This window comes from Plantactinospora sp. WMMC1484, assembly GCF_049315195.1.
Classification (GTDB): Bacteria; Actinomycetota; Actinomycetes; order Mycobacteriales; family Micromonosporaceae; genus Plantactinospora.
The window spans coordinates 3,443,000-3,558,342 of sequence record NZ_CP186055.1; the positions used below are offsets into that span (position 1 = coordinate 3,443,000).

Annotated in this window: 84 protein-coding genes, 1 tRNA gene and 5 pseudogenes (2 of these 90 running past the window's edge); 48 read left to right on the plus strand and 42 right to left on the minus strand. The window is 72.5% G+C overall.

Going from position 1 to position 115,343, the window contains the following annotated elements; all coding sequences use genetic code 11:
* A protein-coding gene (locus ACN28C_RS15140; protein WP_422774088.1) for a YczE/YyaS/YitT family protein crosses the window boundary here: on the minus strand, positions 1 to 539 show its 5' portion. 151 nt of this gene lie to the left of the window's left edge; 539 of the gene's 690 nt are visible here — the first part of the coding sequence; its start codon is at positions 537 to 539; its stop codon lies beyond the left edge, outside the window.
* Positions 540 to 598: 59 nt separating this feature from the next.
* Here ACN28C_RS15140 and ACN28C_RS15145 point away from each other — a divergent pair, with 59 nt between their 5' ends.
* Positions 599 to 2,056, plus strand: coding sequence for a PLP-dependent aminotransferase family protein (locus ACN28C_RS15145; protein ID WP_422774089.1), 1,458 nt, complete (start codon positions 599 to 601; stop codon positions 2,054 to 2,056).
* A 99-nt stretch (positions 2,057 to 2,155) separates the two neighbouring features.
* Here ACN28C_RS15145 and ACN28C_RS15150 read toward each other — a convergent pair whose 3' ends face one another.
* Both ACN28C_RS15150 and ACN28C_RS15155 read right to left on the minus strand, forming a co-directional pair.
* Positions 2,156 to 2,965, minus strand: a complete 810-nt coding sequence (locus tag ACN28C_RS15150; protein ID WP_422774090.1) for an ATP-binding protein — start codon at positions 2,963 to 2,965, stop codon at positions 2,156 to 2,158.
* 351 nt (positions 2,966 to 3,316) lie between these two features.
* On the minus strand, positions 3,317 to 5,143 hold the full coding sequence (locus ACN28C_RS15155) for an AMP-dependent synthetase/ligase (RefSeq protein ID WP_422774091.1): 1,827 nt from the start codon (positions 5,141 to 5,143) through the stop codon (positions 3,317 to 3,319).
* A 330-nt stretch (positions 5,144 to 5,473) separates the two neighbouring features.
* Here ACN28C_RS15155 and ACN28C_RS15160 point away from each other — a divergent pair, with 330 nt between their 5' ends.
* Positions 5,474 to 5,842: a hypothetical protein gene (locus ACN28C_RS15160; protein WP_422774092.1), complete on the plus strand. Its 369-nt coding sequence runs from the start codon at positions 5,474 to 5,476 to the stop codon at positions 5,840 to 5,842.
* Positions 5,843 to 5,870: 28 nt separating this feature from the next.
* Here ACN28C_RS15160 and ACN28C_RS15165 read toward each other — a convergent pair whose 3' ends face one another.
* Both ACN28C_RS15165 and ACN28C_RS15170 read right to left on the minus strand, forming a co-directional pair.
* Positions 5,871 to 6,824, minus strand: a complete 954-nt coding sequence (locus ACN28C_RS15165) for a terpene synthase family protein (protein ID WP_422774679.1) — start codon at positions 6,822 to 6,824, stop codon at positions 5,871 to 5,873.
* A 24-nt stretch (positions 6,825 to 6,848) separates the two neighbouring features.
* Positions 6,849 to 7,478, minus strand: a complete 630-nt coding sequence (locus tag ACN28C_RS15170; protein WP_422774093.1) for a TIGR03085 family metal-binding protein — start codon at positions 7,476 to 7,478, stop codon at positions 6,849 to 6,851.
* 219 nt (positions 7,479 to 7,697) lie between these two features.
* On the opposite strand from ACN28C_RS15170, the pseudogene ACN28C_RS15175 reads away from it, so the two are divergent.
* The 3 genes and pseudogenes from ACN28C_RS15175 to ACN28C_RS15185 form a co-directional block, all read left to right on the plus strand.
* Positions 7,698 to 9,833, plus strand: a pseudogene (locus ACN28C_RS15175) (ABC transporter ATP-binding protein); the annotation flags it as partial.
* A gap of 43 nt (positions 9,834 to 9,876) precedes the next feature.
* The gene (locus ACN28C_RS15180; protein ID WP_422774094.1) at positions 9,877 to 11,670 is read left to right on the plus strand and encodes an ABC transporter ATP-binding protein; all 1,794 of its coding nucleotides are present in this window, start codon (positions 9,877 to 9,879) and stop codon (positions 11,668 to 11,670) included.
* Between the two features lie 133 nt (positions 11,671 to 11,803).
* Positions 11,804 to 12,631 carry a DUF2470 domain-containing protein gene (locus tag ACN28C_RS15185; protein ID WP_422774095.1) on the plus strand — a complete coding sequence of 276 codons (828 nt, stop codon included), beginning with the start codon at positions 11,804 to 11,806 and terminating at the stop codon, positions 12,629 to 12,631.
* On the opposite strand, the gene ACN28C_RS15190 is transcribed toward ACN28C_RS15185, so the two are convergent.
* The 3 genes and pseudogenes from ACN28C_RS15190 to ACN28C_RS15200 form a co-directional block, all read right to left on the minus strand.
* Positions 12,628 to 13,260 carry a TetR family transcriptional regulator gene (locus ACN28C_RS15190; protein ID WP_422774096.1) on the minus strand — a complete coding sequence of 211 codons (633 nt, stop codon included), beginning with the start codon at positions 13,258 to 13,260 and terminating at the stop codon, positions 12,628 to 12,630. The two genes, ACN28C_RS15185 and ACN28C_RS15190, sit on opposite strands and share 4 nt — an antisense overlap.
* A gap of 95 nt (positions 13,261 to 13,355) precedes the next feature.
* Positions 13,356 to 14,111, minus strand: a complete 756-nt coding sequence (locus tag ACN28C_RS15195) for an ABC transporter permease (RefSeq protein WP_422774097.1) — start codon at positions 14,109 to 14,111, stop codon at positions 13,356 to 13,358.
* 104 nt (positions 14,112 to 14,215) lie between these two features.
* A pseudogene (locus ACN28C_RS15200) lies at positions 14,216 to 14,935 on the minus strand (ABC transporter ATP-binding protein); the annotation flags it as partial.
* A gap of 231 nt (positions 14,936 to 15,166) precedes the next feature.
* Between ACN28C_RS15200 and ACN28C_RS15205 the strand changes: the two are divergent.
* From ACN28C_RS15205 to ACN28C_RS15225, 5 genes and pseudogenes are all read left to right on the plus strand, one after another.
* Entirely contained in the window at positions 15,167 to 16,168 is a 1,002-nt protein-coding gene (locus ACN28C_RS15205; protein WP_422774098.1) for an aldo/keto reductase, read from the plus strand.
* Between the two features lie 132 nt (positions 16,169 to 16,300).
* Positions 16,301 to 16,924, plus strand: a pseudogene (locus tag ACN28C_RS15210) (nucleotidyltransferase domain-containing protein); the annotation flags it as partial.
* A gap of 234 nt (positions 16,925 to 17,158) precedes the next feature.
* Positions 17,159 to 17,608 (plus strand): phosphoribosyl-AMP cyclohydrolase, encoded by a 450-nt coding sequence (gene hisI, locus ACN28C_RS15215; RefSeq protein WP_422774680.1) that lies wholly within the window; start codon positions 17,159 to 17,161, stop codon positions 17,606 to 17,608.
* Positions 17,609 to 17,731: 123 nt separating this feature from the next.
* A complete protein-coding gene (locus ACN28C_RS15220; RefSeq protein WP_422774099.1) occupies positions 17,732 to 19,396 on the plus strand; it encodes an anthranilate synthase component I in 1,665 nt (554 codons plus the stop codon).
* Between the two features lie 83 nt (positions 19,397 to 19,479).
* A complete protein-coding gene (locus ACN28C_RS15225; RefSeq protein ID WP_422774100.1) occupies positions 19,480 to 20,019 on the plus strand; it encodes a Trp biosynthesis-associated membrane protein in 540 nt (179 codons plus the stop codon).
* Between the two features lie 303 nt (positions 20,020 to 20,322).
* On the opposite strand, the pseudogene ACN28C_RS15230 reads toward ACN28C_RS15225, so the two are convergent.
* A pseudogene (locus ACN28C_RS15230) lies at positions 20,323 to 20,562 on the minus strand (hypothetical protein); the annotation flags it as partial.
* 463 nt (positions 20,563 to 21,025) lie between these two features.
* Here ACN28C_RS15230 and trpC point away from each other — a divergent pair.
* The 6 genes and pseudogenes from trpC to ACN28C_RS15260 all read left to right on the plus strand — a co-directional run bounded on the left by trpC (position 21,026) and on the right by ACN28C_RS15260 (position 30,446).
* A complete protein-coding gene (trpC, locus tag ACN28C_RS15235; RefSeq protein ID WP_422774681.1) occupies positions 21,026 to 21,829 on the plus strand; it encodes an indole-3-glycerol phosphate synthase TrpC in 804 nt (267 codons plus the stop codon).
* Positions 21,826 to 23,076, plus strand: coding sequence for a tryptophan synthase subunit beta (trpB, locus tag ACN28C_RS15240; RefSeq protein ID WP_422774101.1), 1,251 nt, complete (start codon positions 21,826 to 21,828; stop codon positions 23,074 to 23,076). The genes trpC and trpB overlap by 4 nt, the downstream gene beginning before the upstream one ends.
* Before the next feature lie 5 nt (positions 23,077 to 23,081).
* Positions 23,082 to 24,029, plus strand: coding sequence for a tryptophan synthase subunit alpha (gene trpA, locus ACN28C_RS15245; RefSeq protein ID WP_422774102.1), 948 nt, complete (start codon positions 23,082 to 23,084; stop codon positions 24,027 to 24,029).
* 109 nt (positions 24,030 to 24,138) lie between these two features.
* Positions 24,139 to 25,275 (plus strand): annotated as a pseudogene (gene lgt, locus ACN28C_RS15250) (prolipoprotein diacylglyceryl transferase); the annotation flags it as partial.
* A gap of 272 nt (positions 25,276 to 25,547) precedes the next feature.
* The gene (locus ACN28C_RS15255) at positions 25,548 to 26,747 is read left to right on the plus strand and encodes an FAD-dependent oxidoreductase (protein ID WP_422774103.1); all 1,200 of its coding nucleotides are present in this window, start codon (positions 25,548 to 25,550) and stop codon (positions 26,745 to 26,747) included.
* A 246-nt stretch (positions 26,748 to 26,993) separates the two neighbouring features.
* Positions 26,994 to 30,446 (plus strand): AfsR/SARP family transcriptional regulator, encoded by a 3,453-nt coding sequence (locus tag ACN28C_RS15260; RefSeq protein ID WP_422774104.1) that lies wholly within the window; start codon positions 26,994 to 26,996, stop codon positions 30,444 to 30,446.
* Positions 30,447 to 30,518: 72 nt separating this feature from the next.
* On the opposite strand, the gene ACN28C_RS15265 is transcribed toward ACN28C_RS15260, so the two are convergent.
* From ACN28C_RS15265 to ACN28C_RS15275, 3 genes are all read right to left on the minus strand, one after another.
* The gene (locus ACN28C_RS15265) at positions 30,519 to 31,238 is read right to left on the minus strand and encodes a fasciclin domain-containing protein (protein ID WP_422774105.1); all 720 of its coding nucleotides are present in this window, start codon (positions 31,236 to 31,238) and stop codon (positions 30,519 to 30,521) included.
* Between the two features lie 216 nt (positions 31,239 to 31,454).
* Positions 31,455 to 33,602: a M14 family zinc carboxypeptidase gene (locus tag ACN28C_RS15270; protein WP_422774106.1), complete on the minus strand. Its 2,148-nt coding sequence runs from the start codon at positions 33,600 to 33,602 to the stop codon at positions 31,455 to 31,457.
* A gap of 164 nt (positions 33,603 to 33,766) precedes the next feature.
* Entirely contained in the window at positions 33,767 to 34,630 is an 864-nt protein-coding gene (locus tag ACN28C_RS15275) for a GNAT family N-acetyltransferase (protein ID WP_422774107.1), read from the minus strand.
* 296 nt (positions 34,631 to 34,926) lie between these two features.
* Here ACN28C_RS15275 and gltB point away from each other — a divergent pair, with 296 nt between their 5' ends.
* Entirely contained in the window at positions 34,927 to 39,687 is a 4,761-nt protein-coding gene (gene gltB / locus ACN28C_RS15280) for a glutamate synthase large subunit (protein WP_422774682.1), read from the plus strand.
* Complete coding sequence (locus ACN28C_RS15285) at positions 39,680 to 41,170, plus strand: glutamate synthase subunit beta (protein WP_422774108.1); 1,491 nt, start codon at positions 39,680 to 39,682, stop codon at positions 41,168 to 41,170. The genes gltB and ACN28C_RS15285 overlap by 8 nt, the downstream gene beginning before the upstream one ends.
* A gap of 17 nt (positions 41,171 to 41,187) precedes the next feature.
* Here the strand turns inward: ACN28C_RS15285 and ACN28C_RS15290 are convergent, their stop codons facing one another.
* Entirely contained in the window at positions 41,188 to 41,844 is a 657-nt protein-coding gene (locus tag ACN28C_RS15290) for a class I SAM-dependent methyltransferase family protein (protein WP_422774109.1), read from the minus strand.
* A gap of 43 nt (positions 41,845 to 41,887) precedes the next feature.
* Positions 41,888 to 42,493, minus strand: coding sequence for a TetR/AcrR family transcriptional regulator (locus ACN28C_RS15295; RefSeq protein ID WP_422774110.1), 606 nt, complete (start codon positions 42,491 to 42,493; stop codon positions 41,888 to 41,890).
* A 96-nt stretch (positions 42,494 to 42,589) separates the two neighbouring features.
* On the opposite strand from ACN28C_RS15295, the gene ACN28C_RS15300 reads away from it, so the two are divergent.
* Positions 42,590 to 44,170 (plus strand): alpha-L-fucosidase, encoded by a 1,581-nt coding sequence (locus tag ACN28C_RS15300; protein WP_422774111.1) that lies wholly within the window; start codon positions 42,590 to 42,592, stop codon positions 44,168 to 44,170.
* A 336-nt stretch (positions 44,171 to 44,506) separates the two neighbouring features.
* Here the strand turns inward: ACN28C_RS15300 and ACN28C_RS15305 are convergent, their stop codons facing one another.
* The gene (locus tag ACN28C_RS15305) at positions 44,507 to 45,499 is read right to left on the minus strand and encodes a hypothetical protein (protein ID WP_422774112.1); all 993 of its coding nucleotides are present in this window, start codon (positions 45,497 to 45,499) and stop codon (positions 44,507 to 44,509) included.
* 31 nt (positions 45,500 to 45,530) lie between these two features.
* Between ACN28C_RS15305 and ACN28C_RS15310 the strand changes: the two genes are divergently transcribed.
* The 4 genes from ACN28C_RS15310 to ACN28C_RS15325 all read left to right on the plus strand — a co-directional run bounded on the left by ACN28C_RS15310 (position 45,531) and on the right by ACN28C_RS15325 (position 51,108).
* Complete coding sequence (locus tag ACN28C_RS15310) at positions 45,531 to 45,755, plus strand: hypothetical protein (RefSeq protein ID WP_422774113.1); 225 nt, start codon at positions 45,531 to 45,533, stop codon at positions 45,753 to 45,755.
* Positions 45,756 to 45,835: 80 nt separating this feature from the next.
* The gene (locus tag ACN28C_RS15315; RefSeq protein ID WP_422774114.1) at positions 45,836 to 48,391 is read left to right on the plus strand and encodes an FtsK/SpoIIIE domain-containing protein; all 2,556 of its coding nucleotides are present in this window, start codon (positions 45,836 to 45,838) and stop codon (positions 48,389 to 48,391) included.
* Between the two features lies 1 nt (position 48,392).
* Positions 48,393 to 49,514 carry a hypothetical protein gene (locus ACN28C_RS15320; RefSeq protein ID WP_422774115.1) on the plus strand — a complete coding sequence of 374 codons (1,122 nt, stop codon included), beginning with the start codon at positions 48,393 to 48,395 and terminating at the stop codon, positions 49,512 to 49,514.
* Between the two features lie 88 nt (positions 49,515 to 49,602).
* A complete protein-coding gene (locus ACN28C_RS15325) occupies positions 49,603 to 51,108 on the plus strand; it encodes a family 43 glycosylhydrolase (protein ID WP_422774116.1) in 1,506 nt (501 codons plus the stop codon).
* On the opposite strand, the gene ACN28C_RS15330 is transcribed toward ACN28C_RS15325, so the two are convergent.
* Both ACN28C_RS15330 and ACN28C_RS15335 read right to left on the minus strand, forming a co-directional pair.
* Positions 51,095 to 51,706, minus strand: coding sequence for a hypothetical protein (locus ACN28C_RS15330; RefSeq protein ID WP_422774117.1), 612 nt, complete (start codon positions 51,704 to 51,706; stop codon positions 51,095 to 51,097). The two genes, ACN28C_RS15325 and ACN28C_RS15330, sit on opposite strands and share 14 nt — an antisense overlap.
* On the minus strand, positions 51,703 to 52,608 hold the full coding sequence (locus ACN28C_RS15335; RefSeq protein WP_422774118.1) for a hypothetical protein: 906 nt from the start codon (positions 52,606 to 52,608) through the stop codon (positions 51,703 to 51,705). The genes ACN28C_RS15330 and ACN28C_RS15335 overlap by 4 nt, the downstream gene beginning before the upstream one ends.
* A gap of 270 nt (positions 52,609 to 52,878) precedes the next feature.
* Between ACN28C_RS15335 and ACN28C_RS15340 the strand changes: the two genes are divergently transcribed.
* Positions 52,879 to 53,097 carry a winged helix-turn-helix domain-containing protein gene (locus ACN28C_RS15340; RefSeq protein WP_422774119.1) on the plus strand — a complete coding sequence of 73 codons (219 nt, stop codon included), beginning with the start codon at positions 52,879 to 52,881 and terminating at the stop codon, positions 53,095 to 53,097.
* Between the two features lie 4 nt (positions 53,098 to 53,101).
* On the opposite strand, the gene ACN28C_RS15345 is transcribed toward ACN28C_RS15340, so the two are convergent.
* The 3 genes from ACN28C_RS15345 to ACN28C_RS15355 are packed head-to-tail and all read right to left on the minus strand — an operon-like array spanning position 53,102 to position 54,725.
* Positions 53,102 to 53,815 carry a hypothetical protein gene (locus tag ACN28C_RS15345; protein WP_422774120.1) on the minus strand — a complete coding sequence of 238 codons (714 nt, stop codon included), beginning with the start codon at positions 53,813 to 53,815 and terminating at the stop codon, positions 53,102 to 53,104.
* Positions 53,812 to 54,450 (minus strand): hypothetical protein, encoded by a 639-nt coding sequence (locus ACN28C_RS15350; RefSeq protein WP_422774121.1) that lies wholly within the window; start codon positions 54,448 to 54,450, stop codon positions 53,812 to 53,814. Before ACN28C_RS15350 ends, ACN28C_RS15345 begins: the two co-directional genes overlap by 4 nt.
* Positions 54,451 to 54,464: 14 nt before the next feature.
* Positions 54,465 to 54,725: a hypothetical protein gene (locus tag ACN28C_RS15355; RefSeq protein WP_422774122.1), complete on the minus strand. Its 261-nt coding sequence runs from the start codon at positions 54,723 to 54,725 to the stop codon at positions 54,465 to 54,467.
* Positions 54,726 to 55,652: 927 nt separating this feature from the next.
* On the opposite strand from ACN28C_RS15355, the gene ACN28C_RS15360 reads away from it, so the two are divergent.
* Entirely contained in the window at positions 55,653 to 56,360 is a 708-nt protein-coding gene (locus tag ACN28C_RS15360; protein ID WP_422774123.1) for an SDR family oxidoreductase, read from the plus strand.
* Between the two features lie 19 nt (positions 56,361 to 56,379).
* Here the strand turns inward: ACN28C_RS15360 and ACN28C_RS15365 are convergent, their stop codons facing one another.
* The 4 genes from ACN28C_RS15365 to ACN28C_RS15380 form a co-directional block, all read right to left on the minus strand.
* Positions 56,380 to 57,039, minus strand: coding sequence for an SRPBCC family protein (locus ACN28C_RS15365; RefSeq protein WP_422774124.1), 660 nt, complete (start codon positions 57,037 to 57,039; stop codon positions 56,380 to 56,382).
* 105 nt (positions 57,040 to 57,144) lie between these two features.
* Positions 57,145 to 59,892 carry a glycoside hydrolase family 3 C-terminal domain-containing protein gene (locus ACN28C_RS15370; protein WP_422774125.1) on the minus strand — a complete coding sequence of 916 codons (2,748 nt, stop codon included), beginning with the start codon at positions 59,890 to 59,892 and terminating at the stop codon, positions 57,145 to 57,147.
* A 203-nt stretch (positions 59,893 to 60,095) separates the two neighbouring features.
* A complete protein-coding gene (locus tag ACN28C_RS15375; RefSeq protein ID WP_422774126.1) occupies positions 60,096 to 61,868 on the minus strand; it encodes an amidase in 1,773 nt (590 codons plus the stop codon).
* Positions 61,865 to 62,167 carry a hypothetical protein gene (locus ACN28C_RS15380; protein WP_422774127.1) on the minus strand — a complete coding sequence of 101 codons (303 nt, stop codon included), beginning with the start codon at positions 62,165 to 62,167 and terminating at the stop codon, positions 61,865 to 61,867. Before ACN28C_RS15380 ends, ACN28C_RS15375 begins: the two co-directional genes overlap by 4 nt.
* A 384-nt stretch (positions 62,168 to 62,551) precedes the next feature.
* Here ACN28C_RS15380 and pyk point away from each other — a divergent pair, with 384 nt between their 5' ends.
* From pyk to ACN28C_RS15400, 4 genes are all read left to right on the plus strand, one after another.
* Positions 62,552 to 64,003: a pyruvate kinase gene (gene pyk, locus ACN28C_RS15385; protein ID WP_422774128.1), complete on the plus strand. Its 1,452-nt coding sequence runs from the start codon at positions 62,552 to 62,554 to the stop codon at positions 64,001 to 64,003.
* Positions 64,000 to 64,914: an acyl-CoA thioesterase gene (locus tag ACN28C_RS15390; protein ID WP_422774129.1), complete on the plus strand. Its 915-nt coding sequence runs from the start codon at positions 64,000 to 64,002 to the stop codon at positions 64,912 to 64,914. The genes pyk and ACN28C_RS15390 overlap by 4 nt, the downstream gene beginning before the upstream one ends.
* 22 nt (positions 64,915 to 64,936) lie before the next feature.
* Positions 64,937 to 65,467, plus strand: coding sequence for an RrF2 family transcriptional regulator (locus ACN28C_RS15395; RefSeq protein ID WP_422774130.1), 531 nt, complete (start codon positions 64,937 to 64,939; stop codon positions 65,465 to 65,467).
* 199 nt (positions 65,468 to 65,666) lie between these two features.
* The gene (locus ACN28C_RS15400; RefSeq protein WP_422774131.1) at positions 65,667 to 66,575 is read left to right on the plus strand and encodes a MerR family transcriptional regulator; all 909 of its coding nucleotides are present in this window, start codon (positions 65,667 to 65,669) and stop codon (positions 66,573 to 66,575) included.
* A 52-nt stretch (positions 66,576 to 66,627) separates the two neighbouring features.
* Here ACN28C_RS15400 and ACN28C_RS15405 read toward each other — a convergent pair whose 3' ends face one another.
* The 4 genes from ACN28C_RS15405 to ACN28C_RS15420 form a co-directional block, all read right to left on the minus strand.
* A complete protein-coding gene (locus tag ACN28C_RS15405) occupies positions 66,628 to 68,106 on the minus strand; it encodes a pyridoxal-dependent decarboxylase (RefSeq protein WP_422774132.1) in 1,479 nt (492 codons plus the stop codon).
* A 54-nt stretch (positions 68,107 to 68,160) separates the two neighbouring features.
* On the minus strand, positions 68,161 to 69,297 hold the full coding sequence (locus ACN28C_RS15410; protein WP_422774133.1) for a LacI family DNA-binding transcriptional regulator: 1,137 nt from the start codon (positions 69,295 to 69,297) through the stop codon (positions 68,161 to 68,163).
* A gap of 74 nt (positions 69,298 to 69,371) precedes the next feature.
* A complete protein-coding gene (locus ACN28C_RS15415) occupies positions 69,372 to 72,509 on the minus strand; it encodes a glycoside hydrolase family 3 C-terminal domain-containing protein (protein ID WP_422774134.1) in 3,138 nt (1,045 codons plus the stop codon).
* Between the two features lie 351 nt (positions 72,510 to 72,860).
* Positions 72,861 to 74,300, minus strand: coding sequence for an ROK family protein (locus ACN28C_RS15420; RefSeq protein ID WP_422774135.1), 1,440 nt, complete (start codon positions 74,298 to 74,300; stop codon positions 72,861 to 72,863).
* 271 nt (positions 74,301 to 74,571) lie between these two features.
* On the opposite strand from ACN28C_RS15420, the gene ACN28C_RS15425 reads away from it, so the two are divergent.
* From ACN28C_RS15425 to ACN28C_RS15435, 3 genes are read left to right on the plus strand one after another with little or no spacing between them, the layout of a single operon-like run.
* Positions 74,572 to 76,251 (plus strand): extracellular solute-binding protein, encoded by a 1,680-nt coding sequence (locus ACN28C_RS15425; protein ID WP_422774136.1) that lies wholly within the window; start codon positions 74,572 to 74,574, stop codon positions 76,249 to 76,251.
* The gene (locus ACN28C_RS15430; protein ID WP_422774137.1) at positions 76,248 to 77,381 is read left to right on the plus strand and encodes an ABC transporter permease; all 1,134 of its coding nucleotides are present in this window, start codon (positions 76,248 to 76,250) and stop codon (positions 77,379 to 77,381) included. Before ACN28C_RS15425 ends, ACN28C_RS15430 begins: the two co-directional genes overlap by 4 nt.
* Positions 77,378 to 78,313: a carbohydrate ABC transporter permease gene (locus ACN28C_RS15435; protein WP_422774138.1), complete on the plus strand. Its 936-nt coding sequence runs from the start codon at positions 77,378 to 77,380 to the stop codon at positions 78,311 to 78,313. The genes ACN28C_RS15430 and ACN28C_RS15435 overlap by 4 nt, the downstream gene beginning before the upstream one ends.
* 101 nt (positions 78,314 to 78,414) lie before the next feature.
* Here the strand turns inward: ACN28C_RS15435 and ACN28C_RS15440 are convergent, their stop codons facing one another.
* Positions 78,415 to 80,760 carry a TIM-barrel domain-containing protein gene (locus ACN28C_RS15440; protein WP_422774139.1) on the minus strand — a complete coding sequence of 782 codons (2,346 nt, stop codon included), beginning with the start codon at positions 80,758 to 80,760 and terminating at the stop codon, positions 78,415 to 78,417.
* A 282-nt stretch (positions 80,761 to 81,042) separates the two neighbouring features.
* Here ACN28C_RS15440 and ACN28C_RS15445 point away from each other — a divergent pair, with 282 nt between their 5' ends.
* A complete protein-coding gene (locus ACN28C_RS15445) occupies positions 81,043 to 83,250 on the plus strand; it encodes a beta-galactosidase (protein ID WP_422774140.1) in 2,208 nt (735 codons plus the stop codon).
* A gap of 141 nt (positions 83,251 to 83,391) precedes the next feature.
* Here ACN28C_RS15445 and ACN28C_RS15450 read toward each other — a convergent pair whose 3' ends face one another.
* Together ACN28C_RS15450 and ACN28C_RS15455 are read right to left on the minus strand one after the other, a co-directional pair.
* Positions 83,392 to 84,279, minus strand: a complete 888-nt coding sequence (locus tag ACN28C_RS15450; RefSeq protein ID WP_422774141.1) for a glycoside hydrolase family 43 protein — start codon at positions 84,277 to 84,279, stop codon at positions 83,392 to 83,394.
* A 59-nt stretch (positions 84,280 to 84,338) separates the two neighbouring features.
* Positions 84,339 to 85,136 carry a hypothetical protein gene (locus ACN28C_RS15455; RefSeq protein WP_422774142.1) on the minus strand — a complete coding sequence of 266 codons (798 nt, stop codon included), beginning with the start codon at positions 85,134 to 85,136 and terminating at the stop codon, positions 84,339 to 84,341.
* Positions 85,137 to 85,636: 500 nt separating this feature from the next.
* Between ACN28C_RS15455 and ACN28C_RS15460 the strand changes: the two genes are divergently transcribed.
* Positions 85,637 to 86,110, plus strand: a complete 474-nt coding sequence (locus ACN28C_RS15460; protein ID WP_422774143.1) for a hypothetical protein — start codon at positions 85,637 to 85,639, stop codon at positions 86,108 to 86,110.
* A 101-nt stretch (positions 86,111 to 86,211) separates the two neighbouring features.
* Here the strand turns inward: ACN28C_RS15460 and ACN28C_RS15465 are convergent, their stop codons facing one another.
* On the minus strand, positions 86,212 to 89,670 hold the full coding sequence (locus ACN28C_RS15465) for a discoidin domain-containing protein (protein ID WP_422774144.1): 3,459 nt from the start codon (positions 89,668 to 89,670) through the stop codon (positions 86,212 to 86,214).
* A 393-nt stretch (positions 89,671 to 90,063) separates the two neighbouring features.
* Entirely contained in the window at positions 90,064 to 90,261 is a 198-nt protein-coding gene (locus ACN28C_RS15470; RefSeq protein WP_422774145.1) for a hypothetical protein, read from the minus strand.
* A gap of 268 nt (positions 90,262 to 90,529) precedes the next feature.
* Between ACN28C_RS15470 and ACN28C_RS15475 the strand changes: the two genes are divergently transcribed.
* The gene (locus ACN28C_RS15475) at positions 90,530 to 91,303 is read left to right on the plus strand and encodes a hypothetical protein (protein ID WP_422774146.1); all 774 of its coding nucleotides are present in this window, start codon (positions 90,530 to 90,532) and stop codon (positions 91,301 to 91,303) included.
* A 265-nt stretch (positions 91,304 to 91,568) separates the two neighbouring features.
* Entirely contained in the window at positions 91,569 to 93,863 is a 2,295-nt protein-coding gene (locus ACN28C_RS15480; protein WP_422774147.1) for a cellulose binding domain-containing protein, read from the plus strand.
* A 310-nt stretch (positions 93,864 to 94,173) separates the two neighbouring features.
* Here the strand turns inward: ACN28C_RS15480 and ACN28C_RS15485 are convergent, their stop codons facing one another.
* Together ACN28C_RS15485 and ACN28C_RS15490 are read right to left on the minus strand one after the other, a co-directional pair.
* On the minus strand, positions 94,174 to 95,184 hold the full coding sequence (locus tag ACN28C_RS15485; protein ID WP_422774683.1) for an LLM class flavin-dependent oxidoreductase: 1,011 nt from the start codon (positions 95,182 to 95,184) through the stop codon (positions 94,174 to 94,176).
* Between the two features lie 58 nt (positions 95,185 to 95,242).
* Positions 95,243 to 95,824, minus strand: a complete 582-nt coding sequence (locus ACN28C_RS15490; RefSeq protein ID WP_422774148.1) for a helix-turn-helix domain-containing protein — start codon at positions 95,822 to 95,824, stop codon at positions 95,243 to 95,245.
* Between the two features lie 76 nt (positions 95,825 to 95,900).
* On the opposite strand from ACN28C_RS15490, the gene ACN28C_RS15495 reads away from it, so the two are divergent.
* On the plus strand, positions 95,901 to 97,484 hold the full coding sequence (locus ACN28C_RS15495) for an FAD-dependent oxidoreductase (RefSeq protein WP_422774149.1): 1,584 nt from the start codon (positions 95,901 to 95,903) through the stop codon (positions 97,482 to 97,484).
* A 73-nt stretch (positions 97,485 to 97,557) separates the two neighbouring features.
* Here ACN28C_RS15495 and ACN28C_RS15500 read toward each other — a convergent pair whose 3' ends face one another.
* On the minus strand, positions 97,558 to 98,367 hold the full coding sequence (locus ACN28C_RS15500) for a DUF4386 domain-containing protein (protein WP_422774150.1): 810 nt from the start codon (positions 98,365 to 98,367) through the stop codon (positions 97,558 to 97,560).
* 234 nt (positions 98,368 to 98,601) lie between these two features.
* Between ACN28C_RS15500 and ACN28C_RS15505 the strand changes: the two genes are divergently transcribed.
* Positions 98,602 to 101,505, plus strand: coding sequence for a BTAD domain-containing putative transcriptional regulator (locus ACN28C_RS15505; RefSeq protein ID WP_422774684.1), 2,904 nt, complete (start codon positions 98,602 to 98,604; stop codon positions 101,503 to 101,505).
* Positions 101,506 to 101,551: 46 nt separating this feature from the next.
* On the opposite strand, the gene ACN28C_RS15510 is transcribed toward ACN28C_RS15505, so the two are convergent.
* From ACN28C_RS15510 to ACN28C_RS15520, 3 genes are read right to left on the minus strand one after another with little or no spacing between them, the layout of a single operon-like run.
* A complete protein-coding gene (locus tag ACN28C_RS15510) occupies positions 101,552 to 102,133 on the minus strand; it encodes a GerMN domain-containing protein (protein ID WP_422774151.1) in 582 nt (193 codons plus the stop codon).
* Positions 102,130 to 103,485, minus strand: a complete 1,356-nt coding sequence (locus ACN28C_RS15515) for a sensor histidine kinase (RefSeq protein ID WP_422774152.1) — start codon at positions 103,483 to 103,485, stop codon at positions 102,130 to 102,132. The genes ACN28C_RS15510 and ACN28C_RS15515 overlap by 4 nt, the downstream gene beginning before the upstream one ends.
* Positions 103,482 to 104,153: a response regulator transcription factor gene (locus tag ACN28C_RS15520; RefSeq protein WP_422774153.1), complete on the minus strand. Its 672-nt coding sequence runs from the start codon at positions 104,151 to 104,153 to the stop codon at positions 103,482 to 103,484. Before ACN28C_RS15520 ends, ACN28C_RS15515 begins: the two co-directional genes overlap by 4 nt.
* Positions 104,154 to 104,308: 155 nt before the next feature.
* Here ACN28C_RS15520 and ACN28C_RS15525 point away from each other — a divergent pair, with 155 nt between their 5' ends.
* Together ACN28C_RS15525 and ACN28C_RS15530 are read left to right on the plus strand one after the other, a co-directional pair.
* Positions 104,309 to 104,806, plus strand: coding sequence for an STAS domain-containing protein (locus ACN28C_RS15525; protein ID WP_422774154.1), 498 nt, complete (start codon positions 104,309 to 104,311; stop codon positions 104,804 to 104,806).
* Between the two features lie 124 nt (positions 104,807 to 104,930).
* Positions 104,931 to 105,647, plus strand: coding sequence for an STAS domain-containing protein (locus ACN28C_RS15530; protein ID WP_422774155.1), 717 nt, complete (start codon positions 104,931 to 104,933; stop codon positions 105,645 to 105,647).
* Positions 105,648 to 105,674: 27 nt separating this feature from the next.
* On the opposite strand, the gene ACN28C_RS15535 is transcribed toward ACN28C_RS15530, so the two are convergent.
* Positions 105,675 to 106,676, minus strand: a complete 1,002-nt coding sequence (locus tag ACN28C_RS15535; protein WP_422774156.1) for an NAD(P)-dependent alcohol dehydrogenase — start codon at positions 106,674 to 106,676, stop codon at positions 105,675 to 105,677.
* A 38-nt stretch (positions 106,677 to 106,714) separates the two neighbouring features.
* Positions 106,715 to 106,924 carry a hypothetical protein gene (locus tag ACN28C_RS15540; RefSeq protein WP_422774157.1) on the minus strand — a complete coding sequence of 70 codons (210 nt, stop codon included), beginning with the start codon at positions 106,922 to 106,924 and terminating at the stop codon, positions 106,715 to 106,717.
* 165 nt (positions 106,925 to 107,089) lie between these two features.
* On the opposite strand from ACN28C_RS15540, the gene ACN28C_RS15545 reads away from it, so the two are divergent.
* Together ACN28C_RS15545 and ACN28C_RS15550 are read left to right on the plus strand one after the other, a co-directional pair.
* Positions 107,090 to 108,220: a sensor histidine kinase gene (locus ACN28C_RS15545; protein ID WP_422774158.1), complete on the plus strand. Its 1,131-nt coding sequence runs from the start codon at positions 107,090 to 107,092 to the stop codon at positions 108,218 to 108,220.
* Complete coding sequence (locus ACN28C_RS15550) at positions 108,217 to 108,882, plus strand: response regulator (RefSeq protein WP_422774159.1); 666 nt, start codon at positions 108,217 to 108,219, stop codon at positions 108,880 to 108,882. The genes ACN28C_RS15545 and ACN28C_RS15550 overlap by 4 nt, the downstream gene beginning before the upstream one ends.
* 452 nt (positions 108,883 to 109,334) lie before the next feature.
* Here the strand turns inward: ACN28C_RS15550 and ACN28C_RS15555 are convergent.
* Positions 109,335 to 109,408, minus strand: a tRNA-Leu gene (locus ACN28C_RS15555).
* 85 nt (positions 109,409 to 109,493) lie between these two features.
* Between ACN28C_RS15555 and ACN28C_RS15560 the strand changes: the two genes are divergently transcribed.
* From ACN28C_RS15560 to ACN28C_RS15585, 6 genes are all read left to right on the plus strand, one after another.
* Complete coding sequence (locus ACN28C_RS15560; protein ID WP_422774160.1) at positions 109,494 to 110,111, plus strand: ANTAR domain-containing response regulator; 618 nt, start codon at positions 109,494 to 109,496, stop codon at positions 110,109 to 110,111.
* Positions 110,112 to 110,132: 21 nt separating this feature from the next.
* Positions 110,133 to 111,308 carry a hypothetical protein gene (locus tag ACN28C_RS15565; RefSeq protein ID WP_422774161.1) on the plus strand — a complete coding sequence of 392 codons (1,176 nt, stop codon included), beginning with the start codon at positions 110,133 to 110,135 and terminating at the stop codon, positions 111,306 to 111,308.
* A gap of 269 nt (positions 111,309 to 111,577) precedes the next feature.
* Complete coding sequence (locus ACN28C_RS15570) at positions 111,578 to 112,726, plus strand: branched-chain amino acid ABC transporter substrate-binding protein (protein WP_422774162.1); 1,149 nt, start codon at positions 111,578 to 111,580, stop codon at positions 112,724 to 112,726.
* A gap of 62 nt (positions 112,727 to 112,788) precedes the next feature.
* A complete protein-coding gene (locus ACN28C_RS15575) occupies positions 112,789 to 113,772 on the plus strand; it encodes a branched-chain amino acid ABC transporter permease (RefSeq protein ID WP_422774163.1) in 984 nt (327 codons plus the stop codon).
* Positions 113,769 to 114,917: a branched-chain amino acid ABC transporter permease gene (locus ACN28C_RS15580; protein WP_422774164.1), complete on the plus strand. Its 1,149-nt coding sequence runs from the start codon at positions 113,769 to 113,771 to the stop codon at positions 114,915 to 114,917. Before ACN28C_RS15575 ends, ACN28C_RS15580 begins: the two co-directional genes overlap by 4 nt.
* Before the next feature lie 28 nt (positions 114,918 to 114,945).
* On the plus strand, positions 114,946 to 115,343 hold the 5' portion of the coding sequence (locus ACN28C_RS15585) for an ABC transporter ATP-binding protein (protein WP_422774685.1). The gene runs 508 nt beyond the window's last position; only the first 398 of its 906 coding nucleotides appear in the window; the start codon lies at positions 114,946 to 114,948; its stop codon lies beyond the right edge, outside the window.

The following is a 115,343-nucleotide window of genomic DNA, read 5'->3' on the forward strand; positions in this document are numbered from 1 at the left end:
GCGAAGCCGACCGCCAGGACCGTCACCTCGATCACCGTGCGGACCAGCCGGAGCGACCGGTGGGGGCGCCGGGCGACGTAGCCGGTCATCAGGCCGTCACGTGGACCCGGTCCGAAACGCGCTCCGATGTAGAGGCCGGTCGCCATGCCGTTGAGCAGGATGCCGGCGACCAGGAACCCGGTCCGGGTGGGCAGGGCCTGCACGGTGGGAAGCAGGGCCAGGGCCGCGTCGACGGCGAGGCCGATGACGACGACGTTGCTGATCGTGCCGAGGCCGGGCCGCTGACGCAGCGGGATCCAGAGCAGCAGTACGAGCGCGCCTACGGCGATGGTCACGACGCCGAACGAGGCGCCGGTGATCCGGGACAGCCCCTGGTGGAAGACGTCCCAGGGGTCGAGCCCGAGGCCCGCCTCCACCATCAGGGCCATGCTGACGCCGTAGAGCACGAGGCCGGCGTAGAGCTGGCCGAGACGCCGGACGAGCCGGTCGCCCCGACGGGTTCGGGTTCGGCACCGACCCTGGTTGCCAATCTTTGCCATGCATGCCACTCTGAGGGCCAATCCAGCAGCCATGAAGGGCCAATCGGGGTGGAGTGGCTATGACGAGCCTGGTCCGTGGGGCACAGCTCGCCCGGATGCTCGGGCAGTGGCACGCACTGCCGGGTCGGCGGCGCAGCCCCGACTACATCGCGCTGGCCGGTGCCGTGCGCGGACTGCTCGCCGACGGCCGGCTGCCGCTGGGCGTACGGCTGCCGGCCGAGCGGGAGCTGGCCGAGGCGCTGCGGGTCAGCCGGACCACCGTCACCGCCGCCTACCGGGAACTGCGGGAGAGCGGGCACCTGAACAGCCGGCGAGGAGCCGGCAGCTGGACCACGCTGCCCGGCGGGCATCGGGTGGCCAGTTCGGGGCTCTGGACCCCGCAGGACGATCTGGACATGATCGACCTCGGCTGCGCCGCGCTGGCCGCCCCGGCGGAACTGGCCCCGGCCGCCCGAGCCGCCGCCGAGGACCTGCCGCGATACCTCGGCGGTGCCGGCTACCACCCCACCGGGATACTCGAACTGCGCACGGCGGTGGCCCGGTCGTACACCGAGCGTGGCCTGGTCACCAGCCCCGAGCAGATCATGGTGACCAACGGTGTGCAGCACGCCCTGGACCTGGTGCTCCGGCTCGCGCTGCCGACCGGCGGCAGCGTACTGGTGGAATCACCCACCTATCCCAACGCGCTCGCCGCGCTCGCCGCACGCCGGGCCCGGATCGCCACCCACGGGCTGGCCACCGAGGGTACGGGCTGGGATGCCGACCTGCTGCTGGGCAGCCTCCGGCAGACCCGCCCCCGGCTCGCCTACCTGATCCCGGAGTTCCAGAACCCGACCGGTCACCTGATGCCGGCGCAGCTGCGCGAGCGGGTGGTGGCGACCGCGCACGCCAGCGGCACCGATCTGGTGGTCGACGAGTCCTTCGTGGACCTTCCGCTGGACGGCACCGAGGTGCCGCCGCCGACCGCCGCCTTCGACCGGCACTCCCGGGTGGTCACCATCGGCGGGATGAGCAAGCCGTACTGGGGCGGCCTGCGGATCGGTTGGATCCGTGCCGCCGCACCCCAGGTGCAGCGGCTGGCGGCGGCGCGGGTCGGGGTCGACATGGCCGGCCCGGTGCTGGACCAGCTCGTCGCGGTGCGGCTGCTCGCCGACGCCGAGGCGATCGTGGCGGCCCGGCGGGCACAGTTGACCGCCCAGCGCGACGCCCTGCTCGCCGCGCTCCGCGCGGAACTGCCCGCCTGGCGGGTGCGGGTTCCGGCGGGCGGGGTGACCCTCTGGGCCGAGCTGGACGGCCCGATCGCCAGCGCGCTCGCCCGGGCCGCCGAGGAGGTCGGGGTACGCCTCGCACCCGGCCCGAGGTTCGGCCTCGACGGCACCCTGGAACGCTTCCTCCGGCTGCCGTTCACGCTGCCCGCCGCCGAGCTGACCGAGGCGGTACGCCGGATCGCGGCCGTCCGCTACGACATCGACCGGGTGCAGCGCCCGCTCTGGCGGGAGCCGGTCGTGATCGCCTGAGCGGCTCGACCTGAGCCGGTCGACAGGTCCTCCAGGTCGCCGGCGACGGGGCGAGCCCCGCGGCGGCGAAGCCGTCGTGCCGGCAGGGCCACCGGCGGCTCAGGACTGGTAGCCGGCCCGGGGGAGGCCGACCAGGCCGGCGAGGCGCAACCGGGACGCCGGATGCGCCGCCAGGCTGGCCCAGACGATCTTTCCGTCGGAGCCGGGCAGGACACCCCAACTGCTGGCCGACCGGGTCACCATGGCGAGTCCGCGACCGCGTACGGCCAGCGGCTGGTGTGCACTGTCAGGTTTGCCCGCCGGATCGCGCCGGGGCAGCGCCGGTACGCCGGGGTGCCGGTCGGCGACCGCGATGCGCAGCCGCTGCCCGTGGTGGCAGAGGGTCAGGTCGATCTCGGTGCCGGCGTGCTCGACGGCGTTCGCCACCAGTTCGGAGGCGACGAGCTGGGCATCGTCGGCGATCTCCGCCAGCCGCCACCGCTCGCAGCACTCCCGGACCAGCCCCCGGGCCGTGCTCACCGCCTGCGGCACCGGCGCCAGCCGCCGGTGGACCCGCCGGAGGTGGGCCGGGACGGAATAGGGCCGGACCCGGGTGAGCGCCTCGGCGAGCCGGGGGTAGAGCTGGACCCGCCGGGTCGGCAGGCGGCGGAGCAGGACGGTCAGCGCCGAGGCCGGCGCGCAGACCAGCACGGTCATACCACGCCGACACGACTCCCGGAGCATCACCAGCGCCGGAAGCAGGGTCGGCAGCAGCTTGTCCGGGGCGATCCGGGTGCAGTCCACGGCCACGTACGGTGGGTGGTGCGCGGCGCACCTCGCGATCGCCCGCTGCAGCGTGTACGCCTGCGCAACGCTCCACCGGCCCGCCATCGTGATCACCAAGGCGCCGGTCTCCACGTGGGCTGCCACCGTGGCCACCATCACCGAAACCCCCTCGTCCCCGCGTCCCGCCGCACGACCGGACCACCGGATCGACCCGCCGTGCACCGGATCGGCCCACCGCGCACCTGCACTCTGCTCTTACCCCGGTGAGGCCCGGGTGAAGCCGCCCCGATTCCGTCTGCCCTGGGTAGTCGGGCACAGTCGCCGGGTAGCGACCGGGCGAGGTCGTCCCGGCGGTGTGTGGTCGAGGACCGGCGGTGTGTGGTCGAGGACCGGCGGTGTGTGGTCGAGGACCGGCGGTGCGTGGTCGAGGACCGGCGGGGGCACCGCCGGTCCTCTCGGCACTCCTGGCGGGTGGTTCCCCCGCGCGGACAGCGGTCAGATCTGGGCGAGAGTGCCCTGGTACATCCCGTCGATCTCGGCCTTGAAGCTCTGCTCCACGGCACTGCGCTTGATCTTCATCGACGGCGTCAGCTCGCCGTCCTCGACGGTCAGGTCGCGGGAGAGCACCGTGACCCTCTTGATCGTCTCCCAGCGGTTGAGCTTCTCGTTCAGCTCGGCGACGTAGCCGTCGACCATGGCCTGCACCTCGGGCGAGCCGACGATCTCGGCGTACGGCCGGCCCTCCAGCGGACCGCCGGCGGCCCAGGTCGTCATCGCGTCCTCGTCCAGGGTGACCAGCATCGTGCAGTAGTTGCGGGCCTGCCCCACCACCACCACCTGGGAGGTGTACGGGCAGAGCGCCTTGAACCTGCCCTCGATCAACGACGGCGAGATGTACTTGCCGCCGGACGTCTTGACCAGGTCCTTCTTCCGGTCGGTGATCCTGAGGTAGCCGTCTTCGTCGAGTTCGCCGATGTCGCCGGTCCGGAAGAAGCCGTCGGGGGTGAACGCCTCGGAGGTCTCGGCCGGCAGGTTGTGGTAGCCGCGCATCACAGGCATCCCGCGGAGCAGGATCTCGCCGTCGGAGTCGAGCCGGCACTCGAGGTCACCCAGGGCCTTCCCGACCGTACCGATCTTGAGGGCGCCCGGACGGTTGACGAAGTTGCCGGCGCTGGTCTCGGTGAGGCCGTACCCCTCGGAGATGGGCAGCCCGGCCGCGGCGAAGAAGTGCGCGATCTCCCGGCTCAGCGGCGCGGCGCCGGAGACCAGTACCCGGATCCGGCCGCCCAGCCGGGCCTGGAGCTTGCTGAAGACCAGCTTCTCGGCGAGCCCGTACTGGATCCGGAGCCCGGCCGAGACCGGCCTGCCCTCCTGCTCCAGGCTCACCTTGCGCTTACCGGTCTGCACCGCCCAGGCAAAGATCCTGGCCTTGGCGCCGCCCGCGCTCTGCGCGGTGGTGACCGCCCGGTTGTAGACCTTCTCGAAGATCCGGGGCGCGCCGCACATCAGGGTCGGCCTGATCACGGCGAGCAGCTCGACGAGCCGGTCGAGCCGGCCGTCGACGTAGGTGGGGACGCCGACGTGGATGATGCCGCAGATCAGGGTCTTGCCGAACGAGTGCGACAGCGGCAGCCAGAGATACTGCAGGTCCTCGGGGAGCAGCAGCCCGAGCTTCCCCTGGGCGATGCCCTCCCAGCACCACCCGGCGTGCAGCAGCTCGACACCCTTGGGCCGCCCGGTGGTGCCGGAGGTGTAGATCAGGGTCGCCAGGTGGTCCTGGTCGATCCCGGCGACCACCCGGTCGATCAGCTCCGGGTCGCTCTCCAGGGCCAGCGCGCCCTGCACCTCCAGATCGGCCAGGGTGAGCTGCGGCGGGGTGGCGTCCGGGGCGGCCGGCCCGTCGATCAGCACGACGTGGGTCAGCCCCGGCAGCTCCGCTCCGGCGATCTTGGCCGCCTGGTCGGCATTCTCGGCGATCAGGATCTTGGAGCCCGAGTCGGAGAGGATGAAGACGGTGTCCTCGGGCTCGGTGGTCGGATAGACCGTGGTGGTCGCACCGCCGGCGCACATGATGCCGAGGTCGGCGAGGACCCAGTCGAGCCGGGTGTTGGCCAGGATCGCCACCCGGTCCTCGGAACCGATGCCGAGGCCGTGCAGCCCGGCGGCGATCGCCTTCGCCCGCTGACCGACCTGCGCCCAGCTCAGCCAGACCGGGCCGGAGTCGTCGGGTGCGGGGTGGGCAAACGCGTCCCGGTCGGGGGTGGCCGAGACACGCTTCAGGAACATGTCGGGGATGGACCGGTAGGGGACGTCAAGAGCCATGGCGGGGGGAGCCTCCGGATATCGTCGCGTGACGGTGATCACGTTAAATCGCGGTTACCGTACGGTATTTCGTCTGCCCACGCCACGGCTAGTACCGATCGGGCCCGGTAGCCGCGCCGATCGGACCGCGCGGTCCGATATCTGCCGCCCTCGTTGCCTATCTGTCGCCCTCGCTGTCGCTGGGACGGTCTCGCGCGATCCGAGTGGCAAACCGACGAAATGCCCGGCACCCTCTCTAAGCTATCCACTCGTCGGCCCAGGTCGGCGAGGGGGTGCGCCGCGTGACCAGGGGGCCGGGAGGCCATCGAGTACGGGTAAGGGTGATCAACCATGGGCCAGAGCAGTCCCTTCGCCGGAGATGCCGGGCCCGACGAGCCGGCACCGGGGCACGTCATCCACCTTCCGGTTGCCGTATCCACGCTGGACGCCGCCACCGAACTCGCCGCGTTGCTGGCCGAGTCGCTGGCCTTCCTCCCGGAACTCGACGCCGGTGAGGTGACGGTCTCGGCCGAGGACGCGCAGCACGAGCGGTACCGGGTCTTCTGCGACCGGCTGCTCTTCGGCTCCGGCCGCTGTGGTGAGCGCGAGGGGCACCGGGGCCCCTGCGTGGCCGGCGCTGCCCGGCCCGGCCCGGTGCGGCGGACGTTGATCGACGCCACGTCGGGCGGCTGGGTCGGGGCGTCCCCAGCGGCCGGTTAGTGACCCTGTTGGAGCGGCGCGGCGGTGGTCACCGGTAGCGGGCCGCCGCCAACGACCAGTCGTAGCTGCCCCGGATCCAGGCCCGGCGCGCGGTGACGAACCGGTGGGCGTCGGTGCCGCCGCCGGCCAGCACCGCGGACTCCAGCCGCAGGTACGCCCGCAGCCCCGCGTTGAACCGGCGGGCCGCGTCGAGCAGCGCCGCCCGCTCCTCCCGCCCACCCTCCCGGGCCAGTACGACGATCAGGTTGTGCCCGTCCCGGCTCTGCCGGCGCTCCTTGGCGTAGGAGAAGACGTCGTTGCACCAGCAGACCAGGTCGGTGGCGAGGTCGTCCAGGCTGGAGGCGTCGAGGTCAGCCCGGCAGGTCGCCTCGGCCAGCCCGCCGTAGGCCAGGTCGGTCAGGGTGAAGCTGGGGCGTACCCCGCCGGTGTGCCGGCGCATCTGGAGATATTCGGCCACCGCCGGGACCCGGTGCCGCTCCCGGTTCGCCGCCTCCCAGAGCAGCGCCAGCAGGTAGTCCCGCATCTGGCCGGCGAACCGGAGCAGGATCCGTGGGGAGCCCTGGGCGCGTACCCGTTGGCAGAGGTCGTGCAGGCCGGCGGCGGTCGGGCCGGCGACGGCGGCCAGCTCCGGCGTCGCCGGCCCGCCGCGCAGGTCGAGCACGTCGAGCAGCTGGCCGACCACCGGGGCGAGCCGGGCCGGGTCGTCACCGAGGCCGTCCTCGTCGCAGCGGTCGTCGAAGGCGAAGAGCCAGGTGAAGAGGTCGGAGAGGAGCCGGAGCTGCTCCGGCCGGGCCTCCGGGCAGGCCCGGCCGGCCAGGTCGGCGGCGTTCGACCGGTCGAGCCGGCGGGCTGCGGCGGAGCTGTCGACCAGGCCGAGTTCGGCAGCCCACCGGATCGACTCCGGGCCGACCTGCCCGACGTGCTCGTTGATCCGTACCGGAAAGGGCGGCCGGGTCAGGGACGCCAGGGCGAGGGCGCGCATCGGCACGTCCGGCCGGCTCCGCGGTCAGACGCCCAGCTTGGCGGTGCGGAGCCGGTCGGTGAGGGCGGGCGGACCGACCAGTTGGACCCGCGCGACACGCTGGCGGCCGAAGAGAAACATCATCAGCTCGCCCGGTGACCCGACCATCCTGACCTGATCCCCGCCGGCTCCGGCACCGGTCTCGCCGTGCTCGGGCGCCTGGATCAGCAGGGCGGCCGGAAACCGGCGTAGGGACAGCCGGGCCAGCGTCGGGACGCGCTTCCACAGCGCGGCCCGCTGGTCGGCCGGCAGCTCCCGGGGCTGCCAGTCGGGCAAGGCCCGCCGGACGTCCTCGTGATGCACGAAGAACTCCATCAGGTTGGCCAGCTCGGCGACGGGCGGCAGGGCCAGCGGGCTCCATCGCGGCGGACGCCGGACCAGGTCGACCAGGGCCGGAAACGGCTTGCCGGCCACGGCTGCCTGCACCCGCGCCAGGTGTCCGCGCAGCGGCGGGAGCATGGTCCCGGCCGCCGCGTCCGGGCGGCGCTCCCGGACCACCAGGTGGGCGGCGAGATCCCGGGTGGCCCATTCGGGAATGATCGTGGGCGCGTCCGGCCCGAGCGCCAGGAGGAGATCGGCCAGCGACTGGCGCTCCGTATCCGCGTAGCGGGGCATGTCTTGATCGTAATCCTGATCCGGCCGACTGGCGTGGTACGAGATCCGGCCGACCGGCATGATGCGAGCCGCCCGGCAGACGGAACAGGTTGTGACAGCAGACACAATCAGGGCCGAGTCGGTATCACCCACGCCAATCGGTTCGTCATCCCTCGCCCTGATCAGTAAGGATGAGCTGGAAGCAGCAGGCTTACGGCGGGGGAGAGCGTGGCGGGCAAGACGAGCCGGGACATACTTCTCAGGGGAATCCGGGTCCTCGGTCACGCGGTCCGCGAGGAGCCACGGATCTTCGCGGTGGCGGTCGGCGGCAGCGTCCTCTACAGCCTGTTGATCATCGCGAGCGCGTACGTCGTGGGTGCCGTCGTCGGCAACGTGGTGGTGCCGTCGCTGGAGAGTGGCCGGGTCGAGCTGGCCGCCGTGTTGGCGGCCGCCGCCGCGCTGCTCGCGGTCAGCCTCGGCCGGGTGCTCGGCATGTTCGGCCGCCGGCTCGGCGCCGGATTCATGCAGTACCGGTTGCAGGCCAGCTACCGGCGCCGGATCACCCGCCGTTACCTGGAGCTGCCGCTGGCCTGGCACCATCGGCACGCCACCGGCACGCTGCTCTCCAACGCCAACTCCGACGTCGAGGCGGCCTGGTTCCCGATCGCGCCGCTGCCCTTCGCGGTCGGCACCCTGGTGATGCTGGTGGCGGCGCTGGGTTCACTCTTCGTCACCGACTGGGTACTCGCACTGGTCGGGGTGGCGATCTTTCCGGCGCTCTTCGCGCTCAACGTCGTCTACTCCCGGCGGATGGCGCCCCGGCAGGCCCGGGCCCAGCAGATGCGCGCCCAGGTGAGTGCGATCGCGCACGAGAGCTTCGACGGGGCCCTGGTGGTCAAGACCATGGGTCAGGAGGCCCGGGAGACGACCCGGTTCGCGGCCCAGGCCGGCGAGCTGCGGGACGCACTGATCTCGGTGGGCCGGCTCCGTGGCATCTTCGACCCGATGCTGGAGACGCTGCCCAGCCTCGGCACCCTGGCCGTGCTGCTGGTCGGCGCGGCCCGACTGAGCCAGGGCGCGGTCAGCATCACCGAACTCGTCAGCGTGGCGTTCCTCTTCACGGTGCTGGCCTTCCCGGTCCGGGCGATCGGCTGGGTCCTCGCCGAACTGCCGCGCAGCGTCGCGGGCTGGGAACGGCTGCAGGCCGTGCTCACCGCGACCGGGGAGATGCCGTACGGCGAGACCGCGCTTGACCCCCGGGAGGGACGGCCGGCCACCCTCGTCTTCGACCGGGTCACCTTCGGGTACGCCCCGGCCGAACCGCCGCCGGCCACCGTGCCGAACGAGGCGGCACTCGTGACCGAGCCGGAGACGGCTCCCCGCCCGACCGGGATACCCGAGCCGGCCGATTCCCCGGCCGGGGTCCGGATATCCGAGCCGGTGCTGGCGGCCAACCCGGAATCGGTGCCGGCCAACCCGGGATCGGTGCCGGGCGGTGCTGCCCCCGCGGCGCCGACCGAGCAGTCGGCCCCGGCCCCGGCCCCGGCCCCGGCCCCGGCCCCGGCCCCGGTGCCGGTGCCGGCCCCGGTGCCGGTGCTGCACGACGTGTCGTTCACCGTGCCGGCCGGCCGGACGGTCGCGCTGGTCGGGCCCACCGGCTCCGGCAAGTCGACGATCGTCTCCCTCGCGGTCCGGCTCGTCGACCCCGACGCCGGCACGGTGACCGTCGACGGGGTCGACCTGCGATCCCTCACCGCCGCCTCGCTGGCCGGTACCACCGCGTTGGTGGCGCAGGTGCCGTTCGTCTTCGACGACAGCATCCGGGCCAACGTGACGCTGGGCCGGGACGGCATCACCGACGACGACGTCTGGGCGGCCCTGCGGCTGGCCGAGGCGGACGGCTTCGTGGCGGCCCTGCCGGAAGGGCTGGACACCCTGGTCGGCGAGCGTGGCGCGGCACTCTCCGGCGGCCAGCGGCAGCGGCTCACCCTGGCCCGGGCACTCGCCGGGCGGCCCCGCCTGCTGGTGCTGGACGACGCCACCAGCGCCGTGGACCCGAGGGTGGAGGCGGCGATCCTGGCCGCACTCCGCGGTGACCGCACGTCCGGCCCGGACGGTGCACACCCGCGCGGCGCCGAGTCGGCGGCGTCGATCCTGGTGGTGGCGTACCGGCGGGCGACCATCGCCCTTGCCGACGAGGTGGTCTACATCGAGCACGGCCGGGTGGTCGGCCGGGGCACCCACGCCACGCTGCTGCGTACCACTCCCGGGTACGCCGCACTGGTCACCGCGTACGAGCGGGCCGAGGCGGAACGCGAGCGGGATCGGGCGTACGAGAACTCGGCGACCCGGCGAGGCGAAGAGGTGGACGTGTGAACGGATCCCCCCGCAACGGTGCGGGCAGCGGCGAGGTGGCGGCATGAGCGGCAGCACCGTAATCGACGCCGTGCCCGAGCGGTCGGAGAGTGCCTGGGGAACGCTGCGCCGGGGCCTGGCACTCTCGCCCGAGCTGCGCACCGGGCTGGCCGGCACGCTCGGGCTGGCGCTGGTCTCGATGATCGGCCGGGCCGCCGTACCGGTGGCGATCCAGCAGGGCATCGACCGGGGGCTACGCGCCCCGGGCGGCCCGGACCTGGGCGTGGTCGGTCTGGTCGTGGCGGCCACCGCCGCGGTCCTGGTGGTGACCACCATCTGCGGCTATCTGATGATGCGCCGGCTCTTCACGGTCAGCGAGACGGCGTTGGCCGGCGTGCGGGTCCGGGCGTTCCGGCACGTGCACGACCTCTCGACCCTGCACCAGCAGGCGGAGCGGCGCGGCTCGCTGGTCTCCCGGGTCACCAGCGACGTGGACCAGATCACCCAGTTCCTCCAGTGGGGCGGCGTGATCCTGCTGGTCAACATCGGCCAACTGGTGGTGACCACCATCGTGATGGCGGTCTACTCGTGGCAGTTGACCCTCGTCGTCTTCGCCGCGTTCGTTCCGGCCGCGCTGGTGATCCGGATCTTCCAGCGGCGGCTCGCCACCGCGTACGGGGTGGTCCGGCAGCGGATGGGCGCGATGCTGGCGGCGATCTCCGAGAGCGTGGTGGGCGCACCGGTGATCCGCGCGTACGGTGTCGCCGGTCGGACCGCCGCCCGGCTGGACCGGACCATCGACGAGCAGCGCCGGGCCCAGCAGCGGGCGATCCGGACCAGCGTGATCGGCTTCTCGACCGGCGAGATCGCCGCCGGGTTGGCCCTGGCCGGTGTGGTGGTGCTCGGCGTGCGGCTGGGCGTCGACGGATCGCTCGGCATCGGCGAACTCACCGCCTTCCTCTTCCTGGTCACCCTCTTCATCCAGCCGGTCCAGATCGCCACCGAGGTGCTGAACGAGGCGCAGAACGCGGTCGCGGGCTGGCGACGCGTGCTGGACGTGCTGGACGTGGCGCCGGACGTGGCGGACCCCGGCGAGCAGGGCGTCGACCTGCCGGCCGGACCGATCGACATCCGCTTCGCTCACGTCGACTACCGCTATCCCGGTGGCCCTCCGGTGCTGGTCGACGTCAACGTGGACATCCCGGCCAAGACCCGGGTCGCGGTGGTGGGGGAGACCGGCAGCGGCAAGACCACCTTCGCCAAACTGCTCACCCGGCTGATGGACCCGTCCGCCGGTGCGGTGCTGCTCTCCGGGGTGCCGCTGGACCGGGTCCGGTTCGGCTCGCTGCGGTCCCGGGTGGTGATGGTGCCGCAGGACGGCTTCCTCTTCGACTCCACCGTCGCGGAGAACGTCCGGTTCGGCCGCCCGGAGCTGACCGACGAGGAGCTCGCGCTCGCCTGTACCGAACTCGGCCTCGGTGACTGGGTCGACGGGTTGCCGGCCGGACTGGCGACCCCGGTGGGGGAGCGCGGCGAGGCGCTCAGCGTGGGCGAGCGGCAGTTGGTGGCGCTGGCCAGGGCGTACGTGGCCGACCCGGACCTGCTGGTGCTGGACGAGGCGACCAGCGCCGTCGACCCGGCCACCGAGGTACGCCTGCAGCGCACCCTCGACGCGGTGACCCGGGGCCGGACCACGGTGGCCATCGCGCACCGACTCTCCACCGCGCAGGCCGCCGACGAGGTGATCGTGGTGGACCGGGGCCGGATCGTGCAACGTGGCCCGCACGAGGAGCTACTTGCCGACCCGCATTCCGTCTACGCCCTCCTCTACGCCTCCTGGCTGGAGCAGACCCGGTAAGGAAGGGCCCCGCATTATCGCTTTCTGTTGTAGAAGGGCCCCCGCCCAACCACTCGGGCACGTGGACGGCGCCTCCGGGATAAGTTAGCCTCCCCTTACTAAGGTCATGCTAACTTCTGCTGGAGGTCGACCCATGCAGCCCAGCCCCGCGGAGGTGGCGCGTACCCTGGCCGCCGGCCGGCTCGCCGGCACCGCCCAGGTCGCGTACCGGCCCGGCCCGCACCAGGTCCGGCATGCCACCGACCCGTCTGGCCGGCTGCTGCTGCTCGTCTCGATCGTCAGCGATCTGGCCGCCGTGCTCCGGCCCACCGGGGCAGGCCGGGCCACCGCGCTGGTGCTGGACGTACGCGACCTGCCGCCCGGCGCCGGGACACCTCCGCTCGGCCGGGTCTGGATCTCCGGCTGGCCGGAACCGCTCTCCGGTGCCGAGGCGCGGCGGGCGGCGGTCGACTTCGCCGACGTGGTGCCGACCGGCGATCTGCTGGACGTCGGCGGGTGCTTCACGCTCTACCGTTTCGAGCCGGTGGAGATCCGGCTGGAACGCGCCGGCACGGTGCTGGACGTCGAACCGGCCGAGTACGCCGCGGCCGAGCCGGACCCGCTGCACCCGATGGAGCGGGACCTTCTCGCCGACCTTGCGGACCACCACGGACCGGAGGTCGCCGCGTTTCTCCGGCGCCAACTCGGCGACATCGTGCCGCCGGCCGGCCCGGAGGAGCCGCCGCCCCGCGTGGTCCGGCTCGACCGGTACGGCATGGTGGTGGCGCTCGGCGGCCGCAGCACCCGCTGCCGGGCCCGGCTCGCCTTCCCCCGTCCGCTCGCCAACCAGGCCGAGCTGGCCGAGCTTCTGCACCCGGTCCTCTGCCGGCGGCGGAATCATCCGCAGCGCCCCGAACCGGGCTGGCCGGCGACCGCCAGCCCGACCAGTGCGCAGTGGCCGGCCAATCCCGGGCCCGGCTAGCTGGGCATGCCCCGGCCGGGGCCGTGGCCGGTGAGCCCGGCGAGGTCCCCGGCGAGGTAGCGCTGCACGGTCGGTCCGACGGCCGCGACCACGACCTCCGGCGGCGCCGAGGCGAGCGGTTCCAGCCGCAGGATGTAGCGGACGATGACCATCCCGGCCATCTGGGTGGCGACCAGCGAGGAGCGGAGCGGCGCCTCGGCCGGGTCGACCTCGAGCATCCCGGTCGCCCGGCGGAGTACCTGGGTCTCCAGGAACTCACGGAGCAGACGCGCGGTCCACTCGTTGTTCATCGCGGATCGGAACAGCGCGACCCCGGCCGTGCCGCCGGGGGAGTCCCAGACCCGCAGGAAGGTCCGGACCAGCCGCTCACCGATCCCGTCCAGCCCGCCGGCGGCGATCTGCGGCAGCAGCTCCTGCGGGTCGAACGGGATGTCGATGGTGGCCCGGAAGAGCCCGTCCTTGGTGCCGAAGTAGTGGTGGATCAGGGCCGGATCGACGCCGGCGCTCGTCGCGATCGCCCGGACCGAGGCGTGGTCGAAGCCGCGTTCGGCGAACGCCTCCCGGGCGGCGCTGAGGATCGCCTGCCGGGTGTCGGGATTTCCCGGTCGCCGTCCGCTCCGTCGTGCCATCGCCGTCCTCGTACTCGTTCCCACGCACCGCCGGCCGGGTCCCCGCATCCGGGGCATCCGGCCGGCACGGCGACCGTCGCCGCTGGCGCCGGCCGTCAGCCGGTGCGCCGCCGCAGCGTCGCCGCGGCGAGCACCAGGGCGACCACCACCGCCGCCGCGACCACCGTCACATCCCGCCACATCGTGCCGGTCGGCTCGGCGTGCGCGCCGACCTGTTGCAGCGCCTCGACCGCGTACGACAGGGGTAGCGCGTCGCTGATCGCCTGTAGCCAGCCGGCCATCTGGTCGCGGGCCACGAAGAGACCGCAGAGCAGGATCTGTGGGATCACCACGACCGGCATGAACTGTACGGCCTGGAACTCGGTCTGGGCGAAGGCACTGCAGAACAGGCCGAGCGCCACCCCCAGGACGGCGTCCACCACCGCGATCAGCACCACCAGCCCGGGGTTGCCGGCGGTGGAGAGGTCGAAGAGCCAGTACGCCGCCCCGGCCGCGACCCCGGCCTGGACCGCGGCGGCCAGCCCGAACGCGAGCCCGTAACCGAAGAGCAGGTCCAGTTTGCCGGCCGGGGTGGTGAGCAGTCGTTCGAGCGTGCCGGAGGTGCGCTCGCGCAGCATCGCGATGCTGGTGACGAGGAACATGATCACGAAGGGGAAGATGCCGAGCATGACCAGCGCGATCCGGTCGAACAGGCCCGGCTGCCCCGGAGGCGACGGTTGGTCGCCGAACATGTGGTAGAGCAGCGCCAGCAGCAGCGTCGGCACCAGCAGCAGCATCGCCACCGTACGCCGGTCGTGTCGCAGCTGGCGGAGGATGCGACCGGTGGTGGCGAGGAGGATCCGTGGGTTCATCGCCCGGACCCCCCGCCGGTCGTCTGAGCCAGTCCGTCGGTCGTCGGGGCTGGTCCGTCGGCCGTCCGGGGCGACGCGTCGGTCGTCCCGGCGGGCCCGGCGGCGGCGCCGTCCCGGGCGTTCGCCCGGATGAGGCGCAGGAACGCCTCCTCCAGGTCGTCGGTGCCGGCTGCCGCGCGTACCGCCGGCAGGGTGTCGTCGGCGATCAGCCGACCCTCCCGGATCAGCATCAGTCGATCGCATCGGGCTGCCTCGTCCATGACGTGGCTGGAGACGAGCAGCGTGGTGCCCTCGGCAGCCATCCCGTGGAACCTGTCCCACAGCTCGGCCCGGAGCACCGGATCCTGGCCGACGGTCGGTTCGTCCAGGATCACCACCTCGGGGCGCCCGACGAGTGCACAGGCGAGTGAGGCCCGGCTGCGCTGGCCGCCGGAGAGGGTGCCGACGAGCTGGTCGGCGGCGTCGGCCAGGCCGACATCGGCGACGGCCCGATCGGCGTCGTGCCGGCCCAGGCCGTAGAGCCGGCCGAAATACCGGGTGTTCTCCCGGACGGTCAGGTCCGGGTAGACGCTGGGCGCCTGGGTCAGATAGCCGACGTGGTGCCGCAGCCCGCGCGCCCCCGCCGGCTGGCCGAGCACGGTGACCGAGCCGCCGGCGACGACCTGCACGCCCACGATGGCCCGGAGCAGAGTCGTCTTGCCGCTGCCGCTCGGGCCGAGCAGGCCGGTGACGCTGCCGCGGGGGACGGTGCAGCTGACGCCGTGCAGGATCGGCCGCCTGCCGCGCCGCACGACGAGGTCGCGGACCTCGATCGCGGTCTCCATGGACCCTCCTTCGATAAATTCAACAGCTGTTGAAATCAACGCTAGTCCACGTCGCGACCGCCTGACAATCACCCCCTCGTTTCCCGGTGCCCGGCGGTCGGGTAGTAGACCGGCGGGGGCGGACCATGGGACGCACGGGTGGTTCCACGCGATCGGGGACGCGGCGATCGGCGTGGGCCGACGGAACGCCCGGGTGCGATGACGGAACGGACTGGTGGACGGAGCACGGTGATGCGTAAGCGCAGGCTCGGAGCGATCGGACCGGAGGTCTCGGCGGTCGGGCTCGGCTGTATGGGGATGAGCATGGCGTACGGGACCAGGGACGACGAGGAGTCCGTGCGTACCCTGCACCGCGCCCTCGACCTGGGCGTCAACCACCTCGACACCGCCGACATGTACGGCCGGGGGCACAACGAGGAACTGCTCGGCCCGGTCGTCCGCAAGCGCCGGGACGAGGTGTTCCTGGCGACCAAGTTCGGCAACCGGTTCCGCGGCGGGGGCAACGACACCAGCGCCCCCGGGGTGTACGTGGACAGCAGCGCGGCCTGGGCCCGCGCGGCGTGCGACGCCTCGCTGGTCCGGCTCGGGGTGGAGACCATCGATCTCTACTACCTGCACCGGCGCGACCCGGAGACGCCGATCGAGGAGACCGTCGCAGCGATGGCGGAACTCGTCGTCGACGGGAAGGTTCGGTTCATCGGGCTCTCCGAGGTGAGCCCGGCGACGCTGCGGGCGGCGCACGTCGTACACCCGGTGGCGGCGGTGCAGATGGAGTACTCGCTCTTCACCCGGGACGTCGAACGGGAGATGCTGGCGACCTGCCGGGAGCTGGGCGTGGCGCTGGTGGCGTACTCGCCCGTGGGGCGTGGGCTGCTGACCGGGACGATCAGCGGTCGGGAGCAACTCGGCGCCGACGACTTCCGGAGCCGGGCACCCCGGTTCGCCGAGGAGAACCTCGGCCCCAACCTGGAGCTGGTGGCCCGGGTCGGCGCGGTGGCCGCCGAGATCGGCTGTACGCCGGCCCAGGCTGCGCTGGCCTGGCTGCTCGCCCAGGGCGAGGACGTGCTGCCGATCCCGGGAACCAAGCGGATCCGCTACCTGGAGGAGAACGTCGGCGCCGTCGACCTGCGGCTCACCGGCGACCAGGTCGCTCGGCTCTCCGCCGCGGTGCCGGTCGGGGCGGCGGCTGGTGATCGGTACCCGGCACAGTCAATGCGATTTCTAGGCAAATAACGGATGAAACGCCCAGGCGACGCGCGATCGGGCGTTGCGTCATGATCGGAGCTGCGGCACGATGGCGCCGTGGATCACGGTCCGTTACTGCAGCCCGGGTTTTTCGACGCCTGGACGGACCGGCTGCGCCGGATGCCCGGCCCGCCCGTGGTGGCCGTGCTGCTGCGGGGCAGCTATGCCCGGGGCGCCGCCACCCCGTACAGCGACGTGGACATCGATGTCCTGGTCAGCGGGGCGCCCTATGCCGCGTACCCGGCGTATCTGGTGGAGGGAGGCGACCGGCTCACCCACCTGTCGGTCGCCGTACGGGATGTTCGATCGTGGCTCGCCCGGCTCGACCGGCCCGCCGAATGGTCCTTCGGACTGCCGGTCGCCGCGCCCGCACGGTTACTCTGGGCACACAACGACTGGCGGGCGTCGGTCGAGGTGACCGAGATTCGCCAGCGTCCCGCCGACCCCGATCTGGAGGAACTGGTCGCCGCGCTCGGCAAGGTCGGCGGGGCGTGCGCGACCGGCGCCGAGTACGACGCCCGGCTCGCCGCGACCGAACTGGCCCGGCGGTGCCCGTCGGTACTCCGCCTGGCGAACCCGGCGGTCACCGTCGCCAGCCGGCGGGACGCCCTGGCCGCCGTGCTCGACCTGCCGGTCGCGCCGGACGGCTACCGCGACGACATGCTCACCTGTCTCGGGCTGCACCCCGACACCCTGCCCCGGCTGCACGCCGCCGCGCATCGGCTGGTGGCCGGCACGGTGACGTTGGCCCGCCCGTACGCCGACGATCTCGCCCGGGTGGTCGGCGCGGACCTCGCCGCCGCCCTCGGCGACGGCCGGCTGGACCGGTACGTCAGCCAACTGGCCCGTGCGGACCGGGTCGTCGGCGAACTGGAGAGGGCTGCCCGGGTACGTGACGGCGTGGCGTGGGCCACTGTGCGGGACGGGAGCGGGGAGGGGTGGGCGGTTCCCGTCCCACGTGCGAAACAATCGGGAACTATGCCCGTACCCGATCTCTCCCCGGCGACCGCGCCCGGGCCGGCGTCGAGCGGCCCCGCGCGGCCCTCGGCCCTCGATCCGGCGGTCGCCGCACGGCTGCGCCGCAACTCCGACGGACTCGTCGCCGCGGTGGTCCGGGCGCACGACTCCGGCGACGTGCTGATGATGGCCTGGATGGACGACGAGGCGCTGCACCGGACCCTCACCACCGGCCGGGCCACCTACTGGTCGCGCAGCCGGCAGGAATACTGGGTCAAGGGCGAGACCTCCGGTCACCACCAGTACGTCCGCTCGGTCGCGCTCGACTGCGACGGCGATGCCGTGCTGGTCAGTGTCGACCAGGTGGGCGCTGCCTGCCACACCGGTGACTGGACCTGCTTCTCCGATCCGCTCCCGGTCACCGGAGCGGCTCCCGGAGCGGCTCCCGACCTCGCCGGGCCGTCGTCGTGACCGAGACGCGGGCCGTGGACCTGGCCGAGACGCGGTCTGTGGATCTGACCGAGACGCGGGCCGTGGACCTGACCGAGACGCGGCCGGAGGCGGCCGTGACGCTGCGACTGGGGCGGTGACCCGATGACGACCGGAGCGGTGAGTCCGGACGAGGCGACCTTCCGGGAGCTGGCCCGGACCCGACGGGTGGTGCCGGTCGTCCGTCGGCTGCTCGCCGACGGGGAGACCCCGGTCGGGGTCTACCGCAAGCTGGCCGGCGGCCCCGGGACCTTCCTGCTGGAGTCCGCGGAACAGGGTGCCGGCCCGGCCGGGATCGCCTGGTCGCGCTACTCCTTCATCGGGGTACGCAGCAGTGCCACGCTGGTCGAGCGGGACGGTCGGGCGCACTGGCTCGGCGTACCCCCGGCCGGCGTGCCGAGCGGAGGCGACCCGATGGCGGTGTTGCGGGCGACCGTCGCCGCGCTGACCGGCCCGGCCGCCGCCGGCGCGGTCGGCTCGGAGCACGGGCCGCTGCCGCCGCTCTTCGGCGGGATGGTCGGCTACCTCGGCTACGACGTCGTACGGCGGATCGAGCGGCTCCCGTCACTGACCGAGGACGACCTGCGCCTGCCCGAGCTGGGCATGATGCTCGCCACCGACCTGGTCGTGCTGGACCACTTCGACGGCTCCGCCATTCTGGTGGCGAACGCCCTCCTGCCGGCTCTGCCCGGCGGCTCCGACATCGGCGGCTCCGACACCAGCGGCTCCGACACCGGCGGCTCCGACACCGGCGGCTCCGACACCGCGGACGGGGACACCCGGCCGACGGTGGACCGGGACGTCCGGGTGACGGCGGCGTACCACCAGGCGGTCGGTCGGTTGGACGCGATGACCAGCGCGCTCTCCCGGCCGATCCCGCCGATGATCGCCACCGTCGACCGGCCCTCACCGGGCGAGGTGGAGTGCCGGACGGCCGAGGGGGAGTACCCGAAGGCGGTCGAGGTGGCGAAGGAGGCGATCCGGGCCGGCGAGTGTTTCCAGATCGTGCTGGCCCAGCGCTTCGAGCGGGACACCCGGGCCGACCCGCTCGACGTCTATCGGGTGCTGCGGACCACCAACCCGAGCCCGTACATGTACCTGCTCCGCTTCGACGACTTCGACATCGTCGGATCGTCCCCGGAGGCACACCTGAAGGTCACCACCAGCGACGACGGTCAGCGGCGGGCGATGCTGCACCCGATCGCCGGCACCCGGCCCCGGGGAAACAGCCCGGCCGAGGACGGCCGGCTCGCCACCGAGTTGATCACCGATCCGAAGGAACGGGCCGAGCATGTGATGTTGGTCGACCTCGGCCGCAACGACCTGGGCCGGGTCTGTCGGCCGGGCACGGTCGAGGTGCCGGAGTTCGCCACCATCGAGCGGTACAGTCACGTGATGCACATCGTCTCGACAGTGGTGGGAACGCTGCGCGACGACCGGACCGCGTTCGACGCGCTGGCGGCCACGTTTCCGGCCGGAACGCTCTCCGGCGCGCCCAAGGTACGCGCCATGGAGATCATCGAGGAGCTGGAGCCGACCCGTCGCGGCCTGTACGGCGGGACGGTCGGTTACTTCGGCTTCGGCGGCGACCTCGACATGGCGATCGCGATCCGGACCGCGCTGATCCGGCGCGGGCGGGCGTACGTGCAGGCCGGCGCCGGCATTGTCGCCGACTCCGACCCCGCGGCCGAGGACCGGGAGACCCGCAGCAAGGCGGCCGCCGTCCTGGCCGCGATCGCGGCGGCCGAAACCCTGCGGCCAGCCCGATGACGGCCGGGCAGGGACCGCAGACCGGTCCGGGACGCACACCACCGCAGCCGGCGACCGCGTCCACGGGCCGCCGGGAGCTGGCAATGACTGTGCTGCTCTGCCTGCTCGGCGGTGGCCTGGCGGTCTTCGCGGCGACCCGGATCTGGGCGGTCGAACTGACCACCCGACCGGCGCCGCTGCCACCGGACCGGCTGACCCGGACCGGGTCCGACCTGCTGCCCTGGCTACCGGCACTGGGCCTGGTCGGCCTCGCCGCCGCCGGGATGGTGCTCGCCACCCGCGGGTTGTTGCGTCGACTGGCCGGCGTGCTGCTGGTGATCATCGGGGCCGGGATAGTCGCCGGCGCCGCATACGGCGGAGTCAGCACCGCTGGCGAGGTGCGTGCGGGTTGGCCGCTGCTCTGCGTACTCGGTGGTCTACTCGCCGGTGCGGCGGGTGGGTTCACCGCCGTCCGGAGCGCCGATTGGCCATTGATGGGCGCCCGTTACGAGCGGGGGCGTTGGGTGGCCATAGCCGGCCGGGGCGGCACGACACCCGCCACCACCGGCGGTCGACTCGACGGCCGGCACACCACCGGCGCCTGGGACGCGCTGGATCGCGGCGAGGACCCGACGGCAAGCTGACCCCCGGGGATCGACGGCCCCGGCGGGGATCGACGGGGCCGCCCGGCGGTCAGTAAATCCAGTTGTCCGGCGGATCGGTTGTCCGGCGGTAAGTGGACCGGTTGTCCGGCGGTCAGTGGACCGGTTGTCCGGCGGTCAGTGGACCGGCTGTCGCCGGCCGGTCGATCCGGGCCGCGACGGGACTCCGCTGGCCGACCCCGACCGCCGGCCGGCACCGGCGGCGCGGGCACGCCGCCCCCCGCCTATCCGGGCGGTTGCGCCGGTCGTGCCGGCGGCCTCGGCGTTCGCAGCTGGTGCCGGTGCCGTGGAGGCCGCTGCCGGCGGCGCGGTGAGCGTTGCCACCAGGGCACGGATCTCGTCGCGCCGGTGCGCGCGATCCCGGTCCGCGCAGATCGCCTCCCAGGCGTTGCCCCGGGCGGTACGGACCCGGGCGTCGCCGACCACCACCCGTTCCACGCTGTGGACCACGCCCGCCGCGACGGAGAGGACGGCCCGGGGGATGTTGGTCAGGTCGATGATCGAGCCAGGCTTCGCAGCGCTCATGTCTTTCCCCGCACGAAAATCGATCCGACTGGTCGACGGGGCCCCGTCGACCAGTGTGCCCGACGTTGATGGTGCCCACCTGGTGTTTCCGGTCGGTAACCCCGGATCAACGGTTCGCCTCCTGGCCGGTTCACCAACGGAGACAACGTGGCGCGTCGCATCGGGCTTCCTTGATCCTCGTCACAGCCGCCGACCGCCTCGTGGAAGCCGGCCGCCGCGTGCCGACGCGACGCCCGGGCCGACGATCCGGAGCCGATCTTCGATGGCACAGTGTGACATTTCACTCACAGGGGCGGCCATTATGCCGCAGCCCATCTCGTGAAGCAGGCCATACCCCCGTCGGCGTCCGCCCCGTGGCGGCGCCTAGCATCGGCCCATGACACCCGGAGAGGGGAGTCCGTTGGTGACTGCTGAGCATCCGCACGCGGCGGAGGACGGAGCCGGATCGGCGACGTCGACCAATGTGCTCGACGAGATCCTCGCAGGGGTCCGCGAGGACGTTGCACGCCGGCAAGAACAGGTCCCGCTGGAGCAGATCAAAGAACTCGCGGCGGCCGCCGCGCCGCCCCGGGACGCGTACGCGGCACTGCGCCGCCCGGGCGTCGGGGTGATCGCCGAGGTGAAGCGCTCCTCACCGTCCAAGGGGCAGCTCGCCGAGATCGCCGACCCGGCCGACCTGGCCGGTGACTACGCCGCCGGTGGGGCGCGCTGCATCAGCGTACTCACCGAGGGGCGCTGGTTCGGCGGGTCGCTGGACGATCTGGCGGCGGTCCGGAGCGCGGTGGACATCCCGGTGCTCCGCAAGGACTTCGTCGTCTCCAGTTACCAGGTGCACGAGGCCCGGGCGCACGGCGCCGACCTGGTGCTGTTGATCGTCGCCGCCCTGGAGCAGAACGTGCTGGTCGGCCTCCTGGAGCGGATCGAGTCGCTGGGCATGACCGCACTGGTCGAGGTGCACGACGAGGAGGAGGCGGACCGCGCCCTGGAGGCCGGCGCCCGGGTGATCGGGGTGAACGCCCGTAACCTCCGTACCCTCGAGGTCGACCGGTCGGTCTTCGAGCGGATCGCGCCCGGCCTGCCGAACAAGGTCGTCAAGATCGCCGAGTCCGGCGTGCGCGGCCCGCACGACCTCATCCGGTACGCCTCGGCCGGCGCCGACGCCGTCCTGGTCGGCGAGGGGCTGGTCACCCAGAAGAGCCCTCGCGAGGCAGTGGCCGAGCTGGTCAACGCCGGTAACCACCCCGCCACCCCGAGGCCGGTCCGATGAGCGGGCCCACCGCCCCCGCACCGCAGGGCGGTGCGGCGTTGCTGCCCGACGGCGCCGGACACTTCGGCCGGTACGGCGGTCGCTTCGTCCCCGAGGCCCTGGTGGCCGCGCTCGACGAGCTGGACGTGGCATACCGGAAGGCGCTGACCGACGACTCCTTCCAGGCCGAGTTCTCGGCACTGCTGCGCGAGTACGCCGACGCGCCGTCCCTGCTCTACCGGGCCGAGCGGCTCTCCTCCCGGGTCGGAGCGCGGATACTCCTCAAGCGCGAGGACCTCAACCACACCGGCGCGCACAAGATCCGTAACGTACTCGGTCAGGCGCTGCTCACCAAGCGGATGGGCAAGCCCCGGGTGATCGCCGAGACCGGCGCCGGTCAGCACGGGGTGGCGAGCGCGACGGCTGCCGCGTACCTCGATCTGGAGTGCGTGGTCTACATGGGCGAGCTGGACACCCAGCGGCAGGCCCTGAACGTCGCCCGGATGCGGATGCTCGGCGCCACCGTCGTCCCGGTCACCGCCGGTTCGCGCACCCTCAAGGACGCGATGAACGAGGCGCTGCGGGACTGGGTCGCCAACGTCGACCGGACGCACTACCTGATCGGCACCACCGCCGGCCCGCACCCCTTCCCGGCGATGGTCCGGGAGTTCGTCCGGGGCATCGGAGTGGAGGCCCGGCAGCAGTGCCTGGAGCTGACCGGGTCGCTGCCGGACGCGGTCACCGCCTGCGTCGGCGGCGGTTCCAACGCGCTCGGCATCTTCCACGCCTTCGTCCCCGACGCCGGGGTCCGGCTCTACGGCTTCGAGGCCGGCGGCGACGGGATCGACACCGGACGGCACGCCGCGAGCATCACCGGCGGCTCCTCCGGGGTACTGCACGGCGCCCGCACCTATGTGCTGCAGGACGCCGACGGGCAAACCGTCGAGTCGCACTCGATCTCGGCCGGGCTGGACTATCCCGGGGTCGGCCCGGAGCACGCCTGGCTGCACGACGCCGGCCGGGCGCGGTACGCCCCGGTCACCGACGCGGAGGCGATGGAGGCGTTCCAGCTGCTCTGCCGGACCGAGGGGATCATCCCGGCGATCGAGAGCGCGCACGCGCTCGCCGGCACCCTCAAGATCATCCCTGAGCTCGCCGCCGAGTTGGGTCGCGAGCCGACCATCGTGGTCAACCTCTCCGGCCGGGGCGACAAGGACGTACACACCGCCGGGGAGTATTTCGGCATCCTCGACGAGCAGCGGAGGTGAGCGAGATGACCGCCACCACCGACCCGGGTAGCGGAGCTGCTTCCACGGACCCGAGCAGCGGGGCCGCCACAGCCAGACCGAGCAGCGGGGCCGCCACAGCGAGACCGAGCAGCGGGACCTCTCCCGCGGGCGGCAGCGGGGCCGGCTCCGACCGGAGCATCGCCGTCGCCTTCGAGAAGGCCCGGGCCGAGGGGCGGGCGCTGCTGGTCGGCTGCATGCCGGCCGGATTCCCGACCGTGGGCGGCAGCATTGCCGCGATGCGGGCCATGGTCGACGCCGGAGTCGACGTGATCGAGGTGGAGATCCCCTACTCCGACCCGGTCATGGACGGGCCCGTCATCCAGCGGGCCAGCGACATCGCCCTGGCCGGGGGCGTACGCACCGCCGACACGCTGCGGGTGATCGAGGCGGTGGCATCGACCGGCGCACCGGTGGTCACGATGACCTACTGGAGCCCGATCGAGCGCTACGGCGTCGACGCCTTCGCCCGGGACCTCGCCGCCGCCGGCGGCACCGGCCTGATCACCCCGGACCTGATCCCGGAGGAGGCCGGCGAGTGGCTGGCGGCCTCCGACGCGCACGGGCTGGACCGGACGTTCCTGGTCGCACCCTCCTCCACCGACCGGCGGCTGGCGCTGACCCTGGCACACTGCCGGGGCTTCGTCTACGCCACCGCCCTGATGGGGGTTACCGGGGCCCGGGAGAAGACCTCGGACGCCGCGCCGACCCTGGTCGGCCGGGTCCGGGCGGTCAGCGGGCTGCCCGTCGGGGTCGGTCTCGGGGTCAGCACCGGTGCGCAGGCCGCCGAGGTCGGCCGGTACGCCGACGGTGTCATCGTCGGCAGCGCCCTGGTCCGCTGCCTGCTGGACGCCCCCGACGAGGCGGCCGGACTGGCCGCGCTCGCCACCCTGAGCAGCGAACTTGCCGGTGGAGTCCGCGCCATCTCCCCCTGAACGGTTAGGAAGGGCCCCTTCTTATGCAAAAAGCGATAAGAGGGGGCCCTTCCTTTCAGCCCGGGCCGGGGTGCCACTCGCGGGGGGTACGACGGTAGCCTGTGCATCCGTGACCCTCGCCTCGCTCTCTCCTCAGGCGGCCCTGCCGAGTCCCGCCACCGCCGTCTGGCAACTCGGGCCGGTGCCGATCCGGGCCTACGCACTCTGCATCGTGCTCGGTATCGTGGTCGCCTGCGTGGTGACCGAGCTGCGGCTGCGCCGCCGCGGTGCCGCGCCCTGGGCGGTGCTGGACATCGCCGTCTGGGCGGTGCCCTTCGGCATTGTCGGCGCCCGGATCTATCACGTACTCAGCTCCCCGGCCGCCTATTTCGGCGAGGGCGGTGATCCGGTCAGGGCGCTCTACATCTGGGAGGGCGGTCTCGGCATCTGGGGTGCCGTCGCGGGCGGCGCCGTCGGCGCCTGGCTCGCCGCCCGGCAGCTCGGCCTGCCGCTGACCGTGGTCGCGGACGCCCTCGCCCCCGGCCTGCCGCTGGCCCAGGCCGTCGGCCGGGTCGGCAACTGGTTCAACAACGAGCTGTACGGCGGGCAGACCACGCTGCCGTGGGGTCTGGAGATCCACCGGATGGACCCGACCAACCCCGGGCACGCGCTCCGCGACGACAGCGGTAACCCGGTGCTCGAACCGGGCCTCTACCACCCGACCTTCCTCTACGAGGCGATCTGGAACGTCGGTGTCGCCGGCCTCGTCTTCTTCCTCGACCGGCGGCTGAAGTTCGGTCGGGGCCGGGCGTTCGCCCTCTATGTGATGGGCTACACCGCCGGGCGGTTCTGGATCGAGATGATGCGCACTGACGAGGCGAACGAGATCCTCGGGGCCCGGCTCAATGTCTGGACCGCCGCCGTGGTCTTCCTCGGCGCGCTTGTCTACTTCGTGCGGGTGCGCGGCCCGCGGGAGTACCTCGTACCGGTCGGCGGCGCGACCGCACCGCCCGTCGAGGGCGCCGCCACCAGCGACGTCTCCCAGGTCGATGTCTCCCGGGAGCCGGCCGCGGTCGGCGCGCCCAGCGCCTACCGGGTGGTGACCGAGGAGGAGTTCCGACGCTTCCAGGCCACCGGCGAGCTCCCGCCGGACGACGGGCTCGACGACCGGCCGGACGACGGGCTCGACGACCGGCCGGACGACGGGCTCGATGAGCGGCCGGACGACGGGGTCGACGACCGGGCCGACATCGGACCGGCGAACCCCGGCCCGACCGGCGAACCCGACGCCGGCTCCGGAGGGCCTGACGCCGGCTCTGCCGAGTCCGACGCCGGCTCCGCAGGGCCTGACGCCGACTCTGCCGAGTCCGACGCCGGCAGCGGGCGCCCGGGGACCGACCGTGTCGGCAACGGGGGGAAGGCCGGCGCGCGGTCGGCCGCGACCGCCGGGAAGCCGGCCGATGCCGGCGCAGATCCGGCCGACGCCGGTGCCGCGCCAGGGACCGCCGACCGGGACCGTTGAGCGGAGGAGCCGACCCGATGCGTACGGCCGTGGTGGTGGGCGCCGGGATCGGCGGGCTGGCGACCGCCGGTGCGCTGGCTCGCTCCGGTTGGCAGGTGACCCTGCTGGAACGGGACGACCGGGTACGCGCCGACCGCACCGCACTGGTGCTCTGGCCCAACGGCGTACGCGCACTGCGCGCCCTCGGCCTCGGCGACGGACTGGCGGCGATCGCGACCCCGCTGCCGGACGTCGGCGTCCGGCGCCCCGACGGGCACTGGCTCGTGCAGCCCCGCCCCGGGCTCGCCGAACGCGCACCGGTCGTCGTACACCGGGAGGATCTGCACGACGCGCTCGTCGCCGGCCTCGGCGACCGGGTGGAGATCCGGACGGGATTCGAGGTTCGCACCGTCCGGTTCGCCGACGGCGACCGGCCCGCGGTCGGCGACGGGCGCGGCAGCTACGAGGCCGACCTGGTGGTCGCCGCCGACGGCATCGACAGCGCGGTACGCCGCCGGCTCGCGCCGGATGCGACCGTCGTCAGCTCCGGCTGCGCCGCGTGGCGGGCGGTGATTCCCTGGTACCGTGCGCCACAGTTGCCGCCCGATCGTCCGGTCGACGGCGAGACACTCGGCGCCGGTTACCGGTTCGTCGCGGTCTCGCTCGGCGACCGCGGCTCGTCGGGCGCCTCCACCCGGGGCGGGATCTACTGGGTGGCGACGGCGGCCGGCGCATCCCGCCCGGAGTCGCCGGCCACCCAGCTCGGCCTGCTCCGCCGCTGGTTCGCGAACTGGCCGGCCCCGATCGGTGACCTGCTCGCCGCCACCGAGCCGGAGGACCTGGTCCAGCAGGAGGTACGCGAATTGCGACCGCTGCCCCGTACCTACAGCTTCCCGGCCGGCACCGGCGGACTGGTGCTGCTCGGCGACTCCGCGCATGCCATGCCGCACCACCTGGGTCAGGGCGCCTGCCTCGCGCTCGAGGACGCCGCCACGCTGCGCTCACTTGTCCGGGAGGCGATACCCGGCGTGCCGCTGCGCGAGGCGGTCGAGTCGTACAGCCGGCTCCGCCGGCCCCGGACCGTCACGGTGGTCCGGCAGACCCGCCGGATGTCGGCGGTGTTGCAGGCCCGGGGACGGCTGGCGCTGCGCGCCCGGGACGCCGCCCTCGGCACGATCACCCCTCGGCTGCTGGGGAGCGCGGCCAGTGCGGCGGCCCAGTGGCGGCCACCGGAGTGATCGACGGGGGATCGGCCGCCGGATGACCGGCGCCGGATCATCGGTTGTGGAGCCGGACCCGGTCGACCGGAGGATCTCCGAATCGAAGCGGGCCGCTGCCCGAGCGGATCGCGCCGGACCCTCCGGTTCGTCGGCTAACCGACCGGTCGGGAGGATGCCCCGTGTCGCGTCGCGTCGCGCACACTACCCGGGAGCGAAGGTGAGGGCTCCCAGTTGCGGCACAGCGTGCCTGCTCAGCAGGCCAGGGTGGAGAGGCGGCCGGTCGCCGCGGGCGAGGTACGGCTGCTCGGGCAGGTGCGGCTGCTCGGGCAGGTGCGGCTGATCGGCCCCAAAGGGCCGGTCGCGCTGCCGGACGGATCCGGTTCGCTGCTCGGGCTGCTGGCGCTGCGACCCAACCGGCCCGTCCCGGACGCGGAGCTGCTGGCCGCACTCGCCGGTGCCGACGCGCTGTCCCGGACCGCCGGGCGTCCCCTGGAGCGGCCGGCCGCGCTGCTGGCACACGCATTGGCCGAGTGCGGTTCGCCGCGCGCGCTGGAGATCCATCCCGCCGGCTACCTGCTGCGGATGGCGAGCAGCCGGATCGACGCCTCCCGGTTCGTCCAGCTGCTCGGGCAGGCCCGCCGCCGGATGGCCTCCGGGGACCTGCACGTCGCCGGCAGACTCTTCCGGGACGCGTTGGCGATCTGGTCCGAACCGGTCGGTCCGACCGGCGCCGACGATTCGGATGGGTCTGCGGCCGAAGCCGACGGGTCGGGTCGGTCCGGGGTCGGGATCGACGGTCTGGGCGGGGCTCCGGTCGACGCCGACGGTCTGGTCGCGCCGCCGGACCGGTCCGCCGAACCGCGGGTGGAGCCCGGCCCCGAGGCCGAGCCGGGCGACCCCTACCGGTTCTGCCCGTCCGGCTGGGCCGCCGTCGAACTGGGCCGGCTCCGGCAGGCCCGGATCGACGCCTTCGAGGACCGCTGGGAATGCGCGCTACGGCTCGCGGTGGCGGCGCACCGTGCCGCGGGCGGACCGGTCGCCGACCGGGCCGTGGTGGCCGCCGGGGCCAGCGCCGCCGAGATGGGCCGGGCCGGGGTAGCCGAGCTGACCGAGGCGCTGGCGAGGCATCCACTGCGGGCCCGCCTGTGGGAGCTGCTGCTCGTCGCCTCCTATCTCGACCGGGGGCGCCGGGCTGCCACCGAGGTCCAGCGGCGGGCCCGGGAGGTCTTCCTGGAGCAGTTGGGCGTCGAGCCGGCCGGCCGGGTGTGCGTACTCGCCGATGCGGTGCAGACTGGCGAACTGCCCGAGGACTGGGTGAGCGCCCCCCGGCCGGCGTCCACGCCGGAGACCACCCCCGATCCGCCGGTGCCCCGGCCACGCCCTGCCGCCCGGCTTCCGGTCCCGCTCACCGCCCTGCTCGGCCGCGACGAACTGCTAGGCGTCGTCGCCGCCCGGCTGGCCGAGCAACGCCTGGTGACGCTCACCGGACCGGGCGGGTCGGGCAAGACCCGGCTGGCCGTCGCCGTGGCCGGGACATTCTCCGACCGGCAGATCTGGTTCGTCGACCTGACCGCCGTGGAGAGCCCGGTACGGGTGCCACAGGCGGTGGCCGCCGCGCTCGGCGTACCTGACGTGGGGCGGGACATCGTCGAGGCGCTCGCCGCCGACCTCGGCCCGGTCCGGGCGCTGCTCGTGCTGGACAACTGCGAACACCTGGTCGCCGGCTGCGCCGAACTGGTGGACCGGCTGCTGTCCCACTGCCCGGAGCTGCGCGTGCTGGCGACCAGCCGGGTACCACTGCGGCTGCCCGCCGAGTCGCGGATCCGGGTGCCGGCGCTCGCCGTACCGGAGGGGCAGGCCGGGCACAGCCTCGCCGCACTGACCGCACAACCGGCGACCCGACTCTTTCTCGAACGCGCCCGTGAGTTCTCCGGCCGCCCGCTGCCGGAGAGCAGCGCCGACGCGGTCGTCCGGCTCTGCGCCGACCTGGACGGGCTGCCGCTGGCGATCGAGCTGGCTGCGGCTCGTACCCCGATGCTCACGGTCGACGAGATCATCACACGGTTGACGATCGACCTGGGGCTGCTCCGCAGCCCGGATCCGAGGCCGCCGGACCGGCACCGCAATGTGATGGTCGCGGTGGAGTCCAGCCTGGCCCTACTGGACACCGACGCCTGCCGGCTGTTCGACCAGCTCTCGATCTGTGCGGGCGGCTTCGATGCCGAGGTGGCGCGCGCGATCGGCGGACCGGCCGCACCGGGCGCGCTCGCCGCGCTCGTCGAGGCGTCCCTCGTGGAACCGCTACCCGACGCCGCATCCGGAGCTTCAGCCGACGCGGGGACCGGGACGTCGGATTCTGCCGGGACGTCGGATTCTGCCGGGACGACGGATCCTGCCGGCTCTAGCGGGCCGGGCGGTCCGAGCGGGCTGGGAGGGTCGAGCGGGTCGGTCCGGGAGGGGCGGGTTCGCTACCGGATGCTGGAACCGATCCGGCGGCACGCGTTGGCCCGGCTGGTCGGCTCCGGCGCCGAGGCGACCACCCGGCACGCGCTGGCGGCGTACTGCCTGACCCTGGCCCAGCGGGCCGACGCCCGGCTGCGCGGCGCCGACCGGAACGGGTGGCTGGCGCGGCTGCGCGCCGAGGAGCCCAACCTGCGGTCCGCGATGGCCTGGCTGGCCGAGGCGGGTGCCGCCGGCCCTGCCTACGGTGACCTGCGGCTCGCCGCCGCGCTGGCGATGTACTGCCGGCTGGAGGGAAACTACCGCGAGGGGCACGACTGGCTGGCCGGGGCGCTGGCCCGGCATCCGGACGCCCCGGCCGGGCTGCGCTCCCGGGCCGGTATCGGTGCCGCCATGCTGGCGATGCTGGTCTGCGACTATCCGGCGGCGATCCGGCACGCCGAGCTGGCCCGGGCCGCCTGCCGGGTCACCGGGAACCGACGGGCCGAGGGGCAGGTGGAACAGATCCTCGGTTCGGTGGCGCGGGAGCAGGCCCGCTACGCCGAGTCCGCCCGCCACCTGGCCGCGGCCGGCGCCATCTTCGCCGACTGTGCCGACGAGTGGGGCGAGGCACAGACCACCGAGCTGCGCGGCTTCACCGCCTGGCTCTCCGGAGACCTGGACCGGGCAGACTCGCGGTTGTGGGCGAGCCTGCGCCGGCACGAGCGGCTGGGCGACGTGCTGGCGGCGGCAAGTGCGCTGATGAACCTCGGCGCGGTCGCGCTCTACCGGGGTGACATCGACCGGGCGTCGTCGCTGCTCGACGTGGCGCTGCGGCGATACTCCACAATGGGTTTCCCGGAGGGGGTCGGCTGGGCGCACAACCTGCGCGGACTGGTCGAACTGCGCGGCGGGCACACCAGGCGGGCCGCCCGGCACCTGAGACTCAGCCTCGCCGCACACCGGCAGGTCGGCGACCGGTGGCGTACCGCCAGTGTGCTCGAGGCGCTGGCCGAGGTGGCCCGGCAGGACGGAGATCCGGTTCGCGGCGCCTGGCTGCTCGGCGCGGCCGACCGGATCCGTACGGAGATCGGGGCTCCGGTGCCGGTGTGCGAGCGGGTGGACACCGAGGCGACGGAGCGGGCCCTACGCGCGCAGTTGGACGCCCCGGTGTGGCAGCTATGGACGTCCGGTGGAGAGAGCGGGTTCGCCGTGGCCCACCGGTACGGCCGGGAGGCGCCGCTGGACACCGTCCTTGCCGACAGCCCTCCGACCTGACCCGCTCGACGGTTCGTCAACGACCGGTGGCCCGGGGGCGAGCATGGTCCGGGCGATCAGTGGCCGGGTCGATCAGTGGCCGGAGTCGGCGTGCGGGTCGGCGGTGGTCGGCAGGTTGCCGAGCACACCGTTGACGATGTGGATCCGCCCGCCCGCGACCCGGTAGTCGGCACAGACGCTCTGCACCTGGTCGCCGAAGCGGGCCATATCCCCGGCCGCGCCGACCGTGACGGTGCTGCCGTCGAGTGTGCGGGCGGTGCCGGTGGCGACCAGGTCGGCCAGCGGGTGCGCCCCGGCCACCAGGTGCGCCCGAAGCAGGGCACGCAGCTCGTCCCTGCGGTGGATCAGCAGGTTGTCGAGGTTCTCCTCGGAGAACTTCCGGGTGAACGCGTCGTCTGTCGGGGCCAGGATCGTCACTCCGGCGGGGGAGCGCAGCTCGGCCGAGAGGTCCGCCGCGCGTACCGCCGCCTCGAAGCGGGTCAGCACGGGTATCCACTGCAACGCCACGTCGGCGGGCTGACCGGCGAGCGCCGCCGGGTTGCCGGGATCGGTGCCGGAGGGCAGCGCGGCGCAGAGCGGACCGGTCACACCGGAGCCCGCCGCCGCACCGGAGCCCGCCGCCGGAGCGCTCTGCCCGCCCGCTCCCTCGCCGGTGCAGCCGGCGGCGGCGGACGCCAGCAGCGCGGTCGTGGCGATGAGCAACGCGACCCGGAGCCGGCTCCGGCCGGCCCGGGCGGCGGCCGGTGGGTCGGCAGCGGTGGAAGCAGGGAACGGAATGGACTGCTCGGACACGACAACCTCCACGACGGATCGGCGGCTTCACGGCGGATCGCCGGCTCCCACGACGGATCGGTGGCTTCACGGTGGATCGGTGGCTTCACGGCGGATCGGCGGCGACGGGTGATCGCGGGCCGGGGCGACGGCAGGGCCGTAGCGGCGGGCCGGGCGTCGGCGGCCCGGCCCGCCGCTAACGGCGGATGGTGCGCGAATCCAGCTAGCCGCCGCGCCTCACAGCGCCGCGCACTGGCCCGCCTTTGGGCCCTTCACCGAGTTGGCGACCTCGAGGTTGGTCGGTGCCGGGTTGTTGACCACACAGCTCAGCGGACCGCTCACCGAGTTGCCGGCGACCAGCGCCGGACCGCTGCCGGTGGGGTTCGCCGCCAGCGAGACCGGGCCGGAGATGGTGTTGTCGATGAGCGAGACCGCACCGGTGGTGCCGGTGACCGAGACCGGCCCGCGGACCGTGCTGTCCGCGAGGAACACCCCGGCGGCACCGGCCGCGCTGACCGGACCGCTGATCGTCGTGCCGGTCGCCACCAGGGTTGCCCCGGGCCGGACGGTGACCGGGCCGTTCACCGTCGCGTCCGCCAGGCAGGCGAAGCCGGAGATGGTGAGCGGACCGTTGTGCCGCCCGGTGCGGGTCGGGTAGACCCGCTCGCCGTCGACCAGCTCCTCCACGCCCTGGCCATCCAGCAGCAGCGGGATCAACCCTCGCTCCGGCTGGGCCAACGGCACGTAGTACCCGTCGGCGCCCCGGACCACCTTCCAACCGTGCGCGGCGATCCGCTGCGCGACCGTCGTGCCGGTCCCGCCCGGCCCGTCGGTGCGCGTCCCGTGGTACTGCTCCTCGGTGAGCCGGTACGCGCACGGCGCGTCGTCCAGGATCATCTCCGGCACCGGCAGGTCGTCGCGGGGTCCCGCCTCGCCCGGGTGCGGCGCCGGGTGCTGCGGGATCGGCCGCGAGCCACGGAAGACCAGCCGGCCGGTGTTCGAGGCCTGGAACTCGATCGCCTCGCTCCGGGCCCCGGTGATCGCCGGCAGGTTGGCCCGGTGGTAGTCGAGGAACTGGCCGAACGTCCAGAGCGCCGAGTAGGTCTTGCGCCGCCGGTTGTTGGCCGAGTTGCCCTCGTCCGGCCGGGTCTGCCCGCCGGAGCTGCGCAGCTCCAGCAGCGAGTTGACGGTGTTCTTCAACCCCAGGGTGTTGCGCAGGATGGTCTCCTCGCTCAGCCCGACGCCGCTGCCGCCCTGACAGCCGTACGGGCAGGCCCACCAGCCGTCCTTCGCGCCCTCGACGTACATGTGGCCCTCGATCATGTCCAGCGAGGTGTCGAAGATCTGCTGCGCCACGTTCTGGTGCCGGGGCGGCAGCATCGGCAGGTCACCGGCCTGCGAGTTGCCGTACTCGTGCCCGTCGTAGCCGGCGACCGGCCGGTAGTCGCGGAGCATCTTCACGTACGCGGTGGTCTCCGGCTGTCGGATCAGCGAGTAGTCGCGGTTGAGGTCCTGCCCGGTGGAGTTGCCCCGGGTGTTGGCGGCCCGACCGTCGCCGTTGATCGTCGGCACGATCAGCACGGTGGTGTGCTTCAGCAGGTCGATCGTGCGGGCGTCCCGGCCGAACGCCAGCTTGCGGGCGAGCATCAGACAGGCTTCGCGGTCGCCGGGCTCGTTGCCGTGCACGTTGCAGTTGATCGCCAGCGGCGAGGTCGCGGCGACCGCCGCCGGGGTGGCCGGCGGGCTGGGGTACCCGATCACGAACATGTTGATCGGCCGGCCCAGCACCGTACGGCCGAGCTCCACCACCCGGACCCGGTCGCTGAGCCTGTCGATCTCGGCGGTGTAGGCGTACTCGTCGACGTCGCTGGTGTACTGCGCGGCCTTGGTGGTCTCCCACTGGGTGCGGAGGTTCTCGCCCGGGACGGCCGGGTCGCCCCAGGGCTCCAGCGTGGTGCCGGTGACCGGTGCGGAGTAGGGCTGCTCCTCGGTGCCGATCCGGGCCCGTACCCGCCACTGGAACCGCAGGCCGGGGTCGAAGCCGGCGTCGGCGAAGGTCGGCGACTCGTTGTTGACCTGGCGGTTCGGCCGCCAGATGCCGGTGATCACTCCTGGACCGGTGACGACGCCGGCGGCGTCGACCGGGGCGCGTTCGATCTGGTAGTCCGTGGCGTCGGGGACCGGCGTCCAGGCGACGGTGGCGTACCCGTCGGCCTGGGTGACGGTGAGTCCGGTCACCTGGTGCGGTTCGGCGGCCGTGGTGCCCGGCACCGCCGAGGTCGGCTGGCCCAGCGCCACCGACGGGGCGGTGACGGCGCCGAGCGTGGCGACGAGCAATGTGCAGAGTACGGCTACCGTCGGCTTCCTTGTTCGCGTGATTCGCATGTGAACTCCTAGGGGGAGGAGTCGGAGGACAGCACTGCGGGCCATCATGATCCCGGACGGTGCGGCGGATCAATGATCTTGAGGATGTCTTGAGCAACCCTCGACAGTTGAGGAGTTAGGCGGGGGCCCTTCTTCTACAGAAAGCGATAAGAAGGGGCCCTTCCTTACGGTTCGGCGAGGCAGGCGGTGCCGATGCGGCGGAAGCCGACCCGCAGGTAGACCCGGGCGATCTCCTCGCTGCCGGCGGAGAGGAAGATCAGGTTCGTACCGTCGTCGAGCAGGCGGCGGGCGAGCGCGGCGGTGACGGCCGCGCCCAGGCCCCGGCGGCGGGCGCTGGGCAGTGTGGCGATGCCGGCGATCTCGGCGACGTCCTCCTCGCGCAGCGCCATGCCGCTGGCGACGGCGCCCTGGCCCGGGAGTTCGACAAGGGCGGAGATGCGGCGGCCGGCGGCGGTGCGGCTGCGTTCCTCCTCGAGGGAGTCCACCGGCAGCTCGACCAGGGCGGTGTCCCGGGCGGCCGGGCCGGCCGCGCCGACCTCGGTGCCGGGGGTGGCGAAGCCGACCGCGGCGACCGCACGCCGGGCCGCGACGTCGGCGGCGAACGTCGGCGCGCCGGGGTCCAGGATCCGGACCGGCGCGCTGGCGAGGTCGCCGGGCGGGGGGAGAGCGGCCGGGTCGAGCACCATCAGCGGCGCCTCCAGCACCGTCAGCCCGGCGGAGCGGGCCACCGCGAGCAGTTCCGGGTTGTTCTCGTGTACCCACTCGAAGGCCTCCGGCAGGCCCAGCTCGCGCTGCCGCTGACGGACGGCGGTCACGTCGGCGGCGGACGGCGGCTCCGTGGCGTCCAGCCGGGGGCGGGCGTAGAATGGCCATCCCGCGCCGTCCCGGACGAACAGGACCAGCCCGCCAAAGTCTTCGGTGTGTGCCCCGTCACGCGGCACCGCATCGTAAAAGCGTTCCAACCGGTCAAACGGCTCGTCTCGTACAGATGCCACCGGGGGAGCGTACACGTACGGGATCCGGGACATGTGATCAATTCCGCTGCCTGTGATCAGCACGGATGCTGGACCCCGCCGGCCCCTAACGTAGACTCGAGAGACCCAGCACAGGGCCGACGTCGTCCCGACCTAATGATTGAACGTGAATGACGACAGGAGCCCCGGTGGTCTTTCCGTACCCCCAGGAACCGCACCTCTCCTCGTCGGCGGGTGCCGACTCCGCGCCGACCGGCCCCGGCCGCGCATCCTCGCGCGCCGCCGCGACGGCCCGGACGCCGGAGCCGCAGGGGCTCTACGACCCGGCCACCGAGCGGGACGCCTGCGGGGTGGCCTTCGTCGCCGACCTGCACGGCCGCCGCTCGCACGACGTCGTCGCCAAGGGGCTGGCCGCGCTCTGCCGGCTCGACCACCGGGGCGCCCGGGGCGCCGAGCAGAACACCGGGGACGGCGCCGGCATCATGCTCCAGGTGCCGGACGCCTTCCTCCGCGAGGTCGTCGACTTCCCGCTCCCGCCGGCCGGGCAGTACGCCACCGGCCTGGTCTTCCTCCCCACCGACCCGGCCGACGAGGCTCGCGCACGCACCGTGCTGGAGAAGTACGCCCTGGTCGAGGGGGCCGAGATTCTCGGCTGGCGGGACGTGCCGGTCCGCGCCGACGACCTCGGCGAGACCGCGCTGGCCGCCCGGCCGGTGATCCGGCAGGTCTTCCTGGCCGCGCAGCGGCTGACCGACTCCCTGGGCGGCCGGGCCGGTGCGCCGCTGACCGGTCTCGACCTGGACCGGGTCGCCTTCTGCGTACGCAAGCAGGCCGAGCGGGAGTCCGCCGAGCGCGGCGTGCCGGCATACTTCCCGTCCCTCTCCGCCCGGACGATGGTTTACAAGGGGATGCTCACCCCCGACCAGCTTCCCGAGTTCTTCCCGGACCTGACCGATCCCCGGGTGGCCAGCGCGATCGCCCTGGTGCACTCCCGGTTCTCGACCAACACCTTCCCGTCCTGGCCGCTGGCCCACCCCTACCGGTTCATCGCGCACAACGGCGAGATCAACACCATCCGGGGCAACAAGAACTGGATGCAGGCCCGGGAGGCCCTGCTGGCCAGCCCGGAGATCCCCGGCAACATCAAGCGGCTCCTCCCGATCTGCACCCCGGCCGCCTCCGACTCGGCCAACTTCGACGAGGTCCTGGAGCTGCTGCACCTGGCCGGGCGGAGCCTTCCGCACGCGGTGCTGATGATGATCCCGGAGGCGTGGGAGAACGACCCCGACATGACCCCGGCGAAGCGGGCCTTCTACCGCTTCCACGCCAGCCTGATGGAGCCGTGGGACGGGCCGGCCTCGGTCGCCTTCACCGACGGTTCGCTCGTCGGCGCGGTGCTCGACCGCAACGGCCTGCGGCCGGGCCGCTGGTGGCTCACCTCCGGCGGCCTGGTGGTGCTCGGCAGCGAGGCCGGGGTGCTGGACCTCGACCCGGCGGGTGTGGTCGCCAAGGGGCGGCTGCAGCCGGGCCGGATGTTCCTGGTCGACACCGCCGCCGGGCGGATCGTGCTGGACGACGAGATCAAGTCCGGGCTCGCCGCCGAGCACCCGTACGACGACTGGCTGCACGCCGGCCTGATCGACCTCGCGGACCTGCCGCCGCGCCGGCACATCGTCTACACCCACCACTCGGTGCGGCGCCGGCAGCAGACCTTCGGCTACACCGAGGAGGAGCTGAAGATCCTGCTCGGTCCGATGGCCCGCAGCGGCGCCGAGCCGGTCGGCTCGATGGGCACCGACACCCCGATTTCGCCCCTCTCGACCCGGCCCCGGCTGCTCTACGACTACTTCCACCAGCTCTTCGCCCAGGTCACCAATCCGCCGCTGGACGCCATCCGGGAGGAGCTGGTGACCAGTCTCCAGGCGACCATCGGGCCGGAGGGAAATCTGCTCGAACCCACCCCGGCAAGCTGCCGCCAGGTCGTGCTTCCCTATCCGGTGATCGACAACGACGAGCTGGCCAAGATTCTCTCGATCGACGAGGACGGCGACCTGCCCGGCTTCAAGGCGGTCCGGGTCTCCGGGCTCTACCGGGTGCGCGACGGCGCGGCCGGGATGAAGGCCCGGCTGACCGAGATCTGCCGGCACGTCTCCGAGGCGATCGAGGACGGGGTACGCATCCTGGTCCTCTCCGACCGGGACTCCACCGCCGACCTGGCGCCGATCCCGTCGCTGCTGCTCACCGCCGCCGTGCACCAGCACCTGGTGCGCGAGCAGACCCGTACCCAGGTGGCGCTGATCGTGGAGTCGGGCGACTGCCGCGAGGTGCACCACACCGCACTGCTGATCGGCTACGGCGCGGCGGCGGTCAACCCCTATCTCGCCTTCGAGTCGGTCGAGGACCTGATCAACACCGGTGCGCTGACCGGGGTCGAGCCGGCCGGGGCGATCCGCAACTACGTCAAGGCGCTCGGCAAGGGCGTGCTCAAGATCATGTCGAAGATGGGCATCTCGACGGTCTCGTCGTACTGCGGCGCCCAGGTCTTCGAGGCGGTCGGCCTGGACAACCGGTTCGTGCAGCGCTACTTCGCCGGCACGCCGGGCCGGATCGGCGGGGTCGGGCTCGCCGAGATCCACGCCGAGGTCGCCGCCCGGCACTCCCGGGCGTACGCCGAGGACACCGGCCAGCTCGCCCACCGGCCGCTGGAGGTCGGCGGCGAGTACCAGTGGCGCCGCGAGGGTGAACTGCACCTGTTCAACCCGGAGACGGTCTTCCTGCTCCAGCACGCCACCCGCAGCCGCCAGTACGACGTCTTCCGGGAATACACCGCCAAGGTCGACGCGCTCGCCGAGCGGGCCGGCTCGCTGCGCGGGCTCTTCCGGCTCCGCACCGGGCTCCGGCCGCCGGTGCCGATCGACGAGGTCGAGCCGGCCAGCGAGATCGTGAAGCGCTTCGCCACCGGTGCCATGTCGTACGGGTCGATCTCGGCCGAGGCGCACGAGACCCTCGCGGTCGCGATGAACTCCCTCGGCGGCAAGTCCAACACCGGCGAGGGCGGCGAGGACGTCGAGCGGCTCTACGACCCGACCCGGCGCTCCGCCGTCAAGCAGGTGGCCAGCGGCCGGTTCGGGGTGACAAGCGAATACCTGGTCAACGCCGACGACATCCAGATCAAGATGGCCCAGGGCGCCAAGCCCGGCGAGGGCGGGCAGCTCCCCGGCAACAAGGTGTGGCCGTGGATCGCCCGCACCCGGCACGCCACCCCCGGCGTCGGGCTGATCTCCCCGCCGCCGCACCACGACATCTACTCGATCGAGGACCTGGCCCAGCTCGTGCACGACCTCAAGAGCGTGAACCCGGCCGCCCGGATTCACGTCAAGCTGGTCAGCGAGGTCGGGGTCGGCACGGTGGCGGCCGGGGTCGCCAAGCTCAAGGCCGACGTCATCCTGATCTCCGGGCACGACGGCGGCACCGGCGCCTCCCCGCTCAACTCGCTCAAGCACGCCGGCACCCCGTGGGAGCTGGGCCTGGCCGAGGCGCAGCAGACGCTGCTGCTCAACAAGCTCCGCGACCGGGTCACCGTGCAGGTCGACGGCCAGCTCAAGACCGGCCGCGACATCGTGGTCGCGGCGCTGCTCGGTGCCGAGGAGTACGGCTTCGCCACCGCCCCGCTGATCGTCGCCGGCTGCGTGATGATGCGGGTCTGCCACCTGGACACCTGTCCGGTCGGCATCGCCACCCAGAACCCTGTGCTCCGCGAGCGCTACACCGGCCGCCCCGAGTTCGTGGAGAACTTCTTCCTCTTCCTCGCCGAGGAGGTCCGGGGATACCTCGCCGAGCTGGGCTTCCGCTCGCTGGAGGAGGCGATCGGCGCCACCGAGCTGCTCGACTTCGCCCCCGCGCTGGACCACTGGAAGGCGCACGGGCTCGACCTGCGCCCGGTGCTGCACGTGCCGGAGCTGCCGGCCGGTGCCGCCCGGCGCGGCGTACGCACCCAGGACCACGGGCTGGACCGCTCGCTCGACAACGAGCTGCTCGCCCTCGCCGCGCCGGTGCTCGGCGCCGCCGAGACCGAGCAGGCGCCGGGTGCGACCGGTCCCGAGCAGGGCGGCAGCGCCCCCGCCCGGGTGCCCCGGATCCGGGCGCAGGTGGCGGTCCGCAACGAGCACCGCAGCGTCGGCGCGATGCTCGGCGGCGCGGTCACCCGGCGGTTCGGCGGTGCCGGCCTGCCCGCCGACACCGTCGAGTTCGACCTCACCGGCACCGCCGGCCAGTCGTTCGGCGCCTTCCTGCCCAGCGGCGTGACGCTGCGGCTGGCCGGCGACGCCAACGACTACGTCGGCAAGGGACTCTCCGGCGGCCGGATCGTGGTCCGCCCGCACCCGGAGGCGCCCTTCGCCGGCGGGCTCGACTCGCCACCCGGCCCGAACGGCCGGGCCGAGGAGCAGATCATCGCCGGCAACACCATCCTGTACGGCGCCACCGGCGGCGAGCTCTTCCTGCGCGGCCGGGTCGGCGAGCGGTTCGCGGTCCGCAACTCCGGCGCGGTCGCCGTGGTCGAAGGGGTGGGTGACCACGGCTGCGAGTACATGACCGGCGGCATCGTGGTGGTGCTCGGCGGCACCGGCCGGAACTTCGCCGCGGGGATGTCCGGCGGTCTCGCCTTCGTCTGGCAGCTCGACCGGCGCCGGGTCAACCCGGAGCTGGTCGACCTGGCCCCGCTCACCGACGACGAGCGGGTCACCCTCTACGACCTGGTGCAGCGGCACTTCGCCGAGACCGACTCGTCGGTGGCGGAGGGGCTGCTCAAGCGCTGGCCCGAGGCGGTGCAGGAGTTCACCGCCGTGGTGCCCCGGGACTACCGGCGGGTCATGGAGATCATGCGGACCGCGCAGGCCGAGGGGCGGGACGTGGACGAGGCGGTGATGGGCGCCCTCGCCGCACCGCCCGCCGCACCGGCCCAGCCGGTCGGGTCCGCCCAGCCGGCCCAGCCCGCCGGGGCGGCGCCGCCCGCCGCCGGGCCCTCGGCCGCCGCATCGGCCGAGCCCGTCTCCCCGGCCCGTCCGGTCGCCCCCGGCTCGCGCCCGTCCCAGGAGGTGGCCCGTGCCTGACCCGAGTGGATTCCTCAAGCACGACCGGAAGCTGCCCGCCCGTCGCCCGGTGCCGGTGCGGATCACCGACTGGCGCGAGGTCTACCCCTCCGCCGACGACGCGCTGATCCGCGACCAGGCCACCCGGTGCATGGACTGCGGCATCCCGTTCTGCCACGACGGCTGCCCGCTGGGCAACCGCATCCCGGACTGGAACGACCTGGTCCGCACCGGCAACTGGGCGACCGCGATCGAGTCGCTGCACGCCACCAACAACTTCCCGGAGTTCACCGGCCGGCTCTGCCCGGCGCCCTGCGAGGCCGCCTGCGTACTCGGGATCAACGGCGGTGCGCCGGTCACGATCAAGCAGGTCGAAGTCGAGATCATCAACCGGGCCTTCGACCTGGCGCTGGTGGCTCCGCAGACCGTGCCGGCACCCTCCGGCCGCTCCGTCGCGGTGGTCGGCTCCGGCCCGGCCGGGCTCGCCGCCGCACAGCAGCTCGCCCGGGCCGGGCACGCGGTGACGGTGTACGAGCGGGACGACGCCATCGGCGGCCTGCTCCGCTACGGCATCCCCGACTTCAAGCTGGAGAAGGAGCACATCGACCGGCGACTCGACCAGCTCGCCGCCGAGGGCGTCCGGTTCCGGGCCGGGGTGAACGTCGGGGTCGACGTCACCGCCGAGCAGCTCCGGGCCGAGCACGACGCCGTGTTGCTGGCCTGCGGCGCGCTCGCCGGCCGGGACACCCCGGCGACGCCGGGCCGGTCGCTGCGCGGCGTGCACCAGGCCATGCAGCACCTGGTGGCGGCGAACCGGGTGGTGAACGGGCGCGAGTCGTCGACCCCGATCGACGCCGCCGGAAAGCACGTGGTGATCATCGGTGGCGGCGACACCGCCGCCGACTGCCTCGGGGTGGCGCACCGGCAGGGCGCGGCCGGCGTACACCAGCTCGACCTCTACCCGCGGCCGCCGCACGAGCGCGACGAGGCCCGCGACCCGTGGCCGACCTGGCCGTGGGTGCTGCGCGAGTACCCGGCACACGAGGAGGGCGGCGAGCGGGTCTTCGCGGTCGCGGTGCAGGAGTTCGTGGACGACGGCACCGGGCAGGTCCGCGCGGTCCGGGTCGCCGAGGTGACCGTCGAGAAGCGGGACGGCCAGCGCATCCTGACCACGGTCCCCGGCACCGAACGCGAGCTTCCGGCCGACCTGGTGCTGCTGGCGATCGGCTTCGAGGGGACCGAGGAGCAGCCGCTGCTCGACCAGCTCGGCGTGACCCGCAACCGGCGTGGCGCGGTCGACGCCGACCCCGAGTGGCAGGCCGGCACTCCCGGCGTCTTCGTCGCCGGTGACATGCACCGGGGCGCCTCGTTGATCGTCTGGGCGATCACCGAGGGCCGGGCCGCCGCGGCCGCGATCCACCGCTACCTCGGCGGTGCCAGCCAGCTACCGGCGCCGGTGGCACCCTCCGCACAGCCGCTGGCGGTCCCGACCCGCACCGGCTGACCCGACCGCCCTGCGGGCTATGTCCGGGCTCGGGGTGGCGGGTCGGCGACGAAGGTGAACATTCGGGCGCCCCGGTCGAGCGGCCGGGGCGCTCCGGCGAACCGGTGCACACCGACGCCGAAGCCGGCGGCCTTGTCGGAGATCCAGCTCAGCGTGAACCCTTCGGCGGCGAACCAGTCGCAGATCCGGGGCACCAGGTCGGGTTCGTCGCGGTGCCGGGTCCACACCACCGTGCCGCCCGTGGCGCAGAGCTGGGCGCAGTATCCGACGGTGCGGCGTACGTCGTCGTCGGTGATGTTGCCGAAGACGCCGCAGACCAGGACGAGGTCGGCCGGGACCAGGTCGGCGTACCGGTCGACGAGTGCGGCATCCCCGACCACCACCTCGACGCCGTCCAGTCCGGCCGTACGGGCGGTGTCGGCGGCCACCGCCGCGTTGCGCGGGTCCAGCTCGACCAGTCTTGCGGTCACGTCCGTCCGGCGGGGGTGCGTGCCGAGTGTCTCCAGCAGGTCCCGCCCCTGGCCGGCACAGAGGCTGACCACCCGCAACGGCCCGGGCGCGGCCCGGTCGAGAAACTCGCGGATTCGATCCTGCACCACGGCCAGCCGGCGGCTCAGGAACGAGGCTGGCTGCGCGTACGCCCTGTGCCAGTCGTGCCAGTCCCGCGCCGCCACGGCCCCGACGCTACCGCACGGCGCTTTCCCGGACGGGGAGAGATCAGGTGGGTGTGGAGAAGACCAGGTCGAGGTGGTGGTCGACCACGGCGAGGGCGTCGGTGGGGGAGCGGTGCCCGACCAGCACCTGCGGCACGAGGCCGTCGATGACGGTCTGCAGGGTCGCGGCCGACAGCGCCGGGTCGAGCCGGTGGTCGAGCTGCCCGGCCCGCTGCGCCGCACGCAACGCCTCGGTGATCAGGGCATGGGTGCCGGCCCAGGCGTCCCGGATCAGCGCGGCGAGCTCCGGTGCGGTGACCGCCCGGGTGACGAAGGCGTACCAGACCGCGGCGCCGGCCCGGCGCTCCGGGGTCGCCGGCACGGTCTGCTCGGCGACCGCCCGGATGGTGCCGCGCGGGGACGGCGGCTCGGGCCGGGCCGCCAGGCTGCGCCGCAGTTCCTCGCCGGCCAGCTCGACGAGGCGTTGGCCGGCGTACCGGAGGACCTGGTCCTTGGTCTTGAAGTAGTGCTGCACCTGGCCGAGGGAGATGCCCGCCTCGGCGGCGACGTCGCGCAGGCTGACGGCCGCCATGCCACGCAGCGCGACGATCACCCACACCGCCTCGGCGATCCGGCGGCGACGCTGCTCGTGGTCGACCTTCCTCGGCATGGCCCGATTCTGGTCGCAATACGCTCGACTTGCAAACACTGGACCGGTGCGGCATGCTTGGCCATACGTTTGTATTGCTACCTGGGGAGGTAGTTCGTGCGAGGCTTCATCCGCCGACATCGCAGGAAACTGCTGGTAGTGCTGGTCGTCGCGGCGGTATTGGTGGCCACGCCACCGATCGCGGCGCAGATCTACGCCTGGCGGGACGACCGGAAGGCGCGGATGACCACCGATGGCCCGTACGAGGCGACCCGGGACTCCCTGAACGCGCACCCGGTCCCCGACTGGTTCTCGGACGCCAAGTTCGGGATCTTCGTCCACTGGGGACTTTTCTCGGTGCCGGGGTTCGCCCCGACCGGCACCTTCGCCGAGGTGCTGCGCACCGACTACGACCGGGCGATGCTGGTGCACCCGTACGCGGAGGACTACCACAACGCGATGCGGGTGCCGGGGACGCCGACCGCCGACTACCACCGGGCGACCTACGGAGACCTGGCGTACGAGGAGTTCAAGGCGATCTTCGACGCGGGACTGGAGCGGTGGGACCCGTACGCCTGGGCCAGGACGTTCCGCGACTCCGGAGCCCGGTACGTCGTACTGGTCGCCAAGTACCACGACGGCTACCCGCTCTGGCCGACCGAGGTGGTCAACCCGCACCGTCCGGGCTGGCACAGCGAGCGGGACATCGTCGGAGAACTCGCCGCCGCCGTGCGCGCCCAGGGCATGCGCTTCGGCATCTACTACTCCGGCGGCGTGGACTGGACCTTTCAGCACGAGGTGGTGCGCACGCTCGGCGACTACACCTACGCCCGATACGGCGACGGCTACGCCGACTACGCCGACGCGCAACTTCGGGAGCTGATCAGGCGCTACCGGCCCGACCTGCTCTGGAACGACATCTCCTGGCCGACCGGGGAGGGTCGGCTGTTCAGCCTCTTCGCCGACTACTACCACACCGTGCCCGACGGTGTGGTCAACGATCGCTGGCAGACCGACTCGCTCTGGCGCTGGCTCCTGGGGACCCGACTCGGCCGGGCCGGCTTCGACCAGGTGATGACGTGGGCGATCGGCGACGACCCCGACTTCGTCGAGAACGTCAAGCCGCCGGCCGTGCCGCACAGCGACTTCACCACTCCCGAATACACGAAATACGACACCGTGCAGGCGAAGAAGTGGGAGATGACCAGGGCTATCGGCAACTCGTACGGCTTCAACCGCAACGAGACCGACGCCGACTACGCCTCCTTCACCGGCACCCTGCTGCCCGACTTCGTCGACGCCCTGGCCAAGAACGGAAACCTGCTGCTCAACGTCGGACCCGCCGGTGGCGACGGGACCATACCGCCGGAGCAGCTCAGCCGGCTGGCCGGCTTCGGCCGGTGGCTCGACCGCAACGGCGCGGCGGTCTACGACACCCGCCCCTGGACCCGGGCCGAGACCGAGGGGGCGCACTTCACCGCCGGCCCGGACGGAAGCGTGAACGTCATCCTCGACGGGCCGGTCGGCACCGAACGGGTCCGACTCAACGGCGTCCAGCTCGCCGGCCGGGGCCGGCTGCTCGCCGACGGCAGCGCCGTCACGCTGACCGTCGACGGTCCGGACACACTGCTCAGCTTCGCCCGGCCGCCCAATCCCCCGGACGATCCCCGTCCGGCGATCCAGGTCACCCCGAGGTAGCTGCGACCCACCAACCCGGTAGCTCCCATTAGGTGGCCAGAACCGCCCGCATCTCGTGCCGGTCGCCGGTGGCCAGCCCCGTCAACAGGCCCGGCGCCTCCTCGAACGGCAGCACAGCCGAGACCAGATGCTCGCGTACCAGGTCGCCGTGGTCGCGGAGCAGGGCGATCGTCTCCGCCGACAGGCAGTCGCGGTCCCCGGCCGGGGCCAGCCCGCGCGGTACCCGGCCGATCCGCGCGCAGCACCTGACGCTCTACAAGTCAAGATCGCAGATCTTGGAACGAGATGGTCGCTATCACGACCCTCCGCTTCCAAGATCTGCGATCTTTGCGTAGTTTATTGGCGCCAGCCGGCGGATTGGAGGGCTTGGCGGACCTGGGTGATGACCTCGTGGGGGTGGTCGCGGACGAGCCAGGAGGGGAAGCGGAGAATGCGGTCGCCGGCTATCCACACCTCGTTCTGCCGCTTCATGTCCGCCCACTGCCGGCGTACGTCCAGATGCTGACCGCCGTCGATCTCCACGTGTACGCCCCACTGCTCGTAGTAGACGTCGAGATAGCGCACCCTGCCCGCCGAGTCGCGGCGCCGGTGCTGGCGGCTCGGCTCCGGGAGCCCCGCCCGGCGCGCCGCTCGCAGGTAGCGCAGCTCCGGCAGTGACTCCGACCCGCCCCGGGCGTCGTTCGCGGTGCTGAGGATGAGTGCGCGGCGCCGCAGCGTCGGGAGCCGGTGGACGACCTGGTGGACGTCGTCCGCGCCGACCAGCCGCTGCTGGAAGCCGGCCGCGATCAGCATCCGCGCCTCGTCGTCGCTGCGTGCCCAGGCGGCGGCGTCAACCAGTGATCTGGCGTTTGTGGTGTGCGGCGGCAACCCTCGCCCGTTCACGTCGTCTCCGCCCAACGTCTCGGTACGCCGGACGAGCACCCCGGCCGGCGGTGTGATGGTGCGCAGCCCTCCGGGCCGGAGGATGTGGATGCTGTCGCTGCGTACTCCCCGCAGGCCACACCTGATCGCCGCCGTCAGGCCGGCCAGCACCGAGCCCTTCCCACAGCCGAGCACGGCGATCCACAGGCGCTGTTCGGCGTCGACCGGGCCGTTGTGGGTGAGGTAGACGTTGCGGTGCACCTGTCGCCAGCGGCAGGTGCGTACCCGGTGCCGGAGCGCGGAGGCGCCGAGATGGTGCCGAGCCTGGGTTCCGGTGAGCACGTCCGCCTGCCGGAAGAGCAGCCAGGTCAACTCGTCGGCGTCGTCGGCGGGGATGGACCGCTCGGGCCGGCGCGGCGAGATCTCGGCGCGTCGAGGTGGGGGAGGAAGAGGGAAGGAACGGGACACGGCGGACGACCTTGGCCGTCGCCGACCGGTCGTGCTGCCGCCAATCCGTCAACACCGCCTTCCCGACACACAATCGACCGACGCGACCGACGCGACCGACGCGACCGACGCGACCGACGCGACCGACGCGACCGACGCGACCGACGCGACCGACGCGACCGACGCGACCGACGCGACCGACGCGACCGACGCGACCGACGCGACGACTGGACACGGTCGACTCCCGGCGGGCGCCGCTCGGTGGCTGGCACGCTGACGCGGGGGCGGGCTGGTACGTTCCGGTGCCGGCTTCGGTTAGTGTTCCGGTGACTACGCGTACCGACGCTTGGGGGCAGGGTGGGACTCGCAGCCACATTCGGGCGGGCGGTGGCCGCCCACCGGCAGGCCCGGGCACACCTGGACGCGGCCCGGCACGCGCTGGCCCAGCTCCGGCCGCCGGCCGACACGGGCGAGACCGCCGACATCGTGGCCCGGCTGCGCCGGGTCGGCGAGGCGGTCAGCCGCGAGCCGGAGCCGGCCCGGTTCTTCGCCGGCCCGCTGCCGATGCGGCTCGGCGTGGCGACCACGGTGGACGGGGACTTTCCGGCGGTGGTACCGCTGAGCGGCGGCACGCACCTGGCGATCGACGCCGACGCCCGGGACGGGCGGGTGGCGGCGCTGCTGCGTACCCTGGTCGTCCGGCTGCTCGCCGCCGCACCGCCCGGCGCGGTCCGGGTCTCCGCCCTGGACAGTGCGGCGCTCGGCGCGACCTTCCTGCCGTTGCGGGTGCTGATCGAGGCCGGGGCGATACCGCCGCCGGCCACCACCGAGGCGGAGATCTCCGCCGTGCTCGACGCCGCCGAGCGGCACGCCCGCGCCGCCCAGCAGGCCGCTTCCTCCGGTACGCCGGAACTCCTGCTCCTGGTCGCCGCCTCGCTGCCGCAGGGGCGGGAGCTGGGGCGGCTCGCCGCGCTCACCCACGCCGGCCCGACCGCCGGGGTCTGCGTGCTCGCCGCCGGATATCCGCCGCGCCATGCCGGGCCCACCCTGGCCCCGCTGGGCGGCACCACGCAGGTCCGGCTCGACCCGCAGGGGTACGCCTGGATCGGCGACCCGCCCGGCCACCCGTTCAGCTCCGACGGCTCCGGGCTGGCCGCCCCGGTACGCCTGGACGGCGAGCCCCCGGCCGGCGCGGTCGCGGCGCTGGCCGACCGGCTCGGCGAGATCTACCGGCGGGAGTCGACGCTGGAGTTCACCGACCTGCTGCCGGCCCGCCCCTGGGCGGAGTCCTCCGGCAACGGGCTGCGCGCGGTGATCGGCCGCGCCGGCCGGGAGCCGGTGATCTGCGCCTTCGACGACCAGACCCCGCACTGGCTGGTCGGCGGCCGGACCGGTGCCGGCAAGACCGTCTTCCTGCTCGACGTCCTCTACGGACTCGCCGCCCGCTACTCGCCGGACGAACTCTCCCTCTATCTGCTCGACTTCAAGGAGGGGGTCAGCTTCACCGAGTTCGTGCCGACCGGCCGCGACCCGTCGTGGATCCCGCACGCCCGCGCGGTCGGCATCGAGTCCGACCGGGAGTACGGCGTCGCCGTCCTCCGCGAGCTGCGTCGCGAGCTGAACCGGCGGGCTTCGGCGCTGAAGCGGCACGGCGTGACGAAGCTGGCCGACCTGCCCCGGGACGGTGCCCGGCCGCTGCCCCGGATCGTGGCGGTGATCGACGAGTTCCACGTGCTCTTCGCCGGCAACGACGCGGTGGCCAGGGAGGCGGTGGCGCTGCTGGAGGAACTGGCCCGCAAGGGCCGGTCCTACGGGATCCACCTGGTGCTGGCCAGCCAGAGCATGACCGGGATAGAGGCGCTCTACGGAAAGACCGACTCGATCTTCGGGCAGTTCCCGCTCCGGGTGGCCCTGCCTGGCGGCGGCGGAGTGCTGGACCACCTCAACGACGCCGCCGGGGCGCTGCCGATCGGCTCGGCGATCATCAACCCGGCCGCCGGGCTCGCCGCCGCCAACACCGTGGTCCGGTTCCCGGACGCGCACGCCAGCGCCGCCGAGGTGGCACAGTTGCGGCACGAGCTGTGGCAGGCCCGCAGGCCGGGCTCGCGGCCACCGGCGGTCTTCAAGGGGTACGAGTCGGCGCACGTCGAGGACGACCCGACCTACCGGGGGCTGGTCCCGGGTGGACGGCGACCGTTGGCGCTGGTCGGCCGTACCGTCGACGTGGATCTGACCTCGGCGATGTTCGCGCTGGACGCGACCCCCGGCCGGCATCTGGCGGTGGTCGGCACCTCGCCGGTCGGGGCGAGCGTGCTGCACGCCGCGACCGTCAGCCTGGCCCGGCAGCACGCTCCGGGCAGCGCCCGCTTCCTGGTCGCCCCGCTGGTCGCGGTCGCCGACGAGATCGCCGAGACGACGATCGCCGAGCTGACCGGGGGCGGGCATCCGGTGGACCGGCTCGACGCGGCCGGGCTCCGCGAGGAGCTGCGCAAGCTGGCCGCCCAGCCGGCCGACGGGCCGCCCGCCGCCCGGACCTTCCTGGTCGGGTACGGCATGGACGGTGCCAGCGGCGTCCTCGGGGTTCGCGACGAGCAGTTCAAGTCCGGCCTGGACGACCTGCAGGCGATGCTCCGGCAGGGCCCGGCCTACGGGGTGCACCTGCTCGGCTGGTGGCGCGGGCTGCGTCGCCTCTCCGACGATATCGGCGGTTCGGGCAACCGCGACGACGTCGCCTGTCTGGTCGCGTTGAACGTGCCCGGCGGGGAGCTGGGGATGTATCTCGGGGTGAACGACCTCGCCTACACCCCGAGGCCGAACCGGGCCCTGCTGGTGGACCGGCACGACCAGCGGGTGCGATTGATCGTGCCGTTCGTCCGGGCCGGTCACGAGCACGACGACGAGGAGGGGAGCTGAGGTGGCGAGCTTCGCCGAGTACGCGGCCCTGGCCCGGCACCTGCACGAGCTCCGGCGCAGTGGTGAACGCAGCGCCGCCCAGCTCGCCGAGGCGCGCGGCAGCACGGCCGCCGCCGCCGACCGGCTCGACCAGCGGCTCGGTGTGCAGCAGCAGCGGTTGACGGCGCTCGGCCAGATGATCGGCAGGTCGATCCCGCCGCCCGCCCCGCAGCCTGGCCCGCCCATGCCTTCGCCGCCTCCGCCGTCCTGGCCGTCACCGCCTCCGGTGGGCGGTTATCCGCCGCCCGGGGCACCCGGTCAGCCCAGCGTCCCGGCCCAGTACGCCGGACCGGACCACCCCGAACCACTCGGCCCGCCGCCTCCGAGCTCGCCGCCTCCGAGCTCGCCGACATCTCCGCCGAGCCCGCCGTCTCCGCCGAGCGGATCCGACGCACCCGGTCCGCAGCGGCACGTCTACCGGCCGTCCGGATTCGGCACCCCTGCGGGTGGCGGAGAGCAGGGGAGCGGGGTCGAGCCGGTGAGCGGCGCGGCGGCGTACCCGGAACTGCCGGCCGGTCCGGCGCGGCGCGCGCTGCCCGCGACCCCGGCCTCCGGCGCGGGCGCCGGTGCGGTCCCCGGCCCGCGGCTTCCCTTCGACGTGGCGGCGGCCGGCGCCGGTCCGGTCTCCGGTGCCGGTGCGGCCGCCGGGGTGCCACCGGCCCGGCCGGTGGACCCGGTGCGGGAGCTGGAGTTGGCCCGGCAGTCGGCCGACGGTGCCGACGTGATGATCGTGCAGACGGAGACGATGGCGCAGCAGGCGCCGCTCTTCCCGTCGATGTCGTCGCTGGCGCGGGCGACGACGGTCTACCTGATCTGCGCCGGGGTGCTCACGGTGATCATCTGGATCGTGCTCACCGTCGCCGAGGTGACCCGAAACAAGGGCTTCGACGCCGGTACCCTCGCGGTCTTCTCGTGGAGCTGTGCCGGGTTGCCGACGATGGCGTTCTTCGTGGGCTATCTCGTGCTCAGCGTCTGGGGCAAGCCGAGGATGATCGTCGGTCGCCCCGCCCGGTACGCCCGGCTCGGGTTTCTGATCTGCTTCCTCGCCGCCCCGGTCGCCTTTCTCGGCTACTACCTGGTCTGACGGTCCCGGTTCGCGTCACCCGGCTACCGTCAGCACGAATCGACACTTGACGACACGGAGCGGAAACAGAAAACATTATTAAATGTGGATGTCTGGAGGGACCCTCGGTAAAGCCGCCGCCGTCACCGCTGCCGTCGCCGTCGTGGGTGTGCTCGCCGCCGCCGCGCCGGCAGTTCCGGCCTCGGCCGCGCTGCCCGACTACACCACCGCCGAGGCGGGCAACCCGATCGTCGCCGGGTGGTACGCCGACCCCGACGTGGCGATCTACGGCAACCGCTTCTACGTCTTCCCGACCTCCTCCCGCCCGTACGCGGAACAGACCTATCTGGACGCCTTCTCCTCGACCGACCTGATCACCTGGACCCGGCACCCGAACGTCCTCACCACCGCCAACGTGAGCTGGGCGCGGTACGCCGTCTGGGCGCCCGCCCCGATCGCCCGCAACGGCAGGTACTACCTGTACTTCGCGGCCAACGACATCCAGAGCAACAGCGCGCTCGGCGGCATCGGGGTGGCGGTCGCCGACCGGCCGGAGGGACCCTACACCGACGCGATCGGGCGGCCGCTGATCGCACAGTTCGTCAACGGTGCCCAGCCGATCGACCAGGACGTCTTCATCGACGACGACGGGCAGGCGTACATCTACTACGGCGGCTGGGGGCACGCCAACGTCGCCAAGCTGAACCCCGACATGACCAGCCTGGGCACCTTCGCCGACGGCACGACCTACCAGGAGATCACTCCGAGCGGGTACGTCGAGGGCTCCCAGATGTTCAAGCGGAACGGTAAGTATTACCTGATGTGGTCGGAGGGCGGTTGGACCGGGCCGAACTACTCGGTGGCGTACGCGATGGCCGACTCGCCCACCGGCCCGTTCACCCGCCTCGACAAGGTGCTGGCCCAGGATCCGGCGGTGGCGCGGGGCGCCGGGCACAACTCGGTGCTGAACATCCCCGGCACCGACACCTGGTACATCTTCTACCACCGTCGGCCGCTCTCGCAGACCGACGGCAACGCGCGGCAGGTCGCGTACGACAGAATGAACTTCAACGCCGACGGCACGATCCAGCGGGTCACGATGCTCGTGAAGGACAACTTCGCCGACGGCAACGCGCTCGGCTGGCAGACGTACGGCGGGGCCTGGTCGGTAAGCGGCGGCCAGTACCGGACGACCGCCTCCTACGGCGGCAAGTCACTGCTCGACGACAACCACGCGAACGCGACCTACGACCTCGACGTCACGGTCACCTCGGGGAGCGGCGACGCCGGGCTGGTGTTCCGGGCCTCCAGCGTGGCGACCGGCACCGACGCCTACCGCGGCTACTACGCCGGGATCACCCCGGCCGGGCGGGTGATCCTCGGCCGGGCCGACAACAACTGGACGCCGCTCGGCTCGGCGCCGCTGCCGGTCGCCACCGGCCAGCGGTACCACCTGCGCGTGGTGGCCAACGGCTCCTCGATCAGGGTGTATGTCGACGACCTGACCACACCGAGGATCTCGGTCACCGACACCGCGTTCGCGTCCGGCAGGTCGGGCGTACGCGTCTACAACGCGGCCGCCGCCTTCGACAACGTCGCCGTCAGCAACCAGTAGGGGCGGGGCCGGGAGCGGCCGAGCCGCCCTCGGCTGCCTCCTCGGTTGCGGGGTCGCCCGCGTCGCTGTCCGCCACACCTCCCTCGGCATCGGGAGTCCCCTCGGCGTCGGCTCCAGCGGTTCCCTCGGCTCCAACGGTTCCCTCGGCGTCGGCGGTTTCCTCGGCTCCAGCGGTTCCCTCGGCTTCGGCGAGGAAGCGGTCCAGCTCGGCGCGGGACAGGCCCTCGTCGTCGAGCAGGCCGATGAGCAGCAGCGTCTGCGCGGTGTACGTCCTGGCGAGCAGCGGGTCGGGGGTCGGCTCGCCGGCCAGGGTCGCCCAGAGCAGCGACTCGGCCAGCCTCGGGTCCAGGTCGTAGCCGGTATGGTCGTAGCGCTCCCGCACGCTCGCCACGAACCGGATCACCGGCGCCCGATCCTGCCCGCCCGGCCGGAACCGCCGCCCGACGGCGAGCCGGAACGCGGTCTCGACCAGCAGGCCGTAGCGTCGCCAGTCCGGCTCGTCGAACCGGTCGATCCGGTGCTGATAGTCGCGCGGCCGGCCGCTGGCAAGATCCCGCAGCGGGGCGGTGTAGCGGCTCGGGGCGGTGTGGCGGCTCACCACAGGTCGCTCCGCAGGTCGGCGCGTTCCCGGTCGATCTGACGTTGCCGGCGTGCGCGGGCCAGGAAGCCCCGCCAGCCGCTCCACGGGTGCACGGTCAGCAGCACCGCCCCGGCCGTCCGCGCCCCGGCCGCGATCGCCGGCCCGTGCAGCGGCACGGTTGCCGGCCGCCGGATCAGCTGGCTGGTGGTGCCGGCGAGCGCGGCGGCGTACCGGTCGAGGGCGCGGGCGCCGATCGCCAGCCGGGCGGTGACCAGGTCGAGCCGGGCGGCGGCGGTGCGCCACCGGTCGGCCGCGACCCGGGCCGGCGGGTCGACACTGGTCCGGCGCAGCCGGTCCTCGGCGGCGGCGAGCTGCCGCCGGACCCGCCCGGCCGCGACACCGGCCCGCTCGGCGTCCGCGCGGGCCAGCGCCAAGCCGTCGACGACGTCCCGGACGCTCGCCGGAGTGCTGCCGGGCAGCGTCCGCGCCTCGGCGATGCCACCGTGCACGAGGTGCAGGGCCGACCAGGCGTCGGTGAGCGCGTCCTCCCAGCGGGCGAGTCCGGCGGAGGGGAGTGGGTGCCCGACCCCGGCGACGTGCTGGTCGGCCCGGTCGAGCGCGGACTCGACGGCCAGGCAGGCGGCCCGCAGCTCGTCACTTGGCACGGGTGCGCGCACGTCTCCGGTCATCATCGGGAGCTGGCGGTGCCCGTAGTGGTGCGGGCGTTGGTTGACGGTCCGCTGGGTGTGGTGCGCCAGGGTCCGGCGCGCGGCCAGCAGGGTCGCGCAGGGGCCGGGCCGCCCGCACCCGAGACAGACCCCGGTGTACGCGCAGACGGCGTGCCCGAGCACCGCCCGCCGCGCCTCGTCCATCCGGGTACGCGCGAAGGTGGCGTACCCGGTCTGCGAGAGGGCGGTCATCGGGTGGTCCGGGGGTGTGGTGGTGCGGGGTCCATTGGTGCCTCCCGTCTGGATGGGGATGGCCGGCGGGTGTGCCTGGGCAGGTGGGGGCACCCGGCCGACCGGGAGAGCGGGCCGGCCGGGCTCTGTGCGGGACAACCAGCCCCAAGGGTGCTGACCAGGGAGCCGATCAGTTCGGAGCCTAGGATAACAAGCTATCGCAGTCAAGCTATCACTTGCGATAACAGGTGACGAGTGATCAAATGGTGGTGCTGACCAGGGAGTACCACCATGCCACCGAGCCCGAAGTGGGTCGAACTCGCCGGACGCATCCGTAGCCAGATCGAGTCGGGTGAGCTGTCGCCAGGAGACAAACTGCCTTCAACATCGCAGCTCTGCGAGATTTACGGCGTCTCCTCGATCGTCGTGCGGAACGCCATGCTCACTCTGAAGGCCGAAGGGCTGGTGGTAGGGGTCCCAGGCGTCGGGGTCTACGTTGCCGAGAAGTAAGGGCTCAGATGGCTGAGCGGTACTCGCGTAGCCTCTCGGCAGCCTGGCGGAGCAGATTGACCGAATCCTGAACATGATGTCGAGCGGTGGTCAGGCGGTCGTGTGTGTGCCTGACGACCTCGGGTCGGCCGCCAGCGAGGGTTGCCGATAACCTGTTGTGACTGGCCCATACGTCTACGCCAAGCTGTTGGGCCTGCTTGGCAGCTTGTTCGAGCTGATCGATCGCCTTTTCCAGCCCGGAAATCACCTGGCTCGCAACGCTGCTTGAATCGGCCCGACTCCTGACGATTTTGCGGTGCGGCACCCGAGTGGCACGCCGAAACGCCCCTACAGTGAAGGGCTTGGAAGGCGGCTTCGGCGGGTCGTTGCGAGGCTTTGCCGGAACTTTGTCGCCGCCCTCGTCTGTGGTGGTCGCCTCGGCTGCTGCCGAGGGCTTCCGTTGGGCGCGAGTTTCTCGCAGGTAATCAAGACGCGCGACTATGTAAGCCTTGCCTTGGGACCCGAGCAGACCGCCCAGGATGGCGCCGCCGGTCGTCGCGACAGCAGGCGAGATCGGTAACCCCAGCCGGGTGGCGGCTACCCCCAGCATCATGCCGATCCCCGCGCTGCCCCACTCGACAAGCTTGCCGAGCCCTTCCTTGGCGCTCTCGTACTTCAGGCGCCGAGCGAACGGTCGCTCCTTCTTCTGTTCCCGTCGTTGCTTGCGGCCGTATCTCATACCGCGACGACGGGATCGAGAAAGGCGCAACTGGTTGCGATCATCATCGGTAGGTTGAGAGCCACGTCGCGGGCCACCTCGCCGGGAGTGAGATTCAGGACGTCCTCCCCGGCCGACGCCTCCTCCGACTCGTCCGCATAGTACACGCATGCCTCCCAGAGGTTGGGATGCAAGTATGCGTAAGACCACTGGGTGTAGACCTGGATGGGCACAGCGACTTTGGGGTTGCCCTGATGACCGATGCGGTGAAGGTGGGGTTCCTCGGGTGTCGAGCCGAGTCCTTCGCCAAGTGGCAGGAGCTTGTGTCGCCGGAAGACCTCCTGGACGTCGCCCTCCGGATCGTACTCCAGGAGTAGGCCGCGGCTGATCAGATTTTCCACGATCTCGACGGCCCTCGGTTCTGGCCTAGGAGCGTTCTCCAGCATACGGATCAATGACTTGCGGTTGACGGCAAGTTTGGAGTGCTGGTCGGCGTCAATGAAGGCTGCTGCCCAGACGGCAGTCTCATCCTCAGTGAACTCGACGAGATCGTCGCCGAGGTGGATTTCATAGCACTCGGGCCGTGGGTCCGGAGGGCGGACGTACCGATAGCGAGGTCCCATCGAGAGCCCGACAGGCACGATTACGCGTGGCATGTGGACCTCTCGGCTCAGAAGGTGGCAGCGTAGTTGCGCGTGGTCTCGACGGCGCCTTGAGTTAGGGTCGCGGCCTCGGCCAGGCGTTGCTTGGCCTGTTCGAGCCGGGTCAGTGCATCCGCGACGGCTGCATGGCTGGTGCCGCTCGTGATCGTGCGGAGCATAGACGATGTCTGCTCCAGTGAACTGGTCAGAGCGCGGATCTGTCCAATCTGTTTGCCAGCTTCGTCGCCAAATCTGGCCACTCCAACCTTGACTTCTTCCACAGACGCCATCGCCGTAATCGCCCCCAGTGCCCCACTCGGTACCAGCGCTGACCGTACCGGACCTGCCACCAAGAGTCAGCCCTCGATGACGGGTTCTGTCGATGTTAGTTGATCTAGGAACCGCCGGTGGCGCTGCTTCCAGCGTGGGGTTCCCAGGCGAACTTCCTGACTTTATCGGGCATAAGGGATGGGCTATCGATCGCAATAAGGACCTCCTGGCTATGCTTGCGCAGGTCGTGAACCGCTGCACCCGGTCTCCGGACCGGGCGAGGATCGCAACGTCCGCTGCCAGGCGATGATGCCGAGCCGGTCGGCGAGCTGCACCCGGTCTCCGGACCGGGCGAGGATCGCAACCTGAAGCAGGTCACTAACCTTCACGGCCGTGGGTGGGGCTGCACCCGGTCTCCGGACCGGGCGAGGATCGCAACCTGAAGCAGGTCACTAACCTTCACGGCCGTGGGTGGGGCTGCACCCGGTCTCCGGACCGGGCGAGGATCGCAACCACAGAATCGCTGGGCTCCAGCGTTATCCCGCGGCCAGCTGCGCCCGACCACCGCGTCGGGCGAGGATCGCAACTGGCTCGCCCTGAACTGGAGGTTGCCGGCGGTCGAGCTGCTGCGCCCGACCACCGCGTCGGGCGAGGATCGCAACACGACCTCCGCCACACGCACGCGGCGATCCTCCTCGCGCTGCGCCCGACCACCGCGTCGGGCGAGGATCGCAACTCGGCCAACGACGTAGCCAGTCGGCAATAGCGCTCGGCAGGCTGCGCCCGACCACCGCGTCGGGCGAGGATCGCGACGGGTGGTCAACGCAGCGGATCAGCGCCTCGTAGCCGGGCTGCGTCCGGCCACCACATCGGGCGAGGTTGGTAACCCGTGCGGATCGTCACGGCACGGTTGACCTGAAGTGTGGTTGAGAAGGTGTACTGGCCCGATGATCTTCGACGGGCTGCGGGTCGTCGTCACCGGTGCCGGTCGGGACACCGGCCGTACCCTGGCACTGGCGTTCGCCGCGCGCGGCGCACACGTCACGGTCTCGGCCCGGGATCCGGCGGCGGCCGCCCGGACCGCCGAGACGATCGGCGCCGGCACCGCCGAGGCGTTCGCCTGCGACCTGGCCGACCCCGATTCGGTACGCGGCTTCGCGGCGGCGCTCGCCACCCGGACCGACCGGATCGACGTCCTGGTCAACAACGGTGCCGCCTACCTGCCCGGCACCGGACTGGACGACGCCTCCGACGAGGACATCGTGAACACCATCGCCGGTGCGGCGACCGGCACGATCCTGCTGACCCGGCACCTGCTACCGCTGCTCCGCGCCTCGGACCGGCCCGACATCGTCAACCTCGTCTCCGCCTGCGGCGAGGTCGGCCACCACCGCTCCGAGGCGCATCCGGCGTACTACGCGGCCAAGCACGCCCAGGCCGGCTTCGCCGGCATCCTGTCGCACCGGCTGCGCGCCGAGGGGATCCGGATCATCTCGCTCTACCCACCGGACTTCGTCCAGGACGACGGGCCGCGCGGGTCCGGCGCGCCGCTCACCGCGCGGTCGGTCGTGGAGTGCGTGCTGTTCGCGGTCGGACAGCCCCGGGACTGCTTCATCCGGGAGTTCCACTTCGAACAGGTACGGCCCGGACCGTAGATCCTTCTGCCGGCCCGGCTCAGGGTGCGTTCGGGCCGGCCGGCAGGTCCGGGGCGTAGAACCGGGTGGTGTTGGCGACCATCGCCGCGACCGGGTCCGGGTGCTCGCCGCCGGCCACCGCCGCCGCACCCCACGCGTTGCTGCTCAGCGTCATGAACTCCCGGGCCTCCCGGGACTCGCCCCAGGCGTTCGGGTCGTCGATCGCGTCACCGCCCAGATGGAGGCCCAGGCCGAGCAGCGACAGGTCCCAGCCGACGCCGACCGCGCCCGGACCGTACTCGGTCCACCGCTCCGGGTCGATGACGGCGACGTGTTCGAGCTCGAGGGTGGCCCGTTCGTCGCCGTCGCCGTGCAGCCGCACCTCGACCTCGCTGAACCCACCCTCGACGGGCTCGCCGAAGATCCAGGTCAGCCTGAAACTGCGGGGCGGCTCGCAGCGGATGATCTCGCCTCCCGCGTTTCCCTCGACCTGGTAGCGACCGCCGAGTTTCAACTCTCCGCTGACCGGCGCGAACCATCGGGGCAGCCGCTCGGGGTTGGTGACCGCGTCCCAGAGGTCGTCCACGGAGGTGTCGTAGGTCCGGCGCAGCAGCACGGTCCGCGCCTCGCCAGCCGGTGTCTCCGCCCGGCCCACCCTCCGGTGGATGGCGTTGATCTCGTCGACGATGTCCACCGTCACTCCCTCATGTTGACCTCTCGCCGTGGTCGGAAGGGAGAGTATCAGGAGTAACTTATATAAGCCAGTGATGCCTCTGCTGTGTCGCCGCGTACCGTCGGTGCCGCCCTACCGCACTCCGACGGCGAACTCGGTGGACCGGCGGACGCCCCGATAGTCGACCGTCGCGGTGATCGTGGCGACTCCGGTGGCTACCGCCCGGATCGCACCCGACCGGCCCACCGACACCACCTGCGGGCGGTTGCTGCGGTACCGCACTGTCGCGCCGGGCGGCAGCGGCGTGCCGGCACCCTCGGCGCGGTGGCCGTACCGGGTGTCGTCGGTCAGCGCGATCGTCAGCCTCGGGGCGAGCACGGTGCCGGGGGAGACCAGCGTCGGCGCGGTGGCGGTGACGACCGACAGCGCCGGGCGCAGGGCACCCCGGACGGTCACCCCGGCGCGCAGCCGGGGGTCGGCGTCCGCGCTGGAGCTGCCGACCTGGAAGGCGTACGCCCCGGAGTCGACGACGTAGCGGCCGGCACGCTCGTCGAAGAAGGCGAGGTCGGCCACGCGTACGACGAACTCCACCCGCCGGGTCTGCCCCGGGCGCAGCGAGATCTTCTCGAAGCCGGCCAGCCGCCGGTCCGGGCGTTCCAGGGCGGCCGGTGCCTCCGGCGTGGCGACGTAGAGCTGGACCACCTCGGCGCCCGCCACCCGACCGGTGTTGGTCACGTCGACACCGACCCGGACCGTGCCGTTCGCCTCCACAGCCCTCCGGTCCACCCGCAGCCGCGAGTAGCCGAACCCGCTGTAGCCGAGGCCGTGGCCGAACGGATACGACACCTCCCCGTCGAAGTACATGTACGTCCGGCCGGGGTGCCCGGCACCGTCCCGGATCCGGTAGTCGTCGATCGGCGGGAGCTGGCTCGCGTCCCGGTACCAGGTGAACGGCAGGTGCCCGCTCGGGTTGCGCGCCCCGAGCAGCACGTCGGCGAGCGCCTCGCCCTTGCGCTGCCCGTTGTACGAGCTCCACAGGATCGCCGGCACCGCAGCCTCGAAACCGCCGACGTCGACCTGCCCGGCCGTCTCCAGGTAGACGACGGTGTTCGGGTTGCGGGCCGCCACCTGGCTGATCAGGGACGCCTGCGCGCCGGGCAGCGCCAGGGTGGCCCGGTCGACGTCCTCCCGGGAGTGCCGGTCGTCGGTGCCGGCGTACACGATCACCGCGTCGTAGCCGGCGGCGGCCGCCACGGCAGCCGGATCCACCTCGGCCAGGCTGCCGGGGGTGACCCCGGCCAGGTGGTCGACGACCGCGCCGGGGTTGATCCGCTGGATCGCCGCCCTCAGCCCCTGGTATCCGTTGACCTCGTTGGCCTGCCCGGCGCTCGCCTGGATGCTGGAGTATCCGCCGAGATACATGCTGGGCGGGTTGGCGTAGTGGCCGATCACCGCGACCCGGTACGCCCCGCTGGCCGGGACCCGCAGCGGCAGCAGCGCGGCACGATCGGCACCACCGGCCCCACCACCGGCCCCACTGCCGGCCTTGGCCGCCGGTGCGGGCCGGTTCTTCAGCAGCACGATGCTCTCGGCGCCGACCTCACGGGCCGTCCGGAGCCGCTCCGCCGTCTGCGTGACGGCCCCGTTGGCGTCGGAGTTCGTCCAGCTGCCGGGTGCGACCCGGGAGCGGGCCGCGGTCACCCACGGTACGTCCTCGGGCGGGTCGAACTCGCCGAGCCGGATCCGGGTGGTCAGCAGCCGCACCAGCGAGGCGTCCACGTGCTCCTCGGTGTAGCGGCCGTACGGGGTGTCGATGCCCCGTGCGATGGCCGCCGGGATGGTGTTCGCGTAGCTCCACTCGTCGTGGTAGCCCTGCTGGCAGTTGAGGTCCTCGCCGGCCGCGTTGGCCCAGGCGTGCCGTTCGATGTGGTCCAGCGGCGCCGGGTGGCCCGGTGGCTGCCAGCGGTGGCCGTGCTGGATCTCCCGGATCGAGTCGCAGTCGGAGGTGAAGAAGCCGTCGAAGCCGAACGTCTGCCGGGCCAGCTCCTCCATCAGATAGCCGCTGGCCGAGGTCGGCACCCCGTTGACCCGGTTGTACGAGGTCATGATGGACGCCGGTGAGCTGCGCCCGACGATCTCCCGGAACTGCGCGGTGTAGTACTCGCGCAGCGTCCGGTCGTCCATGTCGGCGCTGCCGCGCAGCCGGTCGAACTCGCTGTTGTTCGCGGCGTAGTGCTTGAGCGTGGTGCTGGTCTTCAGGTAGCCACGGCTTTCCGGCAGCATCCGGCCGGTCCGGTCCTTGCCCTCCATCCCGTTCACGAACTGGGCGGCGAGCGCGGCGGTGAGCAGCGGGTCCTCGCTGAACGCCTCGTCGTTGCGGCCCCAGCGCGGATCCCGGGCGAGGTTGACGGTGGGGGAGTAGAAGTTCAGGTCGAGCCGGTTGTCCCGGACCACCTCCCGGGCCTCGTCCGAGATCAGCGTCGCCTCCCGGTGGACGAGTTCCGGGTTCCAGGTGGCGCCGAGCGACAGGTCGACGGGATAGGAGGTGGTGTTGACCAGGATCGGTGGGTTGGCGTTGTGCAGGGTGCCCTCCCGGGCGACGCCGTGCGCGGCCTCGTTCCACCAGCCATAGGCTTCGATGCCGAGCCGGGGCAGCGCCGCCGACTGGCTGCTGACCATCTGGGCGGCCTTCTCCGCCAGCGTCATCCGGGAGACCAGGTCGACGGCGCGCTCCTGCGCCGAGTAGGACCGGTCCAGATAGATCGCGGCACCGTCGCCGCTGGTCCCGGTGGTGGTCGCCGCCTCCGGCTCCGTCGCACATCCGCTGCCACCGACGAGTACGACGGCCACCGCCGTCGCCGTCCAGGTGCGTGCTCGCATCCCGCCGTCCCTCCGCCGCTGCCAGGTACCCGGGGCGAAGGTAGGACGCATATCGATGAACGTCAAGGTGTTATGCGGCTCGCCGAGTCGTCATGGGCTAGCCACCCTGCGTCAGCGGGCCCTCGGTTGGCGAAGCCGAGGACCCGCCTGGCGTCCGCGTACCCGGCTCGGGCCGCCTACTGGGTGTACCTGGGTCGGGCCGCCTACTGGGTCAGTTCGGCCACCTGCTCGGCGGTGAGTCGGCCCCGGGACTCGTCCGGTGCCGGTGCCGCCAGCGTGCCGCGGGCGGCCTGGGCGCCCGCCGCCGGTGCCGGTGGGTCGGCCGGCCGGCGCCAGTGCCAGTCGGTGATTTCCTGGTACGCCGCCACCACCGAGAGCAGCCGCTCCTCCCCGTACGGCAGGCCGCCGAGGATGGTGCCGATCGGCACACCGGCCGGGGTGAAGCCGATCGGGAAGGCGATCTCCGGCAGGCCGAGGATGTCGAACGGCACCGGCCCGGTCTGCACCACCACGTCACAGTCGTCGAAGATCCCGTCCAGCACCCGCTCCAGCAGGAGCAGCTTGGCCCGCTGGCCGGTCAGGAACTCGTTGGCGCCGAGCAGCGCCCCCTGCAACCAGCTCGTCACCGACACCCCGAAGCCGCGCAGGTCGGTCCGGAGATAGGGCATGAACGGCTCGCTGCGCTCCGGCAGCCGGACGTTGTTGAAGCTGCCGCCGGTCAGCAGGCTCCACTCGGCAGGCAGCGCCACGTCGACAAGGGTCGCGCCGGAGACCGTCGCAAGTTCGGCCAGGAACGCCTGCCGGGCCAGCGCGGTCGCCGACGTGCCGTCGGCGTAGCCGGGCAGGACGCCGATCCGGGTACGCCAGCGCAGCCTGACCCGCCGCCCGGCGTACACCGGGGTGGCCGCCTCGATCAGCCTGGGGACCGGCGGCAGGCCCTGGCTGCGCGGATCCGCCGGGTCCTCGCCGGCCATCGCGGTGAGCATGATCGCGGCGTCCCGGGCGTCCCTGGCCAGCGGGCCGGGGTGGTCCCGGGTGTAGGTGAGCGGGATGATGCCGGTCAGCGGGACGCGGCCCATGGTCGGCTTGAGCCCGGTCAGGTTCTGGGCGTTCGACGGAGCGGTGATGGAGCCGCCGGTCTGGGTGCCGGTGCCCGAGGTGGCCAGCCGGCCGGCGACCGCGGTGGCGGTGCCGGTCGACGACCCGCCGGGGTCGGTCCCGGGGTTGGTCGGCGTCCAGGCGTTCACGGTGGTGACCACCCCGGCCGGGGTGGTGGCCCGGGTGGTGGCCAGCGGCCCCATCTGGGTCTTGCCGAGCACGATCGCCCCGGCAGCCTTGAGCCGGGCGACCGAGGTCGCGTCGTACGGCGGCACGAAGTCCTGGAAGAGGTGGGAGTTGGCCGTGGTCGGCACTCCGGCGGTGTAGTAGTTGTCCTTGATCGCCAGGGGGATGCCGTGCAGGGCGCCGGAGTGCGGTCGCCGGGCGGCGGCGCGGGCGGCGGCCAGTGCGGCGTCCGCGAGCACCAGGTTGAACGCCTGGTACACCCCCTCGTACGCCCCGATCCGGGCCAGGTACGCCTCGACCAGTTCCTCCGGGGCGAGCCGGCGGGCCCGGATCAGCCAGGCCGCCTCGGCGATGGTCAGCTCGGTCGGGTCGGCCAGCGCCTCGGGCCGGGGCCGGCGGTAGGCCTCCGGCCGGTCCAGGGCGGGGTTCGGCCGGCCGGAGCCGCCGTGTCCGGAGCCGGAGCCGTGCCCGACGCCGTGTCCGGGAAAGAAGGCGGGTGTCTGCCCGGCGACGGCCGGCCCGGGAAGGGCGGCGGCGCCACCGGCCGCGCCGACCGCACCGACGGTGGCCAGCGCGGCGGCACGGGCCAGGAACGCGCGGCGGTCGACGGCCCGGTCCTGGGGCGTGACGGCGGCGGATGTCGGGGCCCCGGTGCCGGTGGGCAGCGGGGAGGGGGAGTGGGAACCCATCATCGCCGCCATTCCGTGCTGATCGAGGGATAGAGCATCGGGGCAGCCTGCTGGGAGAGTGCCCGGGCCAGCGCCGGGTCGGTGCCGGCGGCGGGGGTCGGCAGCTGGTACGCCGCGAGGTCGGCCACGGTGCTCCGGACGAAGGAGCGCAGCGAGGCGAGCACGGAGTCCCGCCCGGGGGATCCCGTCTCCGGGTCGGCGGCGGTGCCGGGTGGCAACTGGTCGAGGTCGATGCCCAGGCTGGCGAGCCGGGCGCGGATCATGGTGTCGAGTTCGGCGTCGGTGGGCGGACTGGGTGCCATGGCGCTCCTCGCGACGTTCCGGTCGGTTGTCGATCGGTCGGTTGTCGACTCGGTCAGTTGTTGATCAACGACATCGAGCCCTGACTGTCGACCCGGCCGATATCGTGGCGATAACAGCAAGATCACGTCGAGGTGAACTGACCACCGGCGGCGTAGACTTCTGCTCGGGTGCCGCAGGCCGCCCACGCACCGACCCCGGACCATCCCCGGCCGGGAGCACGTGGCTGGCGCGGCGGGAGTAGGCTCGGCGCCGCGCGGTCGCTGACGCCCGCCCGCAACGTCCCGGTGTGACGACCCGCCGGTCACCATCCAGCCCCGTGACGTTGGCCAACTGTTCGGTGTCCCGAGGGTCCGGCGGGCCGATCCGAGAGAGAGACTAGCCTGATGGCCGTGACACGCCGCGCAAAGATCGTCTGCACGCTTGGTCCCGCGACCTCCTCACCGGAGCGCATCCGCGGACTCGTCGAGGCGGGCATGGACGTAGCCCGGCTCAACTTCAGCCACGGCAGCCATGCCGACCACGAGCAGGTCTACCACCTGGTCCGGGAGGCCGCCCGGACGACCGGTCGCGCCGTCGCGGTCCTCGCCGACCTGCAGGGGCCGAAGATCCGGCTCGGCCGATTTGCCGACGGGCCGCACGAGTGGCGTACCGGCGACTCGGTCGTGATCACCGGCGATGCCATCCTCGGCACCCGCGAGCGGGTCTCCTGCACCTACGACAAGCTGCCGTACGAGGTGCGGCCGGGTGACCGGCTGCTGATCGACGACGGTCGGGTCGCGGTCGAGGTCAGCGAGGTGCAGGGCAACGACATCCGGGTGCTGGTCACCGAGGGTGGCGCGGTCTCCAACAACAAGGGCGTGTCGCTGCCGAACGTCGCGGTCAGCGTGCCGGCGATGTCGGACAAGGACACCGAGGACCTGCGCTTCGCGCTCGGGCTCGGCGTCGACATGGTGGCGATGTCGTTCGTCCGCTCGCCCGAGGACATCAAGCTGGCGCACCACATCATGCACGAGGTCGGGGTGCACCGGCCGGTGACGGCGAAGGTGGAGAAGCCGGAGGCGGTGACCCACCTGGAGGAGATCGTCAACGCCTTCGACGGGATCATGGTGGCCCGCGGCGACCTCGGCGTCGAGCTGCCGCTCGACCAGGTGCCGCTGGTGCAGAAGCGGGCCGTGCAGCTCTGCCGGGAGAACGCCAAACCCGTCATCGTCGCCACCCAGATGCTCGACTCGATGATCGAAAACTCCCGGCCGACCCGCGCCGAGGCGTCCGACGTCGCCAACGCGGTGCTCGACGGCGCGGACGCGGTGATGCTCTCCGGTGAGACCAGCGTCGGTAAGTACCCGGTGCTCACCGTCAGCACCATGGCCAAGATCGTCACGACCACCGAGTCCGGGTCGATCGCCGTACCCCGGCTCCAGCACGACCCGCGTACCCATGGCGGGGCGCTGACCGTCGCCGCCTCCCAGATCGCCAAGGCGATCGGCGCGAAGGCGCTTGTCGCGTTCTCCCAGACCGGCGACACCGTGCGGCGGCTCTCCCGGCTGCACTGCGACCTGCCGCTGCTCGCCTTCACCCCGGTGCCCGAGGTCCGCGACCAGCTCGCCCTCTCCTGGGGTGTGCAGACCTTCCTGATGCCGTTCGTGCAGCACACCGACGACATGTTCCGGCAGGTCGACCAGGCACTGATCGGGCTCAGCCACGCCAACCCGGGCGACTACGTGGTGATCGTGGCCGGCACCCCGTCCGGCACCCCCGGCTCCACCAACACCCTGCGGGTGCACCAGCTCGGCTCGCTGGTCGACCCGACGGCGGTGGCCCGGACCGCACAGTGAGTTCCGGAGAGCCCGACGAGCAGCCCGGCGCGTCGAGCGAGGCGATCGTCGGGCAGGCGGCGGTCGACCAGCTGCTGGACGTGCTCGACCTGCTCCAGCTCGACGAGATGACCTTCCGGGGGGTGAGCCCGCCGGTCGGTCCGCAACGGGTCTACGGCGGCCAGGTCGCCGGCCAGGCCCTGGTCGCCGCCGGCCGGACGGTCGACCCGTCCCGGTTCGTGCACTCCCTGCACGGCTACTTCGTCCGGGCCGGCGACCCGGCCGAGCCGATCGAATACCAGGTGGAGAACGTCCGGGACGGCCGCTCGTTCTCGGTACGCCGCTCGGTCGCGCTCCAGCACGACAAGCCGATCTTCTTCATGTCGGCCTCCTTCCACCGCCAGGAGGAGGGGCTCGACCACCAGGCGCCGGCACCGGTGAACGTACCGCTGCCGGAGACGCTGCCGACCATGACCGACCGGCTGGCCCGCTATCCCGAGCGGCTGGGCATCTGGGCGATGATCCCGCGCCCGATCGACGTCCGGTACGTCGGCGAGCCCGGCTGGGTCCGCCCGGGCGACCGGCCCGCCGACCCGCACCAGCGGGTCTGGATGCGCATCGACGGCAAGCTGCCGGACGACCCGCTGCTGCACGCCTGCGCGCTCACCTTCGCCTCCGACCTGACCCTGCTCGACTCGGTGCTCTCGGTGCACGGCGAGGTGTGGGGACCGGGCGGCGTGGTGGGAGCCAGCTTGGACCACGCGCTCTGGTTCCACCGCCCGTTCCGGGCCGACGACTGGTTCCTCTACGACTGCTGGAGCCCGTCCGCCTCCGGCGGGCGCGGCCTGGCCACCGGCCGGATGTTCACCGTCGACGGCCGGCAGATCGCCAGCGCCGTGCAGGAAGGGCTGCTCCGCCGGATCGGTGCCTGACCGTGCCGGTAACCTGTACGACATGCGACTCTCCGCCCGCGTCGACTACGCGCTGCGGGCCGTTGCCGAGATAGCCGCACGGGCGGAGCAGAGCGGCGGCCCGGAGCCGGGTCCGTCGGCCGGCGGTCGTACCCACCCCACCGGGTCCGGTCCGGCCGGGCGGCGTCCGGCACCGCTGACCGCCGAGCAGATCGCCCGGGCCCAGCACATCCCGCCGAAGTTCCTGGAGAGCATCCTGCTGCAACTGCGCCGGAGCGGCATCGTGCACGCCCAGCGCGGCCCCGAGGGCGGCTACTGGCTGGCCCGCCCGGCGGCGGAGATCTCGCTTGCCGAGGTGATCCGGGTGATCGACGGCCCGCTGGCCAACATCCGGGGTCAGCGTCCGGAGGAGATCGGCTACTCCGGCGCGGCGCGGGCACTCCAGGAGGTCTGGATCGCGCTGCGGGCCAGCGAGCGGGAGATCCTCGAACTGGTCACCTTTGCCGACGTGGCAAACGGCAAGCTGCCGGACCGGGTCCAGGACCTGGTCGCCAATCCCGCCGCCTGGACCTGACACCGGTCCCGCGATGAGCGTCCCGTGCAGCCCCTCCTTCGTCGCCGGACCGTCGCGCCGTCGACCGCGCCGGACCGTCGCGCCGTCGACCGCGCCGGACCGTCGCGCCGTCGACCGCGCCGGACCGTCGCGCACGCGGCCGAGGCCGGCGAAACAATGGGCTTGAGCCTCCAGCGGCTGGAAGGTTGATGCTCGTTCCGTGAACGACCGCACCGAGCTGTTCACCATCGGACAGCTCGCCCGACGTACCGGCCTGTCGGTGCGGACCATCCGGTTCTGGTCGGACATCGACGTCATTCCGCCGACCGGACGGTCCGCGGGTGGCTACCGGTTGTACGACCCGGGGGCGGTGGCCCGGCTGGACCTGGTCCGCACGCTGCGCGAACTCGGGCTCGACCTCGAGACCGTGCAGCGGATCCTGGCCCGGCAGAGCACCCTGGCCGACGTCGCCCGGGCGCACGCGGACGCCCTGGACACGGAGATCCGCACGCTCCAGTTACGCCGGGCCGTGCTGCGGTCGGTCGCGCGACGGAACAGCACGACCGAGGAGATGAGAGTGATGAACAAGCTGGCCCGGCTCTCCGCCGCGGAGCGGCAGCGGATGATCGACGACTTCGTGGAGCGAACCTTCGCCGGGATCGACCCCTACGAGCCCGGTGCGAGGATCGCCGAGGCGATGCGGCAGATGCCGGCGAAGCTGCCCGACGATCCGAGCCCTGCGCAGGTGGATGCCTGGCTCGAACTCGCCGAGCTGGTCTACGACCCCGACTTCGGGCAGCGGGTCCGGGAGATGGCGGCGGCCGGTGCGCGGTCGGCGGGCCAGGCCGGGCCGCCGCCGTACGACCCGCAGGTCGTGCTCGCGCAGGCGGGCGCGGCGGTGGCGGACGGGATCACGCCCGACTCCGCCGAGGGCCGGGCGATCCTGGACCGGATCGTCGACCCGGAGATGTCGGCCGACGAGCGGGTCCGGCTCGCCGACCAGGTGGAGACCTTCACCGACGCCCGGGTCGAGCGGTACTGGCAGCTGCTCGGGGTGCTCAACGACCGGCCACCGTTCCCGCCCCAGGTGCCGACGTTCGAGTGGTTCCTCGCCGCCCTGCGCGCCTGATCTGTAAGGAAGGGCCCCCGCTTATCGTTTTCTGTTGTAGCGGGGGCCCTTCCTAACGCTCCAACTCCGTGGCGGTGTCGGCGAGCAACTGCCAGGTCTGCGTCAGGTGCTCCTGACCGGTGTACGGCGAGCCGACCGCCAGCCGCAGGGTGTAGCGACCGCCCACCCGGGTGTGTGTCAGGTACGCCCGGCCGGTCGCGTTGACCCGGGCCAGCAGTTCGGCGTTCACCGCATCCGCGTCCGTATCCGCGTCCGCGTCCGCGTCGGCGTTCGCGGTGTCGCCTGCGGAGCGGAGCCGGAAGCAGACCAGTGCGAACGGGTGTGCCCCGACCAGCTCGAACCGCCGGTCGGCCTCGACCCGGGCGGCGAACCCGTCGGCCAGCGCGATCGTGTCCCGGATGTGCGCGCGCAGCCCCTCCGCCCCGTACCAGCGCAGCACGAACCACAGTTTCAGGGCCCGGAACCGCCGCCCCAGCGGCACCTGCCAGTCGCGGTAGTCGAGCACGGCACCCGACTCGGTCGCCGCGTTGCGCAGGAACTCCGGCAGCACGGTCAGGGCCGCGACGAGTTCGGCCCGGTCCGCCACCCAGAACGCGTCGCAGTCGAAGCCGGTGAGCAGCCACTTGTGCGGGTCGAAGCAGTACGAGTCGGCGAGTTTCAGGCCGGCGTGGGTGTGCCGCAGTTCGGGGCAGATCGCGGCGGCTCCGGCGTACGCGGCGTCGACGTGCAGCCAGAGCCCGTACTTCCGGCACAGCTCGCCGATCGCGGGCACCGGGTCGACCGCGGTGGTCGAGGTGGTGCCGATCGTCGCCACCACCGCCGCCGGAACCAGCCCGGCGGCCCGGTCCGCCTCGATCGCGGTACGCAGCGACGCCGGGTCCATCGCCAGGGTCTGCGGATCGACCGCCACCGTACGCAGCCCCGCGTCGCCGAGACCGGCGATCCGGACCGCCTTCTCGATCGCCGAGTGGCCCTGGCCGGAGGTGTAGACCCGGTACGGCCGATCCACCCCGTGCTCCCGCCAGCGCCCGTCGCCGGCCCGGTGCAGCGCGACCAGTACGGCGATCAGGATGGCCGAGGAGGCGGAGTCCTGGATGACCCCGCCGCCGCTGCCGGTGGAGCGGAACCGGGCCGGCAGGTCGAGCAGTTCGGCCAGCCAGTCCAGCACCACCGTCTCGACCTCGGTGCAGGCCGGTCCGGTCGACCAGAGCATGCCCTGCACCCCGAGGCCGGCGCTGACCAGATCGCCGAGCACGCTCGGACCGGAGGTGTTCGCCGGGAAATAGCCGAAGAACCGGGGGTGCTGCCAGTGGGTGAGGCCGGGCGCGATCACGGTGTCCAGGTCGGCCAGGAGCCGGTCGAGCGGCTCACCCCGCTCGGGCGGTCGGGCCGGCAGCTGCGCCGCTACCGTGCCGGGCGGCCCGGCGGAGGTGACCGGCAGGCTGTCCAGACCGGACCAGTAGTCGGCGATCCAGTCGACGGTCGCGTGCCCGTGTCGCCGGAACTCGTCCGGGGTCATGTGGTTGGCCATGACGACGAGTCGACCAGGCCCGGCGGTGCCGATCAAGAAGCCCGGCGGTGCCGATCAAGAAGGTTGTGGCCCGGCGCCTGTCGCCGGGCCGGAGGCGGCACGGGCCGCTGAAGCCGAGGCTCGGGCCGGTGGGCCTTCGGTGCCGATCGGCGGGGACGGGATGCTGGCCGGCGGGGGTGCGCTGCGGGCCGGCGGGGATGCGCTGCTGGCCCGCAGCGTGAGCCGGGGTGGCAGCAGGGTGCCCTCCGGGACGGACCGGTCAGCCAGCTTGCGCATCAGCAGCGCCACCGCCTGCCGGCCCACCTCCTCGGCCGGGATCAGCACCGAGGTGAGCGGCGGGTTGGCCCGCTCGGCGACCTCGTCCGGGCAGATCGCCACCACCGACATTTCGTCGGGCACCCGCCGGCCGAGCGCCGGCAGCGCGGCGAGCACCTGACCGACCGCCGCCTCGTTGTGCACCACCAGCGCGGTCAGGTCCGGGTGCCGGGCCAGCAGCCCGGTGAGCTCCCGGACGACCGCGTCGAAGCTCTCCTCGCAGGGCTGGGCGGTCGCCGCGATCCCGCGCCGCCGCGCCGCCTCGGCAAAGCCGGCCCGGGTGCGGTGGGCGAAGCCGGTGTCCCGGTCGTAGACCACCGCCGGCGCGCCGAGCAGGGCGATCCGCCGGTGGCCGAGCCCGGCCAGGTGCTCGACACACGCCTCGCCGGCCCGGTGGAAGTCGAGGTCGACACAGGTCAGACCGGCCGGATCGGCCGGAAACCCGATCAGCACGCTGGGGCGTTCCAGGTTGCGCAGCAGCGGCACCCGGTCGTCGTGCATCTCGACGTCCATCAGTACGATGCCGTCGACCATCGCGCTGGCGGCGATCCGGCGCAGCCCGTCCGGGCCCTCGTCCGCGGTCATCAGCAGCACGTCGTGGTCGAACTGCCGGGCCGTGGTCACCACGGCGGTGGCGAACTGCATCAGCACCGGCAGGTGCATGCCGGAGCGCAGCGGCAGCACCAGGGCGATGACGTTCGCCCGCTTGCTGGCCAGCGCCCGCGCACCGGCATTCGGGTGGTAGCCGAGGCTGCGTACGCTGGCCAGCACGCGTTCCCGAGTGGAAGCCGAGATGGCGCGCTTGCCACTGAGGACGTACGAGACGGTGCTGACCGCGACTCCGGCGTGCCGGGCCACGTCCGCGATGGTCACCATGTCCGCCCGCTTCGCCGGTCCGCCGGGCGCTGGCCGGGGCGAGGGTCGCGAGGTGGGACGCGACGATTCGGACACTAGGCGCCTCCATCTCCCGACACGCTCGCGTCGCCGTCCACTCCGGTCGGGTCGGCGTCCGGTGCGGCTCGGAAGGTCAGCGAGCTCACCGTAGCTCCGGCGGTGTCGAAGAGCAGGTACAGATCCCGTACCCCGCTCACCTCGCCGTGCCAGTCGCCGGCCACCTCGCGGGTGGACCGCCGGTGCCGGCCGCCGGTCGGGCCGTCGCCATCGGGCACGGGTGGCACGGCGATCGTGCCGGCGATCATCCCCCGGACCGGATCGTCCAGCCGGAGCACGAGCCGGGCACCCTCCGGCAGCGGCCGGCTGCTGCCCGCCTGGGCGGCCACCCCCCGTACCCCGGTGACATCGACCCGGGAGAACCGGATCCAGCCACCGGCCTCCCGGGCGACCACGGCGGCACCGTCCGGCCCCTCCGGCAGCGGCTCGGTGCCGGCGTATTCGTCGTGGTCGATCGCGTGGAGCGGGCCGGCGAGCGGCTTGCGGGGGCGGACCGGTTCACCGTGTACCGCGAGGGTGGCGGTGAGCACGAGATCGGCGCTCGACCGGCCGACCGCGACGGTGTGCCGGGCGTCCTCCACGACGTACCGGCCGCTGGCGACGTCCCAGTGCGCGAGTTCGGCGGCGCGCAGCCGCAGCCGCACGGTGGTCTGGGCGCCCGGGGCCAGGCTCACCCGGGCGAAGCCGCGGAGCTGCCGCAGTGGCTGCTTCACCCGGGAACGCCGCTGCCGGGTGTAGAGCTGCACCACCTCGTCACCCCGTCGTGAACCGACGTTCGTTACCCGCACACTGACCTCGATCTCTCCGGCGGCGTCCATGTCGTACGCGCTGAGTCGCAGGTCAGAGTAGGTGAATTCGGCGTAGCTCAGCCCGTGGCCGAACGGGTAGAGCGGGGTGCCCCGATGGTAGAGATACGTCGTGTCGGTGGCTATCACGTCGTAGTCGAACAGGTCGGGCAGCTCGGCCGCGTCGCGGTACCAGGTCTGGGTCAGCCGGCCGGCCGGGTCGGCGTCCCCGGCGAGGACGGCCGCCAGCGCGGCGCCGTACTCCTGGCCGCCGTGCGCCGACCACACGACCGCGGGCACGTGCTCGTCGGCCCAGTTGACCGCGTACGGGTAGCTGCTGCTGACCACCAACACGGTGTGCGGGTTGGCCGCGTACACGGCGCGGAGCAGGGCCTCCTGCGAGGCGGGCAGGGCCAGGTCGGTCCGGTCCTCGGTCTCCCGCCCACAGACCATCGGATGGTTGCCGAGCACCACCACCGCGACGTCGGCATCCCGGGCCAGCGCGGCCGCCTCGGCGGCACCGTCGCGGACGGGTTCGACGGTGAAGCCGGTGCCGTCGGCCGGGTCGACCGCGTCGGCCCGGAGCAGCCCGTCGGGACCGACCCGGACGTACCGGTCGCTGGCGGGGTGGTGCAGCACCCGGTCGCCGGCGGGCCGCTCGACCAGCCGGAACGTCTCCCGGACCACCCAGCCACCCGGGCCCGGCCGGTCGTTGACCAGCAGGCCCTCCGCCTCGTCGGCGCCGACATGCCGGCCGTTGGCGACGCTGCGCAGCGCGACGACGTCCCGGCCCCAGTCGAACACCTCGAACCAGCCGTCCGGCGGGACCGGGCCGTCCGGCGGGACCGGGCCGTCCGGCGGGACCGGGCCGTCCGGCGGGACGGAACCGTCGGGCCGGCCGCCGTCGGGCGGAAGCGGTCCGTCCGGCCGGCCGCCCTCCGTTGCGGGCGGACCGTCGGCCCGGCCGCCGTCGCCGGCCGGGCCGACGGAGGTGAGGGGGGCCAGGCGCAGCGCGGCACCGTTGGGATCGTCTCCGGCCCGGATGTAGCCGTCGGCGGTACGCAGCGCGATCCGGTCGGCGCCGCAGTGGTACTCGGTGCTCGCCGACGCGAACCGGGCAGCCAGCCCGTCACGCGCGGTGATCGCGTACGGCAGGGTGCCGCTGTACCAGTCCTCGTAGAGGGTGTCGGCGAGCGGGCCGAGTACGGCCAGCCGGCCGATCCGCGCCGGGTCCAGCGGCAGCAGTTTACCGAGGCCGGGCCGGGCCACGTTGCGCAGCAGCACGATGGACTGCCGGGCCGCCTCCCGGGCGAGTTCCTGGTGTGCCGGGCAGTTGATCACGTCCGCGCTGATCGCCGTGTACGGGTTCCGCTCCGGCGGGTCGAAATCGCCGAGCCGGAACCGGACGCTCAGGATGTGCCGGACGGCGACGTCCACGTCGTACTCGTCGAGGAGCCCGCGCCGCAGCGCCTCGGTCACCCGTTCGACGGTCGGCCCGGGGTCCTCGTTGTCCTCGGTGAAGCTGTCGACGCCGGCCCGCAGCGCGGACGCGTAGCCGCTGGGATGATCTGGGTGGTAGCCCTGCGCGCCGGCGATGTTGGAGACCGCCCCAGCGTCGCCGACCACCAGGATCTCGTCGCTGGTCCACCGGCGCAGCTCGGCCCGGATCAACGGGCTCAGGTGCGCCGGCCTGCCGTTGACCAGGTTGTACGACGCCATCACCGCCACCGCCGCGCCGGTGGCGATCGGGGCCCGGAACGCCGGCAGCTCGTATTCGTGCAGCACCCGGGGCGGCAGGTTGCTGGAGGTGGTGCAACGGTCGGTCTCGTTGTTGTAGCCGAGAAAGTGCTTCAGCGTCGGCGCGGTCTTCAGGTAGTCGGGATGGTCGCCGCGCAGCCCTCGGGCGTACGCGGTGCCGAGCCAACTGGTCAACCAGGGATCCTCGGCGTAGCCCTCCTCGTTGCGGCCCCACCGGGGGTCGCGGAGCGGATTGACCACCGGGGCCCAGACGTTGAGCCCGACCCGGGTCGGATCCTTCTGGTGCAGGCCCCGCACCTCGTCGCCGACGGCGGCACCGACGGCCCGGATGAGCTCGGGGTTCCAGGTGCTGCCCAGCCCAAGCGCCTGTGGGAAGACGGTGGCGGGGCCGAGCCAGGCCAGCCCGTGCAGCGCCTCGGTGCCGGTGCGGAAGGCGGGCAGCCCGAGCCGGGGCACCGGAGCCTGGTGCTGGTGCAGCAGCGCGATCTTCTCGGCCAGGGTGAGCCGGTCGAGCAGGTCGGCGACCCGTACGTCGAGCGGCTGGTCAGGGTCGCGGAACGTCGTATCTGGATCGCGGAGCGTCGTGTCGCTCATGGTCGATCACCTTCCATGATCTTCGACTGGCGCTGCGGCGGTGCCCGACCGGGGTGGTGCGAACCGGAGGTGGCGCGAACCGTGGTGGTGGTCGATCGTCGAAGCGCTTCGAGTCCTGCGAGGCGGGGGTGGAGCAGCGGTGCGCCCGGCCGCCAGCCCGGGAAGCTCGAAGCGCTTCGACGGCCGGGAAAAGAACGCTCCACCGTGGATAGCGCTTTCCCGCTGGATACGGAGGAGCAGTTCGAGGTTTCCACCAGCCGCCGTAGGGGTCAAGAGGTTGTGCCGGACAGATTGAACGGCGTGGAACTGTCGGACTTTGGCGGGAGGCGGGGTCGGGGATGCCGGCGCTGGTCAGCGGGTGGCGTCGGCCGGCTGCGGCTTCGCGGTGGCGGCCTCCGGACCGGACGTGGCCGCGTCGGTGCCGGTCAAGTCCGCGTCCGCACCGCCCGTCCCCGCGTCGCCGCCGGTCGGGTCCGGGTCGCGCTCCGCCGGGGAGACGCTGGACCGGATGGGGGACTTCCGGGTCACCCGCGCGGCGGGGCCGGGGTCCCGGGCGGTGCTCCGGCCCGGCGGGCGCAGCGGCAGCCGGCCCGCGTCCACGCTCTCCAGCGTCCGGGCCGCTCCGCCGGCCGCGGCGGCGCCGGTGCCGAGGGCCGAGGCGAGCAGCCGGGCGCCGCCGGCCTCCGGCGCCAATGTGCGGGCGATCAGTTCGGCCTCGGCGGCGGGAAGTAGCCACTGTGCCAGGGTGGCGAAGTATCCGCCGAGCAGCACGACCTCGGGATTGACCAGGTTGGCCAGCAGCGCGGCGCCATGGCCCAGGTGCCGGCCGATCCCGGCGAGCGCGTCGAGGGTGGCCGGGTCGCCCCGGCGGGCCTTCGTCCGGATCCGGTCGACCTCCGGGGCGAAGTCGGTGACCGGGCCGTCCTCGGCAGCGTCCGGCAGCGCCCGCCGGATCAGCGCCGGGACGCCGGCCACCACCTCGAGACAGCCGCGCCGGCCACAGGGACAGAGCGGCCCGTCCGGCACGACCGGCACGTGTCCCAGCTCGCCGGCGAACCCGCGCCCGCCGCGCAGCAGCCGGCCGTCGGCCACCACGCCCGCGCCGAGCCCGGCGCCGCCGGTCAGGTGCACCAGGTTGGCGGTGCCGGCGTACGGCCCGTGCCGGTATTCGGCCAGCGCGGCGAGGTTGGCGTCGTTCTCCACCACCACCTCGAAGGCGGGATCCCGCAGGGCGCGTCGCAGGTCGGCGCCGAGGGGGAGGTCGCGCCAACCGAGCGTCGTGGCGAGTCGGACGGTGCCGCTGGGATCGACCAGGCCGGGGACCGCGACGGTCAGGCCGAGCACCTCGCGTCGCTGGTTGCGGACCCGGTTGACGGCGCGGTTGGCGAGCGCCGCGATCGCGCTGACCGCCCGGCCGGGGGAGGCGGACGAGCCGTCGAAGGCCCGGCGCCAGGAGAGGAGTTCGGTGCCGGCGAGGTCGACGGCGACAACGGTCAGCTCGTCGATGCTCACCTCGATGCCGATCGCCGCGTACGGAGCGCCGTCGACCACCAGCATCGTGGCGGGCCGGCCGATCCGGTTCTCCGCCAGGCCGGTCTCCCGGATCAGGCGCCGGTCGAGCAGTTCGGCGACCAGGCTGGAGACGGTCGCCTTGTTCAGGCCGGTCGTGGCGGCGATGTCAGCACGTGAACAGGGCGCATGAGCGCGGACGAAACGCAGCACGACGGCGAGGTTGGTGGCCCGTACGTCGGCGAGATCGGCCGGCTGCGGCCCGGTCTGCGTCGTGAACAAGATCAGCCCCGCTCCCCGCGTGTCGGTCTCCGGACCGGTGTGCTCCGGTTGCCGACGACGCGCCCATCATGCCGCACCGCCACCTTCCGGGCCATGGTCGCCCCGTCGCGGCGGAGTTCCGGCGTCTTGTGGCACCGGTCACCGTCGATTACTTTTGTTTAGTCAACAGACTAACTAACTCTACCCCATACCCACACCGCGACCGAACGAGTTTCCCGCCCGGCCTGCCTCGGCGGGGGCGACCGTTCGCCGATATCGAAGGGAGCGCCCCGTGGAACCATCCGGCCCGGGCAGCGCCACGAACCGTAGGAACTTCCTGAGCCTGCTGGGCCTCGGCGCCGCGGCGACCGCCGGCAGCGGCCTGCTCGCCGGCTGCGGCGGCGAGGTGGCGTCCACCAGCGATGCGCAGGACCTGGACAAGCTTGCCGGCCTGCTGCCCCACCAGAAGGATCTGCCGCCCGGCATCCCCAGGCCGAGCATCGTCGGCACCCGCCCGGTGCCGGACGGCTACACGGAGTTTCCCGGCACCCTGGTGGACGCCATCACCGACAAGCCCGGCAGCAGCGGCCAGCGGATCAACGCGATGACCCCGGCGTGGGGGCCGGCTCCGCCCGGGCTGGGCCAGAGTCAGTACCTGGCCGCGGTCAACGCGGAGCTGGGCATCGAGGTCAACTTCAGCGTCCAGGACGGCAACCTCTACGCCGAGAAGCTGGGCGCGATGCTCGGCGCCAGGGACGTGCCGGACCTGCTCTGCGTACCGGGGTGGGAGGTCGCCAAGCTGCCCCGGTTCGCCGACGCGACGGCCGCGCTCTTCGAGGATCTCACCGACCACCTCAAGGGTGCCGGGATCGACCCGTACCCGATGCTGGCCACCTTCCCGGCCGGAGCGTGGCGGAACTCGTTCTGGAACGAGCGGCTGATGGCGGTGCCCTGCCCCAAGGACGGCCCCTTCCCGTGGGCGCTCCTCTACCGCAAGGATCTGCTCGACACGGCCGGCCTCAGCCACCCGAAGACGATCGACGAACTCTTCGAGATCGGCAAGCAGGTGACCGACCAGGCCAAGGGGGTCTGGGCGTTCAACGACATCTTCGCCATGGTGCAGATGTTCCACAAGGTGCCGGGCGCCGACGAGGGATGGCGGCTCAGGCCCGACGGTACTCCGGAGTTCAAGTACGAGACCCCCGAGTTCCGGCAGTCCGTCGAGTTCATGGCCAAGGTCTACCAGGCCGGCCTGGTCCACCCGGACCTGGTGGCCAGCAAGGGCGCCGACGCCAAGCAACTCGTCGCAGCTGGCAGGATCCTGTTCTTCCAGGACGGTCCCGGTGCCTGGCAGCCGATGCAGGCCGAGCAGCAGCGGATCACGCCCGGCTTCAACATCCAGCCCGTACCGATCTTCTCGGCCACCGGCGGTGACCCGCTGGTCTGGGGCGACGACAACCCGATCTCGTACACCTTCGTCAAGAAGGGACTGGGCAGGGAACGGGTCGAGGAACTGCTCCGGGTGATCAACTGGTGCTCCGCGCCGTTCGGGACCGAGGAGTTCGTCCTGCGCGAGTACGGGGTGGAGGGCAAGCACCACAACCGCACCGCCACCGGCCCGGTCAAGACGGACCTCGGTTTCAAGGAGATCGTCAACCAGTACTTCTTCATCAGCGGGCGCAGTCCGGCCATCCAGCCCTACCCGCAGACCCCGAACTACGTCCGGGACATGCTCACCTACTCCAACGAGATGGTGAAATACCTGGAGAAGAACCCCTGGGCGGGGCTGAAACTGGAGATGCCGGCCCGCTACAAGGCGAGCCTGGTGCCGACCGAGGACAAGATCACCGACCTGCTGCGCGGGCGCCGGCCGGTCACCGACCTCGACACGATCATCACGGAGTGGCGCAACGGCGGTGGTGACGAGGCCCGCGAGTTCCGGGCCAGGGCGCTGGCCGACGCCGGACGATGACCATCCGCGGAGCTGCCCGGGCGGGTGGCCGTACCGGCGACCGGGCCGACCAGACCGGCGCCCCCGGCGTGGGCAACCGTCCTGCCGAGGCGCCGGACCGGACCGGCGACGACGGCCGGGGCGGACCAGAGGGGAGTCCGGGCCGCGGCCCCGAACCCGCCCGAGGCGGGCGGCCGGCGCGGCGGCGCCGGGAGACCGGTCGGGCGCCGCTGCGGGCCCGGCTGCGCCGCGACTGGCCGTTGCTGGCGATGGTCGCGCCCGCCGGGTTGCTGCTGCTGGTCTTCCACTACCTGCCGACGCTCGGCAACGTCGTCGCCTTCCAGGACTACAACCCGTACGCCGGGGAGACGCCGCTGGCCGCGTTCCTGCAGAGCCCGTGGATCGGGACCGCCCACTTCGAGGCGCTCCTCGGTGACCCGGCGTTCTGGGACGCGCTGCGCAACACCCTGACGATCACCGCGTTCCAGCTCGTCTTCTATTTCCCGCTGCCGATCGTGCTGGCGATCATGCTGCACAACATCCTCTCGCCGAGGCTGCGGGGGTTCGTGCAGACCGTCGTCTACCTGCCGCACTTCTTCAGCTGGGTGCTGGTGGTCACCTTCTTCGTGCAGATGTTCGGCGGGGCCGGGCTGCTCGCCCAGGAGATGCGCGACGCCGGGCTGGAACCGTGGAACATCATGTCCAACCCGGACACCTTCGTCGTGCTGGTCACCGCCGAGACGGTCTGGAAGGACGTCGGCTGGGGCACGATCGTCTTCCTCGCCGCGCTCTCCACCGTCGACCCGCACCTCTACGAGGCGTCGGCGGTGGACGGGGCGAGCCGGTGGCGGCGGCTCTGGCACGTCACCCTGCCCGGGCTGCGGCCGGTGATCGTCCTGCTGCTCATCCTGCGGCTCGGTGACGCGCTCTCGGTCGGCTTCGAGCAGTTCATGCTGCAGCGCGACGCGGTGGGCCGGCAGGCCGCCGAGGTGCTGGACACCTTCGTCTACTACAACTCCATCACCACCGGAAACTACGGCTACGGCGCGGCGGCCGGGCTCTTCAAGGCGGTGGTCGGGCTGGTGCTGATCCTGGCCGCCAACCGGTTCGCCCACGCACTCGGCGAGCGGGGAGTGTATTCGCGATCATGACTGTGACGAATCCCCTGCGGGCGGCTCCGCCCCGGCGCAACCGTGGGCGGAACCGCCGCCCGGCCTGGGAGGAGCCGCCGAGCGTGGCCGGCCAGGTCGTCCGGGGCGGCGTACTGACCGGCGTGGTGCTCGCCGTGCTGATCCCGCTCTGGGTGGTGCTGGTGACCAGCCTCGCCTCCCGGGAGACGATAAACGAGGCCGGCGGGCTGGTGGTGGTGCCGAGGGAGCTGGACTTCTCGGCGTACCGGGCGATCTTCGCCGGTGGGCTGGTCACCCAGGCGCTCTGGACGAGCACCGTCATCACCGTGGTCGGCACGGCGGTGAGCCTGGTGCTGACCGTGCTGGCCGCGTACGGCCTGTCCCGGCCCGGCTCGGTGGCCCACCGGGGGCTGCTCTTCTACTTCCTGCTCACCTTCCTGATCTATCCCGGCATGGTGCCGAGCTATCTGGTGGTCACCGGGCTCGGCCTGAAGAACCAGATCTGGGCGCTGACCCTGCCCACCGCGATCTCCGTCTTCAATCTGGTGGTGATCCGGGCCTTCTTCCAGAACATCCCGGCGGAACTGCTCGACAGCGCGCGCATCGACGGTGCCGGCGAGTTCCGGATCCTGGCCCGGATCGTGCTGCCGCTCTCCCGGGCGGTGATCGCCGTGGTCGGCCTCTTCTACGCGGTCGGTTACTGGAACGTCTGGTTCAACGCCCTGCTCTACATCGACGACAACTCGAAGTTCCCGATCCAGCGGGTGTTGCAGAGCTTCATCCTGGCCGGCCAGTCACCGAACAATGCCGGCACCCTCGGCGTCTCGATGCCCCCGACGCTGGCCATCAAGATGGCCGTGGTGGTGGTCACCGTCTCGCCGATCGTCCTGGTCTATCCGTTCGTGCAGCGCCACTTCGTCAAGGGCGTCATCATCGGCGCCGTCAAGGGCTGAGGTGTAAGGAAGGGCCCCCGCTACAACAGAAAACGATATGCGGGGGCCCTTCCTTGCAGGGGGGACGGGGCGCCCCCCACCTGGGCACCCCGCCCCGATCTTCACCCACGCACGGCGGGTAGTCCGTCCAGCGGCACCGCGGCCGTGGCGGTGTCGCCGAGGAGCAGCCGTCGGGGGAGCCGGGCGCCGGCGACGGGAGCGAGGGCAAGGGCGGTGACCGGAAGCGGGCCGTCGACCTCCACCCGGAACTCGTCGCCGGTGCGGCTGGCCCGGATCGTGGTGTCGCCGTCGACGTCGTGCACCACCGTGCTGCCCTCGGTGGCGCCGAAGCTCAGCACGGTGACGTCGGCGAAGGGCCCGTCGCCGATCCGGTCGGCCGGGGGGATGACCGGGATCAGTGCGCCGTACCGGACGAAGAGCGGGACCTGGTGCAGCGGCGGACGCACCCGCAGGTGCCGGCCTCCGGTGTGCACCTCGCCGGTCCAGAAGTCCACCCAGTCCCCGGCCGGCAGGTAGAGGTGGCGCTGGTTCTCCGGGTTCGTCATCGGCGCCACCAGCAGGTCCGGGCCGAGCCGGTATTCGAGTTCCGCCGTCCAGGCCGCCGGGTCGTCGGGGGAGTCGACAAGCAGGGCCCGCATCATCGGCGCGCCGGTCCGGGCCGCCGCGACGGCGGCGGTGTAGAGGTACGGCATCAGCCGGTAGCGCAGCCGCAGCGCCTCCACCGCCAGCCGCTCGGCCTCGGCCGGGAACTCCCAGGGCAGTCGGCTCGTGGTGCCGTGCAGCCGGACCAGCGGCGATAGCGCCCCGAACTGCGTCCAGCGCACGTATAGGTCCGGCGTCGGCGTGCCGTGGAACCCGCCGGTGTCGTGGCTCCAGAACGGCACCCCGGAGAGGCCGTGGCTCAGCCCGCCGCGCAGCGTGCTCGCCATCGCCGGGTACGTCGTGTTCACGTCTCCGCTCCACTGTGCGCAGTGCCGCTGCCCGCCCAGGTACGACGAGCGCGCCCAGACCGTGCCGTGCCCGGCCACCTCGCGGGTCACCGCCGAGACGACGTCGTTGAAGAGCAACGTGTAGACGTTGTGCAGCTCGACGCCGGTCATTCCGTTAAGTGCCACCGCGTCCGCCGGCACGCCCTCGGCGAAGTCGGTCTTGAAGACGGCGACGCCCTGCTCCAGCAGGGGTCGGAGCAGGCCGGTGAACCACTCGACCGCGGCCGGGTTGGTGAAGTCGACGATCCCGCCGGCCGGGTGGCTGCCGTGCCAGGTGTCGGCGACGTAGACCGAGCCGTCGGCGCGGCGGAGGAAGTAGCCGGCCTCGGCCGCCTCGGCGTAGCGGGGGCTGCCGGTCATGATGTACGGGTTCATCCAGAGGCTGACCCGGAAACCCTGCTCGGCCAGGGTCGCCAGCATGCCGGTCGGGTCGGGAAACTGTTCGGCGTCCCAGCGCAGGTCGGACCAGGCGCCGGCGACCTGCCAGTAGCAGTCCAGGTGCAGCACGTCGCAGGGGATGCCGCGTTCGCGGATCCGCCGGGCCCGCTCCAGCACCCGCTGCTGGCTGTCCCGGAAGAATCCGGAGGAGATCCAGGTGCCGAACGCCCACTTCGGCGGCAGCGCCGGCCGGCTGGTCAGCCGGTCGTACCGGTCGAGGATCCGGTCCGGGGTGGGGCCGGCGAGCACGTAGTAGTCGATCAGGTCGTCCGGCACCAGGATCTGCACACAGCTGTGCGTGGACTGGCACATGTCGAACTCGACAGGCATGCCGCTGTCGACGAGCACCCCGTAGCCCCGGTCGGAGAGGTAGAGCGGGACGTTCTTGTGCGAGCGGTCCGACTCGCTGCCGAAGGCGTCGTAGTTCCACATCAGGGCCCGCTGGCCGCGTTTGTCCAGCGGGGTGAACTTCTCGCCGAGCCCGACGAACCGTTCGTCGCCGGGGGCCAGGAAACTCTCGTGGTACGCGACGACCGCGCCGTCGACAAGCGACCGGCCGAACGGCAGGGTACGCAGCCGCCCGCTGATGTCCTGCTCGCCCCGGCTCTGGCTGACCAGTACCGTGCCGGTCGGGTCGAGGAAGCGCAGGTGCCACGGGTCGAGGGTCAGTTCGGCGACGACCGCACCGGCGTCGACGCGTACCCGGTCGCCGTCGATCCTCACCTCGGCCCGGTGGTGCTGCGGGTGCACGAGGGGCAGTGCCCGGTTGGCGCGGCCCCGGGCCAGGGGATCCTCGCTGAGGCGTACCCGGATCACACCCTCGCCGGCGGCGCTGATCCGGACCGCGAGGGAGCCGCCGTCCGAGGTGCCGGCCTTGAGGGTCACGCCCTGGCCGTCCGTGCCGAGCACCTCGGCCCGGGTCAGCGCGGAGAGCCCGTGCTCGCCGGGGGCCCGGACCGGCAGGTCGGGCGGGTCGGCGACGAAGGTCTCGTGCGGCACCAGGGGCGGGCGGTACGGCATGCGGTCTCCTCGGCTCCCGGTACGCGGATCCTGCGCGCCGCAGCTGGCGACGGCCGCCGGCTGGCGCGATGGACTCCGTTAGTTTCTTTGGTAACCCAACAAACTGTCAACGGCGTGACCGCAGTCGATATGTGCGCCGGGCGGTTCCCCCGGGTCGTCGCTCGGGCCCGCCGGGGGCAAGGCGTTGACAGCGGAATCCACCCGCCCTACTTTGGCTGGAGCCCAAACAAAGGGCAACGGCAGGTGCGCGTCGGCGCGGACTCTGCCGGGAAGGGCGGTCGGGTGCGTTGGCCGAAGGGTCTGACCGGGCTCTGCTACGGCGGTGACTACAACCCCGAGCAGTGGCCGGCGGAGGTCTGGCCGGCCGACGTCGAGCTGATGCGCCGGGCCCGGGTCAACCTGGTCACCGTCGGGGTCTTCGCCTGGTCCCGGCTGGAGCCGCAGCCCGGCCGCTACGACTTCGACTGGCTGGACCGGGTCCTCGACCTGCTCTACGACGGCGGCATCCGGGTGGCGCTGGCGACCCCGACCGCGTCCCCGCCACCGTGGTTCTCGCTCCGGCACCCGGACGCGCTCCCGGTCACCGCCGACGGGACACGGCTCAGCCACGGCAGCCGGGACACCTACTGCGCGAGCGCCCCGGCCTACCGGGCGGCGGCCCGGGGAATCGCCGAGGCGCTGGCCGACCGCTACCGTGACCATCCGTCGCTCGCACTCTGGCACGTGCACAACGAGTACGGCACCACGTGCCACTGCGAGCACGTCGCCGTCGCCTTCCGGGCCTGGCTGCGGGCCCGTTACGGCGACCTCGACCGGCTCGCCGAGGCGTGGACCGGCAGCTTCTGGAGCCAGCACTACTCGGACTGGGAGCAGATCCGGCCGCCCCGGACCACCCGGTACCTCGGCAATCCCGGCCAACTGCTGGACTTCCGCCGGTTCGTCTCCGACGAGCTGCTCGGGGCGTACGTCGAGCAGCGGGACCTGCTCCGGGCCGCCACCCCGGACGTGCCGGTGACCACCAATTACGTCCTCGGCGGCTGGGTGCCGGTGGACCACGCGCGATGGGCGGCCGAGGTGGACCTGGTGGCGATCGACCACTATCCGGCGGAGGCGGGGCCGGGCGCGGAGGAACAGACCGCCCTCGCGGCCGACCTGGCCCGCTCCTGGGCCCGGCGCGGGGAGCGGCTCCGGCGTACCGGTCGGGCCGGTCAGGTCGGTGCGACCGGGCACATCGGGCTCGCCGGTCAGGTCGGTGCGACCGGGCACATCGGGCTCGCCGGTCGGGTCGGTGCGACCGGGCACATCGGGCGGGGCGGCCAGGGCGGGCGGGGCGGCGCGGTCGAGCCGGCGAGCGTGGACGGCTCCGGCGGCCCGGCCTGGCTGCTGATGGAGAGCGCGCCGAACCTGATCCTCACCCCGGGCCGGATGCATGCCAAGGAGCCGGGCCGGATGATCCGGCACAGCCTCGCCCACGTCGCCCGGGGCTCCCGGGGCGCGATGTTCTTCCAGTGGCGGGCCTCCCGGGGTGGCGCCGAGGTCTTCCACTCCGCGCTGGTGCCGCACGCCGGTCCGGACAGCCGGGCGTTCCGGGAGGCGGTCTCGCTCGGCGGCGTGCTCGACCGGCTGGCCGAGGTGGACGCCGGGACGGTACGCGCCCCGGTCGCGATCGCCTGGGACGTCGCCTCCTGGTGGGCGTTGCAGTCCACCGTGCTGCCCTCCGGGCAGCTCGACTACCTCGCCGAGGTGTCGGCGGCGCACCGGGCACTGTCCCGGGCCGGCCACACCGTCGACTTCGTCGCCGAGGACGACGACCTCCTCGGGTACGCCCTGCTGGTGCTGCCCGCGCTCTACCTGCTCCCGGACCGGTACGCCGCCCGGATCCACGACTACGTGGCGGCCGGCGGCCACCTGCTGGTCAGCTACTTCAGCGGGATCGCCGACGAAGACGCCCGGGTCCGGACCGGCGGCTATCCCGGGGCGCTGCGCGAGGTGCTCGGGGTGCGGGTGGAGGAGTTCCATCCGCTCGACCCGGCGACCCGGCTGCCGCTCTCCGACGGCACCACCGGCCGCCTCTGGGCCGAGACGGTGCGCCTCACCGGTGCGACCCCCTCGGTGTTCTACGCCGGCGGGCTGCTCGACGGGGAGCCGGCCCTGACCAGACACGACTACGGCGACGGCGTGGCCTGGTATCTCTCCACCCGGCTCGACGGCGACGCGTACCGCGACCTGCTGGCCCGGGTGGCGGAGGCGGCCGGTGCGGCACCGACCTGCCCGACGGCACCGGCCGGGGTGGAGGCGGTACGCCGGGGCACGGCCGAGCGGAGCTGGCTCTTCCTGCTGAACCACAGCGCCGAGGCGCAGACGGTGCCGGTCTGCGGTGTGGACCTGCTCACCGGCGACTACGCCGACCCGGTGCGGCTGCCGGCCGGCGGCTGCGCGGTGCTCCGGGAGACCGCCGACGCGGACCCGGGACGGCGATCGGACGCGTGACAGGCGGATGTCCGGTCCGCCGCCGACGTCTGGGGCCGCCGTTCCCGCCACTGCTGGCGGGAGCGGCGGCGCCCACTGCCGGTTACCGGCCCGACGCCGCGGGACGTCCACGAGTCGCCCGGACGGCTGCGACTCGTCGGCTCACTTCGGGATGGCCGTGCCGTGACGGCAGCCCGAGCAGCCCACCGAGCTCAGGCCCGTCCAGGAGCTGAGGTTCGCGCTCGTCGCCGTCCAGATACCGCCGTTTGTGTACTTGTCGACGTAGATCCGGTACTGGCCGTTGTCCAGCCGCACGAGCGACGGACCCTCGTAGCCGGAGCTCCACAGGGTGCCCTGCCGGGCCCAGCCGCCGGTCAGGCTGTTGCTGGTCCACCGCTCGATGTACTTCGTGCTCTCGTTCTTGGTGAAGGCGTGGTATGTGTTGCCGGACTTCACGACGTAGGTGTCGATGTAGTTGTAGCCGAGACCACCCATCTGCTGCGGGCCGCTCCACGACGTGAGGTCGGCGTTCTGCGCCGTGTAGACGTACGGCCGGAAACCGCTCGAGTTCGTCGTCTGCCGGACACTCACGATGACCCGAACTGTGCTGCCCTCGACGTAGAACTCCGGCGCCCAGACGTTCCGGGTGCTGGCGATGCCCGACGGGACGGTGGCGATGTTCGTCCAGTTCCGCAGGTCGGTGCTGCGCGCGACGGCGAAGTAGGTCGAGTTCGTCGTCCAGGACTGCCAGGTGTACGCGACGTAGTACGTGCTGCCACGCTTGAGAATGCTCGGATCCCGGAGCACCCCTGTCGGACCGCGGAAGTTCGTGTCGTGGAGGACGCTGTAGCTGGTCCCGCCGTTGGTCGACTGATAGACCCACAACTCCTGGTCCGCCGCCCCGTCACCCTTGAACGTCGTGTAGATCAGCGTGGTGGCGCCGGACGCGGGCTGCGGCAGCGCGAGGCCGCCGAGGGTGAGCGCGACAGCACCGGCCATCGCGACCAGCAGGCGAAGACGTGTCGTCGTCCGTTCTTTCCTGAGTTTCATGTTGTCTCCTCGATCCGAGGCGCCCGCTGTGAGGCGCCCCACCGGCCCGTGGGTGCGCGTCAGGCGCGGGTGCGGCCCATGACCACGTTGCGGGCGCGGTAGAAGGTCTCCGCGCTGGGTCCCGGCGAGCCGGACGAACCTTCCATCTGGAGGTTGATGATCAGCCACATCCGCTTGCCGACGAAGTTGCTGCCCCGGTGCTGGCCCTTCCACTGCCCGTCGAGGTAGTAGTGGATGTCCACATCGGTGGCGTTGACCTTGGCGATCCAGACCCGGTACTCGTGCCAGGCACCCGGGTTCGATACCCCGACGATCGTGCTCTCCCACGACCCGTCGTAGGTGTTGAACCAGTTTCGGGCGTCGCCCTTGTACTCCAGGATGTCGCTCTCCGGCGGCCAACTGTTGGCGCCGGTCAGCCAGAACGCGGGCCAGGTGCCCCGCGCCGACGGTGCCTGGAATTCGCCCCTCACCTCGTAGTTGGGAAACTGGTCATTCACCAGCACCTGGTCCTTGGCGTGGATCGCGCCGGAGTGGTAGCGGATCGGCAGGTACGGGTCGGCCGAGCTGTTGCCCTCGTTCCCGGTTGTGCGGGTGGCCTTGATGTTGAGCTGACCGCTGGGCGAGAGGTAGACGTGGTTGTTGTCGGTGGCGCTGGCGTACATCCGGGCGCTGCCGTTGTGGTCGGAGCCCCAGGGATAGCGGAAGTTCCACTCCGCCATGAGCGCGTTGCGGTCGGCGAAGGACGACCCGTTGATGAGTGTCTCCCAGGTGGCCGCGTGCGCCGGCGGTGGGGCGAGCACCGCGGCCGCCGCGAGCAGGAGGGCGAGGGTCAGCCCGGCTCCGACCGTTCGGATCATCGCGACGACCGCCGACCGTGCTCGGCGTGTTCGTCGGCCCGGTTGCCGCACCGTGGGCCGTCTTCTGGCCCGGGGCGCCGGCGCCGCGGTCAGTCGCCTGTTTCTTTTCATGTCCTTCCCCTTCCAGCCGGCGCAACCGATGGAGGAGCGGGTTCTGCTGACGCCGCCCGAACACGTCGCCGGCTCTTGCGACGGATGTCACCGGTCAGCCGCATGGCCCACGTTCCGGACAGCGGGTCTCGGCGGTTCCGGTAACACATTGGTAATCGACCGTGAACCTGGACGCCACATTTCGAACCGACTCGTCCGAGAACATACATAAACGAACATCAGTATGTATCTGCGACGGGACCCGGCACCCGAGGGCTCTCTGCCCAACTCCTGCGTGTGTACGACCGCTGCTCGGACAGGTCGTCGAAAAGGTGACCGGGCCTTTCCGTCCACCCTGGGCCGGTGGTCCAGGGTGGAGCGTCGACGTCGGGCTGTGCCAGGATGCTCCGATGTCCCACCCCTCGGTCCCATCCCCGGGCATGGCGCTGGCCGCCTATCCGCATCCGATCGCGCTGCCGCCGGGCTGGGGCGCTCTGATCGTCTCGGCCAACCGGGGGCCCTACCTCGTACCCGCGCCCTCCACCTGCAAGCTGAAGATCGACGGGCGCGAGGTCTCCGGCATGGCCGAGGGGACCTTCCACGTCGCGGTGCCGGCGGGGGAGCACGACGTCCGCTTCACCGACCTCTTCGGCATCCCGATGATCACCACCAGAGTGGTGGTGCAGCCGAACGCCGGGCATCAGCTGTCGTTCCGGTTCGGCGGCTGGCGCAACCGGGTCCACGACGGTCAGGGCACCGACGTGACCACGTTCGGCATGTGGTCGAACTACAGCATCCTGCTGATCACCCTCGGCGTGGTCGGTGTGATCTGCTGCGGCGGGCTGGCGCTGATCCCGATGCTGACCAGCTCCGGCGCCAACTGACCCCGACACCCGCGCGCCGTCCGGCGCCGCTGCGCCGGGCGGCGGGGTGCACCGCCCGGCGCAGCGGGCCCGACGAGATCAGCTGTGTGCGTCAGAGATAACTAGCTGAGCGGCTCGACCCAGATGTTCCGGTAGTAAAGGTTGGGGCCCGGGTCGCCGTGGTCCTGGAGACGGATCGGGCCCACCGAGGGCCCCTCCGCCGCCCCGCCGCCGGTCGGCCCGTTGATCTCGGCGTTGTCGTGCACCGTGACGCCGTTCCAGACGACGGTGACGCGGGCGTTCTCCGTCTTGGCCCCCGACGCGTCGAACCGGGCGGCCCGGAACGTCACGTCGTACGTCTGCCAGGTTTCCGGTGCGGTCGCCGCGTTCACCCGCGGCGCCAGCTTCTCGTAGATGGCACCGCACTCGTTGCTGGCCGGGGTGGTGTCGCCGTACGAGTCGAGCACCTGCAACTCGTAGCGGTCCTGGAGGTAGATGCCGCTGTTGGCCCGAGCCTGCCCGGTGACGTCCGACGGCAGGTTCGGCAGCCAGAACTCGACGTGCAGCTTGAAGTCACCGAAGCTCTGCCGGCTGCGGATGTCGCCACCGAGCACCTCCACCCCGCCGTTCCCCAGCGGCCAGGTCGGGTTGGCCCCGTTGGGCTGCTGGAAGTTGTCCATGTTGGACCCGTCGAAGAGCGTGATCCGGCCGGGGCTGCCACCGGGCCCGTACACCTCGAACTCGTAGATCCGGGCCGCGCTGTCGGTGGTGCTGGTCGGTGCGGTCACGTTCAGCCACAGGTATCTGGCCTGGGTGGCCGCGATGTCGTGCGTGGTGACGTTCGCGGTGTTGCCGGTGACGGTCGCGACGGTGTTCCAGGCGGTGCCGTTGGTGCTGGCCTGGATGGTGAAGTCCCGGGTGTTCCAGGCCGTGGCCTCGCCGCCGGCACCGGCGTGCCGGACCACGAACCGGTGCACGCTGCGGGCGGCGCCCAGGTCGACCTGCAACCACTTGGTGGCGCCGACCGAGCACCACTTGTCGCTGTTGCCCCCGGTCACGCTGCCGTTGACCGCCTGCGCCGGCCCCTCGGTGCCGGAGCAGGAGCTGTCCGCCGTCGCCGGCCGGCCGAGCGCGAGGTTGGTCGACGGCGGGGCGGTGCCGCCGTAGACCTCGAACTCGTAGATCCGGGCCGCGTTGCTGCCGTCGTTGGTGGGCGTGCTGACGGCGAGGCGGACGTACCGGGCCTGGGTCGCGGCGAAGGTGTGCGTGGTGGTGTTGGCGGTGTTGCCGGTGACGGTCGCGACGGTGTTCCAGGCGGTGCCGTTGGTGCTGGCCTGGATGGTGAAGTCCCGGGTGTTCCAGGCCGTGGCCTCGCCGCCGGCACCGGCATGTTGGACGACCGCCCGGTTGATGCTCTGGGTCGAGCCGAGGTCGACCTGCAACCACCGGTTGGTCCCCAGCGAGCACCACTTGTCGAGGTTGCCCGAGGTGGTGGTCCCGTTGACGGCCTTCGCCGGGCCCTCGGTCGCCGAGCAGGAACTGTCTGCCGTGGCCGGCCGGCCGAGGGCGAGGTTGACCGGCGGCACCTGTCCCGGAATGGCGTTGAGGGTGTACCAGACCTCGGTGCTCCAGAGCGCCTGGCCGTCGCTCGCGCTGAACGGCCGGGGCGAGCGGACGTGCACCACCCGGCCGGCCTTGAGCCCGTTCACCACGAGGCTGACCTTCTTGCCGTCGGCGGAGAGCGTCGCCGAGGAGACCGGGAGCGTCTCCTCGTCCACCTTCGGTCCGCCGTAGGCGGCGGTCGGCACGTAGCGCCACTGCTTCACCCGGTATTTCGAGGCGAGCGCGGTCGCGGTGGCGCTCGACAGCGGCTTGGTGTACTCGATCTCGAACCCGTTCGGCCGGGCCCGCATCGCCAGCATGTCGAAGGTGTTGCCGCCGTTGGTGGCGATTTTCTGCAGGCCGTGGCTGAGCTTGCCCTCCTGGCCCCAGTTTCCGCCGCCGTGCAGGCCGCCGGTGTAGAGGGCGCCGTCCGGGCCGACGCTGACCTCGGAGACGCCGGCCTCGAGCCCCTGGGTCATCCGGAACAGCGCGCCCTGGTATTCCCCGTTGACCTTCTCCAGGTACGCCCGCTGCAGGCCGCCGTACGTCACGTCGCCGATCGCCATCTGCCCGGCGAAGACGCCCTGAGTCATCATCACCGGGGTGCTCGGCGAGTTGCCGATCTCGTTCTGCGGAAACCAGATGACCGGCTGGATCACCGGGTTGTTGTCGAACGGCCCGGCCGGGTTGAGGTAGTGGTTGAAGAACCGGTCCTGCTTGATGTGCAGCAGCTTGGACGCCGGCTGGTAGCCGCCCTGGTTGTCGGTGACGAAGATCCCGCCCTCCGGCCCCCAGCCGATGCCGTGCGGGGTACGCAGCCCGCCGGCGAGGTAGGAGACCGCGCCGGTCGTCCGGTTGACTTTGATGGTGGTGCCCCGGTTGCCCGCCGGCTGCGGGTTGGTGGTGGCGCCACCGTAGTTGATCGACACCGAGAGGTTCAGGTAGAAGAACCCGTCGGCGTAGAGGAGCCCGAAGGCGAACTCGTGGAAGTTCTCGCCGAACGGCCAGGTCGCCACGGTGCGGTAGTTGTCGGTCACACCGTCGCCGTTGGTGTCGTTCAGCTCCGTCAGGCGGTGCTTCTCCGACACGTACAGCTTGCCGTCGACCACCTTGATGCCCATCGGCTCCCGCAGCCCGGTGGCGATCCGGGTCCGGGTCACCTGGGCCGGGCTGGTGTTGCCGGTGACGTTGCCGAGCAGCCAGACCTCGCCGGCGGTGGTCAGCGAGCCACCCCAGGTGAGCACCGCCAGCCGTCCGTCCGGAAGCCAGTCGAAGCCGGTGACCTGCGGCTCGAACCCGCTGGGCCGCAGGTTCGTCAGCGTGTAGTTGGGATGTACGGCGGTCAGTGGCAGCCCGTCACCGGGCGCGTCACCGCTGGCCTCGCACTCCTTCTTACCCGGCGCGGTCACCCGGACGACACCGGCGTCGGTGCTCAGCACCGAGTTGGGCACGGTCACGAAGGACGACGAGCCGGGGGTACGCCACTGCAACGTCAACTGTTGGCCGCCGTCGCGTTCGAAGTGGTCGATCCGCAGCGAGTGGTAGCCGGTGGTGAGCTCGACCGTGCCGTCCTTCGGATCGGGCCCGTGCAGCCCGTCGTGGTCGATCACGACGGCGTCGTCGATCAGGAGTCGGGACCCGTCGTCGCTGATCAGCCGGAAGGTGTAGCTGCCGGCCTGGGAGATGGTGATGTTGCCCAGGGCCTGTGCCAGGAAGTAGTTCTCGAAGCCGAAGTCGGCCGCGGTCGTCCAGTTGACCACCGGCATCAGCTTGTCCACGTTGGGCGTTTGCGCGGCCTTGAGGGTGCAGAGACTGTTCAGCGGCACCTGCAGGTCGAAGACCCGCAGCGTCACTCCGGGCTCCTGTGGCGGGGGCGCGGCCGTGGCGCCGCCGGCCGGTAGCTGCACGGCCGTGAGGGCGAGCACGGTGGCGACAGCGCCGACAATCGGCGTACGCGCTCGTCGGAATGGTCGGAACACGTTTCCTCCCAGGGGTGAGCAGGCCGACACCGCACCGTCATGGGCGCGGCGGACCGCTCGGCGGCGCGCCGTGGCGACCGACGGGACGATGCCGTTACGTCCGGTAGGTGGCCGGGCACGCCGCTGCCTGGCGAGGCAAACCCTACGATCGTTACGTTTGGATGTCTAGATGTTTCGTCGCGGAAGCGCCAACTTTTGGCGTACTCGACAAAAGTCCGCGAGGGCCTGGAAGCGGAGGGCCCAGAACTGGACGGTCAGCCCGGGCGCCGGCCGGTGCCGGGGCAGCGCCACGGTCGGCAGGTCGACGGCGCGCAGGGCACCGGCCACCTCCCAGCCGGCGCGGCGGGCACCCGGCGACCGGCCCACCACTGCTCGTGGTGCAGGTCGATCGCCCTACCGACGAGCCGGCCCGCCGGGTCGAACGTGCCGTAGCCGGTGGTGCCGGGCCGGGGCTGTCGGGGCGGCGGGGCGTCGGACGGGGGCGCCGCCAAAGGCCACCCGGCCCAACTCGCCGGCTTCGGCCAGGTCGTCCGCCCGGATGGGCCGGATCTCGATGTCGGAGGGCCGGATCTCGCTGTCGGTCGAGCGCATCGGGTGAGCGTAGCGAAGGGCCGGCGCGGGTAGCCCTGCCCGGAATCACGGTGAAAGCGTCGCGATGGCCGGTTGACGGGGGTCGCATCATGGAGACATGTCCAGCCACGGCGACGATTCCGGACCCCTTCCGGAAGAGCGGCGGACGGCCGGCGGTGGTGCCGAGGAGGATTCGCGTCGCGGGGCGGGTGGTGATGTCGCGCCGTACGGGCAGGGACGTGCACAGCCACCGCAGCCACCGCAGCCACCGGGGAGTCTTGGCGCGGCCGTGCGACGGGAACGCCCACCGGTGGTCGTCGAGGCGCGCCCGTTGCCCCGGCCGGGCGACGGCCCTCTGGTCGCCGCCTGGTCACACCCGTTCACGATCGCCGGGGTGCTCCTGCTCGTCCTGCTGCTGATCGTGCTGCTCGTCTGGGCGCTGACCCGCCCCGGAGGACCCGGGGAGGGTGCTGGGCCCATCGCGGCGAGCAGCGCCGGCCCGTCGGCCACCGGCTCCCCGGTTGCCGGCCCGCCGACCGAGGCGTTGCAGACCGAACCGCCGGCGACCGGTGCGCCGGCGAGCGCGGCGCCGCCGACCGGGGGCGGTGCGCCGGGCGCCGGCAGCGCTGCGCCGGGTCTGCCGGCGTTCGACGATTCGGACGTCGACGTGCTCAGCAACGGCACCACACGGCTGGAACTGGACTCGTACGGGACCCAACTGGACAGCCCGTACGGCTGGCAGTCGGCCGACGGGTACGGCGGCCGACCGAACGGTGACGGCAGTGAACTCACCTTCGTCGGCAGCGGTGTCGTCGGCCGCGAGGGCACCCAGCTCGCCGTGCTGGGTGACGGCGCTTCCCGGTCCTTCCCCACCTGCCAACGGCACCGGGCGTGGTCGCCCGCGCTGACCTGGGATCAGGTGTACCCGGGTGCGTTCGTCTGCATCAAGACTCCGCACGGGCGGCGGGCGATGATGCGGGTGGACGAGATGCCCGACATGACGAAGTCCGAGCCGACGGTACTGGTCACCGGGGTGACCTGGGAGCCCGTGGTCGACAGGTGACCGTCTGGTGGTCGCCGACCAGCATCTCCCGATGTCGGCCGGAATCAGCAGGGCTCGATGTTGTGTCCGGGAAAGCGTTTGCCCTAGCATCGCAGGTGCGCTGGAAGCCGTACCCCGTTCTCAGGCGCCGGTGAACCGTGCCGTTCCCGGCCACCCCTCGCGCGGTCCGGGTCCCCCGCCGGCCCCGGGCAGGGCCGGCACGGCACCGCCGCCACGGCCGGGCCGAGGTGGCTCGGCACCGCGCCCCGCCTCGACGGAGTTGATCATGCGCATCTCGCGCCATCGCAGAACCCTGCTCGCCGCCACCGCCGCGGCCGTCCTGACCACGACCGGGACCGTCACCGTGGTCGCCTCGGCCGCCGCCGCCGGCTGCCGGGTCGACTACCAGGTGACCAACCAGTGGCAGGGTGGCTTCGGCGCCAGCGTCAGCCTCACCAATCTCGGCGACCCGGTCACCGGTTGGACGCTGACCTGGAACTACGCGGCCGGGCAGCAGGTCACCCAGGTCTGGAACGCCACCGTCAGCCAGAGCGGCAGCCAGGTCACCGCCAGCAACGTCAGTTACAACGGCTCGCTCGCCACCAACGCCAGCACGTCGTTCGGCTTCAACGGATCCTGGAACGGCAGCAACCCGGTGCCGGCGAGCTTCGCGATGAACGGCACCACCTGCACCGGCTCGGTGGCACCGACCACGCCGGGCGGCCCACCGACCGGCACCCCGCCGGCCACGACCCCGCCCGCGACCACCCCACCGGCGACCCCGCCGCCGGTCACCACCCCGCCGCCGACCACCCCGCCGACGAACCCGCCGGCCGGGGCGAAGCAGATGGAGGACCTCGACCGGGGTCTGGTCAGCGTCCGCTCCGGCAGCGCCAACCTGGTCTCCTGGCGGCTGCTCGGCACCGAGACCTCCGGCGTCTCGTTCAACCTCTACCGCGGCTCGACCCGGGTCAACTCGACCCCGATCACCGGCGCCACCAACTACCTCGACTCAGGTGCCGCCGCCGGCTCGGCCTACACCGTCCGGGCGGTGGTGAACGGGACCGAACAGGCCGCGTCGGCGCCGGCCCTCCAGTTCGGCAACGGCTACTTCGACGTACGCCTCCAGGTGCCGCCGGGTGGCACGACGCCCTCCGGCGAGTCGTACAGCTACGCGGCGAACGACGCCTCCGTCGGTGACCTGGACGGCGACGGCCGGTACGAGATCGTCCTCAAGTGGGACCCGTCCAACGCCAAGGACAACTCGCAGTCCGGTTACACCGGCAACGTCTACGTCGACGCGTACACGCTGACCGGCACCCGGCTGTGGCGGATCGACCTGGGGCGCAACATCCGGGCCGGCGCCCACTACACCCAGTTCCAGGTCTACGACTACGACGGGGACGGCCGCGCCGAGGTGGCGATGAAGACCGCCGACGGCAGCCGTTCCGGCACCGGCCAGGTGATCGGGTCGTCCTCGGCGGACCACCGCAACTCCAGCGGTTACGTGCTGGCCGGACCGGAGTTCCTGACCATGTTCGACGGTCAGACCGGTGCGGTCCGCTCGACGGTCGACTACGTGCCGGCCCGGGGCACCGTCTCGTCCTGGGGCGACAACTACGGCAACCGGGTCGACCGGTTCCTCGCCGGTACGGCGTACCTGGACGGGCAGCGACCCTCGCTGATCATGGCGCGCGGCTACTACACCCGGAGCGTCGTCGTCGCCTGGGACTTCCGCAACGGCTCGCTCACCCGGCGCTGGACCTTCGACTCCAACTCGGCCGGCTCGCAGTACGCCGGGCAGGGCAACCACGCGCTGACCATCGGCGACGTGGACGCCGACGGCCGGGACGAGATCCTCTACGGCGCCATGGCGATCGACGACAACGGCTCCCCGCTCTGGAACACCGGCCACGGGCACGGCGACGCGGCCCACCTCGGCGACCTCGACCCCGGTCGCTCCGGGCTGGAGTACTTCAAGGTCAGCGAGGACTCCTCGAAGCCGTCGTCGTGGTTCGCCAACGCGCGTACCGGGCAGGTCTACTGGTCGACGTCGCCGGCCGGGGACAACGGCCGCGGCGTCTCCGGCGACATCTACGCCGGCAGCCCGGGGGCGGAGTCCTGGTCGTCGGCCGCCGACGGGCTGCGCAGCCCGTCCGGTGCGAACGTCGGTCGCAAGCCCTCCTCGGCGAACTTCCTGATCTGGTGGGACGGCGACCCCGTCCGGGAACTGCTCGACCAGACCCGAATCGACAAGTACGGCACCGGCTCGGACACCCGGCTGCTCACCGGCAGCGGGGTGGCGTCGAACAACGGCACCAAGGCCACTCCGGCGCTCTCCGCGGACATTCTCGGCGACTGGCGCGAGGAGGTGATCTGGCGGACGAGTGACAGTTCCGCGCTGCGGATCTACAGCACTCCGACGCAGACCAGCACCCGGATTTTCACCCTGATGCACGACCCGATGTATCGGGTGGCGATCGCCTGGCAGAACACCGCCTACAACCAGCCGCCGCATCCGAGCTTCTTCATCGGCAACGGCATGTCCACGCCGCCCAACCCGTCGATTTATCTGCGGTAGCCGCATAGGCTGCCCGGTGTCGACCGCAGCGGTCGGCGCCGAAACGCGAAGCCGCACCGGCCCGCGGGGTCGCTCATCTCCCCGCGTGCCGGTGCGGCACACACCGCGACATCACGCGACCCGTCCCGATCGCGCTTGTCGAACCACCACCGGGGAAAACATTAGGCGGGTTCCGGTGCGCGTCGATGACGCTGGAGTGAAGAGTGTGTTTCGCGCCTCCCGGAGCCCGTGACGCCGCTCACGCCGGTCAGCCCGGCCCGGCTCACTCCGGTTGCCGCAGGCCCGCTCACTCCGGTCGCCGCAGCACTGCTCACTCCGGTTGCCGCAGGCCGCCGGCGACCTTCTCGGCGACCAGTTCGTACGAGCGCACCCGGTCGGCGACGTCGTAGACCATCGTGGTGAGCATCAGCTCGTCAGCCTCGGTCCGGGCCAGCAGGTCGGTCAGTTGCCGGCGGACCGTCTCGGGCGAGCCGAGCGCCTGCCCCTCCCGCCGCTCGGCGACGAACTGGCGCTCCACCTCGGTGTAGGGGTACGCCGCCGCCTCCTCCGGGCTGGACAGCGGTGCGGGCCGGCCGGTGCGCAGCCGTAGGAACGACAGCGAGGCCGGCCCGGAGAGCCACTCCGCCCGCTCGTCGTCCTCGGCACAGACCGCGTTGACCGCCACCATCGCGTACGGCCGCTCCAGCCAACGCGAGGGGCGGAAGCTCTGCCGGTAGAGGGCCAGCGCCGGCAGGGTGTTGGCGGCGCTGAAGTGGTGCGCGAAGGAGAACGGCAGGCCGAGCAGCCCGGCGAGCCGGGCGCTGAACCCGCTGGAGCCGAGCAGCCAGATCGCTGGCCGGTCGCCGTGGCCGGGGGTGGCGGTGATCGGCCCGGCCCGTTCGCCGGTGAAGTAGTTGACCAGGTCGTCCAGCTCTTCCGGGAAGTTCTCGGCGGACAGCCCTGCCATGGTGCGGCGCAGGGCCAGCGCGGTCGGCTGGTCGGTACCGGGCGCCCGGCCGATGCCGAGGTCGATCCGGCCCGGGTGCAGCGCCTCCAGCGTGCCGAACTGCTCGGCCACCACCAGCGGCGCGTGGTTGGGCAGCATCACCCCGCCGGAGCCGACCCGGATGGTCGAGGTGGCCGCCGCGACGTGGGCGATCAGCACGGCCGGGGCGGAACTCGCGATGGCCGGCATGTTGTGGTGCTCGGCCACCCAGAAGCGGTGGTAGCCGAGTTGCTCGGTGCGCCGGGCCAGCTCGGTGGTGTGCCGCAGGGCCGCGCCGGCGGTGGTGCCGGCGGCGACCGGTGCGAGGTCAAGGACAGACAGCGGTACGGTGATCACACCCTGCGGCAACCGGCGAGGGGCGGGATTTCTTCCGTCCGAGCTGCGGATCGCGGGGTCAGCGTGCGGCGGGACGGGCCCGGACGTGCAGGCGTTCGCCCTGCGGGCCGAAGAGGTTGAGCGCCTCCGCGACCCCCGGGCCGGGGTTGCTGACGTGGTGCGGCAGCCGGGTGTCGAACTCGGCGACCTCACCGGGGGTCAGCATCAGGTCGTGCTCGCCGAGCCGCAGGCGCAGGCGTCCGGAGAGCACGTAGAGCCACTCGTAGCCCTCGTGCGTCTGCAACTCCGTCTCGCCCGTCGGGGTGTTCGGCGGGAGGATCTGCTTGAACGCCTGCACACCGCCCGGTCGGCGGGTCAGCGGGAGGAACGTGACGCCGTGCCGGACGATCGGCCGGGGATGCACCCGCGGGTCGGCGGTGGCGGGCGCGTCGACCAGTTCGTCGAGGGAGACCTGGAAGGCTCGGGCGAGCGGCAGCAGCAGCTCCAGGGTGGGCCGGCGGCCGCCCGACTCCAGCCGGGAGAGGGTGCTGACCGAGATGCCGGTGACCTCGGCGAGCTGGGTCAGCGTGCTGCCCCGCTGCTGGCGCAGCGACCGCAGCCGGGGACCGACCGAGGTCAGCGCGAACTCGTCGTTTGCCATAACAGCAAGGATAGTTGCCGCATGTCTCGATGGGTCGCACGGTGGACCCAGGAGATCGGACGAAGGGAAGCGCAGCGTGGACAGGACGTACGACGTGGTCGTGGTCGGCGGGGGCGCCGCCGGGCTGAGCGGAGCCGTGGCGCTGGCCCGCTCCCGGCGCTCGGTGCTGGTGGTGGACGCCGGGCAGCCGCGCAACGCACCCGCCGACGGGGTGCACAACTATCTGGGCCGGGAGGGTACGCCGCCGGGGGAGCTGGTGGCGGCCGGGCGTGCCGAGCTGACCGGGTACGGCGGCGAACTCCTCGCCGGTCGGGTCGAGACCGCGGCGCGGGACGGCGACGGGTTCCGGCTGACCCTGGACGGCGGAGCGGAGCTGCGGGCCCGGCGGCTGTTGGTGACGACCGGCCTGGTCGACGAGCTGCCCGACGTGCCGGGGCTGGCGCATCGGTGGGGGCGGGACGTGCTGCACTGCCCGTACTGTCACGGCTGGGAGATGCGGGACCGCCGGATCGGCGTACTGGCGACCGGTCCGATGTCGCTGCACCAGGCGAGCCTGTGGCGGCAGTTGAGTGCGCAGGTGATGCTGCTGACGCACGACACCCCGGAGCCGGACGAGGCCGGTGCCGAACAGCTCGCGGCACGCGGCATCGCCGTCGTGCCCGGCCGGGTAGCCGGCCTGGAGGTGGCCGGCGACACCCTCACCGGGGTACGCCTGGCCTCGGGCGAGACCGTCGCGCTCGACGCGGTGGTGGTCGCGCCCCGCTTCACCGCCCGCGGCGGCGTGCTGGAGACCCTCGGGATCAAGCCGGTCGACGTGGAGATGGCCGGGCACGTCGTCGGCAGCCAGATCCCCGCCGGACCGGACGGTGCCACCTCGGTGCCGGGGGTCTGGGTCGCCGGCAACGTGGCGGACGTACGCGCCCAGGTGATCTCGTCCGCCGCCGCCGGACTGATGGCCGGGGCGGCGATCAACGCCGACCTGGTCGCCGAGGAGACCCGGTACGCCGTCGAGGCGTACCGGGAGCAGGTGCGGACGATGTTCTCCGAGGCCGGCTGGGAGGAGCGCTACCGGGCCCGTCCGGAGATCTGGAGCGGTCACCCCAACCAGCAGCTCGTGGCCGAGGCGGCCGGGCTGGCGCCGGGCCGGGCCCTGGACGTCGGCAGCGGCGAGGGCGCCGACGCCATCTGGCTCGCCGAGCGGGGCTGGCGGGTGACCGGGGTGGACATCTCGACCACCGCCCTGGAGCGGGCCGCCGCGCACGCCCGGGCGGCCGGTGCCGAGGTCGCCGCCCGGATCGAGTGGCGGCACGCGGACCTGCACGAACAGCAGCCGGAGCCGGGCCGCTACGACCTGGTGACCTCGCACTTCATGCACGCGCCCGGCCGGGAGCGCCGGGAGCTGTTCGCCCGGCTGGCCGGCGCGGTGGCCACCGGCGGCACCCTGCTGATCGTCGGGCACCACCCGTCGGACCTGCGGACCTCGGCACACCGGATGCACTTCCCGGACATGATGTTCACCGCCGAGGAGGTGGCGGCCGGGCTTGACCCGAGCGACTGGACGGTAGTGGCCGCCGAGACCCGACCGCGCCCCGCGGTGGATCCGGAGGGACGCGACATCACGATCCACGATGCCGTCCTGGTCGCCCGCCGCCAGGGCTGACCGGCGGCGGGCCCCGGCGGCGGGAGTGGCCGGCGGCGGGAGTGGCCGGCGGCGGGAGGCGTCGCCGGCCGGTTTAGCCGGCGGCTCGGGTGACCGCCGGAGACCTTTGGACGGCCGGCGGCTCGGCCCAGATCTCCGGGCCGCCACCCCTGATCAGCAGCAGCAGGCAGAGCCAGACCTCCGCGACGAGGGCCGGCGCGAGGAGCAGGGTCAGCAGGGTGCCCCCGCTGCCGGGGGCGAGGAAGGCGGCGAGACTGCTCACCAGGTAGCCCAGCCCGGCGACGCCCAGCAGCAGACCCAGCGACGTCGGGACGTGGCTCGACCTGACCAGCAGGTAGGCCATGGCGGCGCAGTTCAGCGCGAAGAAGGTCAGGGCCAGGGCGTAACCGTACCGGTGCAGGTCGAGGAAGAGCAGGGCCAGAGCCTCCGGCTGGCCGGCGCCGAAGCCGGCCCGGCCGCTCTGGTCGAGCACGACGATCGCGGCGAGCATGTTGAGCAGGTTGAGGGCGGAGATCGTGACACAGCCGAACCGGAAGGCCGCCGCGACCATCGAGACCGTCCGGCTGACCGGGCGGAGGAGGTGGTAGAGGACGACCACGAGGACGACCTCGCAGAGCAGGTATCCCAGGTTGGCGACGAAGCCGAGCCGAAACAGGGCTTCGGCTCCGCGCAGGTTCTCGGCGGTCGCCACCGGGTCGCCGGGCACGGTCAGCCGGGCGCGTACGAAGACCTCGCTGAAGAGTCCGAAGACGATGATGACGAGATAGAGGAGGCCGGCGAGCCGGGCGTCGACCAACCGGGCGCCGACCGGGCGGGAGCGCCCGGTCGACGGGATCGGGCCGGGCGCGGTGTCGGGATGGCTCTGGTACGGGAGCTGACTCATTCCCCGACCGTGCCCGCCCCCGGTTGTGTTGCCGTGGAGCGCCGGTTGCGCCACTGTTGAACCGCCCCGGTCGGTCGGTGTGGGGGGCGGCGTGGACGCCGACCGGTCCACCGCGGGTGTGCGAGCCCGCGAGGAGGAGTGGTGGGCAGGTCGAATGTGGACAGTGTCAGGGGCGGTGTCGGCGTCGGCGGTGTCGGCGGTGTCGGCGTCGGCGGTGACCGGCACGCCCCGGCGGTGACCCGGATCCGCCTGCTCGGCGGCGTCGCGGCGATCGGTGACCGGGGCGAGCCGGTACGGGTGGGCCCGGCGAAGTGCCAGGCCCTGCTCGCCGCGCTCGCCCTGTCGGCCGGTGCCCCGGTCCCGACCTGGCGGCTGGTGGAACTGGTCTGGGGCGACGATCCGCCCCGGACGGCCGGCCGCACCCTGCACTCGTACGTTGCCCGGCTGCGCCGCAGCCTCGGCGCCGGGATGGTCGTGCGGGTCGGCGACGCGTACCGGCTGGCGCTGGCGGCGGACTCCGTCGACGCCCTCCGGTTCCTGCGGTTGCTCGACGCCGGCGAGACCGGCGCGGCGCTGGCCGAGTGGACGGGACCACCGCTGACCGGACTCGCCGCACCCGGGTTGGCCGCCGCCGCGGACGGTCTGGTGGAGCGCTGGCTGGGCGCGGTCGAGGCCGACCTCGCAATCCGGATCGACAGTGACCCTGCGGCCGCCGTCGGCCGGCTGACCGAGCTGACCGCGAGCTATCCGCTGCGGGAGGGGCTGTGGGCGCTGCTGATGACGGCGCTGTACCGGACCGGGCGGCAGAGCGACGCGCTGGCGGCGTACCGGACGGCCCGGCAACACCTTGTCGACGGACTCGGGATCGAACCCGGACCCCGGCTGCGCGAGCTGGAATCGTCGGTACTCAACCAGGACGAGCGGCTGGCGCTGCCCGCGCCGGTCGGCGGAGGTCACCCCGGCAACCTGCCCCGCCGGCCGGGCCGGCTGTTCGGCCGGGCCGGCGAACTCCGAATCGTGGCGGAGGCGCTGGCCGAGTATCCGGTCGTCACCCTCGTCGGGCCGGGCGGGATCGGCAAGACCCGGCTCGCCATCGCGGCGGCGTGGCGGGCCGAGCCCGAGGACGGCGCCTGGCTGGTCGACCTGACCGAGATCTCCGCGCCGGGCGACGTCCCCCGGGCGGTCGCCGCCACGCTCGGGGTCAGGGAGAGCGCGGGACGGCGGCTCGACCGTTCCATCGTCGCGGCCCTGGCCTCCCGGCGCGCCCTCCTCGTCCTGGACAACTGCGAACACGTCGTCGACGGCGCCGCCGCACTCGCCCAGGCCGTCGCGGACGGCTGCCCGCAGGCGCGGGTGCTGGCCACCTCCCGGGAACGGCTCGGACTCCGGCACGGCCACGAGCGGCTCGTCGCGGTACCGCCGCTCGAGCCGGCCGGTGCCGCGGTGGAGCTCTTCGTCGAGCGGGCCTCGGCGCTCTCCGCCACCGTCGACGCGTCGGACAGCCGTTCCGAGGTGGTGGAGATATGCCGGCGGCTGGACGGCGTACCGCTGGCGATCGAACTGGCCGCCGCCCGGACCACCAGCCTCAGCCCGGCGGAGCTGCTGGACCGGCTCGACGACCGGCTCCGGCTCCTGGTCGGTGCCGGACGCGGCGGCGACGGCCGCCACCGGACGCTGCGGGCGACCATCGGCTGGTCCTACGACCTGCTCAGCCCGGCGGAGCGGCTGCTGCTCCGCCGGCTGTCGATCTTCGCCGGTCCGTTCGACCGCGCCGCCGCCTGCCGGGTCGGCGCGGACGACACGGATGACACGGACGTCGCGGCCGACACGGACGCCGCGGACGCTGCGGTCGGCACGGACGCCGCGGTCGGCACGGACGCCGCGGCCGTCGGGGCGCTGGACGGCGCCGGAGTCGACCGGGTGCTGGGGGATCTCGTGGACCGCTCCATGCTGGTCGTCGAGAACGGCCCGTTCGGGCTGCGCTTCCGGCTGCTGGAGACGATCCGCCAGTTCGCGGCCGAGCATCTCGCCGCGACCGGCGAGAGCGAGGCGATGGCCGAGCGCCACGCCCGGTGGTGTCTCGACCGGGTCGGCCGGATCCACCGGCTCCTCGCCGGTCCGGCGGAGGCCGAGGGCGTCGCCCGGCTCGCCGAGTTCTGGCCCAACCACCGCGCCGCGCTCGAGTGGGCCTGCACGACCGGTGACCGGCAGCTCGGGTACGCCCTGGTCCGGCCGGTGGTGGCGGAGATCGCCTTCCGCAGCCGCCACGAGATCGGCGACTGGGTCGAGCGGATCCTCGCCATGACGCCACCGCAGGACGAGGCGCTGGTCGTCTTCGGGCTCAGTTGGTCCGCCCAGCGATACAAGCTCAGCCAGGACTCGGCCGGGTACGAGAGCCTCGTCGCCCGCTTTCCCGAACCGGACCACCCGCTGGTGCGGCATGCCCGGGCATCCGCCTACGAGGACTATGCGGCGATGGCCAGATCCGCGCCGCCGGCCCTGGCCGAGCTGCGGCGGCAGGGTGACGACGACCTTGCCGAACAGCTCGAGGTCGACGTCGGCGCGGCGCTGCTCTTCGGTGGGCAGTTCGCCGAGGGTGAGGCCCTGGTGGCGCGCCTGGCCGACCGCTACCGCCGGCAGGGGCCGCCGACCCTGTTGAACTGGACGCTGATGCTGCTCGGCTACTCCGCCTCATTCCAGGGCCAGCAGGACCGGGCCGAGGAGTTCTTCGACGCCGCGGTCGGCGTCCCGGTCCCCGACGGCACCCATTCGCCGAACAAACCGGTCGAGGCCCGTACGCTCTTCCGGCGCGGCGACCGGGCGCTGGCCTACCGCACCCTCGGCTCGCACGTCGAGGACCTGCTCGGCACCGGCAACATGCACGGCGCCTGCGTGGCGGCCGTCGAGTTCGTCAACATGATGGCGAAGCTCGACCGCCGCACCGAGGCCGTCCGGGTGCTCGGCTATCTCGACGCGTCGGGCCTGCTCGACGCGCCGGCCTGGGCGGGCCAGGTCGCCGAAGCCAGGGCCGGCATCGGCGAACTGCCGAGCGTGGCGGCCGGGCTCGACGATCAGGGGGTGCTGGATTACATGCGGCAGGTGCTCCGGCGGCTCGCGGCCGGGCCCACGCCGGCCTGACCGGCCTGTCCGGGCTGTCGGGTCAGCCCGGCACGGTGCGGTCGGGTCAGCCCGGCACGGTGAGTTCGGAGTAGTCCTGTGTGGTCAGCGGCGCCCGGGAGAGCGCGCCGTCGGCGCGGGGGATGCCCAGGTGCTCGCCGCCCTGCCGGAACGTCACCCGATCGACGTCCGGGCGCGCGGTCAGGGTCTGGACGATCTGACCGAAGGCGAGGATCTCGTCGTTGCGCCCGGTGCCGGCGAGGCCGGCACCGACCTCGACCACCGCCTCGCCATCCGCGACCTCCACCCCGAGAACCGTGTCCGAGCCGGTCACCGCGCTGGTCAGGCCGGCGCGCTGTTCGACCTCGGCCGGACCGGCGAGGAGCAACTGCAGGTGCGCGTCGACCGGCAGCGGGTCCGGCAGTCGGCGCGTCACCGGTACGAGCTTGTCGTCGCGGAGGTAGTACAGCCGCTCGACCACCACTCCCGAGCGGGTGGGTTGCGGGGTCGGACGGGTCGCCTCGACGGTGACCCCGGGAGGCGAGTCGATCGGTCGGGGTGTCTCCTCGACCGGCACCTGGCAGCCGACCACCAGGCCGAGCAGGAGGGGAAGGACGAGGGTCGGCCGCACCGGCCGTCGCTGGTTCATCGCGGTTCCTCCGGCAGTTCCACCCGGAACCGGGCACCGCCGCCCGGCCGGTCGAGTACGGCGACCTGCCCGCCGTGCGCGGCCGTGTGCTGCGCCACGATGGCGAGCCCGAGCCCGGTCCCCTCCGTGTCGCCGCGCGTGGTGGCGGTCCGGCCACGGACGAACCGGTCGAAGATCACCTGCTTGTCGTCCGGCCCGACGCCGGGCCCTTCGTCGTCGACCTCGATGTAGTACACCCCGGGGGATCGGCCGAGCCGGATCGCGGACGCCCCGCCACCGTGCCGGCTGGCGTTGTCGACCAGGTTACCGAGCACCTGCTCGACCCGCCGCCGGTCGACCACCCACACCCGGTCGTCGAGGTCGCGTCGTTCGAGCAGCGTCTCGGGCAGCTGCCGGGACCGGCACACCTGGCGGGCGAGGTTGACCACGTCGACCGGGCCCCGGTCGGCGGGCTGGTCGGTGCGGGCCAGCTCCAGGAGGTCGTTGACGAGCCGCTGGAACCGGTCCACCTCGTCGGCGACCAGCCCGGCGGCGGTGGCGCTGCGCTCGTCGAGATGGTCCCGGCGGCGGTCGAGGACGCTCGCCGCGGCCGCGAGCGTCTGCAGCGGCGAGCGCAGTTCGTGGCTGACGTCGGCGGCGAACCTGCGGTCCCGTTCGATCCGTTGGGCGAGCTGGTCGACCATGTCGTTGAAGGACGTGGTGAGCTGGGCGAGGTCGGGTTCGGTGGCCGGGTCGAGCCGGGCGCCGAGGTCTCCCTTGGCGATCTCCTGCGCCGCGCCGGCGACCAGGTTGATCGGACGCATCGTGTAGCGGGTGCTGTACCAGCCGATCCCGGCACCGGCGGCGGCCGTGATGACCGCGACCAGGGTGAGCACGAGACCGAGCACCTGGAGGGTGTGTTCCAGCTCGTGCAGGTAGTCGACGTGGTAGAAGGCGGTCGTGTCGGAGAGCGGCACGCCGACCACGACGGCGGGCTGGCCCTGGGCCCGTACCCGCTGGATGGTGGGCCGGCCGTCGCGCACCGACCGTTGCAGCGACTGCGGGATCGCCTCGGTGGTGCCGGCGTCGGCGTTGCGGGCGTACCACGTCCCGCTGCGCCAGAGGACGGCCCGGCGGGTCTGGCCGGTGTCCAGCGACCGGAGGATCTCGACGATGTCCGGCCGCTCCGTGCCGAGGCGCGCCCGGACGACGGCGGCCTCCAGATAGGCGGCCCGGATGGCGGTGTGTTCCCGTTCGTCGAGCAGCGCGTCCCGAGTGAGCTGGTACGACACCAGGGCCATCATCGCCGAGAGGATCAGCGCCCCGATGGTGAAGCCGGCGGTGACCCGGGCCCGCAGGCCGGCCCGTCTCACCGCTGGAGCCGGTAGCCCAGGCCCCGCACGGTAACCAGGTGCCGGGGCGCGGCCGGATCCGTCTCGATTTTCTGCCGCAGCCGGCCCACGTGTACGTCGACGAGGCGCTCGTCACCCACCGTGTAGTCCCAGACGCGTTCGAGTAGCTGCTGGCGGCTGAGCACCCGGCCGGCGTGGTAGGCCAGCTCGCAGAGGAGCCGGAATTCGGTCCGGGTCACCGCGACCGGGTCGCCGGCCAGTCGGACCTCGCCGGCTTCGGGCACCACCTCCAGGTCACCGAAGGTCAGCCCCGGCACCGCCAGCGCCGAGCGGGTCCGGCGACGCAGGGCACGCAGCCGTGCGGTCAGCTCCTTGACCGCCACGGGTTTCACCAGGTAGTCGTCGGCGCCGGCCTCCAGCGCGGCGACGATGTCGTGGGTGTCGTCGCGGGCGCTGACCACCACGATCGGCACCCCGTCGTTGCGGCGCAGCTCGCGGATGCACTCGTAGCCGTCGATCCCGGGTAGCATCAGGTCGACCAGGACCGTATCGGCGGGTCGCCGGCGCTGCTCGGCGATGCCCTCCTCCGCCGACGCCGCCGCGCGGACGGTGTAGCCCTCGTCCTGTAGCGCGAGAGTCAGTGACAGTCTGATCCGGTCGTCGTCGTCGATCACCAGCACACCTGTCATGCCGCCATCATGCGCGCTGCGCACAGCGTCAGGGAAATCCTGCGTGACATCCCGGGGGCCGTGGCGTCATAAAACCGTCATATGGCTGCGGGGAGACCGAGACAACCCCGATCCATGCTGGTGGTGCCGACCGCGAGGGCCCGAGGAGGTGCCGGATGTACGCGACCGACGACCAGGACAGTGCGCCGCCTCCGGCACGGGGTACGGCCGCCGTCCGCACCGAGGTGGTCGTCACCGGCCGGCTGGACCGGTCGGCGGTACCCGGCCTCGACGCGGCCGTCGATGCCGCCCTTCGGCGCGGTTCCGTCCGGGTCGTGTTGGACGTGGCGCACTGCCACTACGCCGACGCCGCCGGGATCGCCCTCCTGCTCGACCTGCATCGGCGCAGCCGGCGGATCGGCAGTTCGCTCGCGCTGCGCGCACCCTCGCCCCGACTGCGGCGGTTACTGGAGATAGCCCGGGTGGATCAGGTGCTGACCGTCGAGCCCTCGCTGGGCGAGCACCGCACGGCGGCGGAGAACCACGGCACGGCGAACCAGAGTGCGGCAGAGCACCCGAGCACAACGGAGCACCCGAGCACAACGGAGCACCCGAGCACGGCGGAGACCGCGACCGTGCCGGGCGACACGGCCGCCTCCCGGGCGGTGCGGTAGCGCCTCGCTGCCGCTGTCACGAAATGCCTTCCTCCCCCCATAGAGGTGCATGGCAGGGCCGGGGTCGGTTCGAGCCGGCCCTGCCATGCACCGGGTCCGCGCGCCCGTGGCCTGGAGGTCCGAGATGACCGTCGTACCCGGTGTCGAGAACAACACGGTGAAGCTGATCTGCGACCACTGCGGTGGGGTCACCATCAGCGCGGACCAGCGGGTCAGGATCAGCGAGGCGGTCTGGCGGCTGACCGCCGAACACGGCTGGACCGGTTCACCCTTTGCCGCGGGGCCGCACCGCTGTCCCGCCTGCGCGGCGAGCCGGATCCTGCACCGCCCCGAGTCCGCCGATCCGGCGCTGCCCCCGCCCGGGGCCCGGGGCCTGCGGGTCGAGTACGAGCCGGCGGCCGCGGTGGTGTGGTTCGGCGGAGACATCGACCTGCTGGGCGCGGAGATGCTCCGCCAGGCGCTGATGGCCGCCGGTGCGGTACGGCGGGCGGTCGTGCTCGACCTGAGCGACGTGGCGATGCTCGACTCCGCCGGCCTGGGCGGCCTGGTCCGCGCGCACCGTCACATCAAGCGCTCCGGCGGCGTGCTCTACCTGGCGGCGCCGTCGCGGTACATCGTCACCGTGCTGCACACCATGCGCATCGACGGGCTCTTCCCCACGTTCCCGGACCGGCGGCGGGCCCTCGACCACCTCGCCGCGACGCCGCTCCAGGGGCGGGTCGGCACGGCCCTCGCCGCCGCTGACCGGCAGCGGGACCGTGGCCGTGCCGGGACTGCCAGCACGGCCACCGCTCCGCGTCGTGGCCGGGCCTCCGGCCGGCCCCGCACGCCGCGCAGTTGAGCGCCCCGGCCCCGGGGCTCGCCCCGACTATCCGGTGATCACGACCTTCGCCCGGGCGTGCTCGACCTCGACGTACCGGATGGCCTCGGGGGCCTTCTCGAGCGGATAGCTCCGGTCGATGACCGGCACCACCTTTCCGGCCTCGGCGAGTTGGCGCAGGGCGACCAGGTTCTCCCGGCCGGGCGTCGTACTCGGGACGACCAGCCGCTGCCGGACGAAGCGGGCCAGCAGACGCCCCCGGCTGAGCAGCGAGACCGGCCCGAGCAGGCTGCCGCTCCCGGACACGCCTCCTCCGGAGAGCACGAGTGTCCCGTCCGCGGTGAGCGCGCGGCGGCAGTCGGCCAACGACCGGTTCCCGACGAGGTCGAGCACGACGTCGTAGCGGCCTCCGGCTCGGACGAAGTCGTCACGGGTGAAGTCGTCGCGGGTGTAGTCGACGACCTCGTCGGCACCGAGCGTCGAGACCAGCTCCAGGTTCCTGGTGCTGCACACGCCGGTCACCCGCGCGCCGAACGCCTTGGCGAGCTGCACGGCGAAGCTGCCCACCCCGCCCGAGGCGCCGTTGACCAGCACGTGCTGGCCCGGCTGGAGCTGGGCCGCGTCCCGCAGGCAGATCAGGGCGGTGCTGCCTGCCACCGGCATCGCGGCCGCCTGTGCAAAGGTCAGGTTCGCCGGCATCGCCTCGACCAGTTCCTCGCGGACGCAGGCGTACTCGGCGAAGGCGCCGTCGCTCGGGCCGAGGTCGCCGTACACCGTGTCGCCGACCCGCAGCCGCGTCACGTTCCGGCCCACCGCCGCCACCCGACCGGCGAAGTCCCGGCCCCGGATCCTCGCCCTCGGCCCGGCGCCCAGGCCGAACGACAGGCGTGCGATGTACGGGTCGCCGCGCATCGCGTGCCAGTCGTACGCGTTGACGGCTGCCGCGTGTATGCGTACCAGCACCTGGTCGTCGGCGGCCACCGGCCTGGCCACCTCGGCGAGGCGGAGCGAGTCGGCGGAGCCGTACCTGTCCTGGACGATCGCCTTCATCGTTACCTCCTTCGTGGGCCGCACGGCCCGGACGGGGTTCACCGCACACCCCTGATCAGCAGCCAGAGTCCGGTGGTCACCTCGGCGGTCTCCACCGGGTCGCCCGGCACGATCACCCTGGCCGGAACGTAGAGCTGGGCGAAGACCCCGACCGCCATCAGGAACAGGTACAGGAATCCGACCACCCGCGCCGCCCGACGTTGGGCAGCGTCGACCGGGTAGGTCGTCTGGACAGTGTTGGTCGTCATGGGCAGAGCGTGTCGGTTCCGGCCGGGGCATCGCGTCGGGTCGGCGGGGGCATCGCAGCTGCTCCCCACGTGGTACGCACGGGTGCGGCGTACCACGCCCGGGGTAGCCGAACTGCCGCCCCTGGGCGCGGGTCGATCCGGGCGCCGCTCGCCTACAGTTCTGGTATGACCCGGTCCAGCCACGGCCCGGGGCCGCGTCCCGGTCCCGGCCTGGCGGTGCTGACCGCACTGGCACAGCCCGCCGGCACCGCGATTCTCGCCCCCGGGCAGCCGGCCGAGGTGGGCTTCGTCGGGTACGCGCTGCTCGTCCTCGGTGGACTGGCGCTGGCCGACCGGCACCGGTTTCCCCGGCGGAATTTCATGATCGTCGCCGGCGCGACGTTGGCGTACCACCTGCTCGGGCTGCCGCCCGGTGTGACCTTCCTGGCGCCGGTGATCGCGGCGTCCGCCGCGATCACCGCCGGGCACCGCTGGCTGGCCTGGGGCTCCGCCGCCGCCGGGTACGCCGGCTGGGTGCTGCTGCGCGGTGCCACCCTGGATGCCGCACTCGTCGTGGCGGCGCTCCTCGCCGGCCTGGCCCTGCTCACCGAACTCGGCACCCCGGCGGTACGGAGTGTCCAGCGGGCGATGCGGGAGCAGTGGCGCCTCAACGAGGAGCGGCAGCGCCGACGGGCCAGCGAGGAACGGCTGCGGATCGCCGCCGAGCTGCACGACGTGCTCGGCCACCACCTCTCGCTGATCAACGTCCGGGCGGGGGTGGGCCTGCACCTGATGGGCCGGCAGCCGGACCAGGCCCGGGTCGCCCTCGACACGATCCAGCGGACCAGCGCCGAGGCGCTGCGCGAGGTCCAGTCGGTGCTCAGCACGCTCTACTCGACCAGCGGTGCCACCGCGCCGCGGGCGCCGGCGCCGGGGCTGGAGCGGCTCGACGGGCTGACCGCGGACGCCGGCATGCCGGTCCGGACGGTGGTCCGAGGCGAACCCCGGGCCCTGCCGGCCGGCACCGACCGGGCGGCGTACCGCATCGTCCAGGAGGCGCTGACCAACGTCCGCCGGCACGCCGGCCCGGGCGCCACCGCCACCATCACGATCGAATACACGCCGGAGGCGCTGGTGGTCCGGATCGACGACGACGGCGGCGCGCGGGAGCCGGCGGAGGCTGCGGCCGGCAACGGGATCACCGGCATGCGCGAGCGCGCCGCCGCGCTGGGCGGCACGCTGACCGCCGGCCCCGCACCGGACGGCGGCTGGCGGGTCGAGACCAGCCTGCCCCTCGGCGCGGAGCCCACCCCGTGATCCGGGTGCTGCTCGCCGACGACCAGGCGCTGGTCCGGGCCGGCTTCCGGGCGCTGCTGGACGCCGAGCCGGACATCGAGGTGGTCGGCGAGGCGAGCGACGGCGCGCACGCCGTCCGGCTGGCCCGGCAGCTCCGCCCGGACGTCGTGCTGATGGACATCCGGATGCCGGGCGTGGACGGCCTGGCCGCGACCCGGCAGATCGCCGCCGACCCGGTGCTCGCCGCGGTCCGCATCGTGGTCCTGACCACCTTCGAGCTGGACGAGTACGTCGCCGAGGCGCTGCGGGCCGGCGCCGCCGGCTTCCTGGTGAAGAGCACTGACCCGGCCGAGTTCATCCGTGGTGTTCGAATCGTCGCGGCCGGCGACGGCCTGCTGTCGCCGAGCGTCACCCGCCGGGTGATCGAGCAGTTCGCGGCCCGGACCGCCACCCCGGCGCCGCCCCGGAAGCTGGCCGAGCTCACCGACCGGGAACGGGAGGTCGTCGCGCTGGCCGCCACCGGCCTCTCCAACGACGAGATCGCCGCGAAGCTGGTGGTCAGCCCGGCGACCGCCAAGACCCACGTCTCCCGCGCGATGGTCAAGCTCGGCGCCCGCGACCGTGCCCAGCTCGTGGTCTTCGCCTACGAGGCCGGCCTGGTCCGTCCGGGCTGGCTCTCCTGAGGGGCCGTCGACGGGCTGGCACGGTGGCGACCGTGCTCCGGCACCACCGGCATGGTGTCGGCAATGCGGCAGGTTCTCGCCGAACAGGACACCGGTGGCGGCGGTCCTGCCCATCGCGGCGCCCCGGGCGGCCGGGCCGGTGGTGCCGCCGCACCGGACGGGCGCCGTACGCCCCGGCCCGAGTGGGAGCGGATATCGACGATTGTGCGTGCCAGGAGGGAGCCGGAGCCCCGGCCAACCGGCGTCGGGCGGCCCACTCCGCGGGCGGATTCCGGAACCGTCCGCGCGACCGACCTCCCGGCCATCCCGGCGTGCGTCAGAGAGAGTCCATCGACAACGAGCCGCTGTGGTCGGGTCGGCCGCGTCGCCGGCGCTCCGCCCCCGCCGGCCCTCCGGTTGGAGCCGGGCCCAGGGTGCTGGCACCGGGGGCCGACCATTCGTGACGTTGAGCGTGCCCCCGGTGGGATTCGAACCCACACTGTCGATCTTTTGAGAATCGCGCCTCTGCCGGTTGGGCTACAGGGGCCTGGCGTCGATAAGACTACCCACTACGCTGAGGGCGGCGACACCCGGCTGGCAGGTGTCGGAAATGTAGTTGGGGGTAGGAGCTCGTGGCCGACATTCAGGCTGGTGCCGAGCGTAGGCGGGTGTTGATCGCCGAGGATGAGGCGCTCATCCGGCTGGACCTGGCCGAGATGCTGGTCGAGGAGGGCTACGACGTGGTGGGGGAGGCGGGCGACGGTGAGACCGCGGTGCGCCTCGCCGAGGAGCTGAAGCCGGATCTCGTCATCCTCGACATCAAGATGCCCATCATGGATGGACTGGCCGCCGCCGAGCGGATCGCCGGTGGCCGGATCGCCCCCGTGGTCATCCTCACCGCGTTCAGTCAGCGTGACCTGGTCGAGCGGGCCCGGGCGGCCGGCGCGATGGCGTACCTGGTGAAGCCGTTCCAGAAGAGCGACCTGGTACCGGCGATCGAGATCGCCCTCTCCCGCTACTCGGAGATCGCCGCCTTGGAGGCCGAGGTGGCCGGCCTGACCGACCGCCTGGAGATCCGCAAGATCGTGGAGCGGGCCAAGGGCGCCCTGATGACCACGTACGGGATGACCGAGCCGCAGGCGTTCAAGTGGATCCAGCGCACCGCGATGGACCACCGGATGACGATGCGTGAGGTGGCCGAGCGGATCCTGGCCGAGGGGACGGGCGCCGAGCCGGCCGAGGCGGGCTGAGCTCGGGCCTACAATCGGTCGATGTCTTCCGGACGGCGCGTCCTCGGCGGGACGCTGGTCGTGGCCGTGCTGATCGGCGCCGGCTGTCAGGGCCGCCGGCCGGAGTCGGCGCCCGAGCCCGTCCGGCCGCAGTGGCAGCGGGTGGTCCTGCCCGCGCCGGCCGGTGCCCCGGGCCGGCTCCTGGTCCGGGACACGGCCGGCTGTGCCGGCCGGTGGTACGTGACGGGCGGGGTCGGCACCGGGGCGGGTGAGACCCGACCGGCGGTATGGGCGAGTTCCGACGGGATCACCTGGACCTCGCTGCCGCTCGCACCGAAGAGCTACTACGGCCGGCGCAGCGTCCTCTATTCGGCGGCCTGCGAGGAGGGGCGGCTGGCGGTGCTCGGTGACAAGCCGGGCGGCGCGCACGGCAATCCCCGGGCGAGCAGCTGGCAGCAACGGCCGGACGGCTCCCTGGTCGAGATCGAAGCCCGGTTCGAACTGTACGGCGGGCCGACCGCGGTGAACGTGGCCCGGATGGTGGCCGGGCCGTCCGGCTACCTGATCGTGGGCAACCGGTCGAGCGGCGCGGCGGCCTGGCTCTCCCCGGACGCCGGGGGGTTCGAGATCCAGGAGGGCGTCCCGGAGCTCGCCACCGACGCCCGTGGGACGACCTGGGCCTTCGACGCGGCCGCCACCGCACAGGGCTGGCTGATGGTCGGCGGGATCCTGCCACCGGGCGGCCGGATCGACCGTGACCCGCTCGCCTGGACCTCACCGGACGGCCACGTCTGGCGGCGGGAGCCCGTGCCGGCGACCGGGGAGTACGAGGAACTCCAGCGCGTCGTGGTGGTCGACGGGACACCGCTGGCGGTGGGGGTGCGGGCCCGGACCTTCGGCGCCTGGCGCCGGGCGACCGACGGCTGGGAACTGGCCGGTTCGTTCGGTGGACGCGGCCCGGCCGGCGTACCGATGGTGGGTGCGCTGGCGGTGGCCGGGGGCGGTGTGCTCGCCGCCGTCTCCGACGGCACGTCGTACACACTCTGGGCCGGCGGCAACGGCGGTCGGTCCTGGCGGCCGGTGACCGGTCCGGCGCCGATGCCGGTCGGCGCGGGCCGGGACGTCAGCGCCGTCGCCAGCGCCGGCCAGGTGGTGCTCGCGGTGGACGACGGTCGCGAGGGCACCGTCTGGACCGCCCGGTTCTCCTCCGGGACCTGACCCGCCCCTCCCCACGCCGACGGGACGAGGGGGTGGATAAGGGGCGAAGCCGGGCTCGGTTGTTACGGGCGTGGTCACGGGGACGCACGTGTTCGTAACGGTTTGGCAAGCCCCGCCGTCAGACCTTTCCTTCACCGAATGAGCCTCGGTACGCTCCGCCCTCACGAGCCGTAACGCAGGTGGACGCTTTCCGTCCGGTGACGGGTGTGTCGTTCCAGCATCCCGCCACCAGGTTGTTGTCACCTGCACTTTGAGGAGGTCAAGGAGCCGTGAGGCGTAAGTATGTACGGGCGCTGAGCACCACCGCCCTGGCGGCGGTCATGGTTGCCGCGGCCGGCTGCCAGGACTCGGGCGGCGGTGGCAGCACCGAGGCCGAGGCCTGTGGCGGCAAGATCGCGATCTTCGGCGCGTTCACCGGCGACAACGCGGGTCTGGTGATCCCGTCGCTGAACGGCGCCAAGCTCGCCGTCAAGCAGCACAACGCGGCGAAGCCGGACTGCCAGGTAACCCTCCAGGAGTTCGACACCCAGGGTGACCCCGCGGTGGCGACGCCGTTCGCCAGCCAGATCGCGGGTGACTCGTCGTTCCTCGGCGTCATCGGTGGGCACTTCTCCGGTGAGACCGACGCGACCATGCCGGTCTACCAGGGCGCCGGCCTGGCGATGGTGAGCCCGTCGGCCACCCGGATCGACCTGACCCAGAAGGGCAACACCTCGTTCTTCCGGGTCGTCGGCCACGACGGCACCCAGGCCGCCGCGGTGGCGACCTACCTCAAGGCTCAGAACGCGCAGCGGGTCTTCGTGGTCGACGACGGCAGCGCGTACGGTGCGGGCATCACCGCCGAGCTCGGCAAGGCGCTCGGCCCGCTGGTCGCCGCCACCGACAAGATCCAGGAGCGGCAGGCGCAGTTCGACGCCACCGTTTCCAAGATCAAGAGCGCCAACGCCGACTACCTGTTCTACGGCGGTTACACCCGTGAGGCCGCCCCGCTGGTCCGGCAGATGCGCGCCGCCGGTGTGGCCGCCAAGTTCATCGGTCCGGACGGCCTCTACGACCCGGCCTTCCCCGAGGGCGCGGCCGGCGGTGCCGAGGGCGCGATCATCACCTGCCCGTGCCTCCCCGCCGACAAGGCCGGTGGCACCTTCTCCGCCGACTACCAGAAGGAGTACGGCATCGCGCCGGGCTCCTACGGCGCGGAGGGCTTCGACGCCGCCAAGGTCTACCTGGACGCGTTCGAGGCGGGCAAGCAGAGCCGGGCCGACATCCTGGCGTTCGTGAAGTCCTACGACAAGCAGGGCGTCTCGAAGTACATCAAGTTCGACGACAAGGGCGATGTCGACCCGAGCAAGGTGGTGATCTGGGCGTACGAGGTCAAGTCCAACCAGATCAGCGCGCTGCAGGAGCTCAAGCTCAGCTGACCGGGTCTTTTGGGGGCGGCCGGGGGTGAACCCCCCGGCCGCGCTCGATGCAAGGAGCCTTTGTGAACTTCGATGAACTATTCGGCCACTTCGGTCAGCACACCGTCGACGGCCTCTCCAAGGGCGCCATCTACGCCCTGATCGCACTCGGCTACACCCTGGTCTACGGCGTACTCCGACTGATCAACTTCGCTCACTCCGAGGTGTTCGTGGTGGGCACCTTCGGGGTCCTCGGTGCCTGGACGGCGTTCGGCCTGCAGGACCGGCCGCCGGTGGGGCAGGTCATCTTCTTCCTGCTGGTCGGGTTGATCGCCGCCGCGATCTTCTCGGGCGGCACCGCGTTGGCGCTGGAACGCGTCGCCTACCGCCCGCTGCGCCGGCGTAACGCACCACCCCTGGTCTTCCTGATCACCGCGATCGGGTTGTCGCTGGTCCTGGTGGAGATCCTCGGCCTGCTGCTGCCCCGGCTCGTCGGCGGTGTCTTCCCCACGCTCTTCGGGCGGGAGCGCCAGATCGTCGGTATGCCGACGCTCATCGAGCAGAAGCCGCTGTTCAGCATCGGCGACACCGCGATCACCAACGTGCAGGCGCTGGTCTTCTTCTCCGCCCTGGTGATGATGGCCGTGCTCGACTGGTTCATCAACCGCACCCGCTACGGCCGCGGCGTGCGGGCGGTGGCCCAGAATCCGGAGACCGCCGCCCTGATGGGGGTCAACCAGGACCGGGTCATCATGCTCATCTTCGTCCTGGGTGGCGTGATGGCGGGTGCCGCCGCGCTGCTCTGGAGCGTCCGCTTCGGCTTCACACAGAGCAGCCTCGGCTTCGTCCTGGGGCTCAAGGCGTTCACCGCGGCGGTGCTCGGCGGGATCGGCAACCTGCGGGGAGCCCTGCTCGGCGGCCTCTTCCTGGGCCTGGTCGAGGTCTACGCCGCGACCCTCTACACCTCGGCCTGGGAGGACGTGGTGGCCTTCGTGGTGCTCATCGTCGTGCTGATGTTCCGGCCGACCGGTCTGCTCGGCGAGTCGCTGGGGAGGGCCCGCGCATGATGGAGAAGCTCCGGGCCGCCGAGGCCCGCCGCCGCGCCACCATCGGCGGGGTGGCCGACCGCTGGAGGGCACTTCCGCTCTGGCAGCGTGCCGTCGGATTCCTTGCGTTCGTCGCCTTCCTCTACTACCTGCCCTACCTGGGCATCCCGGGCCTGACCTGGCTGCGTACCGACTACATCGTCGGTGGCAACAGCTGGGCCGGCGTGCTCTTCACCTGCGCCATCTACGTCCTGGTCGCGATCGGCCTGAACGTGGTGGTGGGGCTGGCCGGCCTGCTCGACCTGGGCTATATCGGGTTCTTCGCGATCGGCGCCTACAGCGTGGCGCTCTTCGGCTCGACGAACTCGCCGGTCGTGCAGTGGTTGCAGCAGAGCTTCGACCTCCCGCAGACCTGGGCGGTGACGTGGGCGGCCTGCATTCCGATCGCCCTCGCGCTCAGCCTGGTCTCCGGGGTGATCCTCGGCTGGCCGACCCTGCGGTTGCGCGGCGACTACCTGGCCATCGTCACGCTCGGCTTCGGCGAGATCATCCGGATCGTCGCCCGTAACCTCACCGAGGTCACCAACGGCGCGGCCGGGATCTCCGCGATCCCCGGTCCGCAGGGCCCACCCGCGGCCGACAACAACATCTTCGGCCTCCAGGACCTCAAGCCCTGGTACTGGCTGGCGATCACCGTCGTGCTGCTGATGGTCTTCGCCGTCCGGCTGCTGGAGAACAGCCGGGTCGGCCGCTCCTGGCTGGCGATCCGGGAGGACGAGGATGCCGCCGCCGTGATGGGGGTGTACCCGTTCAAGTTCAAGCTCTGGGCCTTCGCCATCGGCGCGGCGCTCGGCGGACTCTCCGGGTTCCTCTTCGCCAGCCGGAACGCCTTCATCGACCCCACGCAGTTCAACGCCCAACTCTCGATCCTCTTCGTCGCGATGGTGGTGGTCGGCGGCTCGGGCAACATGGTCGGCGTCGCCTTCGGCGCGGTGCTGTTGGCGTACCTGCCGGAGCGGTTCCGGTTCATCGCCGACTACCGGTGGCTGGCGTTCGGCGTGGCGATGGTGGTGGTGATGGTGCTGCGGCCACAGGGGCTGATCCCGAGCCGCCGGCGCGCCCGCGAGTTGCAGGACCGGGCGAAGGAGGCGAAGGTCAGTGTCTGAGACGACCTCGACAGAACCACGGGATCCGGTGATCCCGAGCCAGCCCGGGCCGCGCAAGCTGCTGCTCGAGATCGACCACGTCGTGCTCCGCTTCGGTGGTGTGGTCGCGCTCAACGATGTCAGCTTCCAGATCTACCAGGGCGAGATCCTGGGTCTGATCGGGCCGAACGGTGCCGGCAAGACCACCTGCTTCAACGTCATGACCGGGGTCTTCAAGCCAACCTCCGGCATGGTGCGGTTCGACGGTGCCCGGGTCAGTGGCCGGAAACCGCCGGAGATCAGCCGGATGGGCATCTCGCGGACCTTCCAGAACATCCGGCTCTTCCCCGAGATGACCGCGCTGGAGAACGTCATGGTCGGGACGGACTCCCGGCACAAGACGAGCGTGCCGGGCGCCCTCTTCCGGCTCTACCGGATGAAGCCCAA

Excerpts from the sequence above, each read along its gene's own strand:
- ACN28C_RS15435 (WP_422774138.1), top strand. The coding sequence starts at position 77,378 with ATGACTGTGACGAATCCCCTGCGGGCGGCTCCGCCCCGGCGCAACCGT.
- ACN28C_RS15170 (WP_422774093.1), bottom strand. The coding sequence starts at position 7,478 with ATGCCCCGCTACGCGGATACGGAGCGCCAGTCGCTGGCCGATCTCCTC.
- ACN28C_RS15520 (WP_422774153.1), bottom strand. The coding sequence starts at position 104,153 with ATGACAGGTGTGCTGGTGATCGACGACGACGACCGGATCAGACTGTCA.
- ACN28C_RS15225 (WP_422774100.1), top strand. The coding sequence starts at position 19,480 with ATGACTGTGCTGCTCTGCCTGCTCGGCGGTGGCCTGGCGGTCTTCGCG.
- ACN28C_RS15415 (WP_422774134.1), bottom strand. The coding sequence starts at position 72,509 with ATGAGCGACACGACGCTCCGCGATCCAGATACGACGTTCCGCGACCCT.
- ACN28C_RS15295 (WP_422774110.1), bottom strand. The coding sequence starts at position 42,493 with ATGCCGAGGAAGGTCGACCACGAGCAGCGTCGCCGCCGGATCGCCGAG.
- hisI (WP_422774680.1), top strand. The coding sequence starts at position 17,159 with ATGCCCGTACCCGATCTCTCCCCGGCGACCGCGCCCGGGCCGGCGTCG.
- ACN28C_RS15345 (WP_422774120.1), bottom strand. The coding sequence starts at position 53,815 with ATGAGATACGGCCGCAAGCAACGACGGGAACAGAAGAAGGAGCGACCG.
- ACN28C_RS15545 (WP_422774158.1), top strand. The coding sequence starts at position 107,090 with ATGACCCGGTCCAGCCACGGCCCGGGGCCGCGTCCCGGTCCCGGCCTG.
- ACN28C_RS15195 (WP_422774097.1), bottom strand. The coding sequence starts at position 14,111 with ATGAACCCACGGATCCTCCTCGCCACCACCGGTCGCATCCTCCGCCAG.
- ACN28C_RS15380 (WP_422774127.1), bottom strand. The coding sequence starts at position 62,167 with ATGGCACCCAGTCCGCCCACCGACGCCGAACTCGACACCATGATCCGC.
- ACN28C_RS15565 (WP_422774161.1), top strand. The coding sequence starts at position 110,133 with ATGTCTTCCGGACGGCGCGTCCTCGGCGGGACGCTGGTCGTGGCCGTG.
- ACN28C_RS15530 (WP_422774155.1), top strand. The coding sequence starts at position 104,931 with ATGACCGTCGTACCCGGTGTCGAGAACAACACGGTGAAGCTGATCTGC.
- ACN28C_RS15580 (WP_422774164.1), top strand. The coding sequence starts at position 113,769 with ATGATGGAGAAGCTCCGGGCCGCCGAGGCCCGCCGCCGCGCCACCATC.
- ACN28C_RS15160 (WP_422774092.1), top strand. The coding sequence starts at position 5,474 with ATGGGCCAGAGCAGTCCCTTCGCCGGAGATGCCGGGCCCGACGAGCCG.
- trpB (WP_422774101.1), top strand. The coding sequence starts at position 21,826 with ATGAGCGGGCCCACCGCCCCCGCACCGCAGGGCGGTGCGGCGTTGCTG.
- ACN28C_RS15440 (WP_422774139.1), bottom strand. The coding sequence starts at position 80,760 with ATGCCGTACCGCCCGCCCCTGGTGCCGCACGAGACCTTCGTCGCCGAC.
- ACN28C_RS15535 (WP_422774156.1), bottom strand. The coding sequence starts at position 106,676 with ATGAAGGCGATCGTCCAGGACAGGTACGGCTCCGCCGACTCGCTCCGC.
- ACN28C_RS15510 (WP_422774151.1), bottom strand. The coding sequence starts at position 102,133 with ATGAACCAGCGACGGCCGGTGCGGCCGACCCTCGTCCTTCCCCTCCTG.
- ACN28C_RS15410 (WP_422774133.1), bottom strand. The coding sequence starts at position 69,297 with ATGGTGACCATCGCGGACGTGGCCCGGCACGCCGGAGTCGCGGTCAGC.
- ACN28C_RS15255 (WP_422774103.1), top strand. The coding sequence starts at position 25,548 with ATGCGTACGGCCGTGGTGGTGGGCGCCGGGATCGGCGGGCTGGCGACC.
- ACN28C_RS15405 (WP_422774132.1), bottom strand. The coding sequence starts at position 68,106 with ATGGCCAACCACATGACCCCGGACGAGTTCCGGCGACACGGGCACGCG.
- ACN28C_RS15275 (WP_422774107.1), bottom strand. The coding sequence starts at position 34,630 with ATGTCCCGGATCCCGTACGTGTACGCTCCCCCGGTGGCATCTGTACGA.
- ACN28C_RS15205 (WP_422774098.1), top strand. The coding sequence starts at position 15,167 with ATGCGTAAGCGCAGGCTCGGAGCGATCGGACCGGAGGTCTCGGCGGTC.
- ACN28C_RS15540 (WP_422774157.1), bottom strand. The coding sequence starts at position 106,924 with ATGACGACCAACACTGTCCAGACGACCTACCCGGTCGACGCTGCCCAA.
- ACN28C_RS15490 (WP_422774148.1), bottom strand. The coding sequence starts at position 95,824 with ATGGCAAACGACGAGTTCGCGCTGACCTCGGTCGGTCCCCGGCTGCGG.
- ACN28C_RS15375 (WP_422774126.1), bottom strand. The coding sequence starts at position 61,868 with ATGATGGGTTCCCACTCCCCCTCCCCGCTGCCCACCGGCACCGGGGCC.
- ACN28C_RS15525 (WP_422774154.1), top strand. The coding sequence starts at position 104,309 with ATGTACGCGACCGACGACCAGGACAGTGCGCCGCCTCCGGCACGGGGT.
- ACN28C_RS15145 (WP_422774089.1), top strand. The coding sequence starts at position 599 with ATGACGAGCCTGGTCCGTGGGGCACAGCTCGCCCGGATGCTCGGGCAG.
- ACN28C_RS15355 (WP_422774122.1), bottom strand. The coding sequence starts at position 54,725 with ATGGCGTCTGTGGAAGAAGTCAAGGTTGGAGTGGCCAGATTTGGCGAC.
- ACN28C_RS15325 (WP_422774116.1), top strand. The coding sequence starts at position 49,603 with ATGTCTGGAGGGACCCTCGGTAAAGCCGCCGCCGTCACCGCTGCCGTC.
- ACN28C_RS15395 (WP_422774130.1), top strand. The coding sequence starts at position 64,937 with ATGCGACTCTCCGCCCGCGTCGACTACGCGCTGCGGGCCGTTGCCGAG.
- ACN28C_RS15190 (WP_422774096.1), bottom strand. The coding sequence starts at position 13,260 with ATGGCACGACGGAGCGGACGGCGACCGGGAAATCCCGACACCCGGCAG.
- ACN28C_RS15270 (WP_422774106.1), bottom strand. The coding sequence starts at position 33,602 with ATGCGAATCACGCGAACAAGGAAGCCGACGGTAGCCGTACTCTGCACA.
- ACN28C_RS15450 (WP_422774141.1), bottom strand. The coding sequence starts at position 84,279 with ATGAAACTCAGGAAAGAACGGACGACGACACGTCTTCGCCTGCTGGTC.
- ACN28C_RS15470 (WP_422774145.1), bottom strand. The coding sequence starts at position 90,261 with ATGCGCTCGACCGACAGCGAGATCCGGCCCTCCGACATCGAGATCCGG.
- ACN28C_RS15370 (WP_422774125.1), bottom strand. The coding sequence starts at position 59,892 with ATGCGAGCACGCACCTGGACGGCGACGGCGGTGGCCGTCGTACTCGTC.
- ACN28C_RS15165 (WP_422774679.1), bottom strand. The coding sequence starts at position 6,824 with ATGCGCGCCCTCGCCCTGGCGTCCCTGACCCGGCCGCCCTTTCCGGTA.
- ACN28C_RS15340 (WP_422774119.1), top strand. The coding sequence starts at position 52,879 with ATGCCACCGAGCCCGAAGTGGGTCGAACTCGCCGGACGCATCCGTAGC.
- ACN28C_RS15350 (WP_422774121.1), bottom strand. The coding sequence starts at position 54,450 with ATGCCACGCGTAATCGTGCCTGTCGGGCTCTCGATGGGACCTCGCTAT.
- ACN28C_RS15455 (WP_422774142.1), bottom strand. The coding sequence starts at position 85,136 with ATGATCCGAACGGTCGGAGCCGGGCTGACCCTCGCCCTCCTGCTCGCG.
- trpA (WP_422774102.1), top strand. The coding sequence starts at position 23,082 with ATGACCGCCACCACCGACCCGGGTAGCGGAGCTGCTTCCACGGACCCG.
- ACN28C_RS15360 (WP_422774123.1), top strand. The coding sequence starts at position 55,653 with ATGATCTTCGACGGGCTGCGGGTCGTCGTCACCGGTGCCGGTCGGGAC.
- ACN28C_RS15185 (WP_422774095.1), top strand. The coding sequence starts at position 11,804 with ATGCAGCCCAGCCCCGCGGAGGTGGCGCGTACCCTGGCCGCCGGCCGG.
- ACN28C_RS15460 (WP_422774143.1), top strand. The coding sequence starts at position 85,637 with ATGTCCCACCCCTCGGTCCCATCCCCGGGCATGGCGCTGGCCGCCTAT.
- ACN28C_RS15500 (WP_422774150.1), bottom strand. The coding sequence starts at position 98,367 with ATGAGTCAGCTCCCGTACCAGAGCCATCCCGACACCGCGCCCGGCCCG.
- ACN28C_RS15220 (WP_422774099.1), top strand. The coding sequence starts at position 17,732 with ATGACGACCGGAGCGGTGAGTCCGGACGAGGCGACCTTCCGGGAGCTG.
- ACN28C_RS15480 (WP_422774147.1), top strand. The coding sequence starts at position 91,569 with ATGCGCATCTCGCGCCATCGCAGAACCCTGCTCGCCGCCACCGCCGCG.
- pyk (WP_422774128.1), top strand. The coding sequence starts at position 62,552 with ATGGCCGTGACACGCCGCGCAAAGATCGTCTGCACGCTTGGTCCCGCG.
- ACN28C_RS15430 (WP_422774137.1), top strand. The coding sequence starts at position 76,248 with ATGACCATCCGCGGAGCTGCCCGGGCGGGTGGCCGTACCGGCGACCGG.
- ACN28C_RS15155 (WP_422774091.1), bottom strand. The coding sequence starts at position 5,143 with ATGGCTCTTGACGTCCCCTACCGGTCCATCCCCGACATGTTCCTGAAG.
- ACN28C_RS15180 (WP_422774094.1), top strand. The coding sequence starts at position 9,877 with ATGAGCGGCAGCACCGTAATCGACGCCGTGCCCGAGCGGTCGGAGAGT.
- ACN28C_RS15335 (WP_422774118.1), bottom strand. The coding sequence starts at position 52,608 with ATGACCGCCCTCTCGCAGACCGGGTACGCCACCTTCGCGCGTACCCGG.